Origin of the sequence: Granulosicoccus antarcticus IMCC3135 (genome assembly GCF_002215215.1) — a bacterium.
GTDB classification, from domain to species: Bacteria; Pseudomonadota; Gammaproteobacteria; order Granulosicoccales; family Granulosicoccaceae; genus Granulosicoccus; species Granulosicoccus antarcticus.
In genome coordinates, this window is record NZ_CP018632.1 from 7,186,874 (window position 1) to 7,302,216 (window position 115,343).

The 115,343-nt window shown below is 53.3% G+C and carries 97 protein-coding genes and 1 tRNA gene (2 of these 98 running past the window's edge); 41 read left to right on the forward strand and 57 right to left on the reverse strand.

All coding sequences use genetic code 11. The annotated features are described in order from the left end of the window. The 11 genes from IMCC3135_RS31200 to IMCC3135_RS31250 form a co-directional block, all read left to right on the forward strand. Window positions 1-183: the final stretch of an MATE family efflux transporter gene (locus IMCC3135_RS31200; RefSeq protein ID WP_088921145.1), read on the forward strand. It extends 1,263 nt beyond the left edge of the window; only the last 183 of its 1,446 coding nucleotides appear in the window; its start codon lies beyond the left edge, outside the window; the stop codon is at window positions 181-183. A 461-nt stretch (window positions 184-644) separates the two neighbouring features. Next, on the forward strand, window positions 645-2,426 hold the full coding sequence (locus IMCC3135_RS31205) for a sodium:solute symporter family transporter (RefSeq protein ID WP_205737801.1): 1,782 nt from the start codon (window positions 645-647) through the stop codon (window positions 2,424-2,426). A 137-nt stretch (window positions 2,427-2,563) separates the two neighbouring features. Further along, window positions 2,564-4,444 carry a DUF294 nucleotidyltransferase-like domain-containing protein gene (locus IMCC3135_RS31210; protein WP_157736454.1) on the forward strand — a complete coding sequence of 627 codons (1,881 nt, stop codon included), beginning with the start codon at window positions 2,564-2,566 and terminating at the stop codon, window positions 4,442-4,444. A 93-nt stretch (window positions 4,445-4,537) separates the two neighbouring features. Beyond that, the gene (locus IMCC3135_RS31215) at window positions 4,538-5,815 is read left to right on the forward strand and encodes a hypothetical protein (protein ID WP_088921147.1); all 1,278 of its coding nucleotides are present in this window, start codon (window positions 4,538-4,540) and stop codon (window positions 5,813-5,815) included. A gap of 29 nt (window positions 5,816-5,844) precedes the next feature. After that, window positions 5,845-6,675 (forward strand): mechanosensitive ion channel family protein, encoded by an 831-nt coding sequence (locus IMCC3135_RS31220; protein ID WP_088921148.1) that lies wholly within the window; start codon window positions 5,845-5,847, stop codon window positions 6,673-6,675. A 128-nt stretch (window positions 6,676-6,803) separates the two neighbouring features. Next, on the forward strand, window positions 6,804-7,205 hold the full coding sequence (locus IMCC3135_RS31225) for a host attachment family protein (RefSeq protein ID WP_088921149.1): 402 nt from the start codon (window positions 6,804-6,806) through the stop codon (window positions 7,203-7,205). A 48-nt stretch (window positions 7,206-7,253) separates the two neighbouring features. Next, window positions 7,254-8,210 (forward strand): mechanosensitive ion channel family protein, encoded by a 957-nt coding sequence (locus tag IMCC3135_RS31230; RefSeq protein ID WP_088921150.1) that lies wholly within the window; start codon window positions 7,254-7,256, stop codon window positions 8,208-8,210. Window positions 8,211-8,385: 175 nt separating this feature from the next. Next, window positions 8,386-8,895 carry a 2Fe-2S iron-sulfur cluster-binding protein gene (locus IMCC3135_RS31235; RefSeq protein ID WP_088921151.1) on the forward strand — a complete coding sequence of 170 codons (510 nt, stop codon included), beginning with the start codon at window positions 8,386-8,388 and terminating at the stop codon, window positions 8,893-8,895. After that, window positions 8,892-9,887 (forward strand): FAD binding domain-containing protein, encoded by a 996-nt coding sequence (locus IMCC3135_RS31240; protein ID WP_088921152.1) that lies wholly within the window; start codon window positions 8,892-8,894, stop codon window positions 9,885-9,887. The genes IMCC3135_RS31235 and IMCC3135_RS31240 overlap by 4 nt, the downstream gene beginning before the upstream one ends. After that, window positions 9,884-12,085, forward strand: coding sequence for a xanthine dehydrogenase family protein molybdopterin-binding subunit (locus tag IMCC3135_RS31245; RefSeq protein WP_088921153.1), 2,202 nt, complete (start codon window positions 9,884-9,886; stop codon window positions 12,083-12,085). Before IMCC3135_RS31240 ends, IMCC3135_RS31245 begins: the two co-directional genes overlap by 4 nt. A gap of 232 nt (window positions 12,086-12,317) precedes the next feature. After that, on the forward strand, window positions 12,318-13,382 hold the full coding sequence (locus IMCC3135_RS31250) for an aminotransferase class V-fold PLP-dependent enzyme (protein WP_088921154.1): 1,065 nt from the start codon (window positions 12,318-12,320) through the stop codon (window positions 13,380-13,382). Between the two features lie 36 nt (window positions 13,383-13,418). Here the strand turns inward: IMCC3135_RS31250 and IMCC3135_RS31255 are convergent, their stop codons facing one another. Continuing rightward, on the reverse strand, window positions 13,419-13,691 hold the full coding sequence (locus IMCC3135_RS31255; protein ID WP_088921155.1) for an accessory factor UbiK family protein: 273 nt from the start codon (window positions 13,689-13,691) through the stop codon (window positions 13,419-13,421). A gap of 291 nt (window positions 13,692-13,982) precedes the next feature. Here IMCC3135_RS31255 and IMCC3135_RS31260 point away from each other — a divergent pair, with 291 nt between their 5' ends. Next, complete coding sequence (locus IMCC3135_RS31260) at window positions 13,983-14,321, forward strand: P-II family nitrogen regulator (protein ID WP_088921156.1); 339 nt, start codon at window positions 13,983-13,985, stop codon at window positions 14,319-14,321. A gap of 44 nt (window positions 14,322-14,365) precedes the next feature. Next, window positions 14,366-15,619, forward strand: a complete 1,254-nt coding sequence (locus IMCC3135_RS31265) for an ammonium transporter (protein ID WP_088921157.1) — start codon at window positions 14,366-14,368, stop codon at window positions 15,617-15,619. A gap of 295 nt (window positions 15,620-15,914) precedes the next feature. Here IMCC3135_RS31265 and yaaA read toward each other — a convergent pair whose 3' ends face one another. Both yaaA and IMCC3135_RS31275 read right to left on the reverse strand, forming a co-directional pair. Beyond that, on the reverse strand, window positions 15,915-16,709 hold the full coding sequence (yaaA, locus tag IMCC3135_RS31270) for a peroxide stress protein YaaA (protein WP_088921158.1): 795 nt from the start codon (window positions 16,707-16,709) through the stop codon (window positions 15,915-15,917). A 79-nt stretch (window positions 16,710-16,788) separates the two neighbouring features. Beyond that, the gene (locus IMCC3135_RS31275; RefSeq protein ID WP_088921159.1) at window positions 16,789-17,433 is read right to left on the reverse strand and encodes a site-2 protease family protein; all 645 of its coding nucleotides are present in this window, start codon (window positions 17,431-17,433) and stop codon (window positions 16,789-16,791) included. 265 nt (window positions 17,434-17,698) lie between these two features. Between IMCC3135_RS31275 and IMCC3135_RS31280 the strand changes: the two genes are divergently transcribed. Both IMCC3135_RS31280 and IMCC3135_RS31285 read left to right on the forward strand, forming a co-directional pair. Next, window positions 17,699-20,494 carry a hypothetical protein gene (locus tag IMCC3135_RS31280; RefSeq protein WP_157736455.1) on the forward strand — a complete coding sequence of 932 codons (2,796 nt, stop codon included), beginning with the start codon at window positions 17,699-17,701 and terminating at the stop codon, window positions 20,492-20,494. After that, entirely contained in the window at window positions 20,491-20,787 is a 297-nt protein-coding gene (locus tag IMCC3135_RS31285) for a hypothetical protein (protein WP_088921161.1), read from the forward strand. The genes IMCC3135_RS31280 and IMCC3135_RS31285 overlap by 4 nt, the downstream gene beginning before the upstream one ends. Before the next feature lie 40 nt (window positions 20,788-20,827). Here the strand turns inward: IMCC3135_RS31285 and IMCC3135_RS31290 are convergent, their stop codons facing one another. Continuing rightward, the gene (locus tag IMCC3135_RS31290; RefSeq protein ID WP_157736456.1) at window positions 20,828-21,400 is read right to left on the reverse strand and encodes a hypothetical protein; all 573 of its coding nucleotides are present in this window, start codon (window positions 21,398-21,400) and stop codon (window positions 20,828-20,830) included. A gap of 260 nt (window positions 21,401-21,660) precedes the next feature. On the opposite strand from IMCC3135_RS31290, the gene IMCC3135_RS31295 reads away from it, so the two are divergent. After that, the gene (locus IMCC3135_RS31295; protein ID WP_088921163.1) at window positions 21,661-23,541 is read left to right on the forward strand and encodes a hypothetical protein; all 1,881 of its coding nucleotides are present in this window, start codon (window positions 21,661-21,663) and stop codon (window positions 23,539-23,541) included. Between the two features lie 87 nt (window positions 23,542-23,628). Here IMCC3135_RS31295 and IMCC3135_RS35690 read toward each other — a convergent pair whose 3' ends face one another. Then, the gene (locus tag IMCC3135_RS35690; protein ID WP_157736457.1) at window positions 23,629-23,925 is read right to left on the reverse strand and encodes a DUF2244 domain-containing protein; all 297 of its coding nucleotides are present in this window, start codon (window positions 23,923-23,925) and stop codon (window positions 23,629-23,631) included. Window positions 23,926-24,077: 152 nt separating this feature from the next. On the opposite strand from IMCC3135_RS35690, the gene IMCC3135_RS31300 reads away from it, so the two are divergent. Then, window positions 24,078-25,043, forward strand: coding sequence for a 2-hydroxyacid dehydrogenase (locus IMCC3135_RS31300; protein ID WP_088921164.1), 966 nt, complete (start codon window positions 24,078-24,080; stop codon window positions 25,041-25,043). 150 nt (window positions 25,044-25,193) lie between these two features. On the opposite strand, the gene IMCC3135_RS31305 is transcribed toward IMCC3135_RS31300, so the two are convergent. The 6 genes from IMCC3135_RS31305 to IMCC3135_RS31330 all read right to left on the reverse strand — a co-directional run bounded on the left by IMCC3135_RS31305 (window position 25,194) and on the right by IMCC3135_RS31330 (window position 31,242). Further along, window positions 25,194-25,385, reverse strand: coding sequence for a hypothetical protein (locus IMCC3135_RS31305; protein ID WP_088922184.1), 192 nt, complete (start codon window positions 25,383-25,385; stop codon window positions 25,194-25,196). A gap of 4 nt (window positions 25,386-25,389) precedes the next feature. Next, window positions 25,390-26,736 carry an amidase gene (locus tag IMCC3135_RS31310; RefSeq protein WP_088921165.1) on the reverse strand — a complete coding sequence of 449 codons (1,347 nt, stop codon included), beginning with the start codon at window positions 26,734-26,736 and terminating at the stop codon, window positions 25,390-25,392. Window positions 26,737-26,753: 17 nt separating this feature from the next. Beyond that, complete coding sequence (locus IMCC3135_RS31315) at window positions 26,754-28,172, reverse strand: TRAP transporter large permease (protein WP_088921166.1); 1,419 nt, start codon at window positions 28,170-28,172, stop codon at window positions 26,754-26,756. Then, window positions 28,169-28,753, reverse strand: a complete 585-nt coding sequence (locus IMCC3135_RS31320) for a TRAP transporter small permease subunit (protein ID WP_088921167.1) — start codon at window positions 28,751-28,753, stop codon at window positions 28,169-28,171. Before IMCC3135_RS31320 ends, IMCC3135_RS31315 begins: the two co-directional genes overlap by 4 nt. Window positions 28,754-28,856: 103 nt before the next feature. Further along, the gene (locus tag IMCC3135_RS31325) at window positions 28,857-29,993 is read right to left on the reverse strand and encodes a TRAP transporter substrate-binding protein (protein WP_205737802.1); all 1,137 of its coding nucleotides are present in this window, start codon (window positions 29,991-29,993) and stop codon (window positions 28,857-28,859) included. A gap of 208 nt (window positions 29,994-30,201) precedes the next feature. After that, the gene (locus tag IMCC3135_RS31330; protein WP_205737803.1) at window positions 30,202-31,242 is read right to left on the reverse strand and encodes a threonine ammonia-lyase; all 1,041 of its coding nucleotides are present in this window, start codon (window positions 31,240-31,242) and stop codon (window positions 30,202-30,204) included. Between the two features lie 273 nt (window positions 31,243-31,515). On the opposite strand from IMCC3135_RS31330, the gene IMCC3135_RS31335 reads away from it, so the two are divergent. Then, window positions 31,516-32,646 carry an efflux RND transporter periplasmic adaptor subunit gene (locus IMCC3135_RS31335; protein WP_088921169.1) on the forward strand — a complete coding sequence of 377 codons (1,131 nt, stop codon included), beginning with the start codon at window positions 31,516-31,518 and terminating at the stop codon, window positions 32,644-32,646. A gap of 8 nt (window positions 32,647-32,654) precedes the next feature. After that, the gene (locus IMCC3135_RS31340; RefSeq protein ID WP_088921170.1) at window positions 32,655-35,801 is read left to right on the forward strand and encodes an efflux RND transporter permease subunit; all 3,147 of its coding nucleotides are present in this window, start codon (window positions 32,655-32,657) and stop codon (window positions 35,799-35,801) included. Between the two features lie 80 nt (window positions 35,802-35,881). On the opposite strand, the gene IMCC3135_RS31345 is transcribed toward IMCC3135_RS31340, so the two are convergent. From IMCC3135_RS31345 to IMCC3135_RS31365, 5 genes are all read right to left on the reverse strand, one after another. Then, a complete protein-coding gene (locus IMCC3135_RS31345) occupies window positions 35,882-36,607 on the reverse strand; it encodes a hypothetical protein (protein WP_157736458.1) in 726 nt (241 codons plus the stop codon). A 114-nt stretch (window positions 36,608-36,721) separates the two neighbouring features. Then, entirely contained in the window at window positions 36,722-37,327 is a 606-nt protein-coding gene (locus IMCC3135_RS31350) for a CDP-alcohol phosphatidyltransferase family protein (protein ID WP_088921172.1), read from the reverse strand. Window positions 37,328-37,345: 18 nt separating this feature from the next. Further along, entirely contained in the window at window positions 37,346-37,987 is a 642-nt protein-coding gene (locus IMCC3135_RS31355; protein ID WP_088921173.1) for an ATP-binding cassette domain-containing protein, read from the reverse strand. Continuing rightward, window positions 37,987-39,684, reverse strand: coding sequence for an ABC transporter permease (locus IMCC3135_RS31360; protein ID WP_088921174.1), 1,698 nt, complete (start codon window positions 39,682-39,684; stop codon window positions 37,987-37,989). Before IMCC3135_RS31360 ends, IMCC3135_RS31355 begins: the two co-directional genes overlap by 1 nt. 38 nt (window positions 39,685-39,722) lie before the next feature. Then, a complete protein-coding gene (locus tag IMCC3135_RS31365; protein WP_205737804.1) occupies window positions 39,723-41,129 on the reverse strand; it encodes an ABC transporter substrate-binding protein in 1,407 nt (468 codons plus the stop codon). Between the two features lie 114 nt (window positions 41,130-41,243). Between IMCC3135_RS31365 and IMCC3135_RS31370 the strand changes: the two genes are divergently transcribed. From IMCC3135_RS31370 to IMCC3135_RS31390, 5 genes are all read left to right on the forward strand, one after another. Beyond that, entirely contained in the window at window positions 41,244-43,124 is a 1,881-nt protein-coding gene (locus tag IMCC3135_RS31370) for an extracellular solute-binding protein (RefSeq protein WP_088921175.1), read from the forward strand. Window positions 43,125-43,222: 98 nt separating this feature from the next. Next, window positions 43,223-44,329, forward strand: coding sequence for a microcin C ABC transporter permease YejB (locus tag IMCC3135_RS31375; protein WP_088921176.1), 1,107 nt, complete (start codon window positions 43,223-43,225; stop codon window positions 44,327-44,329). A gap of 93 nt (window positions 44,330-44,422) precedes the next feature. Beyond that, window positions 44,423-45,463, forward strand: a complete 1,041-nt coding sequence (locus tag IMCC3135_RS31380) for an ABC transporter permease (protein WP_088921177.1) — start codon at window positions 44,423-44,425, stop codon at window positions 45,461-45,463. Then, a complete protein-coding gene (locus tag IMCC3135_RS31385) occupies window positions 45,460-47,082 on the forward strand; it encodes an ABC transporter ATP-binding protein (protein WP_088921178.1) in 1,623 nt (540 codons plus the stop codon). Before IMCC3135_RS31380 ends, IMCC3135_RS31385 begins: the two co-directional genes overlap by 4 nt. A 73-nt stretch (window positions 47,083-47,155) precedes the next feature. Next, window positions 47,156-48,673, forward strand: a complete 1,518-nt coding sequence (locus tag IMCC3135_RS31390) for a B12-binding domain-containing radical SAM protein (RefSeq protein WP_088922187.1) — start codon at window positions 47,156-47,158, stop codon at window positions 48,671-48,673. Window positions 48,674-48,732: 59 nt separating this feature from the next. Here IMCC3135_RS31390 and IMCC3135_RS31395 read toward each other — a convergent pair whose 3' ends face one another. From IMCC3135_RS31395 to IMCC3135_RS31425, 7 genes are all read right to left on the reverse strand, one after another. Beyond that, a complete protein-coding gene (locus IMCC3135_RS31395; RefSeq protein WP_205737805.1) occupies window positions 48,733-50,106 on the reverse strand; it encodes a TFIIB-type zinc ribbon-containing protein in 1,374 nt (457 codons plus the stop codon). 66 nt (window positions 50,107-50,172) lie between these two features. Then, window positions 50,173-51,279 (reverse strand): SPFH domain-containing protein, encoded by a 1,107-nt coding sequence (locus tag IMCC3135_RS31400; protein WP_088921179.1) that lies wholly within the window; start codon window positions 51,277-51,279, stop codon window positions 50,173-50,175. A 2-nt stretch (window positions 51,280-51,281) separates the two neighbouring features. Next, window positions 51,282-52,451 carry a toxic anion resistance protein gene (locus IMCC3135_RS31405; RefSeq protein WP_088921180.1) on the reverse strand — a complete coding sequence of 390 codons (1,170 nt, stop codon included), beginning with the start codon at window positions 52,449-52,451 and terminating at the stop codon, window positions 51,282-51,284. A gap of 163 nt (window positions 52,452-52,614) precedes the next feature. Beyond that, entirely contained in the window at window positions 52,615-53,463 is an 849-nt protein-coding gene (locus tag IMCC3135_RS31410) for a 5-bromo-4-chloroindolyl phosphate hydrolysis family protein (protein WP_088921181.1), read from the reverse strand. Window positions 53,464-53,579: 116 nt separating this feature from the next. Further along, window positions 53,580-54,251, reverse strand: coding sequence for a thiopurine S-methyltransferase (locus IMCC3135_RS31415; protein WP_088921182.1), 672 nt, complete (start codon window positions 54,249-54,251; stop codon window positions 53,580-53,582). Between the two features lie 10 nt (window positions 54,252-54,261). Beyond that, window positions 54,262-57,813 carry a UvrD-helicase domain-containing protein gene (locus IMCC3135_RS31420; RefSeq protein WP_088921183.1) on the reverse strand — a complete coding sequence of 1,184 codons (3,552 nt, stop codon included), beginning with the start codon at window positions 57,811-57,813 and terminating at the stop codon, window positions 54,262-54,264. After that, window positions 57,810-60,509: a PD-(D/E)XK nuclease family protein gene (locus IMCC3135_RS31425; RefSeq protein ID WP_157736459.1), complete on the reverse strand. Its 2,700-nt coding sequence runs from the start codon at window positions 60,507-60,509 to the stop codon at window positions 57,810-57,812. Before IMCC3135_RS31425 ends, IMCC3135_RS31420 begins: the two co-directional genes overlap by 4 nt. Before the next feature lie 121 nt (window positions 60,510-60,630). Here IMCC3135_RS31425 and galE point away from each other — a divergent pair, with 121 nt between their 5' ends. Then, window positions 60,631-61,644 carry a UDP-glucose 4-epimerase GalE gene (gene galE, locus IMCC3135_RS31430; protein WP_088921185.1) on the forward strand — a complete coding sequence of 338 codons (1,014 nt, stop codon included), beginning with the start codon at window positions 60,631-60,633 and terminating at the stop codon, window positions 61,642-61,644. Window positions 61,645-61,726: 82 nt separating this feature from the next. Here the strand turns inward: galE and IMCC3135_RS31435 are convergent, their stop codons facing one another. Both IMCC3135_RS31435 and IMCC3135_RS31440 read right to left on the reverse strand, forming a co-directional pair. Next, complete coding sequence (locus IMCC3135_RS31435; protein WP_088921186.1) at window positions 61,727-63,196, reverse strand: serine/threonine-protein kinase; 1,470 nt, start codon at window positions 63,194-63,196, stop codon at window positions 61,727-61,729. Window positions 63,197-63,271: 75 nt separating this feature from the next. Next, window positions 63,272-63,835, reverse strand: a complete 564-nt coding sequence (locus tag IMCC3135_RS31440) for a hypothetical protein (protein ID WP_157736460.1) — start codon at window positions 63,833-63,835, stop codon at window positions 63,272-63,274. 167 nt (window positions 63,836-64,002) lie between these two features. On the opposite strand from IMCC3135_RS31440, the gene rnt reads away from it, so the two are divergent. Together rnt and arfB are read left to right on the forward strand one after the other, a co-directional pair. After that, window positions 64,003-64,665 carry a ribonuclease T gene (gene rnt / locus IMCC3135_RS31445; RefSeq protein WP_088921188.1) on the forward strand — a complete coding sequence of 221 codons (663 nt, stop codon included), beginning with the start codon at window positions 64,003-64,005 and terminating at the stop codon, window positions 64,663-64,665. 15 nt (window positions 64,666-64,680) lie between these two features. Continuing rightward, window positions 64,681-65,097, forward strand: a complete 417-nt coding sequence (gene arfB, locus IMCC3135_RS31450; RefSeq protein WP_088921189.1) for an alternative ribosome rescue aminoacyl-tRNA hydrolase ArfB — start codon at window positions 64,681-64,683, stop codon at window positions 65,095-65,097. An 18-nt stretch (window positions 65,098-65,115) separates the two neighbouring features. Here the strand turns inward: arfB and grxD are convergent, their stop codons facing one another. Then, complete coding sequence (grxD, locus tag IMCC3135_RS31455) at window positions 65,116-65,454, reverse strand: Grx4 family monothiol glutaredoxin (RefSeq protein ID WP_088921190.1); 339 nt, start codon at window positions 65,452-65,454, stop codon at window positions 65,116-65,118. A 216-nt stretch (window positions 65,455-65,670) separates the two neighbouring features. Continuing rightward, window positions 65,671-66,282 (reverse strand): superoxide dismutase, encoded by a 612-nt coding sequence (locus IMCC3135_RS31460; protein WP_088921191.1) that lies wholly within the window; start codon window positions 66,280-66,282, stop codon window positions 65,671-65,673. A 377-nt stretch (window positions 66,283-66,659) separates the two neighbouring features. Here IMCC3135_RS31460 and IMCC3135_RS31465 point away from each other — a divergent pair, with 377 nt between their 5' ends. From IMCC3135_RS31465 to IMCC3135_RS31480, 4 genes are all read left to right on the forward strand, one after another. After that, window positions 66,660-67,871 (forward strand): aspartate aminotransferase family protein, encoded by a 1,212-nt coding sequence (locus IMCC3135_RS31465; RefSeq protein ID WP_088921192.1) that lies wholly within the window; start codon window positions 66,660-66,662, stop codon window positions 67,869-67,871. A 15-nt stretch (window positions 67,872-67,886) separates the two neighbouring features. Beyond that, window positions 67,887-68,792: an ornithine carbamoyltransferase gene (gene argF / locus IMCC3135_RS31470; protein WP_088921193.1), complete on the forward strand. Its 906-nt coding sequence runs from the start codon at window positions 67,887-67,889 to the stop codon at window positions 68,790-68,792. Between the two features lie 23 nt (window positions 68,793-68,815). Next, window positions 68,816-69,355: a hypothetical protein gene (locus tag IMCC3135_RS31475; protein ID WP_088921194.1), complete on the forward strand. Its 540-nt coding sequence runs from the start codon at window positions 68,816-68,818 to the stop codon at window positions 69,353-69,355. Window positions 69,356-69,469: 114 nt separating this feature from the next. After that, entirely contained in the window at window positions 69,470-70,315 is an 846-nt protein-coding gene (locus tag IMCC3135_RS31480) for a hypothetical protein (protein ID WP_157736461.1), read from the forward strand. A 41-nt stretch (window positions 70,316-70,356) separates the two neighbouring features. On the opposite strand, the gene IMCC3135_RS31485 is transcribed toward IMCC3135_RS31480, so the two are convergent. The 4 genes from IMCC3135_RS31485 to IMCC3135_RS31500 form a co-directional block, all read right to left on the reverse strand. Beyond that, window positions 70,357-71,877, reverse strand: a complete 1,521-nt coding sequence (locus tag IMCC3135_RS31485) for a hypothetical protein (protein ID WP_088921196.1) — start codon at window positions 71,875-71,877, stop codon at window positions 70,357-70,359. Between the two features lie 66 nt (window positions 71,878-71,943). Further along, a complete protein-coding gene (locus tag IMCC3135_RS31490; RefSeq protein ID WP_236994697.1) occupies window positions 71,944-72,525 on the reverse strand; it encodes a polysaccharide biosynthesis/export family protein in 582 nt (193 codons plus the stop codon). A 129-nt stretch (window positions 72,526-72,654) separates the two neighbouring features. Then, entirely contained in the window at window positions 72,655-74,457 is a 1,803-nt protein-coding gene (locus IMCC3135_RS35145) for a cytochrome c family protein (protein ID WP_236994698.1), read from the reverse strand. 169 nt (window positions 74,458-74,626) lie between these two features. Further along, window positions 74,627-76,801 (reverse strand): choice-of-anchor D domain-containing protein, encoded by a 2,175-nt coding sequence (locus IMCC3135_RS31500; RefSeq protein ID WP_157736462.1) that lies wholly within the window; start codon window positions 76,799-76,801, stop codon window positions 74,627-74,629. Between the two features lie 108 nt (window positions 76,802-76,909). Here IMCC3135_RS31500 and IMCC3135_RS31505 point away from each other — a divergent pair, with 108 nt between their 5' ends. Beyond that, window positions 76,910-77,485: a hypothetical protein gene (locus IMCC3135_RS31505; protein ID WP_157736463.1), complete on the forward strand. Its 576-nt coding sequence runs from the start codon at window positions 76,910-76,912 to the stop codon at window positions 77,483-77,485. 128 nt (window positions 77,486-77,613) lie between these two features. Here IMCC3135_RS31505 and IMCC3135_RS31510 read toward each other — a convergent pair whose 3' ends face one another. Next, window positions 77,614-78,939 carry a tetratricopeptide repeat protein gene (locus IMCC3135_RS31510; protein ID WP_088921201.1) on the reverse strand — a complete coding sequence of 442 codons (1,326 nt, stop codon included), beginning with the start codon at window positions 78,937-78,939 and terminating at the stop codon, window positions 77,614-77,616. Between the two features lie 64 nt (window positions 78,940-79,003). Between IMCC3135_RS31510 and IMCC3135_RS31515 the strand changes: the two genes are divergently transcribed. After that, window positions 79,004-79,819, forward strand: coding sequence for an alpha/beta fold hydrolase (locus IMCC3135_RS31515; RefSeq protein WP_088921202.1), 816 nt, complete (start codon window positions 79,004-79,006; stop codon window positions 79,817-79,819). A 31-nt stretch (window positions 79,820-79,850) separates the two neighbouring features. Here IMCC3135_RS31515 and IMCC3135_RS31520 read toward each other — a convergent pair whose 3' ends face one another. From IMCC3135_RS31520 to IMCC3135_RS31545, 6 genes are all read right to left on the reverse strand, one after another. Then, a complete protein-coding gene (locus IMCC3135_RS31520; protein WP_088921203.1) occupies window positions 79,851-80,942 on the reverse strand; it encodes a P1 family peptidase in 1,092 nt (363 codons plus the stop codon). An 80-nt stretch (window positions 80,943-81,022) separates the two neighbouring features. Further along, the gene (locus tag IMCC3135_RS34855; protein WP_205737806.1) at window positions 81,023-82,729 is read right to left on the reverse strand and encodes an ABC transporter ATP-binding protein; all 1,707 of its coding nucleotides are present in this window, start codon (window positions 82,727-82,729) and stop codon (window positions 81,023-81,025) included. Continuing rightward, entirely contained in the window at window positions 82,719-83,534 is an 816-nt protein-coding gene (locus IMCC3135_RS31530) for an ABC transporter permease (RefSeq protein WP_088921205.1), read from the reverse strand. The genes IMCC3135_RS34855 and IMCC3135_RS31530 overlap by 11 nt, the downstream gene beginning before the upstream one ends. Further along, the gene (locus IMCC3135_RS31535; protein WP_088921206.1) at window positions 83,531-84,481 is read right to left on the reverse strand and encodes an ABC transporter permease; all 951 of its coding nucleotides are present in this window, start codon (window positions 84,479-84,481) and stop codon (window positions 83,531-83,533) included. Before IMCC3135_RS31535 ends, IMCC3135_RS31530 begins: the two co-directional genes overlap by 4 nt. Before the next feature lie 55 nt (window positions 84,482-84,536). Continuing rightward, entirely contained in the window at window positions 84,537-86,015 is a 1,479-nt protein-coding gene (locus tag IMCC3135_RS31540) for an ABC transporter substrate-binding protein (protein ID WP_088921207.1), read from the reverse strand. Window positions 86,016-86,024: 9 nt separating this feature from the next. Beyond that, complete coding sequence (locus tag IMCC3135_RS31545) at window positions 86,025-87,389, reverse strand: acetylornithine deacetylase/succinyl-diaminopimelate desuccinylase family protein (RefSeq protein WP_205737807.1); 1,365 nt, start codon at window positions 87,387-87,389, stop codon at window positions 86,025-86,027. Window positions 87,390-87,590: 201 nt separating this feature from the next. Here IMCC3135_RS31545 and IMCC3135_RS31550 point away from each other — a divergent pair, with 201 nt between their 5' ends. After that, on the forward strand, window positions 87,591-88,244 hold the full coding sequence (locus tag IMCC3135_RS31550) for a histidine phosphatase family protein (protein WP_157736464.1): 654 nt from the start codon (window positions 87,591-87,593) through the stop codon (window positions 88,242-88,244). A 118-nt stretch (window positions 88,245-88,362) separates the two neighbouring features. Here the strand turns inward: IMCC3135_RS31550 and fadA are convergent, their stop codons facing one another. From fadA to IMCC3135_RS34860, 8 genes are all read right to left on the reverse strand, one after another. Then, entirely contained in the window at window positions 88,363-89,541 is a 1,179-nt protein-coding gene (fadA, locus tag IMCC3135_RS31555) for an acetyl-CoA C-acyltransferase FadA (RefSeq protein ID WP_088921209.1), read from the reverse strand. Continuing rightward, window positions 89,538-91,712: a fatty acid oxidation complex subunit alpha FadB gene (gene fadB, locus IMCC3135_RS31560; RefSeq protein ID WP_088921210.1), complete on the reverse strand. Its 2,175-nt coding sequence runs from the start codon at window positions 91,710-91,712 to the stop codon at window positions 89,538-89,540. Before fadB ends, fadA begins: the two co-directional genes overlap by 4 nt. A 345-nt stretch (window positions 91,713-92,057) precedes the next feature. Next, window positions 92,058-93,857: an acyl-CoA dehydrogenase C-terminal domain-containing protein gene (locus IMCC3135_RS31570; protein WP_088921212.1), complete on the reverse strand. Its 1,800-nt coding sequence runs from the start codon at window positions 93,855-93,857 to the stop codon at window positions 92,058-92,060. A gap of 198 nt (window positions 93,858-94,055) precedes the next feature. Continuing rightward, a complete protein-coding gene (locus tag IMCC3135_RS31575) occupies window positions 94,056-95,162 on the reverse strand; it encodes an AraC family transcriptional regulator (protein WP_169727552.1) in 1,107 nt (368 codons plus the stop codon). A 264-nt stretch (window positions 95,163-95,426) separates the two neighbouring features. Continuing rightward, window positions 95,427-96,773 (reverse strand): citrate synthase, encoded by a 1,347-nt coding sequence (locus tag IMCC3135_RS31580; protein WP_088921214.1) that lies wholly within the window; start codon window positions 96,771-96,773, stop codon window positions 95,427-95,429. Between the two features lie 564 nt (window positions 96,774-97,337). Next, on the reverse strand, window positions 97,338-98,951 hold the full coding sequence (locus IMCC3135_RS31585; RefSeq protein ID WP_157736465.1) for a hypothetical protein: 1,614 nt from the start codon (window positions 98,949-98,951) through the stop codon (window positions 97,338-97,340). Between the two features lie 99 nt (window positions 98,952-99,050). Beyond that, on the reverse strand, window positions 99,051-99,269 hold the full coding sequence (locus IMCC3135_RS31590; protein ID WP_088921216.1) for a hypothetical protein: 219 nt from the start codon (window positions 99,267-99,269) through the stop codon (window positions 99,051-99,053). 499 nt (window positions 99,270-99,768) lie between these two features. After that, entirely contained in the window at window positions 99,769-99,978 is a 210-nt protein-coding gene (locus tag IMCC3135_RS34860) for a recombinase family protein (protein ID WP_205737808.1), read from the reverse strand. Window positions 99,979-100,105: 127 nt separating this feature from the next. Here IMCC3135_RS34860 and IMCC3135_RS34865 point away from each other — a divergent pair, with 127 nt between their 5' ends. Both IMCC3135_RS34865 and IMCC3135_RS31605 read left to right on the forward strand, forming a co-directional pair. After that, window positions 100,106-100,303, forward strand: a complete 198-nt coding sequence (locus IMCC3135_RS34865) for a transposase (RefSeq protein ID WP_205737809.1) — start codon at window positions 100,106-100,108, stop codon at window positions 100,301-100,303. Between the two features lie 60 nt (window positions 100,304-100,363). Further along, window positions 100,364-100,552 carry a hypothetical protein gene (locus IMCC3135_RS31605; RefSeq protein ID WP_088921219.1) on the forward strand — a complete coding sequence of 63 codons (189 nt, stop codon included), beginning with the start codon at window positions 100,364-100,366 and terminating at the stop codon, window positions 100,550-100,552. A 653-nt stretch (window positions 100,553-101,205) separates the two neighbouring features. Here IMCC3135_RS31605 and IMCC3135_RS31615 read toward each other — a convergent pair. The 10 genes from IMCC3135_RS31615 to IMCC3135_RS34420 form a co-directional block, all read right to left on the reverse strand. Then, entirely contained in the window at window positions 101,206-101,844 is a 639-nt protein-coding gene (locus IMCC3135_RS31615) for an ATP-binding protein (protein ID WP_157736466.1), read from the reverse strand. Next, the gene (tnpC, locus tag IMCC3135_RS31620; RefSeq protein WP_088921222.1) at window positions 101,769-103,427 is read right to left on the reverse strand and encodes an IS66 family transposase; all 1,659 of its coding nucleotides are present in this window, start codon (window positions 103,425-103,427) and stop codon (window positions 101,769-101,771) included. Before tnpC ends, IMCC3135_RS31615 begins: the two co-directional genes overlap by 76 nt. Window positions 103,428-103,475: 48 nt before the next feature. Beyond that, complete coding sequence (gene tnpB / locus IMCC3135_RS31625) at window positions 103,476-103,835, reverse strand: IS66 family insertion sequence element accessory protein TnpB (protein ID WP_157736467.1); 360 nt, start codon at window positions 103,833-103,835, stop codon at window positions 103,476-103,478. Continuing rightward, window positions 103,832-104,194 (reverse strand): IS66 family insertion sequence element accessory protein TnpA, encoded by a 363-nt coding sequence (gene tnpA, locus IMCC3135_RS31630; RefSeq protein WP_088921224.1) that lies wholly within the window; start codon window positions 104,192-104,194, stop codon window positions 103,832-103,834. The genes tnpB and tnpA overlap by 4 nt, the downstream gene beginning before the upstream one ends. Window positions 104,195-104,277: 83 nt before the next feature. Beyond that, entirely contained in the window at window positions 104,278-104,868 is a 591-nt protein-coding gene (locus IMCC3135_RS31635) for an AlbA family DNA-binding domain-containing protein (protein ID WP_088921225.1), read from the reverse strand. 140 nt (window positions 104,869-105,008) lie between these two features. Beyond that, a tRNA-Thr gene (locus IMCC3135_RS31640) sits at window positions 105,009-105,084 on the reverse strand. A 217-nt stretch (window positions 105,085-105,301) separates the two neighbouring features. Further along, window positions 105,302-106,099: a type III pantothenate kinase gene (locus IMCC3135_RS31645; protein ID WP_088921226.1), complete on the reverse strand. Its 798-nt coding sequence runs from the start codon at window positions 106,097-106,099 to the stop codon at window positions 105,302-105,304. Then, a complete protein-coding gene (locus IMCC3135_RS31650; RefSeq protein ID WP_088921227.1) occupies window positions 106,096-106,944 on the reverse strand; it encodes a biotin--[acetyl-CoA-carboxylase] ligase in 849 nt (282 codons plus the stop codon). The genes IMCC3135_RS31645 and IMCC3135_RS31650 overlap by 4 nt, the downstream gene beginning before the upstream one ends. Window positions 106,945-107,002: 58 nt before the next feature. Beyond that, window positions 107,003-108,847: a M61 family metallopeptidase gene (locus IMCC3135_RS31655; protein WP_088921228.1), complete on the reverse strand. Its 1,845-nt coding sequence runs from the start codon at window positions 108,845-108,847 to the stop codon at window positions 107,003-107,005. Further along, complete coding sequence (locus IMCC3135_RS34420) at window positions 108,844-109,035, reverse strand: hypothetical protein (RefSeq protein ID WP_157736468.1); 192 nt, start codon at window positions 109,033-109,035, stop codon at window positions 108,844-108,846. The genes IMCC3135_RS31655 and IMCC3135_RS34420 overlap by 4 nt, the downstream gene beginning before the upstream one ends. Window positions 109,036-109,107: 72 nt before the next feature. Between IMCC3135_RS34420 and IMCC3135_RS31660 the strand changes: the two genes are divergently transcribed. From IMCC3135_RS31660 to IMCC3135_RS31675, 4 genes are all read left to right on the forward strand, one after another. Beyond that, window positions 109,108-110,769: a glutamine--tRNA ligase/YqeY domain fusion protein gene (locus IMCC3135_RS31660; RefSeq protein ID WP_088921229.1), complete on the forward strand. Its 1,662-nt coding sequence runs from the start codon at window positions 109,108-109,110 to the stop codon at window positions 110,767-110,769. 527 nt (window positions 110,770-111,296) lie between these two features. Further along, window positions 111,297-112,961, forward strand: a complete 1,665-nt coding sequence (locus tag IMCC3135_RS31665; protein ID WP_088921230.1) for a LysM peptidoglycan-binding domain-containing protein — start codon at window positions 111,297-111,299, stop codon at window positions 112,959-112,961. Window positions 112,962-113,391: 430 nt separating this feature from the next. Then, complete coding sequence (locus IMCC3135_RS31670; RefSeq protein WP_088921231.1) at window positions 113,392-114,123, forward strand: LysM peptidoglycan-binding domain-containing protein; 732 nt, start codon at window positions 113,392-113,394, stop codon at window positions 114,121-114,123. A 104-nt stretch (window positions 114,124-114,227) separates the two neighbouring features. Then, entirely contained in the window at window positions 114,228-114,779 is a 552-nt protein-coding gene (locus IMCC3135_RS31675; RefSeq protein WP_088921232.1) for a SixA phosphatase family protein, read from the forward strand. A gap of 53 nt (window positions 114,780-114,832) precedes the next feature. Here IMCC3135_RS31675 and IMCC3135_RS31680 read toward each other — a convergent pair whose 3' ends face one another. Next, window positions 114,833-115,081, reverse strand: coding sequence for a hypothetical protein (locus tag IMCC3135_RS31680; RefSeq protein WP_236994700.1), 249 nt, complete (start codon window positions 115,079-115,081; stop codon window positions 114,833-114,835). 180 nt (window positions 115,082-115,261) lie between these two features. Between IMCC3135_RS31680 and IMCC3135_RS31685 the strand changes: the two genes are divergently transcribed. Beyond that, window positions 115,262-115,343: the start of a hypothetical protein gene (locus IMCC3135_RS31685; RefSeq protein ID WP_088921234.1), read on the forward strand. Its footprint extends 263 nt past the window's final position; 82 of the gene's 345 nt are visible here — the first part of the coding sequence; its start codon is at window positions 115,262-115,264; its stop codon lies beyond the right edge, outside the window.

Below are 115,343 nucleotides of genomic sequence, written 5' to 3' on the forward strand. Positions count from 1 at the left end.
TATGTGATGAATATCTTTGTCTTCTCCCAGTGGGCTGTGCGCGTGCCACTGACAATCCTGTTCATCCTGTATCTGGACTTATCGGCCGCCTGGGTGTTTTCTCTGTTTCTGGTTGAAGAGCTGGTCAAGTTCCCCTTGTTTCACAGACGTATCTACAGTGGCAAATGGCGAACGACTTATTGAACAATGACTATCAGTCAAATAGAAATACCTTCACGTGAATGGGCCCCCTATCTTCTAATACAGCTGACTCAAGATAGCGCATGCAAATTAGAACATGATTGATTCACAGTTGATTTTTTTGCACCTGCATCAATGACACCACTGTTACCAAATAGACTTGTTTCGTAATGTTTTTCTGACATATTTTTGAATAAGCTTGTAATCATTACATACCTAACAATATTGCAAGTATGGACACTTTCACTGAAAACAAAAAATCGGATTTACTTCAGCAAGCTCGCCTTTCAAGTCAACATATTGGCATACGACCACAAGACAATTACTTCCCCATAAACTGCTCCTCATTTCTTGTAACGTAGTTCACAGACAGATATACTAGAAATCAAACCTGACATGTCAAACTGAAACTTTTGATATGTTTGATAATTTCTTAATCTGCTACCAAGGAGAAAGGCAAGAGCATGGAAATGGAAATTGGCTCGATGATATTCGAGCGAAAAGTCGACCTTGCGCTGATATCGCTCTACCTGGTCTTCATCGTCGCCATAGGCTTCATGTTCAGTGGCAAGTCATCAAACCCCAGTGAATATTTTCGTGGCGGCGGCAAGATGCTCTGGTGGATGACGGGTGCCAGTGCGTTCATGGTGCAGTTCAGTGCCTGGACTTTCACAGGTGCCGCTGGCAAGGCCTACAACGATGGCCTCTCGGTAGCCGCCATTTTCCTCGGCAATGCCGTCGGCTATTTTGTCTCTTTTCTTTTTGTTGCCGAAGTGTTCAGACAAACCCGATGCATCACACCCATCGACGCCATCAAAAGGCGTTATGGTCGCGTCAATGAACAGTTCTTTACCTGGGCGCAGGTTCCTATTGGTGTGATACAGGCCGGCATATGGCTCAATGGTCTGGCTATTTTCACATCGGCGGTGTTCGGCATCAGTATCGAGATGACCATTGTCATCACCGGCGTCATTGTCATGTTCGTATCTCTATCCGGGGGATCATGGGCTGTTGTTGCCAGCGACTACATACAGATGCTTGTGATCATGGCAATCTCCGTCACCGCCACACTGTTTGTTGCAACCGAAGTCGGCATCGTTGAAGTGGTGACAGAGTTTCCACGGGACCTGTTCACCAACAACCTCAGCTATGTAGGCCTGTTCTTTGTCTGGTGCATGATGTCCATCACCAAACAGATATTCAGTACCAATAATCTGTTCGATGCTTCACGCTATCTGGTCGCCAAGGACAGCATCAATGCCAAGAAAGCTGCGCTGTTGGCAGCCATACTGATGTTTGCCGGTACTTTCGTCTGGTTTCTGCCACCGATGGCAACCGCAGTCATGGGTATCGATCTGGCAGCAACTTACCCCACACTTGGTGGTAAGGCTGCGGATGCCTCCTATCTGGCATTTGTTGACACGGTCATGCCTATCGGCATGGTGGGCATCATGATCGCAGCTCTGTTTTCCGCAACCATGTCCTCGATGGACTCCGGACTAAACCGGAGCGCCGGCATCATGGTGCTGAATTTCTACAACCCTATCTTGAAGAAGGGCAACGCCACCAACAGTGAATTGATGCGGATGAGCAAGATCCTCACCTTCTGCTTTGGCCTTGTCATTGTCTTGGTTGGCTTGTTCATCTCTTCGCTCAAGGAGCTGAGCCTGTTCGACATCATGCTGCAAACGGGCAGCTTGATTCAGATGCCAATACTTATTCCTCTGACGCTTGCCATCGTTATCAAGAGAGTTCCTGACTGGGCTCCCTGGGCAACCGTACTGGTTGGCCTATGTGTCTCTCTGGTGTCGAAGTTCGTACTCACTGCCGATATGATCGGCGGCGTTCTGGGCATTGAATTCAGCTCAAGAGAATCCGCCGATCTACTCTTCATCCTGTCTATGGCGCTGCACCTGATCGTCACCATGGGCTTCTTCTTCTTCACCCGTCGTTTCTACAAGGGACTCACGGAGACCAGAACACGTGAGGTTGAAGCGTTCTTCACTGATATTGAAACTCCCGTTGTTTCCAAGGACCAGAACGCCACCGTCGCCGATCTGGAACAAAGGAACAAGCTTGGAATTCTGGCAATCCTGTACGGCGCCTGCATATTCCTGTTGTTACTCGTACCGCAACCAGAAGGCACGACAGGGGCTGTGATGGGCTTTGTTGTCACAGGTGGCATTGTGTTGGGAATCGGCTGTCTGCTCAAACTCTCTGCTCGTGCAAAACCTTCGGCAGGGTAGCAACTCCCAGTAAACAGATTCCACTGCCCCTGACTGATGGTAACGATTGACGAGGTTCCGGCTGACACTGTAGAACAACACGGTGTCGGTCGGACTCTGATCACGCTTCTTTTTAAAAAAAAGGAAATCCCAGAACCTTGAACGAACCCATGCAACTGAGTACCTTCCACCGGTTGCAGCATGTCACGCCGTTCGACAACCTGCCCGACGCCTCGCTGACAGAACTTTGCAGCAGCGCAATACTGCACTCAATAGCGGCTGGCGACAGAATCATCGAAGGCGACACGATGAACCCTGCATACCCGGTGTTTATCATCTTGTCGGGCCGTGTTCGACTAGTCGAGTCAGAGCAGCAGATGACCGTCAGGCATCTTCGAGCCAACGAAGTGTTTGGCCACTTTGCAATGCTCAGAAAACTCCCGCCCCCCTATCGCGCTGAAATCTCCCGCGCCGCCGTGATACTGGAGATCAAACATACAGCTCTGCTGACTTTATTTGCCAGGCATCCAGTCTTTGCTGCCTGGTTCCAGGCGGATTTGCGCCGGTTCGAACGCGAGCTTGGCGCATTCGATGACGTTGCAGGTAGTCGCTTTCTATTTGGCCAGCGCCTGGTCGAGCTGGCAAACGGCCCGGTTATGGTTTGCAGCCCTACCCTGCCAATCCGCGATGTGGCCAGATTGATGGCGAAACATGACAGTGACTGTGTTGTCATCAATTCGGATCAGGGGCCGGTGGGACTGGTTTCCGACAGTGACCTGCGCACTCAGGTCGTAGCAGCCGGGCTGTCATCGGAACTACCGGTTTCAACCATTATGAAGCCAGATCCATTGACGATACGGGCACGCGCATCGGTGTTCGACGGCATGATGGCCATGGAGGATCGGAACTGGCGACATCTGGTATTGCTGGACGATAACGGCGCGCTTCAAGGTGTGGTCAGCGATACCGATCTGGCCCGTGTGCTGCTGAACAGTCCGACAGCTCTGCGTCGACGTGTTGAGCAAGCGGACAACGGCCAGGAATTGCGCAAGCTGCGCAGTGCGGCAGATCAGATGATAGTGACTCTCTATCGTCGAGGCGTACGTGCCGAGGACTTGCTCCAGATCAACACCCGCTTCAATGACGCCATGACAGTGAGAATACTGGACATTGTCAGTGCTCAACTGGATGCGCCGCCCTCAGGATTAACCTGGTGCTGGCTGTCGCTGGGCTCCGAGGGTCGAGGTGAAATGGGGCTGCGCACTGATCAGGACAACGCCATCATTTATGACTCAGACGCGCCAGAGCAGGCCAATACCTGGCTTGCACGCCTGGCAGAGGCCGCCAACGACATGCTGGATGTTGCAGGCATTGCACGCTGCGAAGCTGGCATCATGGCGAGCAATTCTGCGATGCGACACGATCTGAATGGCTGGAGTCACATCATCAAGGAGTGGATGTCAGATACCGATGAGAGCCACCTGCTGTGGATAAGTGCACTGACTGATTGCCGCCCCATCTATGGTGATGGCAAACTGTGTGGAGACCTCAGAACAGAAATTGTACGGATTGTCTCTGAGCGACGCCATTTTCTGCCGATGCTGGCCCGTGAAGCACTTGAACCCGGTTTGCCCGTCAGACACTTTCCCAGCCCACGTCTAAAGGGCTTCAAGGCGGACGAGGGAATGGCATTGAACCTCAAACTTCACGGTACACACCTGGTAACTCATGCCGCTCGCCTGTTCTGCCTGGACGGCGGCTGGCTGGAGCAGACCGGCACCGGAGAGCGTCTTGCCTGGTTACTTGAGCACGACCCCAAGCTACACGATACCGCCCGGGAGGCGATGGTTGCCTATGGTTTATTTGCCGACTTGCGCCTGAGCTGGCATGTGGATCAGACAAGCCGAGGCGAGGAGCTCAGTGATGTCATGCCATTAGTGAAGGTTGGCGAGACACGCAAACGGCTATTGATGGGTGCCTACCAGACCGTTGAGGAAATACGGCAACGCATCAGAACTCAGTTCAGCACCCGTTCCTGACGAAAACTACAGCTGCAGTTCAGCACGCTTGTTGCAAGCTATACTCATGGTCATTACTTTGAGCCTCCGGCCTGCCAGAAGGGGTAAACCTGTTTGCAATATCCTGAGCTCATAACGCTCGATGACTACGAGCGACCCGCCGGACCAACGGTAAATCAACTGGAAGACTGGTTTCAATCAGTACGCAAAAAGTTTGTGGATCGAGATTCGGAAGTTACCGTCACCGACGATCAGCTTTCAAAGGCGAGCATTGAGAGCATCCGCTCATTCACCACTGAACCTGATTGTGCTTTCGTATTCCAGGCACTTGACCAGGCCTACACACAATGGATGGACACGGGATCGCTTGACGACCCGTTACGGTTATTAGTGTTTCCGCCATGTGAGCGTTCAAACCGTGTCGCTAAATGGGCTGAACGTAACCACATCGAGGTACTTGACGCTCCTGATCGCTCCGAGCTGCTATCAATGGATATGCCAGAGGTTGTAATACCGATTGGAGATGGTCCACTCGTCATTCCGAATCTTGAAAAATGGTTTATCCGTCATCGACGTGGCTTACGACATATCCGCGCCTTGTTATCTGCTTTACAGAATAGCTCGCGCCTCTGCCTGGTCTCCTGCAGCAGCTGGTCATGGATTTATCTGAAGAAATCGGTTAACGCTGATCTGGTGTTACCGGCCCCACAATCCCTGGCACCGCTTGATGCTGAATTTCTGGGTAACTGGCTACTCGACCTGCTATCTGACGACTCAGATCAGCCAGTTGTATTTCGTGACTACAAAGACGGCAAGAAAATACTGATTCGTGAAAAGGACGGCACAATGTCCGATAATTTTCTACAACAACTTGCCGACGATAGCAGTGGCATTCCCTGGATAGCCTGGCAGCTCTGGCGCCGAAGCCTGCGTACAGAAGCAAAAATCGAAGACGAAGATGAAGACGAAAAAGCGGACAAGCCCAAGGACAGCAAGGACAGCAAGGACAGCAAGGACAGCAAGGACAGCAAGGACAGCAAGGACAGCAAGGACAGCAAGGACAGCAAGGACAGCAAGGATAGCGAACAACAATCACGCCCCGACGATAAAGAGACGGTTTTCTGGGTAGTTCGAAGTCGACAGCCGACACTGCCCCGTGAGCATGAGCGTGCAGCCTGCCTGCTTTTACAGGCTTTGCTGATTCATGGTTCACTACCTGAAAAAATGCTCTCGGCGATATTACCCTCCATAGGAGAGTCCAATCTGATAGTTGCCATGATTCGCTCAGGCTTTGTTGAACGGCATAACGATGAAGTACGCTGTATGGCAGCAGCCTACCCGACTATCTGGACGTCGCTGGAGAATTCCGGCATGACGATGGCGCCCTTCTGAATGATTGTCAGCAACTCATTGAGTAACACATGCCTGAATTGAATACAGGAGATATCAAAGCCTCCAAACTGATCAACGACCTTGGTGATATCAGCTTCACGCAGATCGCACTGATCATATTCTCAGTGTGGCTGCTGATCTTCTTGTCGCGCCAGTTATTGCCGATCCTGGCAAAACACGGACCCAGTAAACTAAGGTTGTATTTCCTGGCGGCGGTCCCTTTCATTCGCCTGTGCCTGTTGGCAGTTGCGGTACTGATGATAATTCCCATCATCTTCAATATCACGCTCCAGAATTTTCTGGTCATCGCTGGCGCCGTCAGTGTCGCCATCGGCTTTGCATTCAAGGACCTTGCCAGCAGTCTGATTGCAGGCGTGGTTGCGATATTCGAACGCACCTATCGCCCCGGTGACTGGGTAAGAATCGAGGATGACTACGGTGAAGTACAAGAGGTTGGTTTACGCGCCATCACCCTGCGCACACCCGATGATGACATCGTGACCATCGCGCACGACCGCATCTGGAGCAACAACATCAGTAACTCCAATGATGGCCAGCAGACCTTGATGTGTGTCGCAGATTTCTATCTTGATGCAAATCATGACGCAGCTGCGATGCGCGTTGTTCTACACGACATTGCGTTAACCAGTGCTTTTCTGGATTACTCAAAACCGGTACTCGTCATACTGGCAGAAGTACCTTGGGGTTCACATTACAAGCTCAAGGCTTACCCGTTTGACATGCGCGATCAATTTGAATTCATCAGCGATATGACTGTAAGGGGCAAACTTGGCATACGAGAAGCGGGCGCCAAAGAGGTACAGGCACCAGCAATGATTCAGGCAGCTGCACAGGGTTAGGGATTGTTTCACGATCCCTTAGCACAGAAACACAGACTACTTCACTCACTATATTTTTCAATAGTCGTGATAACAGACGTTGAAGTTGTATATTTTCCTTGTCTGAATTAAAAGGAAACTAACGCTGTATGACTATGAAATATCCCCAGAATTGCCTGATTGTCGTTGCTGATGGAACACAAGCTCAGTTGTATCGCAATACAGCCAGCGACGGTTCACTGGAATTGAAAAAAGATAGCGAGCTTGAGCCTGTATCACTGGATGATGATGGTCCCTCCGGCAGTCGTCCGGTTGAATCGTCACAACAAGAGACTGACGAGGCAACGTTTGCGAAACAGTTAGCACACCATCTGAACCGGGCCGCAGGGAAAAAACAATTCAACAGCCTTGTGTTGGTTGCTGATCCGCAAACCCTCGGGCAGATTCGTCCTATCCTCGACAAAGCCGTTAACGAGCTCATGCACAGCGAGCACGCTAAGACATTGACTACGGCCAGTGAGTCAGACATTGTGCGTTCATTAATGAGTTGATTAGCGTTGCCCATTAAATCCATTCCCTTAAAAAAGCACTGAGACACCATGGAAGAAATTGACGCCGACACAGGCAATATCTTCGAAAAACTGGATGCCTGGTTGGACGGGTTTCTTCGACTGCTTCCAAATATTGGTGTCGCCTTGGTGGTATTAGTGCTGGCCATTGTTCTGGCTCATCTACTGGCCAAACTGACCCATAACCGTGCTGTCGCACGAGATCGGCAAAGCCTGGGGGAGGTGGCAAGTGCACTGATAAAATGGGGCATCATTCTGCTGGGTATCATGTTCGCAGTTTCGATCGTAGCCCCATCGATCAAACCGGCCGATATTCTGGCAGGTCTGGGTGTGGGCTCCGTGGCTATCGGCTTCGCCTTCAAGGATATTCTTCAGAACATGCTGGCAGGCATACTGATCCTGCTGCGGCAGCCTTTTGAAGTAGGCGATCAAATCGTGTCAGGTGGGCACGAGGGCACCGTGGAGAAAATAGAAACACGGGCAACTTTCCTGAAAACCTATGATGGAACCCGCGTTGTTATTCCCAACTCCGATATTTATACCAACTCGGTTGTCGTCAAGACGGCATTTGACTCCATTCGCTCTGAATACGACATTGGCGTAGGTTGCAATGATAGCTGGGATGATGCCAAGCGATTGATTCTGGAAGCCGCCTCTGGCTGCGAAGGTGTTCTGGCAGATCCGGCACCCGAGGTCATTCCTGTGGCGCTTGCCGATTTTTCCAACAATATCCGATTACGCTGGTGGACTAAATCCGATCGCTCATCGGTCATACATACGTTTGGCCGAGTCATTGAAGCTGTGTATATCAACCTGGATAAAAACGGCATTGACATGCCTTATCCCACTAGTGTGATGTTATGGCACGACCAGACTGAAGAGACTGATGGTGATCGCAAACGTCAGCGCGAAGGCTGGCCGGCAGGTCAGGCAGACGTGCCCAAGGCGGCGCGAATTTCAGGAGCAAACAGCTCTGAGGGGTCGTGAAACAATCCCTTAGTCATCTAGCCCATCGCTCCGTATCTCAATAAATAATCGCACATTCAGCACCAATCGCTGTTCATCAGCAGGTTTTTGCATCCGTCAATTTTTCAACAGCGTATTGACACTTGGCCAACAGGCTTACTCTGAAAGGCTAATCCCAGCTGTCTGAAAAATCACCATGCAAACACTGAACCTTCGGGTCAATGGCGAAATGCACGAATTGTCAGTTGATGTGCGTACAACCTTACTGGATGCACTGCGCCAACATCTGCACCTGAATGGCACCAAGAAAGGCTGTGATCACGGACAGTGTGGTGCTTGTACTATTTTGCTCAATGGCAAGCGTGTCAATAGTTGCCTGACACTGGCGGTGATGCACGATGGTGACGAGATCACGACCATAGAAGGCTTGGGTAGCTCTGACAGCCTCTCTGCGATGCAACAAGCTTTTGTCAAACACGATGGCTTTCAGTGCGGTTATTGCACCCCAGGCCAGATCTGTTCAGCAACAGCCATGCTGGATGAGATAAAGGATGGATGGCCCAGTTATGTCTCTGCGTCCTTGACCGATACACCTGAACTTTGCTCGGAAGAAATTTCAGAAAGAATGAGTGGCAATCTGTGTCGATGCTCTGCCTACCCGAATATTGTCAACGCCATTGCCGAAGTGGGTGCTGACAAATCATGAGAAGCTTTGATTACGAACGCGCCACGACCGTTGAGCAGGCGACCTCACTGGCAAGCGGACAGCATTCCATGTTCATTGCCGGTGGAACTAATCTGCTTGATCTGATGAAACTTGAAGTGCTGACGCCGCATGTGCTGGTTGACATCAACCGCCTGGACTTACACACCATTGAAAGAAACGATGAGGGTGGCTTGCGAATAGGAGCGCTGGTTGCCAACAGCGTACTCGCAGCCGATGCCCAGATACGACAACACTACGCCGTACTGTCACGCGCCCTGTTATCGGGTGCATCACCTCAGTTACGCAACAAGGCGACCACAGGCGGCAATCTGTTACAGCGAACTCGTTGCTACTATTTTTACGACACAGCTTCTTCATGCAACAAACGCAATCCTGGCAGCGGCTGCAGCGCCCTGCAAGGACGCAACCGACTTCACGCGATTGTGGGTGCCAGTGAACACTGCATCGCCACTCACCCCAGTGATATGGCGGTGGCCATGCAGGTACTGCGTGCAACTGTTGAGATCGAACAACCCGATGGTGATCTTCGCCATGTGCCACTGCAAGACTTCTACTGCTTGCCTGAAACAACGCCACAGTGCGAGAACCAACTTGAGCCCGGAGAACTGATCACTGCCGTACATTTACCTGCACCCGTAGAAAAAAGCTATCAGGCCTATCGCAAGGTGCGTGACCGGGCCTCCTACGCTTTTGCCCTGGTATCGGTTGCTGCCGTCACACAGATACGCAATGGCAGGTTCTCCCACGTGGGTTTGAGCTTTGGCGGTATTGCCCCAAAACCCTGGCGCAATCTTGAGGTTGAAGAGATGTTGCTTGACGAGGCTCCATCAGAGGCATTATTTGAGCAAGCTGCTGACTGCCTGCTGCGCGATGCCAGCGGCCACGGTGACAATGATTTCAAGATACCGTTGACAAAACGCACGCTGATCGCTGTGCTCAATGATGCTGCACGTGCTGGAGATATCGAATGAGCGCCAAAATGACGATGGATCAGCCAGATACCCGTCGACGGCTTGATGATATGGCTCAGGGGCTGATCGGCAAACCACTGGATCGAGCCGATGGCCCACTGAAAGTCAGCGGCAGCGCAACCTATTCGCATGAATGGCCAATTGACAACCAGGCCTATGGGGTTCTGGTTCGTGCGCCTTTCGCCAAGGGTACGGTGCAATCCATTGATAAACAATCTGTACTATCGATGGAGGGTGTGCTTGCAGTCATCAATGATGAACGATTACTACGCAATCCCGCTCAAGGCACCGCTAACGAAGCACCGGTTCAAGGCGTCAAGGACGTTGTCTACCTGGGACAACCCATCGCCTTGGTTGTTGCCGAAACATTTGAATGTGCGCGCCATGCTGCACAATCGCTGAGCTTTGAGTATGAGGCCGCTGATTCAGTCGCTATAGATCCAGAGGCGACAGACGCACAGCTTGAGAAACCGGACGATAAGCAGTTTGAACAAGGTGATGTTGATCAGGCCATGCAGCATGCCGTGTTCTCGGTCGATCAGATTTATAGAACACCGGGTCACAATAGTGCCGCCATGGAACCGCACTGTGCCATTGCGCAGTGGCAGGACGAGAACCTGACCCTTTATGGTAGCTATCAGATGTTGAAGTACAACCGCAATGAGCTAGCAGACTCACTCGGTATTGATGCCGAGCGGGTGCGCATCGTATCCAAGTATGTGGGCGGTGGATTTGGCTCTAAACTGGGTATTGCTCCCGAAGCTGTCGCAGCGGCCATAGCTGCAAAACAACTCCAGCGACCGGTAAGTGTGACGCTATCAAGGCAGCAGGTTTTTGAGGTAGTCATGCGCCGATCAGAGACCCGTCAGCATTTTCAACTGGCTGCTGACAAATCAGGCGTGCTGACGAGCTTGAGTCATGTCAGCCTGGTATCCAACTTGCCCGATGAGACGTTTGCAGAACCGGTTGGTCAGGCCACCCACTTTATCTATGGCGGGAAAAACCGACGCATCGGCTTGCAGATAGCACGGCTCAACAAAACCTGTGCAGGCTCCGTACGCGCACCTGGTGAGGCGGTGGGTGTTACAGCGTTGGAAAATGCCATGGATGAACTGGCAGAGGCCGCGGGCATTGATCCGGTTGAACTACGCCTGATTAATATTCCGGACAACGATCCAGAGCAGGACATACCTTTTTCATCTATGAAATTTCGTGAAGCACTCAAACTAGGTGCTGAACGATTCAACTGGAATCAGCGACAATCCAAACCCGGCCAGGTGCGCGAAGGCGAGTGGTTGATCGGCATGGGCATGGCATCCGCAGCCAGAGTCAACATGCTGATGGAATCTGAGGCGAAAGTCACCCTTGCCGCAGATGGGTCTATAACCGTAGAGACCGATATGACGGATATCGGCACAGGCAGTTACACCATCCTGGCGCAGATAGCCGGTGAGATGCTTGGTATTCCGATGAGTCGGATAGCAACACATTTGGGTGATACAGACCTGCCCGCCTCTGCCGGCTCAGGTGGGTCCTGGGGCGCATCCTCCTGCGGCTCAGCGGTATACGTTGCCTGTGAAGACATCCGTTCGCAAATCTGCAAGAAGCTGAACTGTCAAAACGATGAGTTGACACTCAAAGACGGTCACGCTATTGCACGCAACAAGCGATACGATCTGGTTGAACTCCTTGACGGAGAAAGCTTGCAAGCTGTCGGGCATATCGAACCCGGTGATACCAGCAAGGATGTTCGCCAAGCCACTTTCGGCGCTCATTTTGCCGAAGTAGCCGTCAACTCAATTACCGGAGAGACTCGCGTACGGCGCATGCTGGGTGTCTATAGCGCCGGACGCATATTAAATGAAAAAACAGCGCACTCCCAGTGTTATGGCGGCATGATATTCGGCATTGGCATGGCACTGACTGAGGAGCTGATGCATGATCCCCGTGACGGTCACATCGTCAATCGCGATTTGGGCGAATACCATGTACCAGTCAATCTTGATGTACCGCAGCTGGATGTCGTTTTGCTTGATGAGCGAGATGATCATGCCAGCCCCATTCAGTCCAAGGGCATTGGTGAGCTGGGCATCTGTGGTGCAGCCGCCGCAATCGTCAATGCGATCTATAATGCAAGTGGAGTACGCGTTCGAAACTACCCGGCAACTCTAGACAAGATCTTGCCCCATCTGAAATAGATCACACGATCAAGCCACTGCTGTTGTTTTTTTTATTCAGCGGCTGACGCTCAAATCATGGATCGATCTTCGCTTGCAAATCGAATTGAGTGTCAGCCTTCATTTTGTCTATCGTCCGCACGAGCTAAAAAATATTCACCACCAGGTTGATACCCTTCTTTTCTTGAATGCCTGAAATTTGTATCTGGTCTAGAATGCTAGTCACACTTAGTGCGCAAAAGCCTTATCCTGAATGAGCATTTACCTGAACTCTGCCAGCCATGGCCTGCCATCAAAGGCAACCGTGGAGCGTATGGTCTCTCATCTGCAACTGGAACTGGCCAGCGGTACAACCCACGCTGCCAAGTCGGCTCAGGAAGAAGTTGAAAACGTACGACTCCTGGCAGCCACGCTGATTGGTGCCGAGCCTGACGACATCGGGTTCACCTCCACTACAACATCCGCCTGGCTACCGCTGGCAACGCTTGCGTCTACCAAGGGCAAACGCATCCTGGTGGCTCCACACGAATGGGGCGATAACATTCGACTGTTGCAGAGCCTTGCCGCACAAACTGACTGTACCGTCGAGGTTCTGCCCGAGCTGGATCTTGAAGCCCCGAACCTGGATGAGTGGCAGGCCTGTCTGGATGAAGACGTGGCGGCCCTGTATGCCCCCATGGTCACTAGTGTGCACGGCCTGAGATACCCCATCGAGGCTATCGGGCGCCTGCCCAGACCAACAGGGTGTCTGTTTATCGTCGATGCCGCTCAGGCTCTCGGACAAATCCCTGTCGATGTCACACAGCTAGGGTGCGACGCCCTTGTGTCGACCTGCCGTAAATGGTTACGCGGCCCCAAGGCGACCGCTTTGTTCTGGACAGCACCGTCATTACCCTCGAGCTTTCGCATCAATCAATTGCAGCCCGTTGATGCCAGTATCACGTTGCAACTGGGGCTTGGCAGCGCACTGCGTGAAGCCTTGGATACCGGTATACCGCAACGACAACAAGACATCACCCGCTTGACTGCTCATGCGCATCAGCAGGCTTGCCATATGCAACTTGAGAACATCACCGTACACCCCATTCCGAGCGGCACCCTGGCGATAGAGTTTCCGGTGAGCTACACGCAACGCGTTCAAAAGGGATTGCTGGAAGCCGACATGATCGCAAAACTACCTGACAGGCAGCATTGCGAGCCATTTTCGCCAGGATTCAATAACGATACGCAAATGCTGCGAGTATCGCCCAATGTGTACAACACGGCTGAAGAGATAACCCTGTTCATGCACTGCCTGAAAGGTTTGTTGAGTCCATAGACTCTCACTGCGTCTTGATCGACGCTTGCCAGTGCATCAGTCAGTTGTGCTCGATTTGTCAACGTCAACAGCAGCAGGTTCGAGTTCGCTGATGCGAGCCTCCAGGTCCTTTAACTGCTGGCGCGTCTTGCGTAGAACCGCGGTTTGAACATCAAACTCCTCGCGAGTCACCAAATCCAGATTGCCCAGAGCGCTCTGTACCGCTGACTTGGCATTGCGCTCGAAGTCTTCCTTCAGATCGGACACTCCTGGAGGCAGAAGCTTGCCCAGAGATTTGGAAATATCGTCAAAAACACGCGCATCTATCATGATTCAGGTCTCGCTCTATTCAGTTAAGTGTGCGATGTCCAGGCAAAACAGACATCGGTAGCCAGAAGCACAGCTTACGACATTCAAACGTATCTGGATGCATCGAAACGGACTCAACATTTTCGCACCCATTTAGTGCGCTTTTGAGAAAGCAGCGCACCAAGATGTTGCACCCATTCAATGGAGAGGTGCATCTACAATCTCTATCCTGTTGATTAAAAAGACATTTAATAGATGGCACGCATGATGTAACTCCTAACTCATCTTTGACCAATAGCGGTGGAAAGCCCCATGAAATTAGTAACGGCAATTATCAAACCTTTCAAGCTAGAGGAGGTTCGAGAAGCTCTATCTGTCATCGGCATACAAGGCATGACCGTCACCGAAGTCAAAGGCTTCGGTCGGCAGAAAGGCCATACCGAGTTGTACCGGGGCGCTGAGTACGTGGTGGACTTCATTCCCAAGACCAAAATCGAAATCGGCATCGACGATGCTCAACTGGACGCTGTGATCGAAGCCATCACGGGTGCGGCAGGTTCGGGAAAAATCGGCGACGGCAAAATATTCGTCATGAACCTGGAAAGCGCCATCCGTATTCGAACTAACGAAACCGGACCTGTCGCGCTTTAAGGCACCAACAGATCACATAAAAATAGTAGAGAGAAAACTATCCAATGGAACAACTAGCTGAACTGAGCTACGCGCTCGATACCTTTTACTTCCTTATGGCAGGTGCCCTGGTCATGTGGATGGCAGCAGGATTTGCCATGCTCGAAGCCGGCCTTGTCCGTGCCAAGAACACCACTGAAATCCTGACCAAAAACATCGTGCTGTACGCACTGGCCTGCATCATGTTCATGTTCGTCGGCTACAACGTCATGTACCCCGGTGCCGATTACGAAGGCGGCTACATGCCAGTACTGAGCTTCCTGCTCGGTGCCGAGAATGCGGCTGACGTCTTTCAGGCTGGCGGTGAGGATGCTCCTTACTACTCTGCCCGGTCTGACTTCTTCTTCCAGGTTGTGTTTGTAGCAGCCGGCATGTCTATCGTTTCTGGTGCAGTCGCCGAACGCATGAAACTCTGGTCCTTCCTGCTGTTTGCTGCTGTCTTTACTGCGTTTATCTACCCTATCCAGGGCTTCTGGAAATGGGGCGGCGGCTGGCTCAACGCAGCTGGCTTCCAGGATTTTGCTGGTTCCGGTGTGGTCCATTTGTGCGGTGCGACCGCGGCTCTGGCAGGCGTTCTGCTGCTGGGCGCCAGAAAAGGCAAATATGGTGCTAACGGCGCAGTGGTACCAATTCCTGGTGCAAACATGCCCATGGCAACTCTGGGCACTTTCATCTTGTGGATGGGCTGGTTTGGCTTCAACGGCGGCTCGCAGCTCAAGATCTCCAACTTCGGTGATGCCAATGCTGTAGCGGCCATCTTTGTCAACACCAACATGTCAGCTGCGGGTGGTGTTGTTGCCGCACTGCTTGTTGTCCGCATGATCTGGGGCAAGGCGGATCTGACCATGGCACTCAATGGCGCTTTGGCCGGACTGGTTGCTATCACGGCTGAGCCACTCGCACCATCACCACTACTGGCCACTGCCATTGGAGCGGTTGCCGGTGTACTGGTGGTGTTCTCCATCATCTCGCTTGATCGTTTGAAGATTGACGATCCTGTCGGCGCAATCTCTGTTCACGGCGTAGTGGGTATCTTCGGCCTGATGGTCGTACCTTTAAGCAATACGGATGCATCGTTCGGAGTTCAGGCGCTGGGTATGGCCTCGATCTTCGCCTGGACATTCATCACCAGCCTGATCGTTTGGGGCATCATCAAGATGGTATTCGGAATCCGCGTCAGCGAGGAAGAAGAGTACGAAGGTGTTGATATCTCAGAATGCGGCATAGAAGCCTACCCTGAGTTCGGAACACGCGGCTAAAGCCAGGTTTCAATAAGCACGGCTATGGCGAGGATTGAGTTTTTCGATCCTCGTCTGTTATTTCAAGAAGGGCGTCAGCATAAGGTTGACGCCCTTTTTGCGTTATGAAGAGCGTTGAAGGACAAGTGGCGGACTCAGCGCTACCGTCAACCTCAGGGCAGGCTTCAAGATGGCGAACAGGAGCCATATAACGATAACGTCAGTCAAGATTGGCAAGGCTTTTGCCGATACTTTTCTTATGACAATGATTGCGCTATTGGGCTGCCTGATACTAGCAGCCGAGATCCGTTTTCGACTAGGCCAGATACGGTCGCGCCGCCTCCTCCGAGCGCAAGAATACCGGCTGCCCTTCTGACGATGATTGCTCGTCGAAGCGATAACCCAGATCTGTAAAATTCAGCACTTGATCAAGACCCTTTGCACGGGTCTTCACCAGATTGCGCGCCATCGCTCCTCGTGCCTTTTTGGCAAAGAAACTGATGATCTTGTAGTTGCCATTTTTCTCATCCTTGAATACCGGTGAAATCAATGGTGCACTCAGTTTGTTCGGCTTGATCGATTTGAAGTATTCATTCGATGCCAGATTGACCACACAGGCATTCTGATCACTGTCCAGCTCTGCATTGAGATGTTCTGTCAGTCGTTCGCCCCAGAACTCATACAGACTCTTGCCCTGAGCGGTTTGCAGTGAAGTCCCCATCTCCAGGCGGTAGGCCTGCATCAGATCCAGCGGCCGCATAACCCCATACAGTCCTGAGAGAATACGCAAATGCTGCTGGGCGAAATCCAGATCGCCCCCATCCAGAGTGTCCGCATCAAACCCTGTATACACATCACCCCGAAAGGCCTGAATGCACGGCCGCGCATTGTTCGTATCAAATTGTGGCTGCCAGCTTGAGAAGCGTTCAGCATTCAAGCTCGCCAAAGCATCACTGATATGCATCAGTTCGCTCAGCTTGTCTTTGGAATAACTCTGCAAGGTATCAACAAGCTTTTTGGAATCTTCCATGAAAGCAGGCATCGTTGGCTCGGCAACGCGCGAAGGCGTCTCCATGTCCAGCGTCTTGGCAGGTGATAGCAGAATCAGCATGTCGATCAGTTCAGTAAAAAGTCGTCAGAAAAGAGGAAGGGACAGGTTTCGTGACGTGGTGCTCGATTGCACCACACACTCAAACGATGACCAGTGCGCTCATCAACCACTGGGCTGCGGCACGCAATGCATCAAAAATGGGCAGACCAGCATAGCTGAGCAACAACAGGCCTAGTACCGCGAAGGCGCCGTAACGCTGATTCAGATCCCGATACGCCTTGGAGATAGCACGTGGCAGGAAGTACGGCAGTATGTAGTGCCCATCGAGTGGACCTATCGGAATCAGATTGAACAACATCAATAACAGATTGATGTAGGTAAACAGATAGAAGAAAGTGCTTGCTGATTCAGACTGTACAAACGTGTAACCGTTCATCGCTGCCAGCGCATAAATGTTGATCGCCAGAAAGGCAAGTATCAGATTCGCAAGAGGACCTGCAGCAGCGATCACCAGGCTGGCCCAGAAAGAAGTGAAATTATTCGGATTCGTCGGCACCGGCCTGGCCCAGCCGAAACCGACAATGATGATCATCAGCAATCCCATCGGATCGATATGAGCAATGGGATTCAAGGTCAATCGCCCCTGCTTCTGCGCCGTATTGTCGCCATACAATTTAGCGGACCAGGCATGCCCGAACTCGTGACAGGACAGCGAAATGACAATAGTGATAAGCAACAGGGCGAACGTCATCACCTGCCCCTGAAACAACAGTTGGATCATCATGGTGCTGTGTAGTACTCCCGCTTGATCATGTTATGTGTACTCATGTTATGCGTACTCATGTTATGCGTACTCATGCTTTTATACTGTGCCTTCGCGCGTCGCATGGTACACGCTCAAACTCATTGGTGAGCCTCACCCCCTTCAAGTCTCGACGACTCGCAATGCAGGTGTGGTATCCGTACAAGGTCATTGACGCTAAACTCCCGATATGGACAAACTGGCCCAACCAAGCACAACGCATGTTCCCTTATATCCTCGAAATCGCGTGAATTACTCTAGAAATAATCGCAATGGCAGAATACTGCTGTTTGCTCTGGGCTATCTGGCCTCAGCGATGTCGTTGACAGTGCTTCCCGCAAGTGCCCAGACCGAGACTCAACCCACAAATGTGGAAATAGTCGACGCCCCCCCAAGCTCCTCAGCAACTATTCTGGAAACACTGTCTGACACTGCTCGGGCTGAAGTTGAGCGCATCTGCCTGCCATTGCAGTTCCAATCGGGAGCTATGGCCTATCGTGAGTGTATCAATGAGCAGATTGACAATCAGTCAACGAAGCCTGCGGCAGCAGTACCGTACACCAGGCCCAGCTTTGATGAGGAATATGCCATTCAACAGGTCTGCCAGAACAAAGGTGCTGTGAATTCTGATGCCTACCAGGCCTGTGATGAAGAACAACTCGCCAGCCTGGTCGGCGTGCCAGAACCCGCTCTGGAGCAAATCACAGAGGATGAAACCTATGCGGTTCAACTCGGCTGCTATGACGTCCAGACCAACCAGGGCGCAAAAGCCTACAGGCAATGTCTGACTGAATCCGTCAACCGGCTGCTCGCACTCCCTCGACCCGATCTCTCAGCACTGTCGATAGTCGACAAAAACGCTCTACAACTGCGATGCTCAGCACAGAATGAAGGTGCTGTCGGCTACCGTAATTGCCTGCTCGATGCTGTGAATGGTGCGACCCTGACACCACAGGCCAGCGCCATACCCAGTGAAGCACCACCAGCACAAGCGGATACCACATCCCCTGCCGAACTTCCTGCAGGTACCGGCACCCAGATCAATGATTCGCTACTGACCGATAACACAGACACCGCCGACACCCTGACTCAGGCTGCTTCCAGTGAGAGTGAAACCGGGATTGCAAACCCATTGGCAACTGCCGATCCGACCATTGCAGGGACCGCCCCTGAGGCTCCGACTGAACTTGACGCCGTTGAGACAATTGAACCTACACTCACCGCGACGCCGGTCGACACTGGCATCCCGAGCAGCGCCAATGAGGACAGCGCCGCCCAGCCGGAACTCTCACTCGATGAAGAGAAGCAACCACCTCTGAGCAAGGAGTTGCTGCTGGCTCGCCTGCAAAACGGTATTGAAGGCATGAATGACATGACACGCATGCTCATGTGGGCAGCAATAGCCTTGCCGATTCTTCTGATACTTTCATGGCTGTGGTTACGTGGCCGAAACTCAACGCCTGACTACAACGATGCGGCAACTGACTACCCCGTAAATGGTCGTGGTGGCGTTGATACAGCACCTTACCGGCCATCATCCTCACCTCGAAGGAACATGTCAGATGAGCTTGCGGGAGAGGACATGCAGCTGAACCTTCGCGCAGCCCGTCAACCCGACCCGGCTGACGACACCATGAACTTCTCCAGGCAGATGGATGAGCTTTTTGGCGACTCGGAGCTGGAAGCTGAAGCAGGTAAAGAACCAGCTCGCACGGCAAAGCAGGCCAATTACCGAGATATTGATACTGCGCCCTTACGAGGCACCGCCCGGGACGCCGCCCGGGACGTCGCCCCAAAGCCTGAAATCGAAACGATATCTGTACCTGATATAACACTGGATCCTGCCCCGGCCCTGACCTCGGCCACGCTTGCCACCGCCGCGACACGGAATACGGGCTCTGACTCGGATTTCGATTCAGAGCTGCATTCTGATTCCAGCTCGAACCTCGATTCAAGCTTGAACTCAAGCCTTGATTCGAGCCTGGACTACACCACCAGTTTTGACTTCAGCCCCGGATCGGACCCAGACTTCAATCTGGATACAGATTTTGATATCGATATTGATACAGAGACGGGCGCCGAATCTAAACCCGACACTGACACTGACACTGACACCGATACCGATACCGAACTCGACTCTGACTTTGACACCGACATCGTTCCTGCTCTTACTGCCGATGCAGAGGTAGTTGCACCCACAGTTGCACCCGCAGATGTAGTTGCCGACGCCAGTGCTGATACCGATACCACCCCTGCTTCGGCTTCAGCCGCCGTAGAAGCCTCGACCGAAGAATCGCCTGCACCGCCAGAAGAAATCACGCTACAGCCTGCGACAGAGCGTGATGATTATCTTGCCTGGTTGAGCGTTCAGGACGAGGCCAAGCAGCAGACTCTGGCGATAGAATTTCTCATCTATTGGATGGCCTATTCGGATGAGCGCTACGAACCCGAATTGAAGCAGAAGATTCTCCAGCTACAGGACCCGAACGATCACGATCTGATCAAGCGTTGGGCGCTGGAACAGGATGTACACGCCTTTGCGGGCAATCTGCAATGGTTGCAATACAATCTGAGAACAGAGCAACACGAGCAGATTATCAATCTTCTGCTGGCGCTGCTGGTCAGTGAAAACGCCTTGACGCCTGCGCAGAATACCTTGCTACGGTTTCTCGCCGACGCCTTCGGATTGGGCAGTGAACGCCTCGACGAGTTGTTCCAGGCAGGCTTCGGTTATCCCATGCCACCCCTACCCCGACTCGACAGACCCGATTGGTGGAAGCTTCAATCAGCCGACACGCTCAAACGATGGGATGCGCGCTCCGTCTCCAGACAACGCACACAAATTCGTTATCGAGTTGCTCTGGGCTTGCCCCTAGACGGCGATCTGGACTCGAAAACCATCATTGCCAGCTACCAGCGAGCAGCAAGACGCTGTCACCCGGATCGCTTCAATCGTCTGTCATCGCGCGAACAGAACCTGATTGCCAAACAGCTTGAAAAATACCAATTGGCTGCAGAGTCATTATTGGAGGTAACCGCATGAAGAACTACCTTGCCCGCCTTGGCTTACCCAGAAAAGCGACAGGACCTCAGATTACGGACGCCATTGCAGAAGCCATGGACTACACCAGCGATACTCAGTCCGTTCTGGATGCAGAAACCATTCTGACGGAGAAAGTGACACGCGCCTACTACGAGCGTACTCACCTGCAATATGAAGCTATCAGCGCAGCTCTTGATTGCCTGCTGACACCAGGCGCGCTGGATTCGCATCGATGGGCCGCACGCACCGTTGAATTCGATACCTCTGTACCAGAAGACGCTCAGGGCTCGTGAAACAATTAAATATCCCTCGCCCTCTCAGGCTTTCTGCAAGCTAGTACGGAGCAGGCTCGTGTTGCTTGCAGCGATTTTCCACCGCCATTGTGCTCATGCGCGAGCCGAGTAACGAAAATACCGCAGTATTCACCCTGTTGGCATTCGGAGGACGCTGAGCATCTTGTGTCGCAGGCACCCAGTTGATACTGAAGTGCGAAGAACTATCGATGAGGCTGCGAAGTTTCTGCTGCTCATCTTTGTTGCCGTTATAAGAATACTGCAGCGATGTAGATGACAACTCGTCAAGTAGCACGGGAAATGCTATGTCTTCGCCGTCCGCCGTCATTTGCAGAGCAAAGTCATTATTGATTGCTCCCACAATCTCTGCACTCAGAATCACGCTGACCATCGGTGAACAGCTGAAGCGAGGTGCGAAGGCGATCTGCAATGAGGCCTCAGGAATATTCTTCGACGGCGTCTGAGCCACGTATTCGTTGAGAACAGAGTTATCAGGCAGCGATACCTGATCCAGAGCACCAAACCAGCTCTGAAATTCCGTGCCCGCCAATGGCTTACCGTGCGTCTCGGCAACAACGCCCGTCATGGGAAAAAATGCGAATGCAAAACCCATGAAAGCAGACCACCGAAAGTACATATTTATCTCTTTTGGAACACCGGGAAGGCAGCCTGGCTGCAAAAGTCGCAATCAAACCTCGAATGGACTGTTGTAACTGACTACGTTGCAATTGTAAAGCTGCATTCCTGTGCATCCTGATTGATATCACACCTCGAACCGACCGCTGACCGTAACACCCACTTCACAATTCGCGCAAACAGGGCACCGTATTTGCTTCGTGGTTCTCAGTTCAATAAGTTTCGCGGATGTGTCCAATGAATCTCTACCTATTCAAGTATTGCCTGCCCTTGCTTCTCGGCTATGCGCTGTTCATGGGGCTCTCAGGGCGCATCAATCCGTTTCTAAAACCCGATTACGCGGAAGAGCGACCCTCTTGGTTCCTCGGGCTGTGGGCTGGTCTCTCGGTCACCATCGTCATGATGGTCGGTTCCAATATGGCCCTCTCCATGAGCGTAGAGGGTGTCAGACAGTTACTACTGCCAACGATCTTATTCATGGCGGTGCTGCTGACTCCAGGGTTTCTTGTCTACCTGAATTATCGCCGCGAGATGGCCAGCGAACTGCGAGCGTCTCGCTTGAACAGGGTCAATCGCGAAAAAATCAAAGCCAGAGCCAGAGACACCCACAACAGACTGGACGTGCTGCCATCTGAGCTCGCCAACCTTGCCAATGACGCCACACAACAGGCTCCCGATTCCAACAACCAAGCGCAGGACACTATGAGAACTCCCGATACCAACGCGCCAATCGTTGCCGCTTTCCTGGATTCCGCAGACTTACAAACACTGGATACCGAGCAACTGGAAGCAGCCAATAACGAGACTGCACTGCCCGTGTCTGACTTTCTAACTGCAGATGATTCTGAGCAAGATGACTTTCTTGACGAAACGATTTTTGAGGATTTTCACTATTCCATTCTGGATCTCGATGACACGACTCTGTCTGACCTGTCGCTGACAGACGCCTTGTCAGCTATCGAGTCCAACACCGAAGCCGAAGCCAACCCAGGCGTTATCGCGGATGCCGTCGCCAACACCGTCGCGGATGCGAACTCAGTTACGCACTACACCGAAGAGAGCGCCAACACGCCCCCCTTGTCGGACATCAGCTTGGACGCTATCGAAGACTCCTATGATGACCTGTCATGGGATGCCGTAGACAATCTGCCCTCTGAGTTGAAGTTTGAATATGACTCACCAACCGACTTTGAGGACGAACTGCTGTTTGAACCCGAAGCAGTACTCGAAGCCACCCGTAAACGGGAAGAGAACAATCCTTTCGTTGAACTTGAAATCCCGGTCGATACCGAACAAACCCCAGAGTTGTCAGATACAAAATCCGAGGAGCCGATCGACACTGTCAGCGAGCATGTAACCTTTATCGCCGAGCTCGAGTTTCTGGTGTCTGACCTGCAGATGGAAGACAGCAATTCAACAATCGAAAAAACGCCTGAACAAAGTCGCAATGAGCCTATCGAGGTAACTGGCGTAACTGCGAATGAAACGATCTTGCAACAGCACCTTGCCGACGAAAGATCAGCTCATGAGAAGACAGCCAAACAACTCAATGCCACCCGTAAAGTACTAGCGACTTTAACGTCCGGCACCGACGGCTCTGAGTCAGAAGCGACCGTCAGCTTTCTGCAGATGAAGAATGAACTAGCACATAATCGTAGCCAGATGATGACGCTGGAAACTGATGTGCAACTTGAAACATCGCATCGACTGGACCTGGAAGCTGTGATTGAGGAGCTGAAAAAGGATCTGATTGCCAGCAAGCAAGACGTACGTCGCAGTACGGCAGCTCGAGCCAAGGCCCTGAGCACGGCTAACAAGGCAATAGCGTTCGCTCGTCAGACCCTGCAAGTGCGTTCAGTGCTCGAAGAAGAACTTGATCAGGCGCGTGAGACGCTCTCAAAACGTCAGAGCACGATCAGCAGCCTGATTCATGAGTTAGAACAGGAGAAGGAGAGAACGCAGGAGGAAGTCTCTTACATGGTTCAGCAACTGGTGCAGCACGAACAAGAACTCAAGTCGCGTCGCAACCAGAAAATCACAACTGATGTGTTCGATGAAAACCTGACGACACGGACACCAAAGCGGGTAGACACCCAGACACTCAGTACAGATATGTAATTTGTTCAGCTGCGGGTTTTGCAGGCCAGGTCCTGCAAAACCGCTGTGTCAGACCATGCTCGTTATAACGATCGACAACTGTCTCATCTAGACTCGCAGCTGACCTACTCGCCTCGAGATATTACGACTATAGCTTGGAAAATCACTCGCACGTACACGACCGGTACAGGGCTCCAGTTCATCACGTCGTTTTCCGAAATCTTCCCTGGATTCGTAACTTTCCCTTGCTCTGCGCTGCATTCCCAACATGCACCAGACAGCAAAAAGATATACGACTAAAAACGCCAACAGGATATGAACACCCTGCATAGTGAGTAACGAAACAACCCCTGCAAATACAATCGTACAACACGCGATGACTCCCATGACTTGATATGGACTCATGGCACCGCTCTATTATTTGACTTGAATTTAAATATACTCGCGACGCTCTAACATGGCAAGCCTGCAATATTTGTGATTAGGCGGAGAAGCCGTTGTTCTCTAGCTGCGAGTGTGTTACTTCAAGACTCCACTTTAAATAAAGCGATTTATTCATGTCAAGCAAGCCCGTTGTCTGGATAACCCGGACCCTGTCTGCCAATACACTAGAGCGAGCACGTGCTCACTATTCAGTTATCTTCGACCCCTCTGACACACCCGCTGATGCGGCGACCATCATCGCGCGTAGCGCAGAGGTGGATGCCATCATTCCCTGCCACTCCGAGGCCTTTACTGCAGAGGTAGTCGCTCAACTTTCAGATCGGGTGAAAATCATTGCCAACCACTCTGTCGGTGTCGATCACTGCGATCTGAACGCTCTGCAGCAACGCGGCATCGTAGTAACCAACACGCCCGATGTGTTATCCGATGCCACCGCCGAAATCGCCATGCTCTTGTTACTCGGTGCCGCCCGACGTGCTGCCGAAGGCGATCATATGATCCGCAGTGGTGAGTGGAAAAACTGGAGCCCCTCTTTCATGGTTGGCCATCAAGTCACAGGCAAGCGCATTGGCATCATCGGCATGGGCAAGGTCGGCCAGGTTATGGCCCGTCGAGCCCGCGGTTTTGACATGGAAGTGCATTACCATAATCGTAAGCGACTGAGTGTTGAGGATGAGCAAGGCGCCATCTTCCATGAGACGCTAGACACTCTGCTGCCACAAGCACAGTTTCTTTCTCTGCACTGCCCGACCACCGACACGACCCGCGGCATGATCAATCAGGACACGTTGTCAGCCTTGCCGCAGGGCGCCATACTGATCAACACCGCCAGAGGCCCACTGATAGACGAAGCCGCGCTGCTGGCTGCCATCGAGTCGGGACAACTGGCCGCCGCAGGGCTGGATTGTTTTGTCAACGAACCTGGCGGCAACACAGAGTTTTCAAAGTATAAGCAAATATTCATGCTGCCACATATCGGCAGTGCCACCTTTGAAACGCGGGACGCCATGGGGTACAGGGCACTGGACAATCTGGATGCATTTTTCGCAGGCAAGGAGCCTACTGATCGACTGGTCTAACCTTCAGGCTTGTTGACGACAAATAGCAAGATCAAGGTTTGCTGCTCGAGTCATATCACTTAGTTACGTGACTCGACAGCAAACCACTCGCTCTACAGAGCGCGGCAACCCTCTCTGGCTGCGCTCTGCTCCGGCCCGCTGCTTCTCTCTCTAGCCTCGATCTGCCTTGGCTTGTTCCTTGGCACGTAGACGCCGGTCATGAAACAGGAAGTCGTAACCTACCAGCAGCAGTGTTGCACCGATAACAACCCCCAGATCGACGCGCGGGACATAGAAGAACAGAATACCCAGATAAGCGATCAGCACAGCAAGCGCCAGTAACGCCATTATTTTATCGGTCATGTCATCAACTCCCATCCGGGTTGGCAATACGGTCGCTTAGCCAGCGCGCCGTACGCAATAATCGACCATCCTGAAAACGTCGCCCCACCAGCTGTACACCCATGGGCAAACCGTTCTCACTATCAAACACGGGCAACGTGACACAGGGATTGCCGCACAAAGTCCACAAGCCGTTGAAAATGGAATTGCCGGTAGAGTCCAGAGTTGCCGGGGCTGCGCCGGTTGTTGCCGGGGTCAGAATGGCATCGCAGCGTTCGAACACCTCGTTCAGACCGGAGTCCAGAATCGCCGGTAGATCCAGTGCAGACAAATAGTCACGTGCGGGTACCTTGTTGCCCGCATCCATTGCCGCTCGCATCTCGCTGGACAAAGCCTCGACACCCCGTTTTTCGTAATGATGAAAATTCTTGGCCATCTCGGCAATATTGATTCGTTGACGGGCAGCCGCCGAGTCAGCGAACATGCCATCCAACGGCACCTCGAAACACTGCTCACCGAGAAAGTCGACGAGCTCCTCCAAAGCCTGTTGCATTTCAGGTTCGGCCTGATCCCAGAAGGGTGTACGGACAAAGGCGAAAACCGGCTTGGCCGGCACCTCGGATGAAGCCGTTGCCAGCAGCCGCGGAAATGGTCTGGGTATGGTTGCTGTATCAACAAGATCATGTCCGAAGAGCACATCAGCCAGTAAGCCTGCATCTTCGACAGTGCGGGCAAACACACCGATAGTGTCCAGCGATGGTGATTGTTTGAGCACGCCGGTTCTGGAAATACAGCCGAACGTGGGCTTGAAGCCCACTGTGCCGCAATAGGCGGCGGGACGGATAATCGAACCACCTGTCTGAGTACCCACCGCTAGCGGCACCATCCCTGCGGCAACCGCAGCAGCAGAACCCGACGAGGAGCCTCCAGGGGTGTGTTCAGGATTGACCGGATTACGCGTCTTGCCCGGATGCAGAAAAGCCAGTTCGGCCGTCACCGTCTTGCCCATGATCAGAGCACCGGCAGCTTTCAGGCGTCCGATCAGTTCAGCATCGTCTGCCGGCACACGTCCCGCATCCAGCACGGTACCGTTCTCGGTGGGAATACCGGCCGTATCAATGACATCCTTTACCGCAATTGGCAATCCGTGCAAGGGGCCGATGGGAGCTCCGGACTGTCTACGCTGATCCAGCTTGCGAGCCTCCGCCAGAACAAACTCGGCATCCAGCCATTGCCACGCCTGCACCTGCGGCTCACGAGCGGCAATCAGCTCCAGATACATTCCAGCGAGGCTCTCCGCAGAGAGCGCCCCACTGGCCAGGCGGTCACGCAATTCAACCGCCGTTATTTCTGTTAACGCTATCTTTTGCATGTGTCTGTATTTGTCGATCAGCTGCCGTAGAACAGATTAGGCAGATGGAACACGATCTGAGGGAACTGGTACATCAGGACCATGCAGACAATGACCAGGAACAGGAATGGCAGTACGCCCTTGAAAATCTGGGTGAGCTGTATCGAGGGCGGCGCTATGCCTTTCAGGTAATAGGCCGACATCGCCATCGGCGGGGTTAAAAAGGAGGTTTGCAGATTCAGCGCCACCAGGATGCCGAAGAACAGGGGATCGATTCCGAACATCGGTAGCAGCGGCAGGAAGATCGGTACGAAGATGATGATGATCTCAGACCATTCCAGCGGCCAGCCCAGCAGGAAGATTATCAGCTGTGCCAGTAACAGAAATTGCAGGGGTGTCAGGTCCATGCTGGTTACGAACTCGGCAATCACCTGCTCGCCACCCAGATAAGAGAACACTGACGAGAAAGTATAGGAGCCAACAAACAACCAGCACACCATCGCTGTCGTACGCACTGTCAGATAGACCGACTCACGCATTCTCTGAAAGGACAAGGCGCGATAGATGGCAGCCAACAACATGCCGCCCAGGGCGCCAATGGCAGCCGCCTCGGTTGGTGTGGCCAGGCCGAACAGAATGGAACCCAGCACTGACATTATCAACAGTGCTAGCGGCAGGAAGGATGTCAGCAACATCACAGCCAGCTTGCCACGTGGGACATGTGGCACCTCTTCAAGCGTTGGCTTGGGCGCAGCACTGGGCTGGATCATGGCCCGCCCGACGATATATATCAGGTACAGGCCGACCAACGTCAGTCCCGGCAGCAAGGCTGCTGCGTACAAGCGCACGATAGAGACACCGGATGAAGCCGCGTACACAATCAGCATGATTGATGGCGGTATGAGAATACCCAGCGTGCCACCGGCGCAGATGATGCCCGATGCAAAGCTGTTGTCGTAGCGCGCCTTGAGCATGGCCGGCAAAGCCAATAGCCCCATCAGGGTTACAACCGCACCTACAATTCCGGTGGCGGTGGCAAACAGTGCACAGGTAATCAGCGCTGCAACACCCATTGAACCGGGCATGTTGCGCGCCGCAATGTTGAGAGTAGTAAACAATCGACTGACGATATTGGCTCGCTCGACAACGTAACCCATGAACAGGAAGAGGGGTACAGCGGTCAGCACCTCGTTCGACATGACTGTATAGGTCTGATTTATGAATAGATCGAAGATGCGGTTATTGAATAACCCCCCTATCCAGGTTGACGTCTGATCAGACATGCCTGCATCTTCAGCCAGCCGGTTGAAAGCACGCCACATGCGACCAGCATCGAAATAGGCGTAATAGCCGAAGCCGATACCCATGGCCATCAGCGTAAACGCGATGGGGAATCCGAGAAATACCAGAGCAATAAACAACCCGAGCATCAATAACGCAATTTGCGGATCACTCATGGGTGCGCATCCTTCTCAGCTTCAGCGGCTTGCGCCATCAATAGATCCTCGGTTTCGACGATATCCTCTTCAGCCTTTCTCCAGTACCCCTCGCGGATGCACAGGATGCAGCGGAACACCTGAGCGATACCCTGGACGAACAAAAGAATGCCGGCCAGAACGATGATGCTCTTGAACTGGAAGATGGGTATGCCGGCAGGACTGTTCACGCTCACCTCGGTATAGCCCCAGGAGCGTGAAGAATACTTCCAGCCGGACAGAATCAATGCTGTCACGCCTGGAAAAAAGAAAAGAATATAGAGCAACAGATCGACCCGGGCCTGTGTCTGCGGTTTCCACAGTCGGTACAGGAAATCTCCGCGAACATGACCGTTGCGCGACAAGGTATAAGCCCCGCCCACCATGAACAACGTGCCATACATGATGAAGGAGACATCCAGCGACCACGGTGTGGGTGAATTGAAAACATAGCGCACGACGACTTCGTAGCTGACCCCGAAGGTCATCAGAACAATGAGCCAGGCAAACGCCTTGCCGAACCAGGCGGATAATTTATCCGCAAATGTGATGAATCCGATCATTAAACCGTCGCCGTGTCAGTGAAAAACAAAGCCGTTCATCCGTGCTGCCCGAGGCGACAATGCCGCCACGGACCGCAACAGATGATTACTGTTAAGCCGCTTGTTACAGCTTCAACTTTCCGGGAAAGTAATGCTCATAGGCAAGACCATAATCCGGGGAGTTCATCAGCTCATAGTAGGTGACTCGCTCTACCCATGCACGCTGACTATCGAGAACCTTCTTCATGAAGGGGTCTTTTTCGAGCTCAGGAATCAGATTATCCCAGGCGCCAATCTGGGCGTCGAGGATTTCTGTAGGAGTACGATGCACGGTAACACCACTGTCGTTCTGCAGCTTTTGCAGATCTGCAGAATAGTTGTCCATGGCGCTGGCCGTATTAGCCGTTGAAGCCGCCTCTACACCGTACTTCAGGATGGCCTGCAAATCCGGCTCAAGATCTTCCAGGAAGTCACGGTTGAAGATGAACTCAAAAGATTCTGAGGCTTGATGATAGGAAGAAAGATAGTAGTTCTTCGCAACATCCTGCGCGCCGAAACGGCTGTCAGACGACGGGTTATTGAATTCAAAGGCATCGATAACACCCCGTTCCATGGCAGGCACGATCTCGCCACCTGGCAACTGTGCAACAGACATACCCATTGATTGCAGCAAATCTGCCGCCAGACCAACGGTACGATACTTCAGACCATCAATATCCTTGACCGTATTGATTTCTTCCTTGAACCAGCCAAATGGCTGAGCAAACATCGGAAAACCAAGGTAACCAACAACATTCATACCCAGAATGTCCTGCGTCAGTTCGCGATAGTATTCCTGTCCACCACCGTTATAGAACCATGAGAGCATGGTGGTTGCAGATCCACCGAAAACGGGACCTGTACCAAATAGCGATGCCGCCTTGGATTTACCGTACCAGTACACCGGTACCGAATGAGCCGCATCGATAATGCCATCGTTACACGCATCGATAACCTGAAAGGCTGCAACCACAGCACCTGCCGGTAGCAAGTCAATCTTCAAGCGACCACCGGACATGGCTTCAACACGTTCAGTGTACTGACGGGCAAAATCCATCCAGATGTCGGATGCTGGCCAAGATGTCTGCATCTTGACAACCAGTGGCGCCTGCCCGATAACCGCAGGAGCCGCAAAAGTTCCTGCTGCTGCAACCGTACCGACTGCCGCACCTTTCTTCAAGAACGAGCGCCGTGAAGCACCCTCTTCCTTCTTAACGACCATTAGATGTGTCTCCAAATGCCAAAAATGGACGGCCATCCAGCGACAGTCTGTCGCTACAACACCCGCACTTGAAAGCTATGAAATGAGACAGTGATTCAGTAATCTGATTCACTAGTCTATTCCTCCAGCTCGAAAGATAGTACAGGTCTTGTGCGCTGTGAACAATAATCCAAATGCTTTTACGCATCAAAGTCATGACGATTACGACTCAATTCCTTTGCATATGGGCAAGATAAGTCTCCAGATCGATATTACTGCCACAGGCAATAATCGCCACCCTCTTTCCGGCCAACTCCTCGGCCAACGGGCCTTGCAAAGCCGCCAGAGCCGCCGCACAAGCAGGCTCGGCAGCCAGCTTCATGTCATTGAACAGAGTACGCATACCGTGCCGCAGAGCCGAGTCAGACACACTGACTACCGCATTCACATACTGCTGCACCAGCGAAAAGGTAAAGGGCCCGTGCATGGGCGCACCCAGACTATCCGCGATAGTGTTAACGGCGATTTTCGGCAAGGCTCTACCTGCCTGCAATGATTGCTGCATGCCATTGGCACCCTCAGGCTCAACCCCGTAGACACGGCAACCAGGCTGGCAATAATGCACCGCACTGGCAATGCCTGAAATCAGACCACCGCCACCAATAGGCACTATCACCGCGTCCAGATCGGGCACCTCATCACACAGCTCCAGACCGACCGTGGCAGAACCTTCAACCATTCGTGGGCCCTCAAAGGGGTGCACCAGAGCTCGACCTTCTTCGTTCTGAATCTGCTCTACCAACGCATACAAGTCAGAGATCGTATCGCCAAACACCAGCTCGGCACCCAGCGCACGAACTCGCTCGACGCGAATCGGATTAGCAGTGCGCGGCATGACCACTTTGGCTGTGGTTCCCAGTTGCGCAGCGGCATAGGCCGTGGCAATGGCATGGTTGCCCGCTGAAAAGGCGGTAACGCCAGGATGTGGTTCAGGCCCTGTATGGGCTGCGAGCAACGAGGTGATTGCGTTGATCGTGCCGCGTGCCTTGAAACTACCGGTACGCTGCAGAAGCTCAAGCTTCACGAACACCTCGCCGCGACCCGGGCCGGACAGGGGCACCGGCCACTGAACCGTCGGCGTCTTCAATACATAAGGCGCAATTCGCTCGGCCACTTCGCGCAATCCCGCCTCGCCCCGCACTCCGGCAAATTCCAGCATTTTTCCCCACCCGGCATCATGAAAACGGCCTGCACAATACCAGACACCCATAAGTCAGGCATGCACTATTCATCAGCAATCGTTTAAACGTGATAACGCGCAACACGACATTGCTGTAAATAAGGCCGCAGAAAGACAGTTTTCAACTCTTCATTGTCAGTGTTCGACCGATAGTGGAAGTTGAGACGTGACACAGTCGTAAACTGCTACTTACACTACGACTCATCCGATAAATCATATTTTCCGTACCATTCGCGCCTTCAAAGTCATTTCTTTCGATTCCGCGTGGCTACCAGCGCCCCTGCGACACGTACAAGATTACCTATGATCAAACGAATTCTATTCTCCCTTCTGGGCCTGGTCGTTATCGTCTTTGCACTGGCGGGAACGAAGGTATTGCAGTTCAAGGACATGGGCGCTGCAGGTGCTGCAGCCACCATGCCCCCCACCGCTGTGACGGCCATTGATGTGCAGGCCGCAGATTGGGAAACAACCATCACCGCTATTGGTACTCTGGAAGCGGCACAAGGTGTGGTCATTACAGCTGACCTCTCAGGCCGTGTATCCGAGTTGTTCTTCGATGGGGGTGAGCGTGTCGAGGCAGGCGATGTACTGGTGCAACAGGAGACCAGCACCGAAGATGCCCAGCTCAGTGCTGCCGAATCCGATATGGCACTGGCCAAGAGCAACCTTGACCGGATATCCCGACTCTACAAGAGTCAGGTGGTCTCACGCTCCGAATACGACGCCGCCCGCTCGCAAAGCAGTGCAGCACAAGCGCAGCTGGACAACATCACCGCCAGCCTGGCGAAGAAAAAGATTACCGCACCTTTCGCAGGTCGGCTGGGTCTGCGACTCGTCGACATAGGGCAGGATCTCTCACAAGGTGTTGGCATCGTCTCACTGCAAGCCTTCGATCCCATGCGCGTCAACTTTTCGCTGCCGCAAAAAGCCCTGGCCAATGTCACTGACGGACTGAATGTGAGGGTCTCTACGGATGCGGTTCCGGGACGTCTTTTCACGGGAAAGATCACGGCTATCAATACCGAAATCGACAGCTCCACACGAACTGTACGTACCCAGGCTACCTTGAACGTAAAAGCCGACGATGGCAGTGCCAGCCCTGTTCTGTTGCCGGGCATGTATGCCAATGTGGAGGTGGTACTGCCAGACACACGAGCGGTTCTGATCGTACCGCTGACCTCCGTGAGTTTCGCCACTTATGGGGATTCGGTTTTCATTCTGGAGAAGAACGACAATGATGAACTGGTCGCTAACCAGAAGTTCGTGCAACTGGGTGAACGGCGTGGCGATTTTGTGGAAGTGAAGCAGGGCCTTGAACCCGGCCAGAGCGTCGCCAACGATGGCGTTTTCAAACTGCGCACCGGCGCGGTAGTCAGCGTCAAGGAAGGCGGTTCGGAGCCAAGCCTTGCTCCTCAACCTGACAATTCCTGAGAATCCACATGCAATTCACCGACCTCTTCATCAAGCGCCCGGTACTCGCTGCCGTGGTCAGCTTGCTGATACTGATTGCAGGCATTCAGGCCATCAGCAGCCTGAGCGTGCGTCAGTATCCAAGAAATGACAATGCGGTAGTTACCGTCACAACTGCTTATATCGGTGCTAGTGCCGACCTGGTTCGCGGCTTCATATCAACACCACTGGAGCGAGCTGTTTCCAGTGCTGATGGTGTCGACTATGTCGAGTCCTCCAGTCAGCTCGGCCTGTCAACGGTCAAGATCAGACTCGAACTCAATTACGATCCCATCAAGGCACTTTCCGAAATCAGCTCCAAAGTGAACCAGGTTCGTGGCGATCTGCCCCCCGAGGCCGAGATTCCGATCATCAATGTCGAGTCAGCCGACAGCGCGTTTGCATCCGCCTATCTGAGCTTCACTTCCGACATACTCAAAGCCAATCAGATAACCGATTTTCTGACCCGTGTGGCACAACCGCGCCTGTCGGCTCTGGATGGTGTGCAGCGCGCCGAAATACTCGGTGGACGTAACTTTGCCATGCGCATCTGGCTGGACAGCAAGTTGCTGGCGGCCCACAACATCACACCGCTGCAGGTACGTACTGCACTGGCAGCCAATAACTACCTCTCGGCCCTGGGCAAGACCAAAGGTGCTCTGATCGAGGTCAATCTGGCGGCTAATACAGACTTGTCCACCGTCTCAGAGTTTGAAAATCTGGTTCTACGCTCTGCCGACGGTGCCGTCATCCGTGTCAAGGATGTCGCAAGCGTTGAGCTGGGGGCCGACTCCTACGACATGGAAGTTCGCTACAACGGACAAGAGGCCATTTTCATGGGCATCTGGCCCTTGCCCAATGCCAACACCCTGGACGTAATCAAAGGCGTGCGTGAAGAACTGGATAATATCCAGAGCACGCTACCAGCAGGCATGTCAGCCAACATTGCTTACGATGCTTCGGAATACATCGCCAGCTCGATCAGTGAAGTGATTTCCACACTGACTGAAACGTTGATCATCGTCATGCTGGTGATCTATCTGTTCATGGGCTCTCTACGTTCGGTCGTGGTGCCGATCATGGCTATTCCCATCTCGTTGATTGGCGCCGTGTTTCTGATGCAGATGTTCGGCTTCAGCGTAAACCTGCTGACATTGCTGGCAGTCGTACTCTCAGTCGGACTGGTGGTCGATGACGCCATCGTGGTGGTGGAGAATGTCGAACGCCACATACATGAAGGCAAGACGCGTATAAACGCCGCCATACTTGGCGCTCGCGAGCTGGTCGGCCCGGTCATCGCCATGACGGCCACCCTGATTGCGGTCTACCTGCCCATTGGCTTGCAAGGTGGTCTGACAGGCTCCTTGTTCAGAGAATTCGCTTTCACTCTGGCAGGTGCTGTCACCATTTCAGGCATCGTGGCATTGACACTCTCGCCCATGATGTCAGCCATGCTGCTACGTGAAGGTGATTCCGAGCGCGGCTTCCAGAAGAAGGTCAACACCGCATTTGATGCGGTCAGACGCCGTTACACCGGACTGCTGAAAGGCACATTGAAGGCACGACCTGCTGTCTACATCGTCTGGATCGTGATAACGCTGTTGTGTATTCCCATGTTCATTCTGTCAGCCAAGGAGCTGGCCCCTACCGAAGATCAGGGCGTGCTGTTCGGCATCGTCAATGGTGCTGGCAACACCACCATGGATAGCGCCAGTCGCTATGCCGCACAGGCAGATGATGCCTTTCGCAGCGTGGAAGAAACCGCCTTTACCTTCCAGATTACGTTTCCATCAGATGGCTTCGGCGGCATGGTGCTGGATGACTGGAATGCGCGCGATCGAACCGTATTCCAGATAAAACAGGAGATTGCCGGCAAGCTCAATAACATTCCGGGGATCAGCATGATTCCGGTCACGCCCCCCGCTCTGCCCGGTGGCGGCCAGTTCCCGGTTGAGTTCATCATCGCCTCGACGGCCGAGCCCGAGGAAATTCTCGGTTTCGCCCAACAGCTACAGATGAAGGCTATGCAGTCTGGTCTGTTCGCCTTCCCGCCCATCATCGACACCAAGATCGACAAGGCACAGTCCGAACTGATTCTCGATCGAGAACGTGTTGCCGATCTGGGGTTGACCATGCAACAGGTCGGTGCCGATGTCGGCACACTGCTGGGCGGTGGCTTCGTGAATCGGTTCAATATTGATGGCCGCAGCTACAAGGTGATTCCCCAGGCGTTACGCGTTGACCGACTGAACCCCGAACAGCTACAGGACCTGTACGTCACCGGGCCTGATGGCCAGATGACGCAACTGGGCTCGATTGCCACTATCGAGAACAGTACGGTGCCTCGTTCATTGAATCGTTTCCAGCAACTGAATGCGGTGAAACTCAGTGGCGTCACGATCAGTACACTGGATAACGCACTGACGTTTCTTGAAACCGCTGCAGAGGAAATTCTGCCATCCGGCTACACGATGGACTACACCGGAGAATCACGACAACTTCGACTCGAAGGCAACAAGTTCTTGCCAGCCTTTGCATTGGCCGTGGTGCTGATCTATCTGACACTTGCGGCTCAGTTCAACAGCTTTCGTGATCCACTGGTCATTCTGGCAGGCTCCGTACCACTAGCGATGTTCGGTGCATTGATCTTTACTTTCCTGAAGATTCCCAATCCGGAGATGCCCTACTGGACCAATAGCTTCACCACAACGCTGAATATCTATTCGCAAGTGGGACTGGTGACTCTGGTCGGTCTGGTCGCCAAGAACGGCATCCTGATTGTAGAATTTGCCAAACACATGCAGGAACAGGGTTTGACCAAGCTGGCCGCTATTCAGGTCGCAGCAACCACGCGCCTGAGGCCGATTCTGATGACAACGTTTGCAACGGTTGCCGGCCACTTTCCACTGGTTCTGGTGAGCGGCCCGGGCGCCGAAGCCCGTAACTCCATCGGCCTGGTGCTGGTTGGCGGCATGGGTATCGGCACCTTGTTCACCCTGTTCGTCATCCCCTCAATCTACATGCTGCTGGCAAGAGATATGCACGGCAAGCTGGACGAACTGCCTGAAGAATACAACCGGGACGTCGTGGATTCAGGAAAACAGGGACCAACTTTCCAGCAAGCCCATCCTTCCTGAACTATTGGCGCCTGCAAGGGCGCCTGCAAGGGCGCCTGCAAGGGCGCCTGCAAGGGCCGCTCCCGTCAAACGGGAGCTGTTCAGCGATTGGTAAAATCAAACAGACCGGTGTAATGACCTTTGGCAGTCAGACCATTTTGGAGAGTCACGCTGAACTCCAGTTCGATATCCGGCAATATTCCCGTGAACTCAATGGTGCCTCCCAGCACGGCTAATTGCTCGTCTTCATCGACGTTGCCACTGCGGTCAATATCGAAACCGACATAGGCATTGGCAAAAAAGGCGTTACCTGCCAACGCCGCGCTTTCGGCGCCTATAGGAGAGTAGCTATAGGTCACAAATGAGAACTCATCACCGGGGCTGAACATTTCGGCATAGATGATGGCCGTGGCTTCCACCGGCACCAGCAGATTATAGATTTCTTCAGAAATACTAGTCGGCATGATCGTGAACTTGCCGTCTGTCACGGTGAAGTTGACGTTGAAATGCTCTCCCTGAACTCCCCAGATATCTCCCAAAGCAGCATCCAGTGGATAGCTACGATCATTGACTACCAGGCTACTGTCGCCCTCAGGCCCTATGACCACAAGATGTTCAGAATTTCCCACAATTGGTGAGTCGGCCTGCGGCTCTCCAGTACTGTCTCCAGTCTGTAAGCCGGCACCACCATCTTCGGCGGGACCCAACAGATCACCGGCGGGAATCGAAGGCCTGTCATCAGCACTTGTCGCAGACGAGTTTCCGCAACCATGCAAAAACACGATGCACGGTAACAACGCAAAGTATTTGAAAAAACAACTCGCCACGAATCCAGCTCACTCAATAGTCGATTGACTAACTTACCGGAACCAGACCAACACCGCTACCACCACACGGCTACATGGGGAAGTTTTGAGATCAGGTAGAAGTGCCCCGCGGAACTACTTCAAGGTTGCAAAACCGAAGTAAATTCGATTGATCGCAGTGACCAGACACAGCGCTGCGAAGCTCCATGCAATGATCGGAAAATAGGCTGGAAACAGACACATCAGCGCAAAACACAGGATGGTTTCTGTACCCTCGGCCAGTCCGTTGAGGTAATACAGGCTCTTGTAGCCAAAATCAGGGCTTTCGATCGAATGCTTCTGGGCCTGTATGGCAAAGGCCAGAAAGCTTGCTCCCGTACCCACAAAACTGGCAATAAGCACCGCCGCTGGCAACGCATTGTGCAGTGGATCTGCCAAGGCAAAACCCAGTGGGAACACGGCGTAGAAAACAAAATCCAGTGTGATATCCAGATACCCACCAGCGTCACTGGGTGAGTCCAGCCGAGCCACCTCGCCGTCCAGACCGTCAGCCAGGCGATTCAACAACAAAAAAATCAAGGCAGTTTTATAGTGGCCCAATGCCAGCAATGGCACACAGGCGACACCAATGACAAAACCGAAAACGGTCAGCCTGTTTGCCGTCAAGCCACGCCGCTGCGCATGTACGGCGACGGTTCGCAAATGCGGCTTCAGACGTGGAACCAGATATTTGTCCAGCATAAGAAATGCTCCTGTGGGTTACCCGCCTGCCTGGCTGTTGCCAATGTCCAGAATGTTGGCCTGCTTCGGTATATCGGCCAGATCATGTGTGACCAACAGTACCGGTAGCTGCGCAGCCGCCTCCCAGGTGAAGCGTCGAATCTGCTCACGAAGGGTCGTGTCCAGACCAGAAAAGGGCTCATCGAGCAGCAGCGCGCAAGGGTCGGACAGCAAGGTTCTGACCAGACTGACTCGGGCACGCTGCCCACCGGACAATGTTGCCGGGTCACGATTCTCCATGCCGCCTAGCGATGCCTCTTCCAGACTTTGCCGGACTCTTGCATCACGCTCCTGCCGACTGCCTCCGCGCAACCCGAAGCGTAAATTGTCACCGACACTCATGTGTGGAAACAGATAGTCCTGCTGCAGCATCAAACCCAGGCGACGCCGCTCGGTTGGCAGGCAAGTCAGCTGACGTGGTCCCAGCCAGACATCGCCGGAGACACACAGGCGCGAATCATTGGTCCCGGTCAACCAACTGAGAATGCTGGATTTACCACTACCACTAGGGCCCATCAGAGCCAACACCTGACCCGGCTCAACCTTGAACGAGAGTCCCTTGATCAGCCAGTTGCCATTGGGTAACTGCAGGCTGAGATCTTTGACGCAGAGTTCATGCATTAGCGGACAGGAGCTCGATTCGAGGAAGGATTTTTCTGCCGCGCCACACGTAGTTGGCGCCACCGGGGATAGATCAGTGCAAAGACAAAAGCCAACAGAGGCAACAGACTCTGCAAGACGGCCAGAGCTGCGATCATGCGCCGATCAACACCACCAAAACTGGTGACCAACTCCGTCGCCAGGGTCGGATGACGACCCGCCCCCATCAGTAGGGTTGGCAGATACTGGGCCACACTGACCGCGATCGCCACCGCCGAGGCCTGACATAGAGGCCGGCGTAACATCGGCAAGCGGATGCACCACAAGACTCGCCAATATCCCGCACCCAGAGCCTGAGCCGCATAGCCCCATTCAGGAGCCAGCTCGCGCCAGGGCACCGCCAGGATCAGAATGACGTAGGGCAAGGTATAGAGCCAGTGCGTAAACACCACGGTCCACCATTGGCCGTCGATACCGGCCCACAACGTCACGGCCTGCCAGCCAAACAACAGACTGACCTGTGGTATCAGCAGCGGTACGAACCAGATTCCATCCAGTCGCGGCACCAGAGAACGACGCTCCAGTTCAAGCCAGGCAATGGCACTGAGCAAAGCAAGTAACAGCGTCGTGACGGCGATGGTCAGCGTCGTCCAGGCAGGCTGCAATAAGACATCGGCACGAGAGGACCAATTAGTCAGTGTCCATTGACTGGGCCAGGCATCGGGAAAACGCCAGCGACGCGTAAAACTCCAGACCAGTAACAGCGCCAGCGAGCTCAGACTCGTCAACAGGATCAGCACCATGGCACTCATGCCCAGTCGTCTGAACAAGGTGATGCCGTGCCCTCGTACACCGCTCTGACGCCGTCGTTTTGCAATGAACGCCATCAGGCATTCCAGCATCCACATGCCCAGGAAACAGATGACGACGAGCATCGCCAGCAGCACTGCACCTGCCGATGCCGCGGCACGCGAGCCCGGATCATTGACCAGCGACATCAGCAATACTGCCAGCGTCGGTGGATTACCCGGCCCCAGCAGGACAGCCATATCCACCACCGTCAGATTGAATGCAAGAATGATAATCAGCGTCAGACGGATGCGCGGATACAAACGCGGCAAAATGAGACGACTCCAGCAACGGGCAGGCGCATAACCCAAAGTGCGGCCGATACGCAAGGAGGCGTCAACGTTCAAGGCAGGCAGTTGCGCGGCTGCCGCGAGCAACAGAAACGGTGTTTCTTTGATCACCAGACCGATAATCAGTGTCCAGCCACCGGCATCAGGAACCACCCAGTCAGTCGGCGGACGCAACCAGCCAGTCAGCTCAGGCGAGACCAGCCTCACCAGAGCGCCGCTTGGCGATAACAGAAAGATCAGCCCGATGGCAATAGCCGCGTGCGGCACTGCCAGAATAGGCGGCATGGCAGCACCTAACCAGGTCCACCAGCGAGTTCCATGCACGCAAACGAGCGTCAGCAGCGTCATGCCCAGAACCAGAAACGTGGAGATGAGCCCGGTCGACAAGCTGCAAATCAGGGCAGGTACGAACCGGGGGTCTGACAATATCTGTGCAAAGCCGTTGCCCGGTGCCAGTGTCGGCGCCAACCCCAGTGCCGGCAACAAGGTACCACCCAGCCCCAGTACCACCGGTAACAGAAACAATCCGATCAGGAGCCAGGCCATCGCTCGCAGCAACAATTGGCCAGCTACGCTCATTGATACACGCCAGGCACCTGCAAAATCAGCACGGCCGGTTATTGGCCATAGTGCTGCAACCAGCCAGCTTCAAGCGCCTGCGCCCAGGATGAATGAGGTTCTGACAGAACCTTGCCCGTCCCCAGAGGCAGAGCCCAGACACCCAGATCAACCGCATCAAACAGTGCACGATCGGGCCCAGTCAGCGAGGCTACATCCAATACTGTGGGCTCGCCCCAGAACTCGGGATCAGCCTTGCGAGCCTGCGCTTCGGGCGACAGTAGAAAATCAGCCACGACCATGGCACCGGCTTTCGCGCTGGCATTCCAGGGAATGGAGACAAAATGGGTGTTACCGATGGTGCCCTTATCGAAGACATAAGTACGCACAGTGTCTGGCAACTGGCCACCTCTGACCGCCGCACTAGCCTCATTGGGATTGAATGAGATGGCTATATCCAGCTCACCATCATCGAGTAACTGACGCGTCATCTCGCCACTGGTGGGCCATGTTTCACCGGCACCACGTAACTGTGGGTGCAACTGATCCAGATAGGCCCATAACGGTGCAGTTACTGCATCAAAATCTGCCTCCTCCACGGGGACCGCCAGTGCCGCTGCCGCATCGCTACCACTGCTCAGTTCGATCAGCAGCTGCTTGATGAAGGTGGTGCCATGAAAAGCCGGTGGTGCCGGATAGGCAAAACGACCGCCCTCTTTGACAAAGTCCAGCAAAGCCTGTGCCGAGGCTGGCGGTGTCTCCACGGTCACAGTGTCATAGATAAAGACCAGTTGCGCGCCTCCCCAAGGTGATTCGAGTCCCTCAATGGGAACAGAGAAATCCGCCTGCATCGATGCTGATTTATTGAGCAGACTGGCATTGGGCAGAGTGTTGGCAAAATCCCCCCACAGCAAACCACCACGTTTCAATGAAGCAAAATTCTCACCATTCACCCACACCAGATCGACATTACCATCGGCATTGCGCCCAACCAGCTTGGCGGCTTCCAGCTGACCGACCACTTCGGCAATATCGCCAACCTTGACATGCTCCAGGGTGACTCCATACTCTTTCTCCAGACGATCTGCGGCCCAGGACAGATAACTGTTGATGCGCTCACTACCTCCCCAGGCATTGAAATACACCGATTCTCCACGTGCCTCTTGCAAGACTTCAGGCCATGGTGAATCGGGCTCTACAGCCTGCGCCTGACCTGCCGCTGCCAGTAACATGGCACCCGCCGTCATGCGCCAGAATCGTTGCAGGCGAGCAGGACGGGAAACAGTTTGCCGAGCATCAGTCAGGGTGCAGGCATGATCACTGCTCAATGCACCTGATTCTTGTAGATAATTGGACATGGGCATCAGGTGCTCTGGTTCACGGTGTTCAGGAGAGTACGTTGTACCGCCAGTGTACTGGCAGCCCATGGATTCCCATAGACCGGCGATATGGCGCTCTTTTGTCATTTAAAAAGGTAAAAGGTTCCAGAAAACCGTTATTAAGGGTGTCCTGAAACACTCCTGCCCAGACTGCTAAACTTGTTTTAAACCCGTTGGTACAGTGGAGCTTCATTACTCATCATGACCATATACTCTCACTCTTTCCCAAGACTGACAGCCAGCCTTGTACTAGGGGCCGCCTTACTCGGCAGCACACTCCTGGGCTCGCCACGACTTCTGCACGCAACCGTTTCAGAGCAAGGCGTGACAACGAGCTGGAGTATGGCTGAGTTTGGCGAACCGCTCTATGATGAGAACCTGACGCACTGGCCTTATGTCAATCCTGATGCGCCAACCGGTGGCACCGTCGTTCTGGGCGACTTTGGTAGTTTTGACAGCCTCAATTCCTACATCCTCAAAGGCGAGTGGCCACGCAGCATCAGCCTGGCCAGCGACACCTTGATGGTCGGTTCAGGTGATGAACTGGCGGCAGCCTATGGCTTACTGGCCAGTACGGTCGAATACCCTGCCGACAAGAGCTGGATCATTTTCAACCTGCGCCCCGAAGCACGTTTCGATGATGGCAACCCCATCACGGCAGCTGACATCGAATTCAGCTTCAAGACTATCCGAGAGCATGGCCGCCCCTTTCTCAAGTCGTTCTACAGCGAGGTGGAGAGTGTTGAAGTGCTGGGCGATCATCAGATCAAGTTCAGCTTCAATACGACTGGCAGCATGAAGCCGCTCATGAAGGTTGCCGGCTTGTCGCCCTTGTCAGTCGAGTACTGGAAAGACAAGGACATCAGCAAGACCTATCTGACACCGGGCCCCTCAAGCAGTGGCTATTTTATTGCCGACGTTGATGCTGGCCACTCGATTACCTACAAGCGTGTCGAGAATTACTGGGGCAAGGATCTGCCGGTCAACAAGGGATTGAATACTTTCGACTCTCTTCGCTACGACTACTACCGCGACCTGGAGGTCATGCTGGAAGCCTTCAAGGCCGGTGAAATCGATTTTCGCGCAGAGAACAGCTCCAAACGCTGGGCCACGGCCTATCAGACAGAAGAGGTGGAAAAAGGCGAAATTGTTCTTGATACACCGCCGGACAATGCACCCGGTGCCATCCAGGCATTCTTCTTCAATCTGCGACGCGCACCATTTGATGATCATCGAGTTCGTCAGGCAATCAATCTGCTCTACGACTTTGAAACCATCAAACGCACGATTCTGTACAACCAGTACGAACGTATCAACAGCTACTTCCCCAATTCCGAATACGGTGCCGCCGGCGCTCCCAGCCCCGATGAGGTGGCCGTGCTGGAACCGTTTCGCGAACAACTGGACCCAGCCGTTCTCACGCAAGAATTCCTGTCACCCGTCACCGATGGCAGTGGCCGTAATCGCCGGGAAATGCGACAGGCTCTGGCGCTGTTCAACGAGGCTGGCTGGAAGCTTTCAGGTGGCAAGCTGATGAAAAATGGTCAGCCCTTGAAACTGGAATTACTGCTGGTGCAGGCTGATGGCCAACGAGTGGCGGCCCCCTGGATCCAGAATATGCAAAAAGCCGGCATCCAGACATCCATTCGGCTTGTCGACAGCGCGCAATACCAGGTGCGAGTAGACGATTTTGATTTCGACATGATTTCAGCGCGTCTCAATTTCTTCCCGCCCCCGGGCCCAGAGCTACGCTCCTACTATGGCAGCGCTGCCGCCGATGAACGCGGCTCGGCCAATATGGCAGGCATCAAGAATCCTGTGGTCGATGAGCTGATAGAACAGATCATTGCGGCCGACTCACTGGAAAAACTTCAACTCACCACCCGGGCACTGGACCGGGTATTGCTGTGGAATCATTATGTCATTCCGCAATTCTTTAACGCAGAGCATCGCATTGCCTACTGGAATCGATTTGGAAAGCCCGATGTTCTGCCCAAGTACATCAGTTTCGGAGGCTCAGGCTTTCCGACGGGTTGGTGGCTGGATACCGAGCTTGACAGCAAACTGGACCTGGATCGGTAATGCATCGATCCCCGTACCTGGCTGTGTGTTCAGCCTTGCCAGGCTTCTGCCTGGCAAGCACCTTGTAGGCCGCATATGAACGCAGATATTCAGCGCTGATGCTGGCTTATATCTTCAGACGATTGCTACTGATCATTCCGACATTAATCGGCATCATGGTCATCAATTTTGTCGTCATCCAATTTGCCCCGGGTGGTCCGGTCGAACAGGTGCTGGCAGAGATGCGCGGCAATGCCGTTGATGCTACCTCAGCCTTTTCAGGCCAGGCGGGAGATCTGCAAACCAATACACAAGGCGGCAGCCTGCAGGCAGGCACCACCAGCAAATATCGTGGCGCCCAAGGACTCGACCCTGCCATCATCAAGGAGATTGAAGAGCAGTTCGGCTTTGACAAGCCGGTACATGAACGCTTCTTCAGCATGCTGTGGGACTACGCACGCTTTGATTTTGGCAACAGTTATTTTCGTGATGAGAGCGTCATCAACCTGGTTCTGGACAAGATGCCCGTCTCGGTCAGTCTGGGACTATGGACCACTTTATTTGTTTATCTCATCTCCATCCCCTTGGGAATTCGCAAGGCGGTAAAAGATGGCTCATCCTTCGACGTCTGGAGCAGCAGCGCCATCGTCATCGGTTACGCCATTCCCAGCTTCCTGTTCGCCATTTTGCTGATCATCCTGTTTGCAGGCGGTCGCTATATGGATATCTTCCCCTTGCGTGGACTGACATCCCCCGGCTGGGAGCAACTCGACTGGTTCGGACGTATCAAGGATTATCTCTGGCATATCACACTGCCGGTGACGGCTATGGTCATCAGTGGCTTTGCCAGCCTGACCATGCTGACCAAAAATTCGTTTCTGGATCAGATCGGTATGCAGTATGTGCAAACCGCCCGAGCCAAAGGGCTCAGCGAGCACCAAGTACTGTACGGGCATGTGTTCAGGAATGCCATGCTGATTGTCATTGCCGGATTCCCGAGCGCCTTTATCTCCATTCTGTTCACCGGCTCCATCCTGATCGAGGTCATCTTCTCTCTCGATGGGCTGGGACTGCTGGGCTGGGAAGCCACCATCAATCGAGACTATCCGGTGGTTTTTGCCACCTTGTATTTCTTCACCTTGCTGGGGCTGATACTGCAACTGGTAGGCGATGTGATGTATCACCTGATAGATCCGCGAATCGATTTTGAAAGCCGTGACTTCTAATTTCAGGATTGGCGCACGAAAAGCCCCGCTGTCAGTGCCGTTAGTGCCCCAACTCGCACGACTTTACCCCCTGGACACGTTGCCACAAACCGTATGCCTTTAAGTCCTCTTAATCAACGTCGCCTGAACAGTTTCAAGCGCAACCGGCGAGGCTACTGGGCGTTCTGGATATTCATGGTGCTGTTTGTGCTCTCGCTGGGCGCTGAACTGATTGCCAACGACAAACCAGTCGCAGTTCATTATGACGGTGATTGGTATTTTCCGGTTTTTACCGCCTACCCCGAGACAACTTTCGGCGGCGATCTGGCATTCGACGCGGACTATACCGACCCGTATATCACTGATCTGATCCGTGAGAAAGGCTCTCTCTACTGGCCATTGATTCCTTTCTCCTATAAGACAATCGATTTCGAGCTAAGCTCCAGTCCGCCCAGCGCCCCCTCTGCACGACACTGGCTGGGAACCGATGATCAGGGTCGCGACGTGCTGGCACGCATCATCTACGGCTTCCGGGTATCGGTCAGCTTCGGACTACTGCTCACCCTGTTCAGCACGGTTATCGGGGTGACCGCGGGTGCCGTACAAGGCTACTTCGGCGGTTTACTGGACTTGCTGGCGCAACGCTTCATTGAAATCTGGCAGGGACTGCCGGTGCTCTACCTGCTCATCATCATGGCCAGCGTCATTCAGCCAGGCTTTGTCTCATTATTGGTATTGATGACCATGTTCAGCTGGACCGCTCTGGTGGGTGTGGTGCGAGCCGAGTTTCTGCGCGCCCGCAATTTTGAGTACATTCGTGCGGCCAGAGCACTGGGGGTTGGTGATGCGGCCATCATGATTCGTCACACGCTGCCCAATGCCATGGTGGCCACCGTGACCTTTCTGCCCTTTATCCTCAGCGGTTCGGTGACCACACTGACGGGGCTGGATTTTCTGGGTCTGGGCCTGCCACCAGGCTCAGCCTCGCTTGGCGAGATGCTCAAACAAGGACGTGACAATCTGCATGCACCGTGGTTGGGATTGACCGCCTTTATCGTACTGGCCATCATGCTCAGTCTGCTGGTGTTTGTCGGTGAAGCCGTTCGCGATGCACTGGACCCACGCAAGACATTCTCAGGCAGCACGCAATCATGAGCGAAACTCTGCTCGATATCAGGGATTTGAAAGTGGCCTTTGGTCATGGTGAGGACAGTGTAGAGGCCGTCAAAGGCGTCTCGTTCAGCATTGACAAGGGCCAGACCGTGGCACTGGTGGGTGAGAGTGGCTCAGGCAAGTCCGTAACCGCCTTGTCTATAATGCAACTTCTGCCCTATCCGTTTGCCCATCACCCTGCGGGCAGCATTGTCTATGATGGTCAGCAACTTCTGGGGGCAGGCCCGACGGTACTGCGCTCGGTGCGTGGCAATCAGATCAGCATGATCTTTCAGGAACCAATGACGTCTCTGAATCCCTTGCACAGTATTGAAAAGCAGGTAGGAGAATCGCTAAAACTGCACAAAGGTCTGACCGGTCCTGCGGCACGCAAACGGGTACTTGAGCTACTGGATCTGGTAGGCATCAAAAAAGCCGCCGATCGTCTGGGCGCCTATCCACACGAACTATCGGGAGGCCAGCGTCAGCGCGTCATGATTGCCATGGCTCTGGCCAACGAACCTGATCTGCTGATTGCCGATGAACCGACAACGGCCCTGGATGTCACGATCCAGGCGCAGATACTCGAACTACTGTCCGACTTGCAGTCTCGCCTGGGCATGTCCCTGTTGCTCATCACCCATGATCTGGCGATCGTACGCAAGATGGCCGACCAGATCTACGTCATGAATGGCGGTGAAGTGGTCGAACACAATAATGCCAAGACTCTGTTTGCAGCACCAGAACACCCCTATACCCGACACTTGCTATCGGCCGAACCCGGTCAACTGCCAGTGCGTGACGCGGCGTTGGAGGATGTGGTTCTGCAGGCCCGCGATATTCATGTCCGTTTTCCCATCAAGGCAGGCCTGCTCGGGCGAGTACATCATTATGTAAATGCCTGCAATGGTATCGATGTCACTGTCAGGGCCGGCAGAACCGTGGGCGTGGTCGGTGAGTCCGGCTCAGGCAAGACGACACTGGGACTGGCCCTGCTACGACTGATCAAAAGCGAGGGAGACATCCATTTCAATGGCATGCCGATACACGATAAATCCGGCACCGAACTGCGCTCACTGAGAAAATCCATGCAGATCGTCTTTCAGGATCCCTATGGCAGCCTGAGTCCACGAATGTCCATCCTGCAGATCATCGAAGAAGGCTTGAAGGTGCATCAGCCAGAGCTCGACCTGCCAGCTCGTCAACAACAGGTCACCCAGGCATTGCTGGAAGTGGGTCTCGATGAATCGGCCCTCAATCGATTCCCGCATGAGTTCTCTGGAGGTCAGAGGCAGCGAATTGCCATCGCCCGTGCAATGGTGCTCAAACCTGCATTGGTGGTGCTGGATGAACCGACCTCCGCCCTGGACATGTCGGTGCAGGCACAGATCGTCCAGCTATTGCAAGAACTGCAGGAACGTCACGGTCTGGCCTATCTGTTTATCAGTCACGATTTGAAGGTCGTACGCGCGCTGAGCGATGAAATCATCGTCATGCAGGACGGGCGTGTCGTGGAAAGCGGTCCGGCCAAGCAGATTCTGGATAATCCGCAGCAAAGCTATACCAAGGCCTTGATGCGAGCAGCGTTTGACTTGGAAGCGATTGACTTGCCGGACGAATAAAGTCTAGCGTAATGCTCACTTACAGAGCCATGGCAACCACCAGAGGCCGGTATAGGGTATGGTCACAAAGATCATGAAAGACATAACATTAGCCACCATAAACGCCCGATATATTCACGCCTCCCTGGGGCTGAGATATCTGTTCGCCAATATGGGCGAGCTGCAACCACGCACTCTGTTGCAGGAATTCACGCTGGAACAACGGCCAGAGGACATCGTCGAGCTGCTGCTTCGTGATGAAGTCAAAATCATCGGCTTTGGCGTCTACATCTGGAACGTGCTCGAAACCACCGATGTCATGCGATTCATCAAGATTCTGCGCCCCGATATCCAGCTGGTTATAGGCGGCCCCGAAGTCAGTTATGAGCTCGATGAGCAACCCATCTGCAAACTGGCTGATTTTGTCATCACCGGTGCTGCGGATACCGCCTTTGCCGAACTGTGCGAGGAAATCCTGCGCGGTGACAAGCCTTCCAAACTGGTCTCATCACTACCCATTCAGCTGGATTCGCTGGCATCGCCTTATCCCTGGTACAGCGATGAAGATGTGGCGCACCGGGTGCTCTATGTGGAAGCCTCGCGCGGCTGCCCCTTCAAATGCGAATTCTGCCTCTCATCACTCGACAAAAGTGCCGTGGCTTTCGATCTGCCTCACTTTCTCGATCAGATGCAGCAATTGATCGATCGTGGTGCTCGCCAGTTCAAATTCGTTGATCGCACCTTCAATCTGAAAGCTGAGACCAGCCGGCAGATACTCGAATTTTTTCTTACGCAGATGGACAAGGGCTTGTTTCTGCATTTTGAACTGATTCCGGATCGCCTGCCAGAGGTATTGCTCAACATTCTGCCCCGCTTCCCGCCCAATTCACTGCAGTTTGAAATCGGCATTCAGTCTTTCAATGCTGAGGTGCAAAAACGCATCAGTCGCCGCCAACAGCATGAACGCACGTGTACCAACCTGGTGTGGCTGCGAGAAAACACGACCGCGCATGTCCATGCGGACCTGATTTTCGGACTTCCCGGAGAAGACCTGCACAGCTTTGGTGAAGGCTTTGATCTGCTGTACTCACTCGGGCCGCAGGAAATCCAGGTCGGTATTCTGAAGCGCCTGCGTGGTACGCCTATCGCACGACATACCGCAGAATATGACATGCGCTATCAAGCCACTCCGCCTTATCGGATTCTGGCTCACAAAGATGCCAATTTCGACACTATTCAGCGCATGGTACGTTTCGCCCGCTATTGGGATCTTATCGGCAACTCGGGACGCTTTCCCTCAACCTTGCCAACCCTGCTCGGCGATTCACCCTTCGTACGCTTTATGGGACTGAGCGACTGGCTGTTCAAAACCACAGCCCAGACACATCGCATTGCCTTGCCAAAGCTGTTCGAACTGTTGCGCACGCATTTGCTGACAGAGCTGCAACTGGATATGGATACCGTCCATGAGCAGCTGTTGTCGGATCACAAACACAACAGGCTGAAAGGAGTACCCGCCTTTGCGCGTCAACAGCAACCGTCAGCGGCGGCGATCGATGCCAGCCGCCAGGCCGAGGCAGCGACAGCTCAGCGACAAAGACGTCACCTGTAAAGCTCGTGAAATAGCCTGACTATTTCACGAGCCCTGAGCCTGACATTCTGCCTTGATGTTCAGAAGCGGACATCAGGCGCTCGGTCATTGAAATCATTCAATGGAACATCCGGCCAGCGGCTCGGACTGGGGCTACTGCCCCAGTCACGGTTCACGCTGCTATTGATCCCCGTGGTAAAGCTGCCATTCAGAACACTCCCACCACCCGAGCCCTCCATCAGTAACAAGGTGGCTGCCGCAAAGGCAATTGCCGCGACCACGGCCAGTGATATCTTCGCCACACTGTAAGGCCTTTCGCCCTGTACTTTACCGCTTCGAGCGTTAACCACAAACCGGTACGTCTTGTCTCGAAACTGAAAACCAGCCGTCCACACGGGTAGCAGCACATGCTTGAAGGTGGTGTCGCTGTGCTGGGTATTGATTCGATTGATACGCTGTTGATCACCACCGATGGCGCGCCGTACATCTCCGTGGATGACCTTGTCCATCGTTTGCTGCGCAATATTGAAGCCTTCGTCCAGATCCACCTGATAGACCTCACTACTAAAGCCCGCCAGGTAATCCTCCGTGTAGGGCACCAGGTTTTCCAGATCCCAGGGCGCCAGCCAATCCGTGATCTTGCGCGGCAAGGTGCGGGTAGCACCAACCAGCACATCGTCAAAATGGCGTGAAGTGCGTCCACTGGCCGGGTACCAGCGAATTTTCGGCACCTGTCGGGTACGCGTCACCCGACGCCCGTTGACTACTTCAGTAACCCGCTGGCTGACGTAATAGACCTCACCACGCTGACCACTGTAGGCGGTGACGGTATCACTGTCATAGGTCCAGTATGGAATATAGACCCCGTTCAATGAGGCGTCATCCCGCGCATATTTCTTCAGTGCATTGGGTGCAAACCAGCGTCTCTTCAACCAGTCTCGATAAGACTTTCGAGCCTGCTCATCAGTGATGGCAAACGGCAGTAACCCCTTGGGCTTGAGCGGTTTGGAATGGCTGGTTTCCGTGACGACATCCGTTCCACAGAATGGACATTCCCCCGCATGTATATGGGCATCCATCGCAAACTGTGCAGCACAGTTCGGGCAACTGATGATGCGATTGTCGGGCGTGATGGTTGCCGTCGTATGCAGCTTCTTCAGTGCCGCATGGAAATCCAGCTCCTCCAGGCTTTCGGTACTTTGCTCGATGATATTCGAATGCCCGCAATACTGACACACCATCGAACGCGTACCGATGGCGTAGTTCAGCATCGCACCACACTGCATGCAGGGGAAGCGCTTTTCGGTCAGAGCCCGTGTCGTTGTCTCGCCCACACCCGGCTCAACGGCATGCTTGTCATCCGGCCAGTGATAGCTCTCCACTGCCGGGGAGTCAGCATCTCGCTCCGCCAGGCGCTGTTCCATCTGTAACTTCAATCGTTCAACCAGGCTCATGCTACCTCTGCTGTACCAGTTGCCCACCACGACTATCTGACTGAAGAATAGCCACGCTCAATACTCTTACGCCCCTGGTATGGGTGGCGGTGTTACAGGAGCTTTGCTCCAGATCACCGACAATGCTTCAACACTGCCAGCTGGCTGCCATTCGTCCATTGACTCTGTCCAGACCAGACTCTCTTCATTCAAGCGCCCACCAGAGGCTTGCTGCTTAAGCAGCTCAATCGTATAAGGTCCCTGGGCCGCGCCATCAACAACCATGTGGTACATAACCTGCCCGGCACCCGGCACCGGTGGAGGAGTTGTATTACTACCACCTCCCAATTTGTCATTCATGCGATTGGCCATGGCCAGACCGATTCCCATACCGATACCATCGGAGGCTCCACCACCAGGATTCTGCGCACCCGCTTCCATGGCAACACCCGTCTGGTACTGCAGAAAACGATCAAGATTACCGGTCATCCCCATGCTGGTCCGCTTGTCCAGCGCTTCGGATACCGCAGGCGGCAAGGAGATGTTTTCAACCAGAATACGTGTCAACTCCAGTCCGTATTCACCGAATTCAGGAGCGATTCGATGGGTCAGAAATTCACCCAACTGATCGTAGTTCGCGGCCATATCCAATACCGGAATATTGGAGCTGCCAATGATGGTTGCAAAACGCGAAGTAATGAGGTTACGCAATTGAGAACTGATTTCTTCAGTCGTGAAAACACCGTCAGTACCGACAATCTCACGTATGAACTTCAAAGCATCGGTAATGCGAACACCGTAGGTTCCGAAAGCACGAATACGCAAACCACCAAACTCACTGTCGCGCAACATCAGCGGATGCCGGGTTCCCCATTTCATGTCCGTGAAACGTCGGGCATTGCAAAAATAGACTTCGGCCTTGAAAGGGCTCTGGAAGCCATGGTGCCAGTTCTGCAGTGTTGTCAGTAGCGGCAGATTTTTGGTTTCCAGCTCGTAGGTACCAGGGCCCAAAACATCGGCTACCTGTCCCTCATTAACGAAGACAGCAATCTGTGCCTCACGCACGATAAGCTTCGCACCGTACTTTATTTCGTTGCCATAGCGCTCAAAGCGATAGACCATCGTGTTGCTGGTGCTATCAGTCCATTCGATAACATCAACGAACTCTGCAAACAATTTGCTGAACAGCCCCATGATCAGACTCCTGCCACAGGCTTGCTGCTGGTCCGGGCGGATGCGGATTTCAGCGTCTCTTTCAGCTCTGCTTCCATCGACTCCAGCTGCGTTTCGGCCTCTGCCCGTCGACGCTTGCCTTCATCAGCAATCTGCAGACTCTCTTCAACCGTGGCGATCAGATTTTGATTGGCACGACGCACAGCGTTGACATCAAAGACTCCGCGTTCCAGCTCTTCACGTACCGTCCTATTGGCAGTCTGCAGGTTTTCAGAGTTCTTTTCCAACAACTCATTAGTCAAGTCACTAGCGGCCTTGACGCTCTTGGCGGCTTCAGCCGATCTGAATATAGTCACCGCTTGTGCCAGTTGCTGGCGCCACAAAGGTACGGTGTTAACCAGAGTCGAATTGATCTTGTTAACCAGACCCTTGTCGTTTTCTTGTATCAGACGAATGCTGGGCAGGCCTTGCATAGCCACTTGCCGAGTCAGTCGCAGATCGTGGATACGACGTTCCAGATCATCGCGGCCACTACGCAGATCTCGCAACTCCTGAGCTTGCAATATGTCATCGGAATCAGCCGCTTTTGCCTCTGCTGCCGGTACCATTTCCTCATCGATATACTTGAGCTTTCGTTCACCTGCGAGAATATAGGCCTCCAGGTTATGAAAATAATCCAGGTTGGCACTGTAGAGCTTGTCCAGAGATTTTATATCGCGCAGTAACAGAGTCTTGTGCTTTTCCAGATCATCCGTCACAGCGTCCACCTGTTGACGTACACCTTCATACTGCTGGATGAACTTGGCAACCGGCGTGACACCACCGAATAATTTCTTGATGAGACGCATCAGAAATCCGGGGCGATTATTGGGGTCGAAGTCTTCTACTTCAAAACCGCGCAAAACCGACACCATCTGATTGAGCGAGGTTCCCGCAGAGCCCAGATCCTTGTTGCGAACACCTTCGAGCATGTTGTCCGAGATGCTGGTCAGCTCTTGCTGTGCCTTGCTACCGAAGAAGATGATCGAGTTGCTGTCAGTCAGATCGATCTCGCTCATCAGCTTGTCGATTCGGCCGCGCTCTACAGGGTCAACCTCTTCATAAGCGACGATATCGTGCTTCAGATCAGGCAATAGCTCGGTGCCTGGAAGAACGTCAACCTGCGTTGCAACGTCAGTAGGATTGGGGGGCATAGGAGAGTCTCCGTCACGTATATTCGGTGTAATGCATCTGTCCGGAAAAGACAGTGCAATGTTCAATTATTCTGACAACAACACTTTTACAAAAAAGGATCTGCTCGGCAGCTCTGCCGGGAACAAGCATCCGGAACGTCTCGCCTGCCTGAAACAGCCCTAGTCAGGCAACGCCTTCTTTTTCAATTTGCATCTGCAGAACCTCGATAGTGACATCCAGATCGGACAGATTGTTTTCCTTGAGTTTGACTTGCTGTTCTGCAATAACTGTTTCAATAGTCGTCAAGACTCGACGGAAATTGTCTTCCAGCGCATGTTGCTCGCCTTCGATATGTGTCTTGGCATAACCTTCAGTCACTTGCTGTGCACCATCCAGATAAACCTTGAGAAATTTTCGTGCGCGACGTGCATCGACTGGATCGCTTTCGATCGTGTCAAGAATATTTCGTGCTTCTTTAACAATACGGCGCAAGCGATCCTTGAATTCGATATTGCTGATTTTTTGACTCGAATTTTCAATACTGACCAAACGGCCTTCGGCTTCATCAAGCAGTTCCAGCAGCTCTTCGGTGGTGATACCAATGGCGGCAACTTCAGGATTCTTGTTGGCCGAGTCAAAGTCGTAATACAGGTAGCACCCCAGCAACACGGCCACGGCCCAGAGCAGACTTACAACAAGACTGTACTGGCCTGACAACCCCTGCCAGGCAACAATGAATATGCCAGCCGATACCAGGCCTGCACCCAACAGACGGTACTGGATAGTGCTGGCGCGGCGGCGCAGTCGTCGCTTGCGTGCCTCATTATCCAGGCGAATACCTTTTCGAATAAGCGTCGCTGCCGCCATGGCAAGCACAAAACCGAGGCTTCGCACGACAGCCTTCAGAGGCTCGCCGTCCATCAATGCGAAAAATGAAGCCGGCAGCAAAGGGAACGCCAGAATGTAGAGCATGAAACCACGCCACAACACCTTGGGCTTGGAACCGGGTTCGATTCGGGTAGCAGAAGCCATGATCAGCCCAAAAATGCCTGACAGGAAATCATTCCTACCGTTGCCAGCAATATGAAAAAACCGATGATTCGTTGCAGTGCTTTAGGCATGATACTGGACTCAATTTATTGATTTTTCTAGCGATTACGAGTCAATAGATAGACCCGTTCGTCAAGCGTTTCAAGGCCACGCTCAGCCAGATTGCCAAGTCGCTCGGGGCCGGAGTAATGCGCAAGCTCGACGAGATCAAAGTCATTGCCATGCAATGCCTGCACATTCTGATCTGAGACTGAAAAGGGAGGCCCTGCCATACGACTCTGATCGTAGGCGATGGTCAGCAGCAGACCTTTGGTGCCGGTTGCCACACTCTGAGCCAGATGCCCGGTGTAACGAGCTCGCATGTCCTCTTCCAACGCAATCATGGCAGCGCGGTCGTAAAAAGCGTGACACTGCGCCAGATGATTTGGCGTCAGGGCAAAGAAATCACCCACAAGAAGATCAATACCTTGTGCCTGACCAGTACCCGAGTAAACGATAAAGGCTTGCTCTTCTCGACGCTCATAAGGCAGAGCGTTTTCTTCGAAAAAGGACTTTACCGCCTTCTCGCTGAGCTCCACGCCCAGCACCGGATGGCCGCTCTGGTGCAACCACAGAATATCCAGTGACTTTCCACACAAGGGAACGAATACGGGAGCTCCTTCGCTGAGCTCCAGGCTCGCCCAATATTTTTGCAACCGCTTGTTAGCGGTGTCCTGGTGGAACCCGATCTTGTCCTCAGACCACTTGCTGAGCCAGTATTCTGCTTGCATTGCGCCTCCCTCAGTGCTTGCTGCCCTGTTCACGGTTGGGTGGCTCCCACTCTCGCCACCCTTTGAGCAACGGAAAATACAGCCCCACCCGAACAGGACCTTCATCCATGCGCCTGATGATATCAGCATAGCGATTCAACTGATCGGCATAGCGCATCTGTTCACTATCAAGAAACAATTCAACTTGCCCGCCCTGATGATCCCCGGTCTTGAAGTCCACGATCCAGCGAACCCCCTGCTCATCCACAAAAGTACGATCAATCACCATCTGCCGCACCTCCCGGTTCCAGACACCCATAAACTTTTCAGGATCCCCATCACCCTCCTCAGCCTCCTGCACCACACTCAAAGCCCATTCTGACCGGGCCTCTGCATGCGGGCTCAAGGCCCAGCGCCCACGCTCATCTGCCAACGTGCTGCGAACCGCCAGAAGCACGGTTTCAGTGGCCTGTGGCAGCATTTCCTTTTGGACACCCATATTCCTCAGCTGTCGCTCAGCAATAATGCCCAGCGCATCAAAATCGACATTGGCAAGACTATCGGCGCTTTGGGCAAGCATCTGCAGTTGCTGATGAACAACAGTGCCGATATCTCGCGCCGTACGCCCAGCCCAGGAGAACTTGACTGACTCGGAATCAACTTCCTGCTTTTTAGCGACTTTTTCCCACTCAAACGAAACAAATGACGGCATTTCGACGTCAACTGGCAATCTTTCAAACGATGAAACAGTTGCACTCACAGGGTCGGACTCAATCGGAAGCCCCGGTGGTTCATGGGTGTCTGATATCTCCGCCAATGATTTATGGGTGTCTGACACCTCCTCAGGCGCGGGGGAAATTGGCTCCGGCGATTTATGGGTGTCTTCTGTTGGCAGGTCGGGTTCGAGCAGGGGCCAGAGGGGTTTGAGCAGCGATGAGTTTATGGGTGTCTGATACTGGTCCTCGGTATTGCGGCGGATGCGGCCGATAAGGTGGAGGTGGTGGCGGGCGCGGGTGCAGGCAACATAGAGCAGGCGTAGCTTCTCCTGCTCGTCGCAACGCTCGCGGGCCTTGCGAACCAGACGGTTGATTCGATCACGACGACCCGGCGGCAAGCCGGATTGCTCCAGAGGCGCCAACAACAGCTGCGGGCGGCCATCCAGAGTGCTTTCGAACCAGTTAAGCAGTTGCGTGGAGTCACCGCGCGGCTGGCGATCCAGAGCCGGCAATATAACTGTTCCGAACTCCAGCCCCTTGGCCTTGTGCAGCGTCATCACCTGAATCCGGCACTCACCTTCCTCGGCGTTGGCCGCATAGAGCGACTTCATGACTTCGGTGAGCACGCTTTTCTCCCACAGCCGCCCATCAGCTTCCAGCGAGCTCAGTCGCGCCAGAGCCCGCTCTGCAGCATCCCGATCTACAGCATCGCGGCACACCACAGGTCCCCCGAGCTGCAACCAGACAGACTCCACCCACGGCAGCAGCCTGCCACGCGAGGCACGCTTCAGCGCAGGTTCGAGAATGGGCAGCAAACGAGCTGCCCGGGCCTGACCATCAGCTGAGAGCAACGCCAGGCGAGCCGGATCTCGCAGCAATTCGATCACAGTTGCCTCACGCCCACTTTCACTCATGAGTGCGTGCAGATCATTGAGTGTCATACCGACGAACGGTGCTCGCAGCAGTGATAACCAATGTAATCGATCATGTGGATACCGCAATGCCAGACACAGCGATACCAGATCACGTACCACTGCCCGCTCGCCCACCTGGTCCATGTCGATGGATTCATAAGCAAGCGAACGAGCTCGCAAGGCATCAAAGATGTCACCGGCCTGCGAACGGGTGCGTACCAGGATGGCGACCGTATGTTGTGGATCGATTGCCAGCGCCTCGGCCGCCAGGCAGGCCACCAACTCAGCCTCATCGAATCGCTCCTTGTTAACCAGGGTGTGAACCTGCACGCCCCCATCGGTAGTCAGATGTGCATCAGAAGGGGAATAGGTAACTGCCCCGCTGTCCGCATCGGCTCGCTTCGGAAATATGGAGGCGAAGATCTGATTGACCCATTTGATGACGTCGGGCGCGGCTCGAAAATTAACCGACAACGTCAATGATTCCAGCTTCACCGGTCCAATGCCATCATCGCCTGCCTGAGCAAACAGAGCGACATCACCATCCCTGAATCGATAGATCGATTGCATCGGATCACCGACGACAAAGAATGTTCTGCCATCTCCCGGTTCCCAGCCACCAACCAGCTGAGCAAACAGGCGAAACTGTGTTTGCGAGGTATCCTGAAACTCATCTACCAGTATGTGCTTGAGCGATAGATCCATGGACAAGGCTAGATCGGTCGGTTCCTGCTCAGTGCCCAGTGCCCGCTGCGCACGTTCCGCCAGCTCGGTAAAATCCACGACTCGGCGCTCGGCGAACACCATATGCAGCTCTAACAGCAATTTCGGCAGAACGCCCAGCAACTGCGACAGCAAAGCCCATTGCTCATCCCGGTAACGCGGATAGGGCAAACTGCAGACCTCAGCCAGCGCCTCGATAAACTCAGGAGACTCTGCCACCCGCTCCAGCAATTCGAGCATATGCTCCTTATGTGACACCAGCAAAGCCGGCTCCACGCCGCGTTTTTTGGCATCACCCTTTGCAGGAAAACCTTCAGCCTTGGTGAGACGTTTACGCAGCCCGCCACTCTTGGTCAGCAACGCCGCACCGATGCCATCCCAGCCTGAAAGATCTTCCAGAGAGGTACCGGGCAACTCTTCAAGATCGAGCCAGCCTTGCATTTCTTCAGGCAGCTCACTCAAGTCGCCTTCAGCATCTTCAAGCAGAAAACCACAGGCCATGTGCAAACGTTCAGGCAGACCCTCGATCAACACATCGGGCACCAGTGCATACAGATTATCAAGTCGTGACTCAACCAGCTCACCCAGCATGCTTTCCAGAATGGCACGCAATTCATCATGGTTATCACCGAAGCCATAGACATGGCGCTTCCATTGATCGCGACTGGCCAGCAGATTGGCGAGCAACTGTCGCGCCTGTTCAAGCCGATTACCGACTTGCAGTAATACCAGCCCCATCGAATCGATATTTGACTCTATGAAACGTGATGCCACATCGCGGTACAGAGCACTGGCATCCTCCACTATACCGGTCGGCGCACCCAGTGCCGAAGTCACGGGCAGTCGATGTGCCAGTTGCGTGGCGAGGGCATCAATGGTCCTAAGATTCAGACGCTGCGGGTTGCGAATCAACTGCCACTGGCGTTCTGCATCTCGCTTCAATACGTCTCTGGCAAGCGCCAGCCCTTCCTCTTCGTAAACATTGGACGCAGGCTCACCGCTATTAGCCCGTTCCAGTGTTTCCACGACGCGCTGACGCATTTCGCTGGCAGCTTTGCGCGTGAAAGTAATAGCCAGTATTTCCTCTGGCTCTTCAACGCTTTGCAACAAGGTCAGAATGCGGCGAGTCAGTAGCTCGGTCTTGCCCGAACCCGCCGGCGCCTGAACAATGAAAGAGGTTTGTGGATCCAGAGCTCTGGCTCTGACTGCCGCATCAAGAGGAGCACTCATGCGCCATCTCCTGCGTAACTATCTGATGTCACCTCATCCTCGTCGTTTGTCGTTTTCGCCAAAACCACCTCGTCGATACGGCACAAGGATTTCAATTCGCAGTGCAGGCAGGCAGTCTTGATGGGCGTAATCGTGGCGGTGCCCTGACGTACTTCTGCAGCGACCACATCCAGCGCTTCGCGCCAGTGTGCGCGCCAGTCATTCCAGTCCTCCAGAGGACGCTCTGTCGCCTGCCCATTACGGGACTTCATGACTGTGGTCTTGACTTTGGGTATCAGCATGGCATCACTGGCCACGCCCTTGAAACCGGTTTGATTACGCGCCACCTGGGCAAATATGGCACCCTGGATATCATCATTGGTCAACACATACAGCGGCAATTGCGGGTTGATGATTCTCTCATCAGCCCAGGTATTGACGCGATTCGACGTGCCAGTCTTGTAATCTATAACGACCAGATCATTACCCACCCGGTCGATGCGATCCAGCATCACATTCATCACGATGCCACCGTGCTCCAGGCTCTGTCGCTGCTCAAGACTGACCACCTCAAAGGCCTGGCGCGGAATTTCAGATTGCGTCAGCCATTCCTCAAGCAATTCGCTCAGACGAATACGTTCAAGAGATTGCAGCTCAGCAGGTACCTGGGCCTCGATGATGGCCTGATCGATGACCTCCAGAACCTTCTCACCCCGTTCTTCATCAGACAGCTGTATCAGTGCCTCATGGCTTCGTACCGCTTTCCAGAACAGCTCCAGCGCCGCATGCAACAAGGTGCCATGCTGGCGTGGGTCCAGCCCCAGTCCTGCCTCTTCCAGTGGACGAATCTGCAGGCGATGCAAGGCGAAGGCACGAAACGGACATAAAGCCTGGTTTTCGAATAATCGCGCCCCACCCTTGACCTCGCTGCCCGCTTCCAGCTCTGGCCCCTTGTCATCCACAATGGACTCCAGACACAAAGAGGACTGCAAATGCTTCACAGGGTCTGCAATGGCAGGCAAATCCTGCATTCTGTCCAGCCGTGATGCTGCCAATTCGCGATTAGGATCGGATGAGGTAATCTCAGGTACGGATGCAGCCTCCAGGGCTTTGCCGTCCCGTAGTTCTGCACGACTGCCTATCAGCAATGGTGCCTGCGAACTCCACATCAGAAATTCACGCTCTGCGAGCGCCAGTCTGGCCGCAGCCGAAGCTCCCGGTACACCTTGCTCTTTCTGTGCAGCCATGGACAGAAACGGACTCGGAGAACCACTCGGTGGCCATTGCTCAGTGTCCAGACCTGCGACCCACAGACAATCGAAATCAATACCGTGGCTTTCCAGCCGCCCCATTATCTGAATGGGAGTACTCGGTGTATCCAGCTGGAATATGCGCTCGCGAGCCAGTTCTTGAAGAATATGCAAAGCACTGTCGACACCGACCCGTTCACCATCATCAAGAAGCTGCATGTCATCCAGACATTCCAGCCAGGCAGAAAATGCCTGATACTCCTCGGTATCAACCGACTCGCCGGGCCAGCCCAGCACTGTCAGCCAGTCGCTGAATCGTGCCGCCCAGCCGGACAGAGTCGTCCAGTCAAGTTCTCGTCGTTCAATCAACTCCCGAATCAAGCGCTCCAGTCGACTCCCCGGATACAAATGTCCCAGCAACTGTTCCAACGTAAGTGAGCGGACTCGAACATCTCGCAGACGACGATCCAACTGTTCGCGTCGACGCGCCTCGCTGGCCGCAGCCTTCAGATAGGGACTAAGCAATACCGCCGATATTTCACTCCCCCGAACCTTTGAGCTACACAATCTGATCAGTGACAAAGCGGCTGTGACCACAGAGGTATCGCTGAGCGGCATACCCAGAGACAGATCATAGGGTCGTCCTTGTGCACGAATCTGGTCTGGCGACATGACTGGGAAAAAGACACGATCAAAAGCGCGCATGACAACTGTACGCTTTTGCTGCAAATCTGGCACCACCAGACCCAGCGACTGATTCGGATCACGTTCAAGCTCATGACGCATATGTTGGGCGATGGACAACATTTCCTGCTCATCATCGGCATAGCTCTGTTTCTGCACGAAGGCATTCGATTGCCGCGTTGCCAGCTCGACACTAACACCGGCACGTTCCAGCGCCTCAGTCAACATCACCAGTTGTGGAGGCAGCTCCAGAAAGCCTTCGAAAATCATACGCTCAGGCAGCAGGCTTGCCCCTTCGGGTGACTCGAACACCTCGATCATATGATTGGCCAGCGAGGCCTCGTCGGTGCTCGACTCACGATCGAGCCATTGTAGATAGGTAGAACACCAATGCTGCCAGGTGTATTGATCCTTGGGCAGATAGTCATCTTCCGGGTTGCGGCATTGCCAGGCGCATGAAAGCTCCCAGGCAGAGCGAGCGGCAGAAGTTGCCGCGTCAACATCCAGAAGTTCCAGATTTTTATCGGCAGCTATACACTGTCGCCAGACTTTCTGTTGCAGCAAATCGGGTAATAAAGTTCTTGATGACAGCCCCTTGGCAAGCGCTTCTGCATGCAAGGCACGTAGCCAGGCGCGCAAAGGCAGAATAGAGGGGGTTTCCCACCACAACTGTCCCTGTGATAGCTGCCAGCTCTGATAGCGACCAAGGTGATGGCGCGCCAGACGCTGATTGACGGTAATCAATACCGCGCCACTGGCTAACTGCTGGCTATGGTCATTCACTATCCGATCAGACTCTGAAAAATGCGCATCGGGATAATGGCACAGGCCTGCCTGAAATATCCAATGAGCAGGGATACAATGACACTCGATTTCTCATAACTCACAGCGATCATCCTCAATAATGAAAAACAAGCCCATACTCGTCACCGGCGGTGCCGGCTATATCGGAAGTCATGTTGTCAAACTGCTGGGTGAACGCGGTGAAACCGTCGTCGTACTCGATGATCTGTCTACCGGCAATGCTGACGCCGTCCTGTATGGCGAACTCGTTGTCGGTAAAACCGGCGATATGGAGCTGGTCAGCAAGCTTATTGCTGACAAGGGCATTGATACCGTTCTGCATTTTGCTGCACACACCATCGTACCCGAAAGCGTATCAAATCCGCTGAAGTACTACGCCAACAATACCTGCAGCACGCGCAACCTGCTGCAAGCCTGCCAGGACAACGGTGTCAGCAACTTCATATTTTCATCAACAGCCGCCACCTATGGTGTGCCTGACGAGAGCATCGCAGCCTGTCACGAAGAACTGCCGACGGCCCCTATCAATGCCTATGGCACCTCGAAGCTGATGTCCGAGGCCATGCTGCGTGATCTGAGTGCGGCCACCGATCTGAAGCATGTCGTGCTGCGCTATTTCAATGTGGCTGGCTCTGATCCCGACGGTCGTATCGGTCAGTCCACACCTGAAGCAACCCTGCTCATCAAGGTTGCCGCCGAAGTCGCTCTGGGCAAGCGAGAGCAGTTGTATGTCTACGGTACTGACTACCCGACCGAAGATGGTACCGGCGTACGTGACTATATTCACGTCACCGATCTGGCCGGCGCTCACCTGGCAGCTCTTGATTACTTGCGCAATGGTGGCGATTCCACGCTACTCAACTGCGGCTATGGACACGGCTTCAGTGTTCGACAAGTCATTGATGCCGTTGAACGTGTCCATGGCTCCGCCATCAAGGTGATTGAACAGCCTCGACGTGCGGGCGACCCACCGGCTCTTATCGCAGCAGTCGACAAGATACATCGCACACTTGACTGGAAGCCCAGCTTTGACGACCTGGATACCATCGTCAGAACGTCACTGGAGTGGGAAAAAACTCTGCAAGCCCGCCGACATAACAGCAACGAAGCCTGATTTATCCGGCTGACCCAATCGTGCAGAGCCCTGATCCCGGACTCGGGGTCAGGGGGCTCTGCATTAAAGACTGGACGAGCCCTTACAGGCTGATATCGACCTGCGCGGCAGTGGCAATGGAAGCTTTCGTTTCCAGCAGATCCGAAATATATCGGTAGTAATGCAAGTGGATCTTGGGCGGCAAATCACTCAGTGCATCCGCGGACAACTCCAGAGCTTTGACATCCGTCAGAGCCCGCAGCGAGTGGGACTCCGATATACCGTTGATAAATCGTGCTTCTCCAAAACAGGCACCGTCGGCCAATACCCGTACGAACTTGTTGTGATAACGGACTTGTGCAATACCATCGGTCAGGATGAGCAGGCAGCGCTGTGAGTTACCGGCAGCCACCAGTGTGTCGCCCCTTTTGAAACTACGTACGCGCACCTTGCTCAGAAGCTGACTGATCTCCCCGTCAGAGAAAGACAGAAAGAACGACTGTCGTTTCAAGCGACTGACCAACTTCTTCCAGGCGGCCGGGCGACGCGTCGCCAAACCGAATTTCTCGATGAAAGGCTGTAATGCATGCGCCAGTTCCTGCCCCGTCTGGTAACGTGCCTCCGGCTTTTTCTGCAGAGATTTTGCCAGCACTTCGGATAACTCAGCAGGCAAGTCAGGGCGTATTTGCCGTAGTTGCGGCGCAGTTCGATGCACAACCAGGCGAAACAGGTCCTTGACCTTGCTTGCCTTGAAAAGCTGGCGACCGGTCAACAACTCAAACAGCACCGTGGAAAGCGAGTAAAAATCACTTTCCGGCCCCAGCTCCTGCCCCAGAATCTGCTCTGGTGACATGTAATTGGGTGTTCCCAGTGTCGGTCCTTTGCGTTTCAGTTCGCCATCTTCCTTCAGCCCAACCGCAATACCAAAGTCCAGCAGCTTCACCACGCCATTGTTAGCCAGCATGATATTGGCCGGCTTGATGTCGCGATGCAAGATACCTTGCTTGTGCGAATAATCCAGGGCGGCACAGCATTCAGCGATAACTCTCAGCGCCTCGTGCACAGGCAACAATGTCTTGCCCTTGCCATATTCCTTCAGCGACTTGCCTTCCACCACCTCCATGACAAGGTAGTTCAACTCCTCGTACTGTCCGGCGTCATAAACCGTCACGATATTGGGGTGTGTCAAACGTCCGGCGGCTATGATCTCTGTTTGATAAGCCCGCTGCGCACCAGGCACCTTGCCCGAGGAAACATGGGCTTCGCCAATGGGCGACAGCTTGACCGCTACTTCACGGCCCAGAAGATTATCCAGAGCCTGATGAACAACACCGCAGGTGCCACTGCCAATACGGCGGCCAATGGTGTAGCGATCAATCTCGGCGGGCACCAGAATATCCAGCGGCCTGATGGACACAGGCGGCGTCACTTTACCGTCACCTGAGCCTCCATCGGTAGGCTTTACCATGTTATCGCCCGCAACCGCTTTTCGTGTTCTCGGCTCATTGCAGGCGATGGCACGACGGGCCAGACGTGCAGCTAATACAGCACTTTGTCGAACGGAGGCTGACACAGGATGTTTTGCAGCTTACTGATATGACAGGAAGGAACAGAATCATAGCATTCTCGCCAGTCGAGCCGGACATACTCACGCAGTAATGATCCATTGTGTTCCTCCCTGCCCCCCAAGCGATGTAGTCGGTGCTGCGCCCTGAAGCGACACTTCGTCAGGCTCAACATTTACCAGTGACTCTGGCCAGATGCTTCCTATAACTGTCGACAGCACAATGAAATACGCTAGCGACATGACAACACTGACGAACATACGAACCTCAAAAGTGTGACGGATGACATGTGCCATCAATGACAGCCCCCAAACCAGCAATACGAAATCTGCCAGCGTTCCAACGGCCCCACCGCCCGGCTCCAGCGAAGCCGGCCTCAGAGCAAATAGCGGCACAGCTGCCATATTTATGAACAGAGAGGCTCCGGAAAGCCCACCAAAGGCTTGTTCGAACCGCCCCGGATGCCCCACAATTGACAGGGCAAGCCATATGACAAGCCCGGTGCATCCGATGTCGATCAGCGACTGCAGGAAAGCACGCTCAACACCAAAAGGCACGGCCAGGGCCATTACGTAGCTGACCACGGCCAAAGCGATGCCAATCTTCAGCTGACCACGGCCCTTCGGCAGGTCCTGTGGCTTGCCCATAAGGAAAGCTATGTTGAAATACTGCTGTATCAGTTCACGCACAGTGCAAAAACGTCGCGCATTCCGGAAAGGTTCGATGGTATCACCTACACCTGCGTGTATCATTCTTCGCTTAGATAACCTTTCCATTGCCATCCCCTCGCACCGCTCAGGAGCGCTTAGCGTATATGTACCAACCCGGACAAGCCTATTCCCTCAGTGATCGTTTCAGAGGCTACCTGCCCGTTGTCGTCGATGTTGAAACCGGCGGATTCAACGAGCGCAATGATGCCTTGCTGGAAATTGCCGCCGTTTTGCTGGGAATTGATGAAAATGGTCAGCTGAAGCCCGTCAAGAGCTACACCACACACGTTGTGCCTTTTGATGGCAGCAACATCGAACCCAAGTCGCTGGAAGTCAATGGAATAGACCCCTACCACCCACTACGGGCTGCCAGAGAAGAGCGCGAAGCGCTGTCTCATATCTTCACGCCGGTGCGAGAAGCCGTCGCTGCTGCCAATTGCACACGTGCCATCCTGGTCGGCCACAATGCCTTCTTCGACCTCAAGTTTGTCAATGCAGCTGCCGATCGTTGCGGTATCAAGAAGAACCCGTTCCACCCGTTCAGCTGCTTTGACACCGTCTCGTTTTGCGGACTGGCCTACGGTCAGACTGTGTTGGCGCGCTCAGCTGTCGCAGCAGGCATGGAATGGGACACCGCAGAAGCCCATTCGGCTATCTACGACACCCGCAAGACAGCCGATCTGTTCTGCTCCGTGATCAACCGCTGGGAAGAGCTGAATGCTGGTACTGAAGCGCCTATTGCAGACGGCTCCTACGTACCTCGCTGAGCGTGTGCCGCCATCATGCTGAAGATCAACGACAACCTGTCCATTCCCATCGAGGAAATCGAGTGGCAGGCTATCCGTTCTCAGGGTGCTGGCGGCCAGAACGTCAACAAGGTTTCATCGGCTGTGCACCTGCGCTTTGACGTCAATGCATCCAGCCTGCCCGAACATATCCGGCAAAAACTGTTACAAATCAAGGACAAGCGCCTGACCAAGGATGGCGTGATCGTGATCAAGGCACAGCAGCATCGTCGTCAGGACCAGAATCACGCGGATGCTCTGCAACGACTTGCCGAACTGATCAGGGAGGGGGTACACGTCCCGATCAAACGCCGCCCTACCCGCCCGACCCGAAACTCGGTGTCACGGCGACTGGACAACAAGACAAAACACTCAAGACTGAAAGCCAGCCGCGGCAAGATTGACCACGACTGACCGTTAATTCAGTCAAATTCAGGCTGATTGAGCTGCAGCCTTGTCGATCATTTTCTTCAAATCGCCGCTTTCGGCCAGTTCCATGACGATATCGCAGCCACCGACCAGCTCCCCTTCGATATACAGCTGTGGAAATGTTGGCCAGTCAGAAACCTGCGGCAGAGTCTCGCGAATCGCAGGGTCTGCAATGATATTGACGAAAGCAAATTCCTGTTCGCATTGCTTCAATGCTTCTACTGTGCGCATGGAAAAACCGCACATGGGCAACTGAGGCGTGCCTTTCATGTAGAGAATTATCGAATTTTCGGAAATTTGCTGTTCGATACGGGTACGGACGTCGGATGCTTGGTCACTCATGATGCTGCTTGCTCACGGTCAAAAATCAAGATAGTGGCCGGCAGTGTACTCCCAGTGATGGGTGCGCACACTCGGCAGACGGATAATCTGGGGAGTTACCAGCAAAACTGCAAGAGGCGTCGCGCCGGACGGAACATTCACACCGTCCGGCAACGTAACGCCCTACCCCGGCCCCAGTACATCCCGGGGCCGGGGGTCTGACTCAAAAAGCGTGGATCAGCTCGCAGATGCGGCAGCGAATCGCTCTGAAGTCTTGGCCCAATCAACTACTTCCAACCAACCATCGATGTAGTCAGGACGCTTGTTCTGATACTTCAGGTAATAAGCGTGCTCCCAGACATCCAGTGCAAGGATCGGAGTGCCCTGGCTATCGGCAACCGACATCAGTGGGTTGTCCTGGTTAGGCGTTGAGGTGATTTCCAGCTTGCCGTTCTTGACGATCAGCCAGGCAAAACCAGAACCAAAGCGTGTGATACCAGCCTGCTTCAGGCCAGTCTTGAGCTCAGCCATGGAACCGAATGTGGAATCAATAGCTGTCGCCAGCTCACTGCTGGGAGCGCTGCCACCGTTGCACATGGAGTTCCAGTACAAAATGTGGTTGTAGTAACCACCACCGTTGTTACGAATCGCCGGAGAAGTGCTTGAGTCAACCTGAGCCATTACTTCTTCCAGTGACTTGTCAGCCAATGGAGTGTCGTTCACAGCACCTGTAAAGTTGTTGAAATAGGTGCGGTGATGCCGGTCGTAATGGATCTCCATGGTCTGAGCATCCACATGTGGCTCAAGAGCCGTGAAGTCATAAGGCAGATCTGGGAATGTGAAAGACATGTAAAACTCCTTGAATGTTGTACGAAACAACCGACGCCAGCGAACCGGCGGCGGTAATCATGGAAACGGCTCTTTGCCAGCCCCGTAAAAGACCGGCTACCGACCGCTGTGCATCGGCATTACCGTATACCAGTACTGATGGAATTACCGACGTATGGTCTCACCGTAGTTTCCGCCTTGGCAAGCTTGGGGGAGCGTGATGGTAGAATCTGCATGTCACCCTGCTCTCAGCCGTAACCTGCCGGCCTTTGAGAGGGACTACACGAGCTGCGCTCAAGTCATTGTCCAGAGGCAATCCCTGAAACGATGGCTTGGCGAGTCCGCGCAACTGTAATAGTATCAGGCGCCTGTTATTCAACCCTTAAGGCCTTACTACGATGGCTTCATTGATGGCCGCCTACGGTCGTTTGCCCGTTTCCATGCTCCGCGGCGAAGGCGCTCGCCTGTGGGATGACAAAGGTCGCGAGTATCTGGACGCACTGAGCGGCATCGCCGTCTGTTCTCTGGGACACGCTAACCCTGTCATCGCCGAAGCTATTGCCAGCCAGGCTCGTGAGCTCATGCACGTCAGCAATGTCTACAACATTCCCCAGCAGGAAGAGCTTGGCGAACAACTGTGCCGTGTATCTGGCATGGACAAGGCTTTCTTCTGCAATTCAGGTGCAGAGGCCAACGAGGCTGCCATCAAGATCGCACGCTTGCATGGCCATGCCAAAGGCATTGCAACACCCACCATAATCGTCATGGATACCGCCTTTCATGGCCGCACCCTGGCGACTATCTCGGCGACCGGCAATCAGAAAATCAAGGCAGGCTTCGGCCCGATGCTGGAGGGCTTCGAAATCGTGCCTTTCAACGATGTGGCAGCCATTGAGGTCGTCGCCAGCAAACGCGATGACGTCGTCGCCATCATGGTCGAGCCCATTCAGGGCGAAGGGGGCGTCAACATTCCCGACGAAGGCTATCTCAAGGCACTGCGCGCACTGTGCGATCAGCACGACTGGCTACTCATTTGCGACGAAATCCAATCGGGAATGGGCCGCACCGGCACCTGGTTTGCCCATCAACACGAAGGCATACAACCGGACATCATGTCCGTGGCCAAGGCGCTGGGGAACGGCATGCCGATCGGTGCCTGCCTGGCTCGTGGCGCTGCTGCAGAATTGATTCAGCCCGGCACTCATGGCACAACCTTTGGCGGCAATCCGCTTGCCTGCCGAGTCGGTCTCACCGTTATCCAGGAAATGGAGCGCCTTGATCTGATAAACCGTGCGGATGAACTGGGCAAGCGCATGCTCGACGGTTTCCACAGCGCTCTGCATAATCAACCAGGCGTTCGTGCGATCAGAGGCCAGGGCCTCATGCTGGGTGTCGAGCTCGATGTACCCTGCCCCGAACTGGTCAGAAATGGCCTGGATGCCGGCATCCTGTTCAATGTCACCGCTGGCAATGTCATACGCCTGCTACCGCCGTTCATCATCACCAACGAAGAGGCCGATGAAATCGTACGTCGCATTTGCGATCTGATCATCGACTTCCTGCAGCACGCCGACCTTCCAGCAAGCAGTTCTGCTGGCTCCAACGCCTGAACTGTTTCCAAAAAAATGCGACATTTTCTATCCGAGAACGATCTCACGGCAGACGAATTCCGCGCCATCATCCAGCGTGGCAGCGAACTGCGAAAACAATGGGAATCTCACAGCTGTGAAGTGACCCTCCCACAGCGCGTGCTGGGCATGATTTTCGAAAAATCCTCTACCCGCACACGCGTATCCTTCGAAGCCGGCATGACGCAGCTGGGTGGCCATGCGATCTACCTGTCACCGGACAACACACAACTGGGACGCGGCGAACCCCAGGCTGATACGGCGCGAGTACTGTCGCAGATGGTCGATGCCATCTCGGTACGCACCTTTTCGCACGAGTCACTGGAGCGTTTCAGTGAAAATGCAACAGTGCCTGTTATCAATGCCCTGACTGATCTGCTACACCCCTGCCAGCTACTGGCCGACATGCAAACCTATCTGGATCACCGTGGTGATATCAGCGGCAAGCGCGTGGCGTGGATTGGTGATGGCAACAACATGTGCAATTCCTATCTGAACACAGCTCGCCTGCTCGGCTTCCACCTGTGCTTTGCCTGCCCTGATGGCTACGAGCCGGATGCACAGATACTGGCAAACGCCGGCAACCATGCCAGTCGTGCAGCAACGCCTGCAGAAGCCTGCACCGGTGCTGATCTGATCGTCACTGATGTCTGGGCCAGCATGGGACAAGAAGAGGAACAGAAGGCCCGCCTGGTGGCTTTTGAAGGCTATGAGATCAACACCGAGATGATGGCTCTGGCCAATGAGGACGCTTTGTTCATGCATTGTCTGCCAGCACATCGCGGCGAAGAAGTGTCAGCGGAGGTCATTGACGGCTCTCAGAGTGTCGTCTGGGAAGAGGCCGGCAATCGACTCCACGCACAGAAGGCCCTGCTGGAATTTTTGCTACTACACGCCCAATAGCCAGAACACGGAATTTTTCAATCATGTCCATCAAAGACAGTTTCACCGACGACGAATGGTTTCTGCTCAGTGCCATGCCCGGACTGATTGGAGCTGCCATGAGCAATGCAGCCCCCAGCGGCATCATTGGCACAATCAAGGAAATGAGTGCCACCATGCGGGCTTCGGCACAAGCCAAATACGACCATCCGGAGAGCGAACTGATCAGCGAGCTGATCACCAAAGCTGCAAACTGGGAGGAGGCTAAAGAGAAAGCGGCCGATTATCGTGAGCGGGCTCAGGCACACGTCAAGTCCGCCAATGTTCATAACCGTGAAGATCTGCAGAACATGGCGGTGAATGATTGCCGTACAGCCGCAAGACTGGTTGAGGAGCGTTGCAGTGAAGCCGATGCAAAAGTCTACAAAGAGTGGACAATCAACGTCGCACGTTCAGTAGCTGAAGCGGCCAAGGAAGGCAGCATACTGGGGTTTGGCGGTGAACGCGTCTCAGCTCCAGAACGCGAACTTCTGAGTCGCATCGAAGCTACTCTGGGCATCAAATCCGGCCTGCTTCTGGCCTGAACGAGTTCTGTTTCAGCCTCGGGAGACTGAAACAGATCATTCCGTCACCACCTCGCACATGGCACGATTACTGCTTCACGTCAGAGTTTAGATTGACATGGAGTACTGAGGTTCGTGGACCAAGCTAGCAACACTCTCACGAAGCCTGACAACATGCCAGGCGCCCTGAGCCGATTGATCACACACCCGACAAGGGCTCGTGCCTTTGGCATTCATCTGGTACTGAGTCTGCTTTTCTTCTCGACTCTGGTTGCCATGATGCTGCTGTACTGGTTTCCCGGAGAACTGTTCTTCGTCGATGGTGGATGGCAAGGTCTGAAACTGGTCGCCATGGTCGATCTGATACTGGGGCCAGCACTAACACTGATCCTGTTCAAGCCTGGCAAACCCGGACTGATGATGGATATGTTCATGGTCGCCGCCATTCAGATTGCAGCCCTTGGCTATGGTTTTCACACCACTCACCAGCAGCGTACGGTCGCCATCGTTTATGCCGAGAACGGCTTCAACACTCTGTCTGCGAAAGACAACCAGGATGCCAACCAACAACTGCTCGAACTTGAGCAGCAACCACAACCCTTGCCGCCAACAGCCATGCTGAAGGTGCCACTACTGCTGACACCAACGCCATCCCTTGAAGATGGCGGCTATGGCAAGGTTCTGGAAGATATGTTCAATGGCTATCCCAGCCCTCAGGAACGCAGCGACCAGTATGTATCCGTCGTCGAGAATCATGCGGCCATGCGTGCTGGCGCTCTGGGAATTGAACAACTTGCCGAGAAGGGCGTATTGGAGGTGGTTGAGCGGGCCTTGCAGAAGCACTCACTCAAGCCTGAGAATGTGGAGTTCTACAAGTTTCAGGCACGCTATGCCAGCGGCATCGTTCTGTTTGATCCGCAATCCATGCAAATCGTGGATTTTATTGCGCACCAGAAGCCGGACCTGCTGGCGGCCAAATAGCCGCCTTCGGCCAACTCTGACCTCGTCAGGCTCAGATCAGATCAAAGCCCATTGGCCTTGGCTTCATCCCGTACTTCTGATGGCAAGGTGTACTTCAGAGAAAGCAGGATGGCGTTACTCTCGGCAGATGCGGCGGCAATTCTGGCCTTCTGACGACGATAGCGATAGGCCGCTGCGATGGTCCAGTTACGCGCTGCCTTCCACTCGATCCTGGGTTCGACACTGATAAATCGACGAGCATACTCATCGTCCTGATTGACGCCCAGCCGATCCGGCTCATAGGCACGTCCACGCAGGGAAAAATTCAGCCGCGGCGAGATAGTTCTCTGCAGATCACCCGTTAATTCATTGGTTTCCACTTGCGAACCAGAGCTGCTGGGTTCGACATCAACCGCATACTTGACCGTATAACGAGTCTGACCGGCATCGTATGTCAGGGAGACACTGGCCAGCCAGCCATCATTATTCGACTCCAGAGAATCCAGAAGATCCTGGGGTATTTCCTCACCGGGACGATCCTCTGCCCTCAAGGTATCTGACTCGTCAGTTGTATTGGTGTACACACCACCGTCTACGACAAACTTCAAGGTAGGCGTCAAAGAACGCTCATAACCGAGCTTGAAGGTTGCTGTGGTTGATACGGCATCGCGTTTCGGCTTGCGCAGAATATCCTTTTCCGAAGGGTCAGAAACCAGGTCCCCGAAAGGGATAATCGCATACGCGTTGGGCTCCACTTCGGCCGTGTAGTGACTGTAGGAGGCTGTTGCCGTTAATGTCGTGATAGTCGACTGCTTGAATCTCAGACCGATATCAATTTCATTTTCGTTGTAGTCGTCCAATTCACCACTGGGCGTAAAGGGCTTACCCGCATCTTCAATGGTTACCTCACTGTAGGACAACGGCGTACCATCAAAACTACCATCTGCCAATCGTGGAAAAGCTGCAATATATTGACGATAAATGGCATCTTGCGTATCTGGCAGATCATGATTCACCTGCGACAGTGTTGCCTTGGTCGTCAGTATCAGACGACGTGACAGGTCATAGTCAAATTTTGGTTCGATAATATATTCCTGTCGCCCCACATTGCTGGACTGCGACAGGTCATCCAGACCGGTATCAGTGGACAGACTGTCAGTATCACTCAGATCAGCTGCGATATCACGACTGGGGGTGTCCTGCTTGAAGCTGGCCAGCACGCCGTAGCGTGAACGTGCAGAGCGCAATTTGGCGTCGAAGGCCAGATACTGATTAGAATCAAGCCCCTCATCACCGTTGTCATTGGTTGTGGTCAGCAGGGCATCGATTCTGGCCAACCCTCGATAGCTGGCAGACTGGGATTCTCGACTCACACCCAGCTCACCCACCGCACGTGTGGCAGCCAGATTGCCGTCAGCATCAGCAATCAGGTAGTAGTTGTCATCCAGACGCTGATCCAGCGAGATGGACGGATCAAATACCCAGACATCTGCCAATGCTGGCAGACAGACCACAGAGGTCGTCAGACCCGCGACGGCCAGACAACGTACTGCCTTGTTCCTGGACCTGTTGAACGAAGCCATAGATGAGATCCTGATGCGTGACGAAGTCGGTTAGCCAGAGCCGCAGCCCTGCGTGTCCCTGAAAGATCAGGGAACCAGGACTACGTCACCACTTTGCAGGATTATATTCTGATCAAGGTCACGTCCGCGAGAAATCGAACGAAAATCGAATTGATAAGTCACTTCACGACCATCCTGACGGCGCAGGATCTGGATATTGCGGTTGCTTGCGTAAGGTGTAAAGCCACCTGCCAGTGTCAAAGCCTGGACGACATCCACGTAACGTCCAAGGGTAAACTGCCCCGGAGCTTCTACCTCGCCCAGAACGAAGACGGTATAACCGGAAATCTTGTCAACTGAAACAGTGACTTCGGCATCGGGAACATAACGTTGCAGGCGTGAACGGATCTCATCCTGCACTTCCAGAGGCGTACGACCAGAGACCTGGATGTCGCCGGCCAAAGGAAAGGATATACCGCCATCGGGTCGAACCAGTACCTTGCGATCCAGGTCTTCTTCCTTCCAGACAGAGATGTGCAGAACATCCTCTGGACCAATTCGGTATTCGAGACCATTACCCACCTGAGCCTGGGCCATGCTGGGTAGCAAAGCAGAAACAGATAGGAAAATAGCGACTATCAATGAAAAACGAGATGTCAAAGCAGACATGGCTGGCATTGCGTGAGGCTCCTGGAAGTAGACAGACGGCAGGGTCCCGTAGGACCCATACCTCTGCCAAAGATTCAATTCCACCAGTATAGCTGATCAGCATTGATGGCAAGTGGGGCGGTACACACCTTACTGCATGATCTGAGAGGAAGTGTCGATGACCTCATCCCGCAGTGTGGTGCCATCGTAAATCGTACGAAACATGTCCACTTGATCAACTGTTTCACTCTGAGTCCAGAGATCCAGAAGATGGCCATAACTGATCGGTTGATAGCGCAACTCAGCGGAAACGGTATAGATATCACTACCCGGCACCGACACCCGATAAGTAACGGTATCCTTGCCATTATTGAAGTCGGAATCGTCGTCCATGGCCACACCAAATACGCCGAAGGTATCAGGCAGAGTATTGTCGTCACGGATCGAATTCTTATCCATGCCGGCAGGCGTTAAGCGATTGTCTTTCAAGTAGAAACTACTGGCCAGCACCGAATGTGTGCGATCGCCGTCCGAGTTGCCGGTTATGGCCTGATAGACCTGAACCTGTGTCTCTGAAGTGATGGTTTGGTAGTGTATCTCCCAGGTCGCCGGATCGACATCCTCTGAGACACCGACAATGCTGCCGTCCGCTCGTATTTTGCCACTTTCGAATACCTGCTCACCACTACTATCCAGCACCTGCACATGCAGGTATACCCGACGGGAATGATAGCCTGAAGGCAGGCGGTGACCGGTATTGTTTTCGATGTTGACATCGAAGCTCAGCGTGTTATCAATCACCCCTCCTTCGGTCAGAGTAACCGTTGCAGCAGTTTTCAAAAATTCACGATTGCGTGCGATTGAACCCGCGAAATCCATACCCGGCTTAACGCCCAGCTCATCACCAAAGTTCATCAACATGTCCTGGACGACGGTATTGGCACCCAGAAAGGTGTGCTCGGCAAAATCAGGGCGCTTGCCTGGAGCGTTCTGGCCAATAATGACCTCCTCATCGAGCTTCGGCATGTGACAGGATTGGCAATTAGCCTCTTTCGGTCCGCCAACGGCATAGTCACTGTTCTCCCATTCGCTGTATACCGCTTGCTCGGCGAACACTGCATCACCCTCCAGAGCAAGACCTTCTTCGCTGACGGCATGCACATTCAGATTATGGCAAGTGGCACAGCTCTCGGACGTACTCAGGTGCAGTCCTTGCTGCGCAAGAAACCCTGCATTCTGTCGCATATAGCCGACTTCCGGATCTGCATATTGTCCATAAGCTGGCCGATCATCATTGTCGCCGGTCACCGAGCCCACGACCTCGTAGCCACCACTCATGCTGGCTTCAGTGCCCAAATTTGTACCATCCATCTGATGACACAAAGAACAGCTGACACCGTCCATCGCATGGTTGAACAGCTCATCCGTTTCTGTCATCGAATAAAGCCCCTGCTGAATAACAGAACCATCGACCTCCGACACCTTATCGAACAGACGCAGGTCCAGACCTTCCTTCTCAGCCAGATCATGCGCCATAGGCGCGTGACAGACGATGCATTTATCATTGATCGTATCTTCCAGGCCTGGAAAGTTATCCAGCTCGGCGGCCACCACCGCGTGCCAGTAAGGATCACGCGTGGCATTGGCCATCATGCTGGTCTCCCAGGCGGTGCCAATGGAAACATCGCGAGTAACATCCTTGACAGCCGTGCTGACCACCATATCCGGATCATTGTGGCAGGTTGAACAGGCATCACTTCCCGAATAATGCACGCCTTCAAAACTTGCCTCCGAACGCGCCAGCTCAGGCAGTATGTTGCGAGCGGCCGGTAAATGTGTGATGTCGGTTATAGGCACTTCCTCCTCACCTGGGTCCCCACTGCTACCACCTCCGCAGGCAGACAGCACTGAAAAGGTGGCCAGCAGGCCAGTTATCCGAAGTGTATGCAACACGCGTTTCTCGAAATACATAACGTTGCTCTTGCATGAAAACCGTGCTGGGACATTGCAGCTTGCGCGCATCACCAGCCAGTAGAGTTTGGGAAAGACTCGCTTGGAAGCCGCAATCGTCCCACGGCTCAATGAACTGTTAGCGGCATGAGCCAACCAATGGTTTAACGCTTCAATAATCGCTGGGTTCGAGAATATGGATAACTTTTGCAATGTTATCGGCCACCCAGATGGTGCCGGGGAATACATCCGCATCACCTTGTGCCGTCAAATCAAGTGGTGTTGTACCCAGATCTTCCAGAAGCGCGGAATTTGAGGTGATCGCTGTACCATTGCCATTGAATTCAACGCGATAAATCACCTTGTTGAAAGCGGCTGCAATCAAATCGCCTTGCATCGAACCGGCAAAATTGGAGGCCGTATATTCGTCGATACCGTTGGTTGATGGAGAGTTGACAACCAGCGATCCATCGTTCTGACCGGGAGTCTTGTAATTGCACTCCACAGGATCCGCATCCCCTTCGATGGGTGACTGACCGCCAAACTTGTTGTCTTTGTTGCCACGGGTCGGGTTTGGATGTCCAGCGTAGTAGCCCTGGCTGATCAGATGCAGACCGTCCTTATGACTCGCACCAACTTCAACGAGATTGTTGCTGCAGTTACCCGATGGCTCACCACCCCAGCCAGCGTTAGGACCGTTATCCCAGGTATAGAACCTGCCTGTCTCGGTATACACAATGTCATAGGCATTACGAAAGCCTGTGGCAAATATCTTGACCGGACCGTCTATCTCCAAAATGGCCTGATTGAGACCATCATTCCCGCCAAACGGATCGTTCTGATCCGACGGGCCATCCAGTGTTGGCAAATCATAAGTCGAGTCACCGATCGTATCCAGATTGATCTCCAGAACCGCTGAAGACAGAGCATATTCCGGTAATTCTGCAAAGTTGTTGGACGGCGCGCCCTGATTGGTATGACCACCGACGCTCAGATAGATCTTGTTACCCACTTTAACCAGACCATTAGGACCATGGTTTTCCTCCGAGCGAGGCAGGCCACGCACCATGTCCTGCTTCGTCCAGTTGCCACCATTCTTGGTCAGTTTGTGCAGTACACCGGAATTGGTATCCAGATTGGAATCGGTGCCAGAAGGACCAGCCGCCTGTCGCCAGTCACTTGACGAGGCATAAATCACGGGCGCCGCCGCAGTACCTGTGACATGAATACCCGTCATGGTTCGCTGTTTGGTCGCATTCGGCGTACCGTCATCATCATGATTTTGCGTATTCTTGACCAGAGTGATTGTGTCGGAAACAGTACCGGTATAGTTATTCTTGCCATTGCGAGTCACGTCAAACACGTAAATGGTGCCGGTCATTTCTCCGACATACAATTTTCCATCAGGCCCGAACTGCAATGTTGTCCCCCGCGTAATATTCTGACTGGTATTCAAAGTACTGGTGGTAAAATTGATTGCCACAGCCTGAGGTTCAACCACAGTGCCTTCCAACACAACTTCCAAAGCACCATTATTGCCGTCGTGAAAGACTTCGGCTATGGCAGATTTGAATCCTGCCACACCAGTATTCAGATCAACCTTGACGTCCAGTTGCTCGCCCGGATTCAACGATGTCGGAGTAAAATTGACCGTAAATTCGCCCGCATTGGTACCACTGAGCTGAATGGCTGAAACAAAAATGGCAGGCCCCTCATCTGTGCCCTCGTTGGTAAGGATGAAGTTTTTCTGGGAATCTGAATTCTGTAATGTCTGACCAAAAACGATTGTCTTATCCGACTGCCCCAGGTCCGAGGTCAACGGATACCGTGCGCTACCAGTGAACAGCACCACATAAGGTGCCGTTGCCCCACTGATAGTCAAACGCAGACCGGCCGCTTTATCGCCAGTTGTCAATGGTGTGAATGTCACTGTCACCTCAATGGATTGACCCGGACTCAATGTCTCAAAGCCATTGAAAGAGGAGGAGAACTCATTGGCACTGGTGCCAAACAGGGTGGCTTGCTCAATCGAGATAGCCGGGGCATCGTCGGCACCGGCATGTGTGAGTGTGAAAGTCTTGCTCGTCGATGTGCCTACATCAATAAGATCAGTCACAACCTGACTGGGACTGATGCTCAGTTCCGTGACACGATTTATGGCAGCCGTACCACTGAGCTCCACCACAATCTGGCCTGTGCCGTCACCAACGGCATCCACTTCAAGCACCTCCGCATCGTTTGTATCGCCTCCGGTATCCTGCGCTTGGGAAACACCCGTCAAGGCAAGTAGCAGCAGGATGCCTGCAAACAGCGCATATCCGCGCCTGGTCAGGAACTTGTTCGCCATCTGTGTCGATCTCTCACTCGGATTGTTACCTGCCACCAAGACAGGAATTGCAGTAGCTGAAACTGCAATTTTCGTGACAAACCCGATAATTCCACCTGACAGAGACTAGTGAATCACCGTAAAACCACTCTTTACAGGTATGTATCGGCCATAATCGAGCATCAACTTGTTGCTTTTCATGTCGCCATGTCCCGCTTACCCTTTTCGCTGGCTGCCAGTCTTTCTCTTTCAGTCCTGCTGACAACCGTGTTTCAGGCGGCTGTCGCCGCTGACACCGATGCTGGCCCACTGGACCGACCGCTAGTACTTCCAGGTGACGAAAACCTCGAACAGGTCACAACGCTTGCACCCTCTGTAGATCTTCAAAACAACCCGATTCAATCGCAGGAACAATTGCGTACGGTTGTCGAAGATGAACAGGAAGAACTGGAACAGCTACCCCACGAGCAACTGGTTGACAAGGCAGAACAAGGTGAACGCGCAGCTCAAGTAGTACTGGGTGCAGAATTCGCCCGTGAAGCCACCCTGCTGGCGTTCGCACCGGAGGCCGCCAATGCTGCCTTGAGCGATGCGGCTCGTTGGTATTCACTGGCAGCCAGTCGCGGCTTTCCGGGAGCACCATCTCTGGATCAATCGGGCATCCGATTTTTCCCGATTCGCATTCAACGTGAGCAACGTCCCTGATACCCGATCTTTCAAGGTAGGTAGCTCATTAGTGATATTCAGCGATTCAGCGATTCAGCGATTCACACCCATTTTCGGCTTGGCAATGGGCAAAACACAGCCTTAAGGGCTAAGGGCTCGCGGAATAATTAATTTGAGCCCAGGTGCTGATAGACATCATTGAGTTGTCGTTGCAGAATCGGGCTATCCGGTTCCCACTGACGACGCTGTTCCAGTGTTTTGCGCGCCAGCTCCCATTGTCCTGAACGTAGCCGGGCATCCAGCAAGACCTGCTCGAACAGGTCACGCTGAGCGTGACTACCACCTGTTCGCCACATTGATGAACGGACGGTGCCCAGCTCCCTTGCAGCGGTTTCATGATCGCCACGGGCATGAGCAAACATCCCTTCAGCGGCCGGAATACCCACCTCCTGCCACAACGCCCTGTCCTGTGCCACATGCGGCGATTCTGCCTGAGCACGAATCAGTGTCATCAGCTCTAACGCCAATGGCGAATCGGCCTTGGCCAATCCATAGAGATACTGCAGGCTCAAAAACGGCTGAACCACATCGTCCTGACGCGTTTCGAGAAACGGCAGCAAGTCCTGCCAGCGATCACCAACATCGACATCAGCCAGCTCCAGTCTGGCCAGTAACGACACAGCACCGATCTGATCCTGACTGTATTCCGGCTGTATGCCCCAACAACGCTGGTCATGAATCTTCAAGGCAGCATCCACTTGCCCATTGGCAATTTCAAACAGAGCAACATGCCACCAGTTATGCGTAAACATGAAGGAATTCAGCCCTTCCCAGCTTGCCGAACTACCCGATAATATCGACAGCCCCTCGTTAATCGAACCACGCCCCAGATGCACATGCGCCAGTGCATGATGGGCCCACGGCTCATCAGGGTCTATCGACAGCGCACGGTGGGCTGCTGCTTCTGCCGCTGACAACTGGTGCGATTGTTCATAGCCGAAGGCAATCATGCTGTGAATGGGTGCCCGATGCGCGTTGGCTGACTCACCGGCCAGGGCCAGTTTCAGCATGAGCGCAGCATTGCCAGCATTGAAGGCGTGATACTGCACGACTTTGAGCAGCGGTAAATCCTGCGGATATTCACCGCACAGCTGTTCCCCGATTCTCAGCACGTGATGATAATCATGCTGCTGCCAGGCTTCGAGCAAGGACAACATGCCCTTCTCACGACGATTCAAACCACCGGCCCGCTCTGCGCGCTGCGCATAGGGAATTGATTTCTCTGGCGCTTCCGGGCGCTCCAGAAACATCCACAACATGCCCGCGTAGATATTGGCCAGCGCACTATCCGGGTGATTGTCAGCCGTTACCAACACATTGACCGCACGTGTCTGGTAGGCAACAAACCCCTCAGCAAAGTCATTGATACCTGCCAGTGCTGCTACCGGGCTGGTTGTAGAGGAGCCGAAACTGTCGAGAGTGGTTGTGGTCATATACGATCAGTAACTGTGTTGTCTGTCATTATTGCGCCCTGTTCAAACAAGAGCTGTCAAATTCATGCCGGTTGTCAAAATCAATGGAATCAGTCTCCACTATCAGTACCATCCCTGCGACCAGACAAGTGCGCCTGCCACGCCTCCGGTTCTATTACTGGCTGGCATGGCCAGCGACAGCGCCAGTTGGCAACCAGCCATTGTTCCCCTGAGACAGCAACACAGTCTATTGATTCCCGACAATCGTTGCACTGGACGTACCACACCCCAGACGATTGTCAGCAGTCGCGACGCCATGGTGACAGACATTCTGTGCCTGCTCGACGAGCTTGGTATCGAACGCGTCAATATCGTCGGCCACTCCATGGGAGCCATGCTGGGCTGGGCACTAGCCTGCACGGCACCCGAGCGGGTCACCAGCCTGGTCAGCGCCGCAGGTCTGCCCAGTATTGTGCCAGCCCGTATTGCCTTGTTCAAATCATTGCGGACCCTGCGATCCGAAACCAACGAACGCGACTGGTTCGGCCTGCTCTATCAGTTTTTGTTCTGTCCCGAATTCTTCGAAAATCCTGATGCCATAGAGGCTGCGCTGAATGGCTCCATGAGCTATCCACATAAACAGGCACTGAGCGCATTTTCCTGCCAGGTCGATGCATTGGAGAGTTTTCTGCCACCACTGCCATTGGAGAAACTAGCCTGCCCGGTCACGCTGATGACGGGTAGTCAAGATACTCTGATGACTCCACGCATGCTGCAGACGTTCGGTGAGGCGCACCCAGAAGTGCGGACAGTGGTCGTGGAAAATGCCGCCCATGCTCTGCACTGGGAACAACCCGAGACTTTCGTACGTATTGTTCTGGATGCGCTGGAAGCTGTCTGAGCGACGCTCAAACGTCTGTCAGATCACAGCATTACCAGGATCGCTCATAGTTATCGTGACCGAACTTATCCTGCCAGCTGGGCAAGGTATCACCCGGAGCTGACTCCGCCAGGTAGACCGCTCTTGCAATAGCCCGTGACAGGCACACCGCTGCGGCATGCCCCAGACGCATGGCATCTTCGACCGGCGCCTGCATCGGCACTCCACAGGTGGACAGGGCGAAGACCAGGTCACCGTCGAAAGGCGTATGCGACGGTACGATGGCGCGCGCCATGCCATCCTGAGCTGCCACGGCCATGCGTAGCAGCTGCGCCTTGTTCATGACCGCATTCGTGGCGACAATGGCAATGGTTGTGTTCATGCCCGCCGGAGGCGATCCTGAGCTGCCTCCCGGCAATCCGCGCATGGCCTCATAAGCTCGCAGTTTGTCATTGCGCGGTATGAGAAAAGGATCAGGTGCCATCGGCTGGCCACAGCCGCCGAATTCGCCGTGCATCTCAAACGGTGCTGCCCAGAAGGCCTTGCCTCCGGGCGTCACCACACTACCGTGTGGATTGACCACAACCAACGCCCCCACCAAGGTGCCATCGGGCATGACGATCGAGGCGGAGCCCAGTCCGCCCTTCAGGACAGCGGTAGTGGCACCGACACCGGCACCGGCCGAGCCCAGTGCGAAGCCCTCTCCAGCGGCTGCCAGGGCCTGACGTCCGAGCGCCTGATAGGGGTTATACAGCCAATCCGACTGACCACCATTGAGCAAATCAAAAATGATGGCGGCCGGCACGATAGGCACTCGCACGGGCCCTACATTGAATCCGCGGCCACTCTCGCGCAGCGCCGCCACCACTCCAGATGCGGCATCCAGCCCCAGAGCAGAGCCTCCCGAAAGAACCAGTGCATCGACCTCTTCCACCAGCTTGTCCGGTGCCAGACAATCAGTCTCACGCGTGCCGGGAGCCCCTCCCATGATGTCCACGCTGGCAATGAAAGGCTGCTCAGAGGTGAGTACGGTCACTCCTGATTTAATCTGTGCATCGCTGGCATTGCCAACCCGCAAACCCGGAATATCGGTAATCAGATTGCGTGGTCCGACGGACCATCGCAGCTCATTCGGTTCATTCATTGTGAAAACTCGATCAGATCAGTTATCAGGGCTGGCAAAACAATCAAATTTAACAGGCTGACTAATGGTTTCACCAGCCCTTACGCTATGGTCAACTTGGGAGCAGCGGCCAGCAGTTGCTGTGTATATTCATGCTGCGGGTTATCGAACACATCACTCGTGTTGCCCCGTTCCACGATGCGTCCGTGACGCATGATCAGAACGCGGTCACTGACACGTTGTACCACTGACAAATCGTGGGAGATGAACAGATAGGCCAAACCCTGCTCACGAGCCAGATCATCCAGCAACTGCAGCACCTGCGCTCGCACTGAGACATCCAGCGCCGAGACAGCTTCGTCGAGAATGATCAGTGAGGGCTTGATGATCAATGAGCGAGCGATGGCAATGCGCTGGCGCTGACCGCCGGAGAATTCATGAATGAACTTGTCACTATCCGTGGCAAGCATGCCGACACTCTCCAATACAGCGGCAATCCGCAAACGTGTCTCTGCACGCCCGGGTGGATGATCCAGTACATGCAATGGCTCACTCACCAGTCGCCCCACCTTGTGCCGCGGGTTGAATGAACCATAGGGATCCTGAAACACGACTTGCATTTGCTGGCGAGAGACGCGCGACACTTGCTGCAAAGTACTGACGGATTCACCATTCAATTCAACACGACCACTGTGCAGATGCATCAATCCCAGCAACGCGCGGGTCAGGGTGGATTTGCCGCAACCACTCTCACCAACCAATCCGACACTCTCGCCGTGCCGGATATCAAAGCTCACCTCATCCACGGCCCGGAAGGCTGGCGCATGTCCGAAGAGACGCTTGCGGCGCCCCGGGTATTCACACACCAGCTCCCTGACCTGCAGCAGAGGTACACCGCTTTCGCCAGAACTCGCAGAGGCAGATGGGGCAAGGGCTTGTGAGGCTTGTGAGGCTTGTGAGGCTTGTGATGCTTGTGAGGCTTGTGATGCTTGTGATGCTTGTGATGAAAGATGCGCGGACCGACTGATACCCGTCAATGCCGAGGCATCAAACAGAGTGCGAGTATATTCATGTCCCGGATCACCAAACACCTCAGCCAGCGCCCCTTGCTCGACAATCCGGCCTTGACGCATCACGACAATGTCATCGGCCATATTGGATACCACCGCCAGATCGTGGGTAATCAGCATCAAAGCCAGACCTTCTTCCTGCTGCAGCGTCTTCAACAATTTCAGAATGCCCGCCTGTGTCGTCACATCCAGTGCGGTAGTCGGTTCATCAGCAATCAACAGGCGCGGTTTACAGGCCACAGCGATGGCAATGACTACCCGCTGTCGTTGACCACCTGACAATTCATGCGGATATCGATTCAGTGGAAACCGGGCATTGGGCAGACCAACCCGCTCCAGAGTCTGCGCGGTCAACTGCAGTGCATCGACTCGACTAACCTGTCGATGCAGGCGAATGCTCTCGCTCACCTGATCACCTATGGTTTTGAGCGGGTTCAGAGCAGTCATGGGCTCCTGGAAAATCATGCCGATATCACTGCCACGTAACTCGCACAGGCTTTTTTCAGGCAACTCCTGCAACAATTTGTCCTGGAAGCGGATGCTGCCATCAAGAACAGAACCACGGGGCATTAGCTGCATTATTGACAAGGCGGTCATGGATTTACCTGAGCCGCTTTCGCCAATGACACCCAGCGTCTGACCCTCTGCTATCTGCAAAGATATATCGTGCAGAACAGCCGTGCCATGAATCGACAGACTGACCTTGTCAAGTTGCAGCAGGACTTGGCTATCGCTCACGACGCAACCTCGGGTCCAGCCAGTCACGCAGTCCATCTCCCAAAAGATTCAGACCCAGCACCGTGATGACAATCGCCAACCCCGGGAACAAGGCCAGATGCGGCGCCAGTGAAATCAGCGTCTGGCTCTCAGCCAGCATGCGCCCCCAGCTGGGAATAGGCGGCTGTGCACCTAATCCCACGTAAGACAAACCGGCTTCAGCCAGTATTCCCAACGAGAACTGGATAGTCCCTTGTACCAGCAGCAGATTGGTGATGTTCGGCAGCAGGTGTTCAACCGAGATCCGCACAGCCCCCTTGCCTGCTACACGCGCCGACAATATGAATTCACGTGTCCACAGACTCATTGCGGCGCCACGCGTCAGTCGGGCGAAAACCGGAATATTGAAAATGCCGATGGCGATGATCGCATTGATGGCACCCGGCCCGAATACCGCCGTGATCATGATGGCAATGAGCAGCGCAGGAAAGGCAAAGACCAGATCATTGCTACGCATGATCAGCTCATCCACCCAGGTATGCGCACGTGCAGCAGCCAGTAAACCCAGTGGTACACCCACCCCCATACCGATCCCCACCGCCACCAGAGCAACGGCGATGGAAGTACGCGCCCCCACCATCAGCATGGATAGAATATCCCGACCCAGATGATCACTGCCCAACCAGTGCACAGCCCCGGGAGGTGTGAACTTGTGGCGGATGTCCAGCATGGTCACATCAAACGGCGTCCACACATAGCTGAGCAACGCGGCGATGACCACCAGCGAGACCAGCAGTGCTCCGGGCACAATGGATCGCAACTTCATCGGCGCTGCTGCCTCAAACGCGGATCAACCCAGGCATAGGCAAGATCAATGAGAAAAGTCACCATGACCACGGCAAAGACCAGCAACATGATGACGCTTTCCACCACGATCAGATCCCGCTGCGCAATGCTCTGAAAGATCAGACGCCCCAAGCCTGGCAAGAAGAAAACATTCTCGATGATGATGGCACCGGCAATCAGGAAAGAGAACTGCAAGCCCATGATCGTCAATACAGGAATCATCGCGTTGCGCAAGGCATGTCGCAGCATGGCCTGTCTTGAACTAAGGCCTTTGGCTCTGGCCGTTCGCATGAAGTCCTCATTCAGAACATCCAGTAAAGAGGAGCGCATCACGCGGGTCAGAATGGCTGCCTGTGGCAAAGCCAGCGACACCGCCGGTAAGGTCAGTGACTTCAAGCCTGCGAAAATACCGGATTGCCATCCGCTGAATCCGCCGGCTGTAAACCAGCCAAGATTGACCGCAAACAGCAGTACCAGCAACAAGGCAAACCAGAAATTGGGAATGGCAATACCCAGCTGCGTGAAGCCCATCACGGCGGTATCCGCAATACCGCCGCGCCGACTGGCAGCCCAGATACCGGCAGGAAACGCCAGCAAGGTCGACAACACCAGAGCATACGAGGCCAACGGCAGAGAAATCCACAACCGCTCCGCCACCATCTCGGCCACCGGTGTGCGATAGGTATAGGAACGACCAAAATCTCCCTGCACCATGCCACTCACCCAGCTCAGATAACGTGCCACTCTGGACTCATCCAGACCCAGCTCGGTACGCAGAGCTGCGATGGTATCGGGCTGTGCATTCATGCCCAGCATGTAGGACGCCGGATCGCCCGGAACCACTTCGATGACCACGAACACGATCAGGCTCGCCACCAGCAAGGTTGCCAGTAGAGAAGCTGATCGTTTGAGAAGATAATGCAACATTCAGGGAAGCACGAAGACCCGTCAGGCCTTCATCAATTGGATAGTTGGTTAGTCTCTATTCTTCCCAGTAAACACCGGTCAGATCATTGGCCTGGGTGGGCGAGTTCTCCCACAGCCCCTTGATCCTGGAATTGGCAACCCCGGCCCTGGCCAGCTGAAACAGATAGGCGTTGACATAATCATCGGCAATGATCTGTTGCGCCTGCTGCAGCAGTTCGGTACGTTTGTCAGGGTCTGTCTCGGTATTCAACGACGTCATCAGCGCCTGCAGATCGGCATTGTCGTACTGGAAATAATAGTCAGGATTGGCATAGATTCCAATATCCATGGGCTCGGTATGAGAGATGATCGTCAGGTCAAAATCCTTGCCTTTGAAAACCTGCTCCAGCCATTGCGCCCATTCCAGATTTTCAATGTTCGCCGTGATGCCGACATCACGCAGCTGGGCTGCAATGATCTCGCCGCCGCGTCGGGCATAGACCGGTGGTGGCAACTTCAGTGTGACTGTCAGATCATTCTCGTGACCCGCCTCTTTCAGTAAGGCTTTCGACTTCTCCGGATCAAAGGCGGACTGCGCTGTCAGGTCCAGATACGCCGGATTGTGTGGCGCAAAGTGAGTTCCGATCGGTGTGCCATAACCGTACATTGCACCGTCGATGATCTCATCTCGGTTAATGGCATGGACCACCGCCTCTCGGACGCGTACATCGTCAAACGGTGCCACTGCATTGTTCATGGCCAGAATGGTTTCCCCTTCGGTGGAACCCAGTACCACTGAATAGCGTGGATCCACATCCAGCTGCGCCAGATTCTCGGGAGCTGGATAGTTGGGAAATGCATCCAGATCGCCTGCCAGAATGGCCGAGTAGGCTGCTGTTGGTTCGCTGATGAATTTGAAGGTGGCTTTCTCAAGCTTTACCGGCTTGCCCCAGTAGTCCGCATACCTGACAATCTCGACACGATCTCCCTGCACCCAGTTGGCAAACTTGAAGGGCCCGGTACCCACCGGATGAGTGGCCGCATCGGCGGCAGAGGCCGGATCAAGGATGACGGCATCGCCCCAGGCCAGATTGAACAGCAAATTACCGTCGGGCTGTTTCAGGTTGATGGCAATGGTCAGAGGGTCAATGATCTCGACATTGTCGATATTGGCAAACAAGCCTTTTTGCGCATTGGTTGAATCGTCCGCCATCGCACGATCTATGGAGAATTTAACATCGTCGGCCGAGAATTCAGCCCCGTCGTGGAATGTTGCATCCGCCCGTAGACCGAAAATATAGCGCAGACCCTCATCCTCGATGCTCCAGCCTGCGGCCAGCGCTGGCTTGATACTGCCATCGGGCCCAAAACGCGTCAGACCTTCAAAGATATTGGCATAAACCACTTCATCAATAGCCGCCGCAGCCCCTGCCGTAGGGTCCAGATTGGGAGGCTCAAGCTGCACGCCAAGAATAATATCGGTTCTGGCAGCAAAGGCGTTACTGACAGCACACGTGAGAACCAGCAGTGCCGGCAGGCTAAATCGCTTATTCATTACCGCTCCTTAGTGAGATTCTTTCAGCAGTAGGGCTTGTAAGGTACGCCCCATGATCTGCGCCGAGTCAATCATATCCTGTATTCCCACATACTCGTCAGGTTGGTGGGCCAGATCCAGAATGCCCGGACCATAGGCGATGCAGTTGTGCATGCGCCCGATGCGATCGATATGCTTCTGATCATAGGTGCCGGGGGAGACAACATATTCGGGTTCCGTACCGAGACGATTACGAATCGCTTCGGCCACCGCGCTGACCACCGGGGAATCCTGCGCTGTCATGGTCGGCAGAACCGAGAACATTTCTCGAATATCGTATTCGAAGCGATCTCGGTCAGACTTTATCTGCTCCAGAATTTCGTGCAGTTCACCGCGCACATCAGCCAGATCCTCTTCGAGCAGAAAGCGCCGATCAATCACCATACGGCAACGATCGGGGACCAGCGCCGAGGGCATGCCGGTATAGCCAGATTCTGGCTCATCCAGGCCACCGTGAATAGAATTGATATTCAAGGTTGACTGTCGCGCACCTTCGGGCACCACCGGCATGGTGGTACGTCGCGCCGCCAGGCGTGGGATAAGTGTTTCTTCGAAGGCCTCCAGAACAGCCCCCATATGACGTACCGCACAGTCCCCCAGAAATGGCATCGAACCGTGCGCAATATGCCCGTGCGTCTCGATCTCTGCCCACAAGACACCACGGTGCCCAAGGCAGATACGCTCTTTATTCAAGGGTTCGGGAATGATCACATGCTGGACACGCGACGGGTCAAACCAGCCTTTCTCCGCCAGGTAGGCGACACCGCCAAAGCCACCCGACTCCTCATCGCAGGTGCCGGATATCTCGATGGCACCGGCGTAATCCGGATGCTCTGCAATGAAACAGATAGCGGCAATCATGGAGGCCGCCATCCCCCCTTTCATATCGCAGGCACCTCGACCGTAGACACGTCCATCCCTGACGATCCCTGCAAAGGGGTCAACAGTCCAGCCTTCGCCAGTTGCCACAACATCGGTATGCGAGTTGAAATGTACGCACTCGCCCTGGTGCCGACCTTCATGCCGGGCAATCAGGTTCCAGCGCGGATACTTGTCGCTGTCGCCCAGGGCACCTTCGGCACGCACCCGTTCGATAGCAAAACCGTAGGGCTTCAGAAACCGCTCCAACAGATCGCAGATAGCGGCGTAACCCTCGCCCGGCGGGTTGATAGTGGGGTGCTGGATCAACGCCTGCGTCAGTTCTACCAACTGAGTTTGTGCATCGGCAATGCGTCGATCCAGTGCCGATAAGGGTTGCACCGAGAGTCTTTCATCGGTGTCAGTCGCTGGCTGTACATTTTTGTCCGGACTGTGATCCTGTCCTGCTTGCGTCACTGATTACCCCCGCTGAATGTTCGAATGTGCACTTTGTTGCGGAACCAGTTGTGCCTGTTATGCGTCTCAAAGTCAAATGCGTCCGAGCGTGAACTCGGGCAAGCAGTTAGAATCCCGATAACAAATTTCTCATACCGCTGTCCGGACCTACCTGTTCGCGATAGGTACGGCCCTGTTGAACTCGCCACAAACGCGCTGACCATGAATCAGAACCTGCTCGATCTGCTACCGCAGTCATCTCATGCCACTCGATTCTGGTGGATTCGCCATGCAAGAGTGCCAGAAGTTGCACACCGTATGTACGGCAGCCTGGATGTTGATAGCGATACTTCCGATACTGCGCTGTTTCAGGGTATCGCAGCCAAGTTACCCAAGGATGCCCTGTGGGTAACCAGCCCGCTAAAGCGCACAAAGCAGACCGCTGATGCGCTGATTGCTGCCGGTGCCACGGCCAGTGACTGGGCGCAGGATGCAGATATCAAGGAGCAGGATTTTGGTGATTTCAACGGCATGACGCATGAGGAGCTCTTTGCTCAGCGTGATGATGCCTATCTGGGATTCTGGCCCTTGCCACCCGAACAGCAAGCCCCCAACGGTGAGAGTTTTGCCATGCTGCGCACTCGCGTGGAAGCCTTCGTCAAGCGCATGATCACCGAGCATCAAGGCAAAGATGTGGTGTGTGTCGCTCATCGCGGCACCATCCTCGCCGCCTTGCAGATTGCACTGGATCTGCCCATGCGCAACAGCGTCAGCTTTGACATCGGTAACGTCTCTCTCACCCGTCTGACCCATCATGCCGATGTACCGCAAGGTGGACCGCAATGGCGTGTGGTTGACGTCAGCTGGCTGCCCTGAGGACAGCCGCCTAGTAGTCCTCCAACTTGATAATTGCGAGTTGGAGGACAACTGGTATTTGCGAACAGAATGGACGAAGACAGGCTTGACTACAGTTGCCTGTCTTCGTCTTTATCCCTTACTTGAGTCGTTCGAAGACCGTCGCAATTCCCTGGCCCATGCCAATACACATGGTAGCCAGACCCAGCTCACCGTCGTTCTGTTGCATCACATTCAGCAAGGTGGTGGATATGCGCGTACCGGAGCACCCCAGTGGATGACCCAGAGCAATGGCACCGCCATTCAGATTGACTTTCTGATCCATGACATCAAGCAGACCCAGATCCTTCATGACGGGTAGCGATTGAGCGGCAAAGGCTTCGTTAAGCTCAACGTAATCCATATCTTCGATGGTCATACCGGCACGTTTGAGTGCTTTCTTCGATGCGGGTACCGGACCATAACCCATGATCGCAGGATCACAACCACTAACCGCCATACTGCGTATACGTGCGATGGGCTGTAATCCCAGACTCATGGCTTTCTCGCCTGACATGAGCAGCATGGCTGAGGCGCCATCAGCAATGGCCGAAGAACTACCCGCAGTGACCGTACCGGTCTTGGGAATGAAGGCTGGGCGCAGGGATGCCAGAGCTTCGAGTGAAGCGTCAGCACGTATGACCTCATCCTTGTCGATCATCTTCAACACACCGTTCGCATCGTGACCTGCAATCGGCACTATCTCGTTGTCGAATCGACCTTCCACAGACGCGGCATGTGCACGTTGATGTGAACGCAGGGCAAAACGGTCCATATCTTCGCGCGAGATACCGTGCATCTGCCCCAACAGTTCGGCGGTCACGCCCATCATCATTGAAGCCTTGGCAGCGTACTTGCTGACCGAAGGATTGATATCAATACCGTGCAGCATGGGAACGTGTTGCATGTGCTCCACACCACCGACAACGAAGACATCACCATAGCCTGTCATGATCCCTTGGGCTGCAGTATGCAAGGCACTCATGGATGAGCCACACAGACGACTGACCGTCTGTGCTGCGACCTGCTTGGGCAGACCTGCCAACAGACCAATACTTCTGGCCACGTTAAAGCCTTGTTCCAGGGTTTGATTAACACAGCCCCAGACAATATCTTCAACATCGCCCCGATCAACCGAGGGGTTGCGCAGGAACAGCGCATCTACCAGCGCGGCTGACAGATTCTCTGCTCGTACATGAGCAAAACCGCCACCTTTTGAACTGGCCATCGGTGAACGAACACCATCTACGATTACAACATCGCGTGCCTGATAGCTCATGCGGATGCTCCTTTGTCAGCGCTGATCTTGGTGTAGAAAGTCTTGCCGGTCTTGGCCATCTCGCGCATGGATTCTGTCGGATGATACAACGGTCCCAGCTCAGCAAACTGATCGGCACGTTCACAAAAGGCCGCTAATCCGATCTTGTCCACATGGTGCAGAGCACCGCCACGGAATGGAGGAAAACCCACACCATAAACCAGCCCCATATCCACCTCGAAGGCCGCACCCACAATATCGTCTTCCAGACAACGGGCCGCCTCGATGCACATTGGAATCATCAGCCGGTCAACCATGTCCTCGGCAGAAATCTCGGCCTTGGCGCTCTGCACACTGTCAATGACGGCAGCGACATCCGGATCAGGCAGCTTCTGCGGTTTGCCCTTTCGATCGACTTCGTACTTGTAGAAACCCTTGCCGTTCTTCTGACCCAGACGTTCAGCATCAAACAGGGCATCGATAATGGTTTTGCTTTCACTGGCCATGCGATCAGGGAAGCCTTCAGCCATGACACCCGCAGCATGCTTGCCGGTATCCATGCCAACCACATCCAGCAAATAAGCCGGACCCATCGGCCAACCAAATCGTTCCAGAGCCTTGTCGATGGCCATGAAATCACCGCCGTCGGCAACCAGCTTGTTGAAGCCACCAAAGTAGGCAAACAAAATTCGGTTAATCAGAAAGCCCGGGCAGTCATTGACCACTATAGGCGTCTTGCGCATCGCCAAGGCATAGGCCACGGTAGTGGCAATGGCTTGTTCTGACGATGTCTTTGCACGAATGACCTCAACCAGCGGCATACGATGCACGGGGTTGAAGAAATGCATGCCGCAGAAGTTTTCAGGACGCTTCAAGGCTGTGGAAAGCAGATCGACCGAGATGGTCGATGTATTGGTGGTGATGATGGTGTCATCACTCACCTGAGCTTCCACTTCTGTCAGTACGGACATCTTGACTTTAGGATTCTCGACCACCGCCTCGACGACCAGATCCACCTTGCCAAATTCGCCGTAGCTCAAAGCCGGTTGAATGGCATTCAATACTGTAGCCATACCTTCGGGCTTGAGTTTACCGCGTTGAATCTGCTTCTTGAGCAGCTTGCCTGCTTCATCCAGACCGGCTTCCAACGCTTCTTCACGAATATCCTTCATGGTGATGGACACACCATTGGAAGCGGATTGATAGGCAATGCCGCCTCCCATGATGCCCGCGCCCAATACCGCCGAATGCTTGACCGGCAGAGCGTCTTTACTTTGCTTGCGCGCCAGGCGTTTCAGCGCCTGATCATTCAGGAAAATACCAACCAGACTTTCAGCCACATCAGTTTTAGCCAGCTTGACGAAGCTTGCACTTTCAATCGGTAAAGCTTCATCACGTGACTTGGAAGCGTGTTTTGCCACCGTGTTGACGATAGTCAATGGCGAGGGGTAATGAGGACCGGCTTGAGCCCCGACAACGCCTTTGGCGGACTCGAAAGCCATGGTGCGTTCCATCTCTGACAATGCCAGAGGCGCAATCTTTACCGATCGTCGAGCCATGGCATCCAGCTTGCCAGCACGCACTTGCTCGATAATAGCGATAGCTGCCGCGCGAACATCACCATCATGGACCACGGCATCGATAGCACCGTCAGCCAGGGCCGCACTTGCCTTCTTCGACGCTCCGGTACACATCCATTCAACCGCGTTGTCGACACCGATCAGACGTGGCAGTCGAACCGAACCACCCCAGCCTGGCATGATGCCCAGCTTGACTTCCGGCAGACCCATACGCGCTGTCGGCGCTGCAACCCGAAAATCACAGGCCAGACTGATTTCGAATCCGCCGCCCTGAGCTTCACCATTGATGGCGGCAACCGTTGGAAAAGGCAGATCTTCGAATCGGTTGAACATGCTGTTGACTTCCTTCAGCATCGTTTCCAGAACCGCATCTTCGGCTGCAAAGTAGCCCAGAAATTCGGTGATATCGGCACCGGCCACGAACACACCTTTGCTACTGGTCAATACAAGTCCGGCCACATCTGTCTGTTGTTCGATGACGGCAAGCACTTCACCAAATTCTGCCAAGGCCTTGCGATTGAAGACATTGACCTTCTGTTCTTCGCTATCAAAACAAAGCTCGAGGATATCGTTGTCACGAGTCAGCTTGAAAGCTGCGCCGGTAAAAAGCATGAGCGAAAGCTCCTACAGTTATCGTACAGATGAAAGGCTTCGGAACTTGACCGGAATGATCAGATCCGCAGAGTGGTTTCATGCACCAGATGTGGAATGTTACGCCCTGTCCGCCGGTGCACATAGTTGTTCGACAAAAATCATGTTACGCCAATAGCGGCAAGATCGGCTTGCAAGCTGATCAGAGAGCAGTCTTTTCAAGACTGTACAAGTCGCGACTGGGCGAAAATTTCGTGGCTGAGCACGTTCTCATCACTCAACATTCAGAGTCCGGACTGTCCATGACAGGGCACCAAGCTTGAACCCGGCAGCCCTGCCTTTACCATGTGGTCTTTCTGACAGGCATCAGATGGCGAAGTGCGCCTCATCCAGATCCATCAGGTTATCGGCACCCGAGAGCATGGTCACAGCCAGGGTGCTGGTGCGAGGTAACAAGCGTTCCATGTAGAAACGCGCGGTGAACAGCTTGGCACGCAAAAAGACAGCATCGCCTTCGCCGGCTTCCAGCTGACGCTCGGCAGCAACCGCTGCCTGCGCCCAGAAATAGGCCATGACGATATAGCCGGAGTACATCAGGTAATCCACCGACGCGGCCCCTGCCTCCTCCTTGTCCTGCAATGCTGCCATGCCGATGCGCTGCGTCAGAGCACCCCATTCCACATTGAGCTTGGCCAACGGTCGGATGTAGCGATGCAATTCAGGCTCATCGCCATGCGCTTTACAAAATTTATGGATCTGTCGGGTGTAGGCCTTCAGCAGGGCACCTTGAGAACCCAGCACCTTGCGACCCAGTAAATCAATGGCCTGTACACCGGTGGTGCCTTCATAAATCATGGAGATACGCGCATCGCGTACGTTCTGCTCCATACCCCATTCCTTGATGTAGCCATGACCGCCGAATACCTGCATTCCAAGGTTCGCAGCTTCGAACCCGGTCTCGGTCAGGAATGCCTTGGCAATGGGCGTCAGTAGGGCCAGCTCCTGCTCGGCCGCCGCACGGGTTTGTTCATCAGCCCCCTGGTGAGCCAGATCGACCAGCATGCCGCAGCGATACAAAAACATGCGACCACCTTCAGCCAACGCTTTTTGTGTCAACAGCATGCGGCGCACATCCGGGTGCACAATGATGGGATCGGCCGGCTTGTCGGGTGCTGCAGCGCCAGACAGTGAGCGCATTTGCAGGCGGTCACGGGCATAGGCCAAAGAGCCCTGAAAGGCGAGTTCGGCATGCGCCAGACCTTGCACCGCAGTACCGATACGAGCCGTGTTCATGAAAGTGAACATACAGTTCAGGCCGCGATTGGGAGGCCCGATCAGAAAACCCTTGGCACCATCAAAATTGAGAACGCAGGTGGCGTTGCCATGAATACCCATCTTGTGCTCCAGCGAACCGCAGCTCACCGAGTTTCTGACACCCATATTCCCATCGTCGGTCAACGAGAACTTGGGTACGATGAACAGGGAGATGCCACGCGTACCTTCTGGTGCACCAGCCAGCCTTGCCAGAACGATATGAACTATGTTGTCCGCCATGTCGTGTTCGCCGGCAGATATGAAGATTTTCTGTCCAGTAATGGCGTAGCTTCCATCATCATTGGGCTCCGCACGCGTCTTGAGCAGGCCCAGATCAGTGCCGCAATGCGACTCTGTCAGACACATGGTGCCGGTCCATTCGCCCGAAACCAGCTTGCTCAGGTAGTTTTCCTGCTGCTGCTCGGTTCCATGAGCAGCCAGGGTATTCATGGCACCGTGGGACAATCCCGGGTACATGGCCCAGGACCAGTTTGCGGTACCGTTCATTTCCGACAGAACGGTGCCCAGCGACTCAGGCAGTCCTTGTCCACCTTGCGCCACGGGTTGCGTCATGGATGGCCAACCGCCATCGACATATTGCTGATAAGCCTCACGAAAACCGTCTGGCGTGGTGACCTCACCATCCTTCAAAGTGCAGCCCTGTGTATCACCCACCGCATTTAGTGGACTCAGGACGTCCCGGGCAAACTTCGCCCCCTCTTCGAGAATGGCATCCACCACGTCGGGTGTTGCATCCTCAGCCCCTGGCAGGCTTGCGTAATGCTTGTCGAACTCAAGAACTTGTCGCAAGGCAAATCGCATATCTTGCAGTGGCGGATTGTACGCTGGCATTTCAAGACACCCATATAGTTTAACTGCACTAAGTGTCGGCTGATTTCTACCCCAACTCAATGACGAATGCGGGCGAATCTACTGGCATTTTCGTTCACAGCTAGTGACACGATCTTTTACGAACATATAAATCAGTTGTTTAGCCTCACAACCAACTGTCAATGCAATGACGATATCGCTTGCGTTAGTTGGGCAGGTTTATGGGTGTCTGCTGTTTTCGTCTCTGCTGTTTTCGTCGCTGGTGGCAAGTTGCGACAGGCTGTTCCGGTACTCTGTCGGTGTCGCCCCGGTCCAACGCCTGAACGCCCTGAAGAACGCACTCACCTCATCAAATCCTAGCAGACCGGCGATTTCGTTATAAGTCAGATCACTGGTCGCCAGGTATCGCACTGCCGCAACCCGTCGGCAATCATCCTTCAATCGCTGAAACGAGGTCCCTTCTTCCTGAAGCTGACGTCGTAATGTGCTGACCGACATCCCCAGCTGTTCACTCACGTGATCGGCACCAGGAAGACGCCGCGAGTAATCATTACCAAACAATGCCAGCACACGATCACTCAATCGTCGATCATCGTAGGACGGCACGATCAGTTGATAAGGAGCAGACTTCAGAAAGACGGACAGAGACTGCTCATTCTGCACATTGGGTAGCTGCAATATGTTTTTCTCAAACCGAATCAGCGACTGTTCGCAATCGAAATCAACCGGGCAGCGAAACAGGCGTGTCCACTTGGCACCATTGGCGGGCATGGGAAAGTCGAATTCCACGCACCTCAACGGTATCGAACGTCCAGCAAACCAGCTGAGCAGGCTGTGCCACATGTACAGTGATGTACGTATACGCATCGGCCCTGCCGCATTCAGAATCTGCCGCAAACTGTGACCCGACTCATCGCACACGCCGGCAAAGCCGATACTGGTGCTGGAGCGATCATCAATAATATGCGGCTTGACCTTGAGACCATTGCACACATCCATGAACTCACCGGCCCGTGTCACGATAGCGCCCAGCGTTGGTTGATGAATAACGCACAGGCACATCATGCGAAAGGTGCCTCTTGCCACAGGACCGCCACTGACCATGCCCAGAGACTCATCGCGTAGCAGCAACATCCCACGCTGATAAAGACGTCCGAACAGGGCGGCGGACAGATCAACCCCGGATTGCAACTCCTCCAGAGTCACCCCTTCAGCTTCGGCAAACTCACGTGGATCATGCCCCTGATCGACGATGGCACGAAGCAGTGCCCGTACATTCGATTCGGATATCAAACCATTGGCAGAAGATGAAGGTGCTGCTGACACGAGCTCGATATTTCTCTGTGAAGCTGAACGATATTCACAGCATAACGCGTCCGAAGGGTACGGCAACTGCAATCATCAGCTGAGCATGAACCCCTGTCCTTGCGCAACAGAAGCGCCTGTCAGGCACCAGGATCAGCCACTCTCATTCAATGACTATGCCTTGCTCGCAAATGAAGGGCCGATAGGCCCTCACCGGCCCGGCCTACTGCTTTGAGAGACGGCATCAAAAGCCAAGCCATCTCTCAATGAGTCAACGATACTAATTCAAAGATCAAAGCCCGGGCGCTGGCCCTTTGGGATAATGTCTTCAGCCGAATCCGAGATCCAACCGCGCTGATCTCTGGGCACATAGTCATGCTCCGTAGGCCCTGTATAGATCTGACGTGGCCGACCGATTCGCGCGCCCTGGAGATTCTGTTCACGCCAATGAGCAATCCAGCCTGGCATGCGTCCCATGGCAAATATCACGGTAAACATATTGGTCGGAATTCCCAACGCACGTAAAATGATGCCGCTGTAGAAATCCACATTCGGGTAGAGTTTGCGTTCCACAAAGTACGAATCATTCAGTGCAATCTCTTCAAGACGCCGACCAATTTCAAGAAGTGGATCGTTGATGTTCAGATGCTTAAGCAGCTTCTCTGCAACCTCCTGCAGCATCTTCGCCCGTGGATCAAAATTCTTGTAGACGCGATGTCCAAAACCCATCAGGCGGACTCCACTGTTCTTGTCCTTGGCCAGACGCATGTACTCCTCAACCGACAAATCACCCTGGTGTATTTGCTCGAGCATGTCCAGAACGGCGACGTTCGCACCACCGTGCAATGGCCCCCACAGAGCACAAACTCCAGCGGCACATGAGGCAAAAAGGTTCGCACCACTGCTACCCACCATCCGTACAGTGGAAGTGCTGCAGTTCTGCTCATGGTCGGCGTGCAGGATAAGCACCAGATTGAATGCCAGACGAACGATTTCATCTGTCTCATGGGGCGCGTGAGGCTCTGAAAACATCATGTGCATGAAGTTTTCTACGTAGAGCAACTTCGGATTGGGATAGTTGTAAGTCCGGCCAATCGAACTTCGGTGAGCAAAAGCGGCAATCGTTCTGATCTTGCTGATCAGCCTGGCAGCGGCGGCGATGAATTGATCATCACTGTCTGCCCCGTTCATGTCAGGATGAAAACAAGACAAGGCATTGATCATGGCCGACAGGATCGCCATCGGCGGTGCCTGGGTCGGAAAGCCCTGAAAGTGATGCTTCATCGACTCGTTCAGCATGGCATGCCGCGTCAAACGCTCGCTGAAATCGCCGTATTCAGCGGCCGTAGGCAAATTGCCAAAGATCAGTAGCCAGCAAACCTCAATAAAGTTCGGTCGATTTGCGAACTGCTCAATGGGAATTCCACGGTAGCGCAAAATGCCTGCATCACCATCGATATAGGTAATAGCGCTTTCGCAACTACCTGTATTGCCGTAACCCTGGTCGAGTGTAATGTAGCCGGTAGTGTCGCGCAGCTTGCTGATATCCAGCCCCTTCTCTGCCTCACTACCCTCAACAACAGGTAATTCAATTGACTTACCATCAAGAACTATAGATACGCTTTCACTCATAGCAGAACCAGCACTTTGTAAGGGATCAATTACTTAGAATAGTCGACGGGAAGTAGAATCACTAGTCTCGGACTACTGTTTGTCCATGCAGACCACGATCAGAAATTCAGCCGTACGGGTGCCATTTCTTGCATCAATGATGCCGAGCGTTTCAGGCTTGTTGATGGAAGCCAGAGCAACTCCAGAAATTCGCTATAGTTTGCGACTATTGCGAACACACATGCTCGCGATTCTTGCGTCGTTCTCTTCGTTCGTTGACTAACCGGTCGTCACTGCACTGAAACTTCCAACACCAGAAACTGTTTGTGCCTAAAAAGTTAGATTCGGATAATTACCATCTTATTCATTCCGTTCAGGCATGGAACGCCCTCTGCTCCGCAGCAGATAGCCGCGGGTCTGGATCGACATTAACGTAATCGATCTAAGAGACTACGAATCCTCGTTTTAAATGAGCAACCCTTATACGGACAGCAGGTCCATTAAACCCCAGATAGGTCACGACTGCGCGCAACTCATCTTTATTCATTAGAAATCAAATAGACGACACATGAGTCCAAATTCGGACTAGAACAGAACGTTGAATGTCGTTTTCAAACCCCAATAAATTGCTATGACTGATATAGCAGAGAAGATGCAAATTGCAATCCACTGCAACCTTAGTCCGTCACTAATTTTTGGTTGATATAACGCAACAAATATTTTTTTCACAATAATTATGGCAACAGTTATACGGTATTGCCAATTATTTTTACTAGCCAATGAATAGGCGCTTTGAGCTATATAACTATGACAGAAATTGGAGCATTTTCCTGACAGGTTGTATTTACCCCAGTCAGGTGAAAAACCGGCCGGTATGAAGCTCAAAAACAACATAAAAAGTACAATCGAAATGGCGGAACTTACCTGCCCACTTGCGTACTGCATAAGAGTATCAATACCTAAATTGCACAGGTAACTAAGTCCAGGCCATGCCGCATCACAATATTGCGTTTTAAAGAATAAAAGTTGGTCGACAATATCACCATTAACTTTTACCCTGTTAACACGAAGGTTCTCAATTTGTTTCGCACCAAAGTAGCCATTACTAAAAATATTGATGTAGACCAGAATCGGTCCAACTACGCCCAACAGCCACAATACACAAACAGTGTACGTTCTCCAAAAACTGGATTTGGCACTTTTCTCACCTGCCGCAATTTGCTCGTTATTTATTAGCTCGAGCGAAGTTCCAACGTTTTTTAAGTAGTCCTTTTCCTGATCGGCTTTATTGTTAGAGCAAAAAGTACCTATCGAATTACTAACTATTGCTTCCTTGTCAAACCATCCTAGCGATTCGCAGGTCTGCACCAGTGAAGCACCATACGCAGCAATACCAGACGCCGTATGTCTAGTGGAACGCCCTGCTCTTTTCGCATCAACTAAACCACGCTTCAGATCTCTTATTAATATCTGAGCATTATCGATCCCTCGATTTTTTATTCTATGGACAGTCGTCAGGGTCTCATTTTCGTTCGAGTGATGCGCGTGCTTGTGTAGTAGAAATTTGAGATAATAAAATGCTTGGCTACACAATCTACGGCGCTCGTAATAATTAGTAGAGACTAATTCGCCATTAGCTTTGGTGTAATCCGCGCGCGACAGCATTATACCAGTTTGATGAATCTCAAAATTTATTTTGTGTACTACCGTACTAGAAATTGACTCTAGAGCTTCTTGAATTAATGATTTACTACGCTCGAATTCTTGATGCTGAGCACTATTTTGCTGAACACTGCATAGAGATGCGTAGTTTTGTTTTAACGCATGCAGATGCTCAAGAATCATTGATTCTTGGCTGCAGTTTTCTCTAGGAAGGAATTTCGGTCTTTTCGAAAGATTCGATTTATCGTTACTATTTTTTTCTAGTAAGTATACCGAGCCAAGAAGTGATGTGTATTCTGTTGAATGGGCGTCAACTACAACGCGGTACAGGCCTCGATTCGGCTCAGATAGAAAGTCCGTGTCCTGCCAATCAACTATAGAACTGGCAAGCAATGATCTTTCTTGAAACACTCCATCATCATTTCGGATAGATATGTTTGTCAAATAAAAATCGTAAGCCCCTAGTCCAAACGCTGTTTTCGAAAAAAACAGATCCCCAGAGATGCATGGAATCCAAGAGATGAACTCATTTCCCACGAGCTGCTCCTGCAAGCTAAGAGCAACTCGATGTTGCCCATTTTCGTTCTGGGATACTAGACTAGACAGACATTATGTCAACGCCTAAACGCATTGCAGTTACAGGCTACGCACAGATTCAGTGCTTATGCGTTTGTCAGAAATCACGCGACCAGACTGATCACCACCCATTCCGTGCACAATATTTATCCCAGAATCCTGCCTAAGAAGCTCGTTGGCTACCGAGTTCACTCGAATCAAATGTGCTAATTTACGCACCAGAACAAGCATGGCAATTCCAAAAAAAAACAAAGTTAGTCCGCCCACAAGTTCAAGCATAATAATCCTCCTGATAGGCGAGAACTCTCGCGAAATAAATTAGTTTGATGAGGGGAAAGGGAATCATGCAGCTCCGACACTGCTAGTAAGTTTGTACCAAGCAAAGATTTCTGCTTGAGCATAGATCGGCCACAGTTCCTGATTCCTTAACAACTTATATGTCCAATTCTCCTACAAGTCAAGCATACTGAGGAGCCTGTAACACTATACACCATCGGTATGCCAACTATGTGACGAAGCACTCGTTACGCGATATATGACGAAAACCTAAACTGCAAGGCTCGAGAGCGACAACCCTATGTGCTACACACAACAGGCTAACGTTTTCCGATTAAATGAATTATTTCGCATATTAACGCTATCGCTGCTTATGGGTGGATTCAGTTCAATTTGTACACTTTCGCGATTTAAACTTTGCCTGATACATCATTGTGCACCCACTCGTAGTAAGGCATTTTCGTCAATAAGCGTTTTGCGCCGCATCTTCCGAACTACGGAATCAAAACCATTCTTTTTCGCGTGAAATATCAAGTGCCCACTCGCCAAAAGGTGGCCGTTCGTGGCACTCATTATGGAACTGCACAGCGACACCCTTGCCAGTGATGCTCTCGATCAGTTTCAGCAGATCTGCCAGGTTCTTGGCCAGCCGATCGATGCTGTGCATATGAAGCGTATCTCGGCTGCACAGATGGGCCAGCAAAGCCTTCAAAAGCCTTCAACTGAGGTCTGTCGGTCGACTTACCCGACACCTTGTCCTCGAGAACACCCGATTGGAGCCCCCCCCCCGATTTGGTAGACACTTCATTTTGGAGCGATAATGCTCCCAAAGGTGAACAGTGTCAAAACAGAAATCCGGAAATACCCGTCGTACCTTCAGCGATGAATACAAGGCTGAAGTGGTTGATCTTATCAAGAACGGTAACAAACCATTTAGCCTGGTCTGCAAGTGTGGTCATACCCAAATACGACGGCCACAATTACGAGGAGTGCTTTATGGCGCGGGTGCAGGTTGCGCAACAACAACCGAATCCTGAGGTAGCACGACGGATGATGGAGCAGCTCAACAAACCCCTGCACACGAGCAACGCTACGCTATGAGAAACCGATCAGCAGCGTTACTCAAGCGCCTACAGGGGGTCGAGCAGCAAAGGCGCGCCGTTGTGGCACAGCCCGTAGCACTGTGGCCACAGCTGGTTAACATTGCTGAGTGGAGCGCAGCTGCACAGACGCCACAGGAACGGCTAAAGGTGCTTGAACGGGAACGGCAGAAGAGCGCGTCATGAGACGGCCGAATCACTCTGATTTCTGGTGGCTGTCTGGAACGGGAAACAGTGCTCAAACTTTCCACTCTTGAGACCTTTAAAGAGGTAAAAAACTAAGCACCCTCTTCCGAAGCGCAAAGAGAGCAGATAACGCGCGCTAGCTAAGAACTGGCTCACAAAAATCTAGCTTCCGAATCGAGCTTATATAAATCGCATATAGAAAAACTAATAAACTATTGATTTTTATATAAAAAACAAAAAAAAGAAATTCTGATCAGACTAAGCATGATACAAAGCTATCGACACGCTAGCGCTACTTACCATACCAATACGGTACATACTTCGCATTTTTTTTGGCCTGATTTAGATCCGCAGGAACCACAAGCCCCTCCGCACAGGCATCCCGAATGACCTCAGAGACTTTGCCATACTGCTTATCCGAAAGCTTGAATCGACTACGAAGTGTTGCGTTGCTCATAGCAGAGTTTTCTTCCACTTTTAGACAAGCATGCCAATAGCAAGCACGTAGCCGTTCTTCTTTAGTCATCATAGGGAACGGGCGAGGTCCAAAGATAGTAACAACAGTACTCCCCTCTTTCGCTTGAACCAGAGGTGGTGGCAACCCTTCACTTTCTATCGCTTCAAATGCCCTATCAATACCACTACCTCTCAACTCACTTCAACTCACTTAACCCAACACTCAGAAAAAGCCGAGAGAGTTGCTGATTTCGTGATTTAGAAGGGGCATCAACGAATCTGTCAGTCTCGATAAGAGGAGAACCGCAATTCGTTATTACTATTCGATCTGAAAACACCTCCACAATAGGACCAGCATCTGCACCAGAAAAATCCTGGTGCACGATCGCATTGCTGAGTATTTCACGAACTGAAATTTTCGGAATATTGAATTTTTCAACCCTCAATCCAGTAACTAGCTCTTCTTTATGAGGGATAAAAGTCATAATTTTTTGCAGAGCATTATCAAACGCCATTACGTAACCGAGGGCACCTTGCGCATCGTACTCAGCATCAACCTTACTCGTTCCAGTGTATTTGATGACTCGAATCCCCCTGCGCTCAAGTCCTATCAATTTGGCGAAATTCTTCACTGCAGAGACTGCAAGTAGGTTAGAGACATCATACCCACCACTTAGATTCTTAAATAACAGATCTTCACGACACAAGTCGTCGATTGAAGTGTAAGCGATCCATCCAGCCCAGTCTTGTACTGTAACGATCAGGGAGGAATTTTTTGCGTAGGACTCGGTTGGCTGTGATAGAGCATTGCCGCCTGGTCCGGGCTCAACTGCCAAGGCAGTAGCGCCTCGATGTCCTCAATCGACTTGGCGTTGGGCATTTCAGCCAGCACCGCCGTCATGTAGTGAAGCGGATTATGGTTGTTCGCCTTTGCGCTCTCGAGAATGCTGTAGATCAGCGCACTTGAGGCAGCACCGGCAGGCGTATCGGCGAACAAGAAATTTTTTCTCGCCAAGGCCACGGTCTTGGCCACATGCTCGGTGAGTATGTTCGAGATCGGCAGGCGCCCGTCATCGCAATAGCGACGCAGGCCAGCCTCATGTTTGATCAGGTAATTGAGTGCTGTGCGCGTCTTGGCATGCCGCACTCCTAGTGTCTGTACCTTCTTGGCCCATTCCATGAACGTATCCCAGATCGGCACCGCCTCACGCAGTCGTTTCTCGAGTCGTTGAGCCGGTGGCAAATCACGGATCTGCTCCTCAAGTTTGTAGAGGCGCTTGTAGAAGGCGATTGCCTTTGTTGCTACCCACTCCTCGCTGGTTCCTTTCTTGCCCTTGGGCGCATGGCGCCCAGCTTCGACGAACTTGCGTCTCGAGTGGTCGTTGCAAAGCACGGTTAACAGTTCATTCTTACTGACAATGGCATTGAAGCTCGGTGCCGCATCGACAACCAGAAATCCTTTGAAGTCTTCGAGCAGAGTCGAGGCCACAGCCGAGCCTTTGGATACGTTGTAGTCCAATAGCACCACCGGTGTCTCAGGGGCGCCACCGCGTCGGATCCACAACGCGCTGCGGCTACTGGCCGATCGCCCATCCTCCTTGAGCACCTGGATACCAGTATCATCGGACATCGCGATATCGTAGGCGAAGAACATCTCCTGCATCAGGTTGTACAGCGGCTGGAGGAAGGAGGCGCTGTCGATCAACCAGCGGGCCAGCTTCGAGCGGGACAAATCCAGCCCCTCGCGCGCCCACATCTTCTCCTGGCGGTACAGGGGCAGAGCATCCAGGAGTTTTGCCACCATCGTGTAAGCCAGAATCGAAGGGCTGGCCTGCGAGCCAGGCAAGGGTTGCAACGGCATCGGAGCGGTTTTCACGCCACACTCCCTGCAAGCACAGGCGTACTTGAGCTTCACGTGCTGGATGACAAATTGTCGTGCAGGGATCACGCCGATCTGTTCCGTGACTTCCTCACCGATGGGCATGAGCTGACCACCACACTCGCCCTGGCGATGTTCCTCGTCCAGTTCGTGCGTGATACGCACCCGCTCCAGGTGATCTGGCAACAGACGCCGTGGTCGTGGCTTTGCTGGTTTGGGCCGCGGCGCTTTGTCATCCTCCCCGTCGGTACCCTGTCCATCGGCGGGCGAGTCGCCCGCCTGCTCATCCGCATCTTCTAGCTCATCATCAAGCGTTGCTTGCATGGCCGCAAGCTCCGCTTCATTGAACAGACTCAGATCTGCCTGGCCGGGATTAACCTCCGAGGAGCGGCCCCAGTGACGCTGCGCCAACTGCGCGATCACCTGCTCAAGCTTGTCGATCATCCGTATCTTGGTGGCAAGATCACGCTCGGCAACAATGAGCCGCTGGCGCAATTGCTCAATGTCAATGATCTCGTTTGAGGGAAGCTGGGTGTTCACGCGAACGACAATACTACAAGTGCGTACTACTGTCTGGTCTGCGCTTTCTCAGAAGTGACGTGCGTATACCTGTTCGCGATGCGGGCGCATGCCATTCAGATCATAGCCATCAAGCAGGTAGTCCAGCTGCTCCTGATCCAGCTCGATGGTATCGCTATCGCCAAACCAATCAGGCCAGTGGAAGCGCTGATTCTCAACTCGTTTATACAACAACCAGTATCCGTTCAAATGCCAGATCAGCACTTTGACACGGCGAGAGCAGCGACTGACAAACACATAGGCAGTCCGATCAGAGGGATTCTGATCAAGCTCTGAGGCAACCAGTTCTGATAAGCCATCAATCTGTTTTCTCATATCGACAGGGTGGCGATACACCAGCACTCGCTCAGGCAACCAGCGCGCACTCATGATCGAGCCTCTCGAGCCAAACGCATGATCGCTTCGATGCCGACACTGGCACTGCATTGCAGGCGAACCTGCTGTCCGATGTGAATGGTGACACCCTCACCAACGTGTTGATCAGGGACAACAATGGCCTTGGGTTGAACTGACCGAAAAGCTGACGCTTTTTCATCCTTCTTCTTGTTAGTGCTTCTTGGTTTGCGACGGGTGCCGGCGAACTTGTTGCTACGTTGGTAGTGCCGAGCAAATACAAACCGTGACAGACCCTCGCGATCACAGAATGTACTCTGTGGCAGTCCAGAGGCGTGGAACTGGTCAATCCAGGCATCCCACTCGGCGGCGGTGAACTTGGGTGATGAAGGCATGGTAGAAAATCCTGACAATGTGAATTGGAATCGTCATGATCAGTGCGTCGTCAAGCATTGTCACCATGGGCCTGATGAGTCGCTTACATTGAAGTAATCGATGTACTGCTTTGCTTTAACTTAGATGCCATTTTGTCGATGAAAAAGCTTTCTTTCAACACATCCGCGTTCAGTCCATACAAACATTTTTGGCGTTCAAATGCATACCTGCTGACTGCTTGCCAAATCGTAGATTCTCTATCCGGATACACATCCAATTTCTGTAGATTTGAGTCAACTCGAATGTAAGCGCAATTTTTGAACCTAACAGGGTGTCGGAACGCTGGGCTGACAATCAGGAATTCAACATGAAGCCCATTAACGTCAAGCTCCCGATGCTCAATAGTCAATCTGGGGCTCAAATTCTTCGGTAGCCACAGCAGAAAATCTTCATTACCGATTTTCTTGGTTGCGAGTCTTACTTCAGTACCAACAATTGAATGATCTAAATCATCGACACCCAATACAAAATAAGCGCGTTCCTTAACACACAAAATAGCGCAATTTGCTAAGGCTGATACATACTTACCAATACTATCTGGATTGCCGTTATTCATCTTGAATTCGACCCAATCCGTCTCTTTGGGTAAAGACACTAAACTCTCAAGCAAATTGTTGAGTTGATCTCGCTCCATTGGTCACAGTCATCGGTAGCTATTCATTAACGACGCCATTGCAGACGGGGTACTTTGCATAATAGTGACACCAGAGTGACACCAAATATGTTTCCAAACAAAAAAGGCCTAGGTGAAATCACCTAAGCCTTTGAATTTAATGGTGCCGGCACCAAGAGTCGAACTCGGGACCTACTGATTACAAATCAGTTGCTCTACCAACTGAGCTATACCGGCACTACAGACTGACCTTCAAACTGCTTGAATCTGGCATGGCCGAGATTCGATATCCTGATAAAACTGCGTCAGCCGTTATCAGGGCGCTAAGTGTATGCATTTAAAACTGATTTGGCAACGCAATTAGTCACCGATTTTGATATTTTTTTCGTTCCACTGCGAACAATGTGTTTCTTCGGCGACTTTCAACCCCTTAAAAGCCTTTCGGAGCAAATTTTCAGTTCAGCGACAGCCTGTCGCAGCAAGTTGACGCCAATCCCAACTCAATCTCACTAAGAGCCCCTCCCATCTCAGAAACCCCTTTGAGCACCAACAGCTCGTCATGCACAACAGGAATTCTCATGAAGGATTCAAGAATCTTGGCCTCGCCACCGGTGACAATCGTCGTCATCGGCGAAACTCGCTGAGAAGCCTCGTAGACCAGCCGCTCCATGGCACCAATTGAGGCGAACCCGGTTCCACCTGCAATGCCACCCGCCGTGTTGTCGGAAAACGGACTGATGTCGCCGTCCGCGGCAAACAGGGCCGATGTGTACTTGCCCAGAGAACGACGCATGGTGTAAATACCCGGCAGAATCGCCCCACCCAGATGAACTCCGTCCGCATCGATAAGATCAACGGTCGTCGCGGTTCCAGAATCGATCACACACAAACCACCGCTGTACTGGGCACGCGCGCCAATCATGGCAGCCCACCGGTCAACGCCAAAGGTTTCAGGCTCGTTGTAGGCATTCTTCAGACCATTGAACTCTGCGACTGAGTGGATGGCGATGGGCTTGATGGCAAACTTGTCGCAACACCAGGCACTCATGTTAGGCAGCAATCGCTCGCCAGCTACATTCGAGACATGCACGCTTTCCGGTCGTCGCTCACCCAGAGCCTTGAGCCAGACCCTGTCGAGCACTTCATGTAGAAACACATCCTTCCAGGCAAAGGTTTCCAACGGGTGCAGACCGTCTTCATCTTCAATTGCAGATTTGCAACGTGAATTACCTATGTCTACCAGAATTCTCATACGGTCGGCCTAATCGATACATTGCCACTAAAAAGCGGGAGGATTTCACCAGCACGCTCAACCAGCAACGCACCCTGCTCATTGACACCACGTGCAACCGCTTGTTCCGTCGAATTTTCTCGATGAATCAACACTTCACGATCAAACAGCCAATCCAGTGCTGCCCATCGCTCAGAAAATACCGTCCAGCCCGACTCATGGAATCGCTGGTGTTCAGCCAACACATTCGCCACCATTTTCGCAAGCAAAACATCGCGTTCGGACGGAGCCATGCGCCCCCCCATCGCCTCTTCAAGCGATGTTGCACCAATTCCCAGGCCCAGCACCTCGTCGTCATGCAAAGTGTTGATGCCAATGCCGGTAAACAGCTGCGTAACTCGTCGAGCACCAGCAGATGCGCTAACACTGCTGAGTTCGGTGAGCAGTCCACCTAACTTGGCACCGTTCAACAACACGTCGTTTGGCCATTTCAACTGCGGCTGAACTCCCAGGTTGTCGGCCAGGCATTCAGCCACGGCAATGCCTGTCACCAGACTGATGCCGACCAGCTCGCTGGCTGGCCGCAATGACTGCGCAAGAACGGAAAACGTGATATTACCCGGACGTGTCTGCCATTGACGTCCGCGCCGACCGACACCTGCACTCTGCCAATCTGTCACGCACAGATGTACGGTTTCATTGACATCACGCCCCCTGTCGAGGTCCGTGGACGTCAATATGGAGGCATTGTCCTTGAGCCAGATGCTGGTCGAATCAAGCTGTTCAAAAGCATGAACATCCACATTCGGATGCCCAAGCTTATGCAGTTGATTCTGAATAAGGCGTGCATCCGGCAGCTTGCTCATCGCAGTCTTTCTCTCTTGATCATCAAAGGGACTTCGAACAGCAGATAGCGCCCCATATTCATGCCTCTTTCCGACCACCGCTCAACCACTGCTTCAGGCGATCCGAATCAACAATCTCTAACATCGAGGTATCCTCAGGAGCAGGCTCCAGTGCCAATTGGGCGTTGTGCAACTGGCCCAACCTGAAAAAATGGATACTGATTTCGCCAAGATTTGCATGACGCGCCAGATGATTAGCCACATCAGCCTTGTTGACCGATAAACCGTTCATGGCGATCAGGATGTCACCTGCTGCCATGCCCGCCTTCTCGGCAGATCCTCCAGAGAACACTTGCAGAAGCTTTACGCCGCCCGGTGCATCATCGAAATTGGCTCCAAGCCAGGGCTGAACGGTCGCTTTAGCATCAACTGCAGCCTTGCTCTGATCACTGGCATCTGCGTTCTGCGCACCTGAGCGGGTGACATTACCGGTATCGGTTGCCGAATTTCGGGCTCGCCAATCGAGCTTGATCCCCAGGCTGAGGAGCGCCTCAGCCACCGGGAGCTCGTCGGTGGTATACAGCACGCGATTGAAAAAACCGGACAAATCCTGGCCCAACAACTGCGAAGCAAGCTTCTGAGGCTCATCTTCTTCCAGGCCTTTGCCACTTTCTAACCAGCGATCCCAGAGCTTGCGCATCAAGGTGTCCAGCGTTACCTCATCCTGGGAATGCTTGCGCAGCAAAGCATCCAGACATAAGGCAATCAGCGCACCCTTGGCGTAATAGCTGACAATGGCGTTAGGGGAGTTTTCATCCTGCTTGTAGAACTTGTGCCAGGCATCGAAACTGGATGCGGTCACCGTCTGCGTCAAACGCCCCGGGCCTCTCTGAATTCGGGTCAGTGTATTGGCCACCAGCTGCAGGTATCGTTCTTCATCAATCAGACCGGCACGTACCAGCACCAGATCATCGTAGTAGGATGTCATCCCCTCGAAAAACCATAACAACTCGGTATATGACTCCTGATTAAGCTCAAACGGGACGAAGCGTGCAGGTTTGATGCGCTTCACGTTCCAGGTATGAAAATATTCGTGGCTGCACAGTCCCAGAAAATTCAGATAGAGGTCACTGGTCGCACTCTCACCGATGACGGGAAGATTCTCACGCGTGATCATCAACGCAGTCGAGGCGCGATGCTCCAGTCCGCCGTAGCCCTCACCAACCACCATGACCATGAACAAATAACGATCAACCGGGGCTGGCTCACCAAAAAAGCGGATTTCATGCTCACAGATTCTGGTCAGATCATCGATCACACGCTGCTCATCAAAATGACAGGCGCCTGTGAGAATGATTTCATGCGGAATTCCGCAGGCATCAAAGTGCAAGCGCTTGAAAGTGCCCTGCTCTACAGGATGATCGATCAGCTCGTCGTAGTTCTGGGCCTGATAGAGGCCGTAACCATCGGTGTCAGTATCAATGGCCTTTAGCGTTGTTGCCAATTGGAACAATTGTGCGGCTTCATGCACTGGTCGTTCGAACCTGACCTGCTGCGCTTCCTGATCCTGCCCCTGCACACACAGAAAGATACTGGTGCCGTTGAAGAAGGCATGCGTGTTATCCACATGGGCAGAGCGGACAGACAGATCCCAGGCATAGATACGATATTCAACAGACAGGCTGGTAAGCCCCGGCGGTGCTTGCCAAGTCGATTTGTCCAGCTTGGTCAGCGTTATGGGCTCAACCCCCTGACTTGCCATGACACTCACGATATTTCGTGAAAAATCCCGGATCATGTAGCTTCCGGGAATCCAGTTGGGAAGCCTGAGCACCTGACCTTCGGGATCCGGCTGGGCCACATCGAGTCGCACGTCTATCAGGTGCGCGGCGGCATTCGAAATGCTGACGGTGTAATTAATCACGAATCTGACAGCTCCCGTCGATCAGCTCCACAGGTTGCACCTGCCTTGTTATCCCATTTCATGCCGTCAACTCCACTCTTCTGAGCCGATAACACGGTATCTGGCTCCCAACGCCATTGTAGCAATCCTGGCAGACACCCATAAATTCTGACAGGTAATCCTGCCAATATTCCAATTGAATACTTCACGCTTTATGGGTGTCTCGTACTTCTGTCATAATTGGGTCCTTCTGTTTACCTAGAGATCGTCGCAAAACTGCCATGTCCAAGTCAGAGCCCGTAGAGGCCAGTAATTTCATTAGAAACATCGTCGACAACGACGTGGCTTCGGGCAAGAACGGCGGCCAGGTAGTAACCCGCTTCCCGCCGGAACCCAACGGTTATCTGCATATCGGTCACGCCAAGTCCATCTGCCTGAATTTCGGCATTGCAAAACGCTACGACGGCCAGTGCAACCTGCGCTTCGATGACACCAATCCGGGTCGCGAGAGTGAGGAATACGCCAACGCCATCAGAGATGATGTCAGCTGGCTGGGGTTCGAATGGAACGAGCTGCGCCACGCTTCCGACTACTTCGACAAGTTGTTCGAATTTGCGCAAGAATTGATTCGCCAAGACAAGGCTTATGTGGATAGCAGCAGCGCTGAAGAAGTGCGCGAGATGCGAGGCTCATTGACCGAGCCGGGCGTGCCCAGCCCTTACCGCGATCGCAGTGTCGAAGAAAACCTGGATCTGTTCCAGCGCATGAAAGACGGGGAGTTCGACGATGGCGAGCATATTCTGCGAGCCAAGATTGACATGGCCTCAGGCAATATCAATTTGCGAGACCCTACGCTTTATCGAATCCGCAAAGTCCACCATGTCCGGACCGGCGACAAGTGGTCCATTTATCCGATGTACGACTACACGCATTGCGTCTCTGATGCGCTTGAAGGCATTACGCACTCTTTGTGCACACTGGAATTCGAAGACCATCGGCCACTCTACGACTGGGTACTGGATGTACTGAAAACGCCCTGCCACCCCCAGCAGATCGAATTTGCCCGGCTCTCACTCGAATACACGATGCTCAGCAAACGGCGCCTGATTCAGCTTGTCGAAGAGAATCATGTACACGGCTGGGATGATCCACGCATGCCAACCATCGTCGGCATGCGTCGACGTGGCTATACCCCTGAGTCGCTCAGAGACTTTTGCGACCGCATCGGCATCACCAAAAACGATGCGTGGATAGAAATGGCGGTTCTGGAGACCTGTATTCGAGACCATCTGAACAAAAATGCGCCACGACGAATGGCGGTACTGGATCCGATCAAAATCACCATTACCGACCTTCCTGAAGACTATGAAGAGACGCTGACGTTTACCAATCATCCTCAGGATGAAGCTGCTGGCACTCGTCCTGTGATCTTTACTCGTGAAGTATTCATTGATCGGGATGATTTTGCAGAAGTCCCCCCTCCAAAATATCAGCGCCTGATTCCAGGCGGTGAGGTCAGATTGAGAGGCTCCTATGTGATCAAGTGCGAAGAGATCATCAAGGATGCCGATGGCAAGGTCTTGGAACTACGCTGCACTCATGATGCGAACACACTGGGAAAGAAGCCTGAAGGTCGCAAGGTCAAGGGCGTAGTTCACTGGGTTTCTGCAACGCACGGAGTTCCGGCTGAAGTGCGACTCTACAATCCGCTGTTCAACCGCCCCGATCCCACCAAGGCAGACACACTGGCCGAAGCCTTCAATCCTGAATCAGAAACAATACTGACAAGCTGCGTTGTCGAACCTGCCCTTCAACAGGCAGAACCCGAACAGCATTTCCAGTTTGAACGAATTGGCTATTTTGTCAGCGACAGGAGCGATCACCGCACTGACTCACCCGTATTCAATCGTACGGTGACCCTGCGAGACACCTGGGCCAAGTAATAGCAAGGCTTCCAAAGCTCGGATGCTTCCATGCGCGTCCGATCAGGATTGGAAAAAATGCTTTACCTACTGCAGACAGGTAGGTAAAGCACTAACACTATGAAACCCTGAGTGTGATCGTAACCTCGAATTGGCTACATCAGGCTCATGACGCCGGTATTCGGCCACCCCGATGCCCATGCAGACTGGCTTTCATCCACATGAAAGCCCCTTGCGATTGTGTTCAAACTGACTCAAGTCGAATAAAATAGAAGGTTAAAAGGTAGTTAATTACAGCTCAGCCCACCAGCCGGCATGAGACATGCTTCACAATTCAAGCATTCCGGTTAGCCAAGCATTCAAGCCAGAGTAAATAAGCAAGTTTGCATTGACGAACCTCAATCGACCAACTATCTAAAAATCTACCAACTATCTAAACTAGTGTCATGTTCGCCGGTACACTGACGCCTATATGCTGTTTTTGTCGCATTTGGTTCCAGACGACCTAGAGCATCCGCCTACAAACAAGTCCGCTGGTGAGAGAATTCATGTCCAATAGCATCCCTGCCCTGTTCAAGACTAGCTTGGTCGCAGCCGCGATCGTATCGCTGAGCGCGTGCTCAACCACACCAGGCAAGGAAGACACTGGACTCAGCCGGGTGGGCGCGGGTATTTTGACCGCGGGGCGAACCACCGCTGATGTGACAGGTCGCGCCTGGGACAAGACCACTTACCTGCTGGGTTTCAGTGACGAAGATACAGAAGCTCAAGCTGATGAGACCCAAATCAGTCAGGCGGGAGCTGGCGAGACCCGACCTGGCCAGGAGCTATCCGATGAAGGCCTGCTGATGGATGCCGAAGAGGTGACGTTACTGGAGGGCAATGGAACGAGCTCTCGAGACACCACCATCCGTCCAATTGTCATACATAGCGCCACACCTAACCGCAGAGCGCGAGACCAGATTCCCTCAGTCACGCCACGTGTAGAAACAAACCAGGCAGCAACCATTGAGACACCCATAAACGATGATGTGGGCGAACTAGCTGAATCCGACATCATTCCCCAGCCAGAAGCCTCGTCCGAATTGGCTACCACACTGCCTGAATCTGCACCCGCCATTGAGGACATGGTCCACACAGTGGGTTCGAGCGAGACATTATGGGATATCGCCAAACAGACCACTGGCGATGCCACTAACTGGCACATTCTTGCTGACATCAATAATCTTGGACCCAACGCCTCTGTATACGCGGGCCAGAAGCTGATCATCCCTGCCGACATGATCAAGCCATCACTGAATCAGACTGCTGCACTCGAGACTTCAGTTCAAGATTCGGTGCCCGAGCAAATTTATGTTGATACGCAAAACCTGTCAGGTGCAATCAGCGAAGAAACCGCAGCGAAGCCTCAGTTGGAGGTGCCAGCATCAGCAGCTAGCGACGCCGAAAAACCCACTCAGGTCAGTGCAAAGGCGTTCAAGCTGAACCCTGGTGAAACACTGTGGGATTTTGCCAAACGGACAACTGGAGATGCCACTAACTGGCAAGCAATTGCCGGGCAGAATGAATTTTCTGCAGAACAGGCTGCGGTTGTAAGAACCGGTCAAACGATTTATGTGCCTGAAAACCTGATCAAATCAGATCTCGAATCCGCCATCATCACGGCAACACCAGAGCTTGAAACAGCAGTCAACGTCACATCATCAGTTGAGGATGAAGTGCTCGAAACGGTTGAAACAGCAGCGAACATCACGCCGGCTCAACCTTCAACAACGATTGCAAAAAGTGAAGCATTACGGACACTCACCATCTCATCCAAGCCCTCCAAGGTGGATGTGGCAGGTGAGACTGAGTTGCTGGATGCCAATGCAGATCTTCTATCTGAGTCAATAGCATCAGTCAAGCCAGATCAAGCCATCAAGATTGTTGAAGCTAACTTCCAATCCGAAGAAACTACCAGCCTCACCACCCAGGCAACTGATGCGTTGAAAAGCGTCACACCGGAGCCGGATACTCAATCATCACCCGATCAGATCATGGTGAGCGGCACCTACTATCCGAAGGCGATATACAACAATGCCGATTTCTCCTCCAGCTTGTTGATGCGTGTCTCTCCCGGCACTACCCTGCAAGTCGCTAAATCCATGGGAAACTGGTATCAAGTGAAAACCAGCAAAGGTCTCGGCTACGTACACCAGCGAGATATAAAATAACCACATTGCCATTCTGAAACCTACCGACATAATTCTATGCTGACGACAGCTCAAAAAGTCACAGCAATACGGTAACGACCCAAAAACACGCACTGCAACACCAAAAAGCCCGGTCTTGTCATGAGGTCGGGCTTTTTCATGTCTTCATTTCCATCCAGAGATCGCTTCTGGCATTTTTCTGTCTGGCTTTAATTTTTGCCCATTCGTGCCATCATCCGCACTGCACGTAACCCGACGGTCCCATTTGATTAGTTTATGTGTCTCTAATCTCTATTAGCGTTGCCGAACTACGATGTGGTTCCCTCCGGATAAGATGGTTCGTGCCGACAATTGATTTCAGGGTGAGAAAGTTACACTTTCTCGTGGTGTTCATCGAAAGTGATGATTTACCACCTGCAACCCATCTGGCAATAGAAACGACTGGAAGAAAATGAAAAATTACGCCAGTTTATCCGTAGCGATGTGCTTGTCAGTTGCCTTGGCAGCCGGCTGCGCAACCTCGGGCATAAACTCGAATCAAGCTCCGGATAATCAAACATCAGCAGCCCGCCTGTCCATTGATGATGTCCAGCATACAGTCGCACCAGGCGACCGACTAAGCGACATCGCGCTCAAATACACCGGACGGGTTGATCAGTGGGAGACAATTGCCACCTACAACAAGATTACTGATCCTCGCACATTACGAATTGGCGACATCATTACCATTCCGGCCAGCATGCTTCGTGAGAAAAGAACTGAGTCGAGCAACAAGAATACTGGTCGTGAAACGCTGAGCAACAACCCTGCGGGAGTTGCTACAACGACAGGCACATTGGCGTTACAACGCGCTCGCGAGGTAAAGAGCACCAACAGTGAAGCCCCTGATGTGCACATCGCGTCAGTTAACACTAATCGCACCTTCGAATTGAATCCCATTGAATCCTCAAACCTGGCGACATCGCAGCGCTATGGTACGAAACCACCTCAGGTACGAGTAATCGGCACCTATTACCCAAAAGGTGTATATCAGCAGCCCGCCAGCTACTCTAAACTTATGATGCGCGTCGCACCTGGGACGATTTTCGAGCTCGACCAAGTCATCAACGAGTGGTACAAAGTCAATACAGATCAGGGCATTGGTTACATACGCGCCGAAGATGGAAATCTGATGTCAGACTAATGACCAGCAACCAGCTGCGAAGTCGACTGCCAGCGGAAACCATCTGGCATCACTAAAAAATACTCGAATTACACGAGTCGATTCGCTCAAAGGAGCTGTAAACGATGAGCAGCCAGTTCGTAACACTTGCTCGACATGCAAAATCGAGCTGGAAAACTGAAAACCAGGCCGATTTTGACCGTCCGCTGAATGAACGCGGCGCAAGGGATGGGCATACCATGGCCAGGCGTCTTCTGAACCGCCAATGTATTCCAGATCTGTTGCTGTGTAGCTCGGCACGCCGAGCTCAGGAAACTGCCGCCTTTCTGTACACAGAACTCAAACTGAGCGAAGAACAGTTTGAGTTGCACGATGAGCTGTACCTAGCCTCAGCAGGCACCCTCCTGGACATTCTATCCACTGTTCCCGTCACCGTGAATCATGTCATGGTCGTGGCCCATAACCCCGGCCTCGAAGCTCTTAGTGATCTGCTCGCCGGACGCACTTTGCCGCCACTACCGACACTTGGCATCAGACAGTTTGCTGTCTCCTCCATCCGCGAACTCGGCTCCTACAAAAACAACGCCGCCCATTCAGACACCCATAAAGCCGATCCTGTCTCACCCGCTAAACTGGTGTTCGAAGACTATCCAAAGGCAGACAGAGGTGACTTGTAACTAGCTTAGAGGGAACTTGAGAGAGAGAGAGAGAGAGAGAACTCTGCCTTCTCTCAGCTAGCTGAGACCTTCGTCAATTGCACGCTAGGTGTATCGCCTTTCCTGTAGTACTCCGGTTGCTTCCGCATTTTTTCCAAAGCAATGTCTCTGGCAGTTTCGGTTTCGAACCAGCGAGTCCCACTCCACTGTTCACCCAGCAGATGAGGAGCACTCATCGGATCGTTCTCAGGAAGCTCAACGCGAATTCCGAACTGCTTGTCAGCAGAAGTAGCCATAACTGTCGTCAAATAGGTTTGAGACACCCATTATCCTCCCTCAAACCGCCTTACGGCTGCTTCATGACACCCATATAGTAAAATTAGGCGCCTTGCCTCCCCGCGACTCCCGCAATCGCAGCCCACAACCTGCAAATGAACCGCTGCTCAAGCTGAATCTGCATATTTGTCGGATAATAACCAGACTTGGATAGGGGAAATTGCTTCATGAACCGTCAAATACGGATAATTTTCGCAGTGTGCCCACTGATATTATTGGCATCCTGCACACAAGAATCACAAAACAAGA

Bases quoted from the DNA above. Each gene is read 5' to 3' on its own strand.
- IMCC3135_RS31205 (WP_205737801.1), top strand. From the start codon at position 645: ATGGAAATGGAAATTGGCTCGATGATATTCGAGCGAAAAGTCGACCTT.
- IMCC3135_RS31220 (WP_088921148.1), top strand. From the start codon at position 5,845: ATGCCTGAATTGAATACAGGAGATATCAAAGCCTCCAAACTGATCAAC.
- IMCC3135_RS31225 (WP_088921149.1), top strand. From the start codon at position 6,804: ATGACTATGAAATATCCCCAGAATTGCCTGATTGTCGTTGCTGATGGA.
- IMCC3135_RS31230 (WP_088921150.1), top strand. From the start codon at position 7,254: ATGGAAGAAATTGACGCCGACACAGGCAATATCTTCGAAAAACTGGAT.
- IMCC3135_RS31235 (WP_088921151.1), top strand. From the start codon at position 8,386: ATGCAAACACTGAACCTTCGGGTCAATGGCGAAATGCACGAATTGTCA.
- IMCC3135_RS31240 (WP_088921152.1), top strand. From the start codon at position 8,892: ATGAGAAGCTTTGATTACGAACGCGCCACGACCGTTGAGCAGGCGACC.
- IMCC3135_RS31245 (WP_088921153.1), top strand. From the start codon at position 9,884: ATGAGCGCCAAAATGACGATGGATCAGCCAGATACCCGTCGACGGCTT.
- IMCC3135_RS31250 (WP_088921154.1), top strand. From the start codon at position 12,318: ATGAGCATTTACCTGAACTCTGCCAGCCATGGCCTGCCATCAAAGGCA.
- IMCC3135_RS31255 (WP_088921155.1), bottom strand. From the start codon at position 13,691: ATGATAGATGCGCGTGTTTTTGACGATATTTCCAAATCTCTGGGCAAG.
- IMCC3135_RS31260 (WP_088921156.1), top strand. From the start codon at position 13,983: ATGAAATTAGTAACGGCAATTATCAAACCTTTCAAGCTAGAGGAGGTT.
- IMCC3135_RS31265 (WP_088921157.1), top strand. From the start codon at position 14,366: ATGGAACAACTAGCTGAACTGAGCTACGCGCTCGATACCTTTTACTTC.
- yaaA (WP_088921158.1), bottom strand. From the start codon at position 16,709: ATGCTGATTCTGCTATCACCTGCCAAGACGCTGGACATGGAGACGCCT.
- IMCC3135_RS31275 (WP_088921159.1), bottom strand. From the start codon at position 17,433: ATGATGATCCAACTGTTGTTTCAGGGGCAGGTGATGACGTTCGCCCTG.
- IMCC3135_RS31285 (WP_088921161.1), top strand. From the start codon at position 20,491: ATGAAGAACTACCTTGCCCGCCTTGGCTTACCCAGAAAAGCGACAGGA.
- IMCC3135_RS31290 (WP_157736456.1), bottom strand. From the start codon at position 21,400: ATGGGTTTTGCATTCGCATTTTTTCCCATGACGGGCGTTGTTGCCGAG.
- IMCC3135_RS31295 (WP_088921163.1), top strand. From the start codon at position 21,661: ATGAATCTCTACCTATTCAAGTATTGCCTGCCCTTGCTTCTCGGCTAT.
- IMCC3135_RS35690 (WP_157736457.1), bottom strand. From the start codon at position 23,925: ATGAGTCCATATCAAGTCATGGGAGTCATCGCGTGTTGTACGATTGTA.
- IMCC3135_RS31300 (WP_088921164.1), top strand. From the start codon at position 24,078: ATGTCAAGCAAGCCCGTTGTCTGGATAACCCGGACCCTGTCTGCCAAT.
- IMCC3135_RS31305 (WP_088922184.1), bottom strand. From the start codon at position 25,385: ATGACCGATAAAATAATGGCGTTACTGGCGCTTGCTGTGCTGATCGCT.
- IMCC3135_RS31310 (WP_088921165.1), bottom strand. From the start codon at position 26,736: ATGCAAAAGATAGCGTTAACAGAAATAACGGCGGTTGAATTGCGTGAC.
- IMCC3135_RS31315 (WP_088921166.1), bottom strand. From the start codon at position 28,172: ATGAGTGATCCGCAAATTGCGTTATTGATGCTCGGGTTGTTTATTGCT.
- IMCC3135_RS31320 (WP_088921167.1), bottom strand. From the start codon at position 28,753: ATGATCGGATTCATCACATTTGCGGATAAATTATCCGCCTGGTTCGGC.
- IMCC3135_RS31325 (WP_205737802.1), bottom strand. From the start codon at position 29,993: ATGGTCGTTAAGAAGGAAGAGGGTGCTTCACGGCGCTCGTTCTTGAAG.
- IMCC3135_RS31330 (WP_205737803.1), bottom strand. From the start codon at position 31,242: ATGGGTGTCTGGTATTGTGCAGGCCGTTTTCATGATGCCGGGTGGGGA.
- IMCC3135_RS31335 (WP_088921169.1), top strand. From the start codon at position 31,516: ATGATCAAACGAATTCTATTCTCCCTTCTGGGCCTGGTCGTTATCGTC.
- IMCC3135_RS31340 (WP_088921170.1), top strand. From the start codon at position 32,655: ATGCAATTCACCGACCTCTTCATCAAGCGCCCGGTACTCGCTGCCGTG.
- IMCC3135_RS31350 (WP_088921172.1), bottom strand. From the start codon at position 37,327: ATGCTGGACAAATATCTGGTTCCACGTCTGAAGCCGCATTTGCGAACC.
- IMCC3135_RS31355 (WP_088921173.1), bottom strand. From the start codon at position 37,987: ATGCATGAACTCTGCGTCAAAGATCTCAGCCTGCAGTTACCCAATGGC.
- IMCC3135_RS31360 (WP_088921174.1), bottom strand. From the start codon at position 39,684: ATGAGCGTAGCTGGCCAATTGTTGCTGCGAGCGATGGCCTGGCTCCTG.
- IMCC3135_RS31365 (WP_205737804.1), bottom strand. From the start codon at position 41,129: ATGACAAAAGAGCGCCATATCGCCGGTCTATGGGAATCCATGGGCTGC.
- IMCC3135_RS31370 (WP_088921175.1), top strand. From the start codon at position 41,244: ATGACCATATACTCTCACTCTTTCCCAAGACTGACAGCCAGCCTTGTA.
- IMCC3135_RS31375 (WP_088921176.1), top strand. From the start codon at position 43,223: ATGCTGGCTTATATCTTCAGACGATTGCTACTGATCATTCCGACATTA.
- IMCC3135_RS31380 (WP_088921177.1), top strand. From the start codon at position 44,423: ATGCCTTTAAGTCCTCTTAATCAACGTCGCCTGAACAGTTTCAAGCGC.
- IMCC3135_RS31385 (WP_088921178.1), top strand. From the start codon at position 45,460: ATGAGCGAAACTCTGCTCGATATCAGGGATTTGAAAGTGGCCTTTGGT.
- IMCC3135_RS31390 (WP_088922187.1), top strand. From the start codon at position 47,156: ATGAAAGACATAACATTAGCCACCATAAACGCCCGATATATTCACGCC.
- IMCC3135_RS31395 (WP_205737805.1), bottom strand. From the start codon at position 50,106: ATGAGCCTGGTTGAACGATTGAAGTTACAGATGGAACAGCGCCTGGCG.
- IMCC3135_RS31400 (WP_088921179.1), bottom strand. From the start codon at position 51,279: ATGGGGCTGTTCAGCAAATTGTTTGCAGAGTTCGTTGATGTTATCGAA.
- IMCC3135_RS31405 (WP_088921180.1), bottom strand. From the start codon at position 52,451: ATGCCCCCCAATCCTACTGACGTTGCAACGCAGGTTGACGTTCTTCCA.
- IMCC3135_RS31410 (WP_088921181.1), bottom strand. From the start codon at position 53,463: ATGGCTTCTGCTACCCGAATCGAACCCGGTTCCAAGCCCAAGGTGTTG.
- IMCC3135_RS31415 (WP_088921182.1), bottom strand. From the start codon at position 54,251: ATGCAAGCAGAATACTGGCTCAGCAAGTGGTCTGAGGACAAGATCGGG.
- IMCC3135_RS31420 (WP_088921183.1), bottom strand. From the start codon at position 57,813: ATGAGTGCTCCTCTTGATGCGGCAGTCAGAGCCAGAGCTCTGGATCCA.
- galE (WP_088921185.1), top strand. From the start codon at position 60,631: ATGAAAAACAAGCCCATACTCGTCACCGGCGGTGCCGGCTATATCGGA.
- IMCC3135_RS31440 (WP_157736460.1), bottom strand. From the start codon at position 63,835: ATGGGCAAGCCACAGGACCTGCCGAAGGGCCGTGGTCAGCTGAAGATT.
- rnt (WP_088921188.1), top strand. From the start codon at position 64,003: ATGTACCAACCCGGACAAGCCTATTCCCTCAGTGATCGTTTCAGAGGC.
- arfB (WP_088921189.1), top strand. From the start codon at position 64,681: ATGCTGAAGATCAACGACAACCTGTCCATTCCCATCGAGGAAATCGAG.
- grxD (WP_088921190.1), bottom strand. From the start codon at position 65,454: ATGAGTGACCAAGCATCCGACGTCCGTACCCGTATCGAACAGCAAATT.
- IMCC3135_RS31460 (WP_088921191.1), bottom strand. From the start codon at position 66,282: ATGTCTTTCACATTCCCAGATCTGCCTTATGACTTCACGGCTCTTGAG.
- IMCC3135_RS31465 (WP_088921192.1), top strand. From the start codon at position 66,660: ATGGCTTCATTGATGGCCGCCTACGGTCGTTTGCCCGTTTCCATGCTC.
- argF (WP_088921193.1), top strand. From the start codon at position 67,887: ATGCGACATTTTCTATCCGAGAACGATCTCACGGCAGACGAATTCCGC.
- IMCC3135_RS31475 (WP_088921194.1), top strand. From the start codon at position 68,816: ATGTCCATCAAAGACAGTTTCACCGACGACGAATGGTTTCTGCTCAGT.
- IMCC3135_RS31485 (WP_088921196.1), bottom strand. From the start codon at position 71,877: ATGGCTTCGTTCAACAGGTCCAGGAACAAGGCAGTACGTTGTCTGGCC.
- IMCC3135_RS31490 (WP_236994697.1), bottom strand. From the start codon at position 72,525: ATGTCTGCTTTGACATCTCGTTTTTCATTGATAGTCGCTATTTTCCTA.
- IMCC3135_RS31500 (WP_157736462.1), bottom strand. From the start codon at position 76,801: ATGGCGAACAAGTTCCTGACCAGGCGCGGATATGCGCTGTTTGCAGGC.
- IMCC3135_RS31510 (WP_088921201.1), bottom strand. From the start codon at position 78,939: ATGACCACAACCACTCTCGACAGTTTCGGCTCCTCTACAACCAGCCCG.
- IMCC3135_RS31515 (WP_088921202.1), top strand. From the start codon at position 79,004: ATGCCGGTTGTCAAAATCAATGGAATCAGTCTCCACTATCAGTACCAT.
- IMCC3135_RS31520 (WP_088921203.1), bottom strand. From the start codon at position 80,942: ATGAATGAACCGAATGAGCTGCGATGGTCCGTCGGACCACGCAATCTG.
- IMCC3135_RS31530 (WP_088921205.1), bottom strand. From the start codon at position 83,534: ATGAAGTTGCGATCCATTGTGCCCGGAGCACTGCTGGTCTCGCTGGTG.
- IMCC3135_RS31535 (WP_088921206.1), bottom strand. From the start codon at position 84,481: ATGTTGCATTATCTTCTCAAACGATCAGCTTCTCTACTGGCAACCTTG.
- IMCC3135_RS31540 (WP_088921207.1), bottom strand. From the start codon at position 86,015: ATGAATAAGCGATTTAGCCTGCCGGCACTGCTGGTTCTCACGTGTGCT.
- IMCC3135_RS31550 (WP_157736464.1), top strand. From the start codon at position 87,591: ATGAATCAGAACCTGCTCGATCTGCTACCGCAGTCATCTCATGCCACT.
- fadA (WP_088921209.1), bottom strand. From the start codon at position 89,541: ATGAGCTATCAGGCACGCGATGTTGTAATCGTAGATGGTGTTCGTTCA.
- fadB (WP_088921210.1), bottom strand. From the start codon at position 91,712: ATGCTTTTTACCGGCGCAGCTTTCAAGCTGACTCGTGACAACGATATC.
- IMCC3135_RS31570 (WP_088921212.1), bottom strand. From the start codon at position 93,857: ATGCCAGCGTACAATCCGCCACTGCAAGATATGCGATTTGCCTTGCGA.
- IMCC3135_RS31580 (WP_088921214.1), bottom strand. From the start codon at position 96,773: ATGAGTGAAAGCGTATCTATAGTTCTTGATGGTAAGTCAATTGAATTA.
- IMCC3135_RS31590 (WP_088921216.1), bottom strand. From the start codon at position 99,269: ATGCTTGAACTTGTGGGCGGACTAACTTTGTTTTTTTTTGGAATTGCC.
- IMCC3135_RS31605 (WP_088921219.1), top strand. From the start codon at position 100,364: ATGAGAAACCGATCAGCAGCGTTACTCAAGCGCCTACAGGGGGTCGAG.
- tnpB (WP_157736467.1), bottom strand. From the start codon at position 103,835: ATGAGTGCGCGCTGGTTGCCTGAGCGAGTGCTGGTGTATCGCCACCCT.
- tnpA (WP_088921224.1), bottom strand. From the start codon at position 104,194: ATGCCTTCATCACCCAAGTTCACCGCCGCCGAGTGGGATGCCTGGATT.
- IMCC3135_RS31635 (WP_088921225.1), bottom strand. From the start codon at position 104,868: ATGGAGCGAGATCAACTCAACAATTTGCTTGAGAGTTTAGTGTCTTTA.
- IMCC3135_RS31645 (WP_088921226.1), bottom strand. From the start codon at position 106,099: ATGAGAATTCTGGTAGACATAGGTAATTCACGTTGCAAATCTGCAATT.
- IMCC3135_RS31650 (WP_088921227.1), bottom strand. From the start codon at position 106,944: ATGAGCAAGCTGCCGGATGCACGCCTTATTCAGAATCAACTGCATAAG.
- IMCC3135_RS31660 (WP_088921229.1), top strand. From the start codon at position 109,108: ATGTCCAAGTCAGAGCCCGTAGAGGCCAGTAATTTCATTAGAAACATC.
- IMCC3135_RS31665 (WP_088921230.1), top strand. From the start codon at position 111,297: ATGTCCAATAGCATCCCTGCCCTGTTCAAGACTAGCTTGGTCGCAGCC.
- IMCC3135_RS31670 (WP_088921231.1), top strand. From the start codon at position 113,392: ATGAAAAATTACGCCAGTTTATCCGTAGCGATGTGCTTGTCAGTTGCC.
- IMCC3135_RS31675 (WP_088921232.1), top strand. From the start codon at position 114,228: ATGAGCAGCCAGTTCGTAACACTTGCTCGACATGCAAAATCGAGCTGG.